Annotated in this window: 92 protein-coding genes and 2 pseudogenes (1 of these 94 only partly in view); 58 read left to right on the forward strand and 36 right to left on the reverse strand. The window is 62.6% G+C overall.

Going from position 1 to position 105,932, the window contains the following annotated elements:
• Both AB4Z51_RS19675 and AB4Z51_RS19680 read right to left on the reverse strand, forming a co-directional pair.
• Positions 1 to 865, reverse strand: the 5' portion of a protein-coding gene (locus tag AB4Z51_RS19675) for a branched-chain amino acid ABC transporter permease (RefSeq protein WP_085400665.1). It extends 38 nt beyond the left edge of the window; 865 of the gene's 903 nt are visible here — the first part of the coding sequence; it begins with the start codon at positions 863 to 865; the stop codon falls past the left edge of the window.
• 90 nt (positions 866 to 955) lie between these two features.
• Entirely contained in the window at positions 956 to 2,215 is a 1,260-nt protein-coding gene (locus AB4Z51_RS19680; RefSeq protein ID WP_441497801.1) for an ABC transporter substrate-binding protein, read from the reverse strand.
• A gap of 173 nt (positions 2,216 to 2,388) precedes the next feature.
• On the opposite strand from AB4Z51_RS19680, the gene AB4Z51_RS19685 reads away from it, so the two are divergent.
• The 4 genes from AB4Z51_RS19685 to AB4Z51_RS19700 all read left to right on the forward strand — a co-directional run bounded on the left by AB4Z51_RS19685 (position 2,389) and on the right by AB4Z51_RS19700 (position 7,214).
• Entirely contained in the window at positions 2,389 to 3,882 is a 1,494-nt protein-coding gene (locus AB4Z51_RS19685) for an AMP-binding protein (protein ID WP_085400661.1), read from the forward strand.
• On the forward strand, positions 3,879 to 4,520 hold the full coding sequence (locus AB4Z51_RS19690) for a TetR/AcrR family transcriptional regulator (RefSeq protein ID WP_071915527.1): 642 nt from the start codon (positions 3,879 to 3,881) through the stop codon (positions 4,518 to 4,520). Before AB4Z51_RS19685 ends, AB4Z51_RS19690 begins: the two co-directional genes overlap by 4 nt.
• Positions 4,517 to 6,427 (forward strand): flavin-containing monooxygenase, encoded by a 1,911-nt coding sequence (locus tag AB4Z51_RS19695; protein WP_085400659.1) that lies wholly within the window; start codon positions 4,517 to 4,519, stop codon positions 6,425 to 6,427. The genes AB4Z51_RS19690 and AB4Z51_RS19695 overlap by 4 nt, the downstream gene beginning before the upstream one ends.
• A gap of 151 nt (positions 6,428 to 6,578) precedes the next feature.
• Positions 6,579 to 7,214, forward strand: a complete 636-nt coding sequence (locus AB4Z51_RS19700) for a 2-hydroxychromene-2-carboxylate isomerase (protein WP_085400657.1) — start codon at positions 6,579 to 6,581, stop codon at positions 7,212 to 7,214.
• A gap of 3 nt (positions 7,215 to 7,217) precedes the next feature.
• On the opposite strand, the gene ald is transcribed toward AB4Z51_RS19700, so the two are convergent.
• Positions 7,218 to 8,333, reverse strand: a complete 1,116-nt coding sequence (ald, locus tag AB4Z51_RS19705; protein WP_085400655.1) for an alanine dehydrogenase — start codon at positions 8,331 to 8,333, stop codon at positions 7,218 to 7,220.
• 141 nt (positions 8,334 to 8,474) lie between these two features.
• Between ald and AB4Z51_RS19710 the strand changes: the two genes are divergently transcribed.
• The 6 genes from AB4Z51_RS19710 (at position 8,475) to AB4Z51_RS19735 (ending at position 15,854) form a co-directional block, all read left to right on the forward strand.
• Positions 8,475 to 8,954 carry an Lrp/AsnC family transcriptional regulator gene (locus tag AB4Z51_RS19710; protein WP_028150288.1) on the forward strand — a complete coding sequence of 160 codons (480 nt, stop codon included), beginning with the start codon at positions 8,475 to 8,477 and terminating at the stop codon, positions 8,952 to 8,954.
• A 143-nt stretch (positions 8,955 to 9,097) separates the two neighbouring features.
• Complete coding sequence (locus AB4Z51_RS19715) at positions 9,098 to 9,589, forward strand: (2Fe-2S)-binding protein (RefSeq protein WP_085400654.1); 492 nt, start codon at positions 9,098 to 9,100, stop codon at positions 9,587 to 9,589.
• Positions 9,586 to 10,602 carry an FAD binding domain-containing protein gene (locus tag AB4Z51_RS19720; protein WP_085400652.1) on the forward strand — a complete coding sequence of 339 codons (1,017 nt, stop codon included), beginning with the start codon at positions 9,586 to 9,588 and terminating at the stop codon, positions 10,600 to 10,602. The genes AB4Z51_RS19715 and AB4Z51_RS19720 overlap by 4 nt, the downstream gene beginning before the upstream one ends.
• A 7-nt stretch (positions 10,603 to 10,609) precedes the next feature.
• Entirely contained in the window at positions 10,610 to 12,814 is a 2,205-nt protein-coding gene (locus tag AB4Z51_RS19725; RefSeq protein ID WP_085400651.1) for a xanthine dehydrogenase family protein molybdopterin-binding subunit, read from the forward strand.
• A gap of 97 nt (positions 12,815 to 12,911) precedes the next feature.
• Positions 12,912 to 15,269 carry an Orn/Lys/Arg decarboxylase N-terminal domain-containing protein gene (locus tag AB4Z51_RS19730; RefSeq protein WP_441497802.1) on the forward strand — a complete coding sequence of 786 codons (2,358 nt, stop codon included), beginning with the start codon at positions 12,912 to 12,914 and terminating at the stop codon, positions 15,267 to 15,269.
• A 6-nt stretch (positions 15,270 to 15,275) separates the two neighbouring features.
• On the forward strand, positions 15,276 to 15,854 hold the full coding sequence (locus AB4Z51_RS19735) for a GNAT family N-acetyltransferase (RefSeq protein WP_085400679.1): 579 nt from the start codon (positions 15,276 to 15,278) through the stop codon (positions 15,852 to 15,854).
• A 3-nt stretch (positions 15,855 to 15,857) separates the two neighbouring features.
• Here the strand turns inward: AB4Z51_RS19735 and AB4Z51_RS19740 are convergent, their stop codons facing one another.
• From AB4Z51_RS19740 to AB4Z51_RS19750, 3 genes are all read right to left on the reverse strand, one after another.
• On the reverse strand, positions 15,858 to 16,070 hold the full coding sequence (locus tag AB4Z51_RS19740) for a hypothetical protein (protein ID WP_028150282.1): 213 nt from the start codon (positions 16,068 to 16,070) through the stop codon (positions 15,858 to 15,860).
• A 140-nt stretch (positions 16,071 to 16,210) separates the two neighbouring features.
• Entirely contained in the window at positions 16,211 to 16,660 is a 450-nt protein-coding gene (locus AB4Z51_RS19745; protein ID WP_135215001.1) for a flagellar basal body rod protein FlgC, read from the reverse strand.
• A 116-nt stretch (positions 16,661 to 16,776) separates the two neighbouring features.
• Complete coding sequence (locus tag AB4Z51_RS19750; protein WP_063984507.1) at positions 16,777 to 17,826, reverse strand: hydroxyacid dehydrogenase; 1,050 nt, start codon at positions 17,824 to 17,826, stop codon at positions 16,777 to 16,779.
• Between the two features lie 244 nt (positions 17,827 to 18,070).
• Here AB4Z51_RS19750 and AB4Z51_RS19755 point away from each other — a divergent pair, with 244 nt between their 5' ends.
• The 3 genes from AB4Z51_RS19755 to AB4Z51_RS19765 all read left to right on the forward strand — a co-directional run bounded on the left by AB4Z51_RS19755 (position 18,071) and on the right by AB4Z51_RS19765 (position 19,682).
• Positions 18,071 to 18,637 carry a thiamine pyrophosphate-binding protein gene (locus AB4Z51_RS19755; protein WP_085400646.1) on the forward strand — a complete coding sequence of 189 codons (567 nt, stop codon included), beginning with the start codon at positions 18,071 to 18,073 and terminating at the stop codon, positions 18,635 to 18,637.
• A gap of 8 nt (positions 18,638 to 18,645) precedes the next feature.
• Positions 18,646 to 19,242, forward strand: a complete 597-nt coding sequence (locus tag AB4Z51_RS19760) for a thiamine pyrophosphate-dependent enzyme (RefSeq protein WP_085400644.1) — start codon at positions 18,646 to 18,648, stop codon at positions 19,240 to 19,242.
• A gap of 77 nt (positions 19,243 to 19,319) precedes the next feature.
• Positions 19,320 to 19,682 (forward strand): VanZ family protein, encoded by a 363-nt coding sequence (locus AB4Z51_RS19765; protein ID WP_085400642.1) that lies wholly within the window; start codon positions 19,320 to 19,322, stop codon positions 19,680 to 19,682.
• Positions 19,683 to 19,742: 60 nt separating this feature from the next.
• On the opposite strand, the gene AB4Z51_RS19770 is transcribed toward AB4Z51_RS19765, so the two are convergent.
• The 11 genes from AB4Z51_RS19770 to AB4Z51_RS19820 all read right to left on the reverse strand — a co-directional run bounded on the left by AB4Z51_RS19770 (position 19,743) and on the right by AB4Z51_RS19820 (position 32,762).
• Entirely contained in the window at positions 19,743 to 20,126 is a 384-nt protein-coding gene (locus AB4Z51_RS19770; RefSeq protein ID WP_014496647.1) for a DUF1236 domain-containing protein, read from the reverse strand.
• Positions 20,127 to 20,238: 112 nt separating this feature from the next.
• Entirely contained in the window at positions 20,239 to 21,126 is an 888-nt protein-coding gene (locus AB4Z51_RS19775; RefSeq protein ID WP_085400641.1) for a 2-hydroxy-3-oxopropionate reductase, read from the reverse strand.
• Between the two features lie 12 nt (positions 21,127 to 21,138).
• Positions 21,139 to 21,924: a hydroxypyruvate isomerase gene (hyi, locus tag AB4Z51_RS19780; RefSeq protein ID WP_085400639.1), complete on the reverse strand. Its 786-nt coding sequence runs from the start codon at positions 21,922 to 21,924 to the stop codon at positions 21,139 to 21,141.
• Positions 21,925 to 21,937: 13 nt separating this feature from the next.
• Positions 21,938 to 23,728, reverse strand: coding sequence for a glyoxylate carboligase (gcl, locus tag AB4Z51_RS19785; protein ID WP_085400638.1), 1,791 nt, complete (start codon positions 23,726 to 23,728; stop codon positions 21,938 to 21,940).
• Between the two features lie 152 nt (positions 23,729 to 23,880).
• A complete protein-coding gene (locus tag AB4Z51_RS19790) occupies positions 23,881 to 25,683 on the reverse strand; it encodes an adenine deaminase C-terminal domain-containing protein (protein ID WP_441497803.1) in 1,803 nt (600 codons plus the stop codon).
• An 85-nt stretch (positions 25,684 to 25,768) separates the two neighbouring features.
• Positions 25,769 to 26,569, reverse strand: coding sequence for an NYN domain-containing protein (locus AB4Z51_RS19795; protein WP_038931674.1), 801 nt, complete (start codon positions 26,567 to 26,569; stop codon positions 25,769 to 25,771).
• A gap of 54 nt (positions 26,570 to 26,623) precedes the next feature.
• Positions 26,624 to 28,123, reverse strand: coding sequence for a tripartite tricarboxylate transporter permease (locus AB4Z51_RS19800; RefSeq protein WP_085400634.1), 1,500 nt, complete (start codon positions 28,121 to 28,123; stop codon positions 26,624 to 26,626).
• Positions 28,123 to 28,605, reverse strand: coding sequence for a tripartite tricarboxylate transporter TctB family protein (locus AB4Z51_RS19805; protein ID WP_085400632.1), 483 nt, complete (start codon positions 28,603 to 28,605; stop codon positions 28,123 to 28,125). The genes AB4Z51_RS19800 and AB4Z51_RS19805 overlap by 1 nt, the downstream gene beginning before the upstream one ends.
• Complete coding sequence (locus tag AB4Z51_RS19810; RefSeq protein ID WP_085400631.1) at positions 28,602 to 29,570, reverse strand: Bug family tripartite tricarboxylate transporter substrate binding protein; 969 nt, start codon at positions 29,568 to 29,570, stop codon at positions 28,602 to 28,604. The genes AB4Z51_RS19805 and AB4Z51_RS19810 overlap by 4 nt, the downstream gene beginning before the upstream one ends.
• Positions 29,571 to 29,685: 115 nt before the next feature.
• A complete protein-coding gene (locus AB4Z51_RS19815) occupies positions 29,686 to 30,528 on the reverse strand; it encodes an IclR family transcriptional regulator (protein ID WP_441497804.1) in 843 nt (280 codons plus the stop codon).
• 104 nt (positions 30,529 to 30,632) lie between these two features.
• Positions 30,633 to 32,762 (reverse strand): acetate--CoA ligase family protein, encoded by a 2,130-nt coding sequence (locus tag AB4Z51_RS19820; RefSeq protein ID WP_028150267.1) that lies wholly within the window; start codon positions 32,760 to 32,762, stop codon positions 30,633 to 30,635.
• 347 nt (positions 32,763 to 33,109) lie between these two features.
• Here AB4Z51_RS19820 and AB4Z51_RS19825 point away from each other — a divergent pair, with 347 nt between their 5' ends.
• The 4 genes from AB4Z51_RS19825 to AB4Z51_RS19840 all read left to right on the forward strand — a co-directional run bounded on the left by AB4Z51_RS19825 (position 33,110) and on the right by AB4Z51_RS19840 (position 38,585).
• Complete coding sequence (locus tag AB4Z51_RS19825; RefSeq protein ID WP_441497817.1) at positions 33,110 to 33,805, forward strand: GntR family transcriptional regulator; 696 nt, start codon at positions 33,110 to 33,112, stop codon at positions 33,803 to 33,805.
• Between the two features lie 74 nt (positions 33,806 to 33,879).
• Positions 33,880 to 35,613: an oxalyl-CoA decarboxylase gene (gene oxc, locus AB4Z51_RS19830; protein WP_441497805.1), complete on the forward strand. Its 1,734-nt coding sequence runs from the start codon at positions 33,880 to 33,882 to the stop codon at positions 35,611 to 35,613.
• 66 nt (positions 35,614 to 35,679) lie between these two features.
• Positions 35,680 to 36,957 (forward strand): formyl-CoA transferase, encoded by a 1,278-nt coding sequence (gene frc / locus AB4Z51_RS19835; RefSeq protein WP_085400627.1) that lies wholly within the window; start codon positions 35,680 to 35,682, stop codon positions 36,955 to 36,957.
• Positions 36,958 to 37,307: 350 nt separating this feature from the next.
• Positions 37,308 to 38,585 (forward strand): MFS transporter, encoded by a 1,278-nt coding sequence (locus AB4Z51_RS19840; protein WP_201266164.1) that lies wholly within the window; start codon positions 37,308 to 37,310, stop codon positions 38,583 to 38,585.
• Positions 38,586 to 38,835: 250 nt separating this feature from the next.
• Here AB4Z51_RS19840 and bioB read toward each other — a convergent pair whose 3' ends face one another.
• Positions 38,836 to 39,822, reverse strand: a complete 987-nt coding sequence (bioB, locus tag AB4Z51_RS19845; protein WP_085400626.1) for a biotin synthase BioB — start codon at positions 39,820 to 39,822, stop codon at positions 38,836 to 38,838.
• Positions 39,823 to 40,126: 304 nt separating this feature from the next.
• Between bioB and AB4Z51_RS19850 the strand changes: the two genes are divergently transcribed.
• Positions 40,127 to 40,309 carry a hypothetical protein gene (locus AB4Z51_RS19850; protein ID WP_063984522.1) on the forward strand — a complete coding sequence of 61 codons (183 nt, stop codon included), beginning with the start codon at positions 40,127 to 40,129 and terminating at the stop codon, positions 40,307 to 40,309.
• Positions 40,310 to 40,515: 206 nt separating this feature from the next.
• On the opposite strand, the gene AB4Z51_RS19855 is transcribed toward AB4Z51_RS19850, so the two are convergent.
• The 3 genes from AB4Z51_RS19855 to AB4Z51_RS19865 form a co-directional block, all read right to left on the reverse strand.
• Entirely contained in the window at positions 40,516 to 40,740 is a 225-nt protein-coding gene (locus AB4Z51_RS19855; protein ID WP_028151477.1) for a hypothetical protein, read from the reverse strand.
• A gap of 54 nt (positions 40,741 to 40,794) precedes the next feature.
• A complete protein-coding gene (locus AB4Z51_RS19860) occupies positions 40,795 to 41,037 on the reverse strand; it encodes a hypothetical protein (RefSeq protein WP_063984523.1) in 243 nt (80 codons plus the stop codon).
• 97 nt (positions 41,038 to 41,134) lie between these two features.
• Positions 41,135 to 41,344 (reverse strand): cold-shock protein, encoded by a 210-nt coding sequence (locus AB4Z51_RS19865; RefSeq protein ID WP_028151479.1) that lies wholly within the window; start codon positions 41,342 to 41,344, stop codon positions 41,135 to 41,137.
• 554 nt (positions 41,345 to 41,898) lie between these two features.
• On the opposite strand from AB4Z51_RS19865, the gene AB4Z51_RS19870 reads away from it, so the two are divergent.
• Positions 41,899 to 42,588 (forward strand): hypothetical protein, encoded by a 690-nt coding sequence (locus AB4Z51_RS19870; protein WP_085400676.1) that lies wholly within the window; start codon positions 41,899 to 41,901, stop codon positions 42,586 to 42,588.
• A 152-nt stretch (positions 42,589 to 42,740) separates the two neighbouring features.
• Here the strand turns inward: AB4Z51_RS19870 and AB4Z51_RS19875 are convergent, their stop codons facing one another.
• Both AB4Z51_RS19875 and AB4Z51_RS19880 read right to left on the reverse strand, forming a co-directional pair.
• Complete coding sequence (locus tag AB4Z51_RS19875; RefSeq protein WP_071917595.1) at positions 42,741 to 42,983, reverse strand: helix-turn-helix domain-containing protein; 243 nt, start codon at positions 42,981 to 42,983, stop codon at positions 42,741 to 42,743.
• A gap of 11 nt (positions 42,984 to 42,994) precedes the next feature.
• Positions 42,995 to 43,561 (reverse strand): DUF2975 domain-containing protein, encoded by a 567-nt coding sequence (locus AB4Z51_RS19880; RefSeq protein ID WP_063984524.1) that lies wholly within the window; start codon positions 43,559 to 43,561, stop codon positions 42,995 to 42,997.
• A gap of 138 nt (positions 43,562 to 43,699) precedes the next feature.
• Between AB4Z51_RS19880 and AB4Z51_RS19885 the strand changes: the two genes are divergently transcribed.
• Positions 43,700 to 44,137: a DUF2147 domain-containing protein gene (locus AB4Z51_RS19885; RefSeq protein WP_071915551.1), complete on the forward strand. Its 438-nt coding sequence runs from the start codon at positions 43,700 to 43,702 to the stop codon at positions 44,135 to 44,137.
• 196 nt (positions 44,138 to 44,333) lie between these two features.
• Positions 44,334 to 44,777 carry an SRPBCC family protein gene (locus tag AB4Z51_RS19890; protein ID WP_085400624.1) on the forward strand — a complete coding sequence of 148 codons (444 nt, stop codon included), beginning with the start codon at positions 44,334 to 44,336 and terminating at the stop codon, positions 44,775 to 44,777.
• Between the two features lie 169 nt (positions 44,778 to 44,946).
• Here the strand turns inward: AB4Z51_RS19890 and AB4Z51_RS19895 are convergent, their stop codons facing one another.
• Complete coding sequence (locus tag AB4Z51_RS19895; RefSeq protein ID WP_135215005.1) at positions 44,947 to 46,278, reverse strand: Hsp70 family protein; 1,332 nt, start codon at positions 46,276 to 46,278, stop codon at positions 44,947 to 44,949.
• Positions 46,279 to 46,625: 347 nt separating this feature from the next.
• Here AB4Z51_RS19895 and AB4Z51_RS19900 point away from each other — a divergent pair, with 347 nt between their 5' ends.
• The 13 genes from AB4Z51_RS19900 (at position 46,626) to AB4Z51_RS19960 (ending at position 62,076) form a co-directional block, all read left to right on the forward strand.
• Positions 46,626 to 46,763 (forward strand): hypothetical protein, encoded by a 138-nt coding sequence (locus tag AB4Z51_RS19900; RefSeq protein ID WP_166098301.1) that lies wholly within the window; start codon positions 46,626 to 46,628, stop codon positions 46,761 to 46,763.
• 245 nt (positions 46,764 to 47,008) lie between these two features.
• Entirely contained in the window at positions 47,009 to 48,301 is a 1,293-nt protein-coding gene (gene oxlT, locus AB4Z51_RS19905) for an oxalate/formate MFS antiporter (protein WP_441497806.1), read from the forward strand.
• A 260-nt stretch (positions 48,302 to 48,561) separates the two neighbouring features.
• Positions 48,562 to 49,899 carry an oxalate/formate MFS antiporter gene (gene oxlT, locus AB4Z51_RS19910; RefSeq protein WP_085400621.1) on the forward strand — a complete coding sequence of 446 codons (1,338 nt, stop codon included), beginning with the start codon at positions 48,562 to 48,564 and terminating at the stop codon, positions 49,897 to 49,899.
• Positions 49,900 to 50,078: 179 nt separating this feature from the next.
• Positions 50,079 to 50,507, forward strand: coding sequence for a CBS domain-containing protein (locus AB4Z51_RS19915; protein WP_063984529.1), 429 nt, complete (start codon positions 50,079 to 50,081; stop codon positions 50,505 to 50,507).
• Between the two features lie 98 nt (positions 50,508 to 50,605).
• A complete protein-coding gene (locus tag AB4Z51_RS19920) occupies positions 50,606 to 51,625 on the forward strand; it encodes a 2-dehydropantoate 2-reductase (protein ID WP_441497807.1) in 1,020 nt (339 codons plus the stop codon).
• The gene (locus tag AB4Z51_RS19925; RefSeq protein WP_085400618.1) at positions 51,625 to 52,410 is read left to right on the forward strand and encodes a fumarylacetoacetate hydrolase family protein; all 786 of its coding nucleotides are present in this window, start codon (positions 51,625 to 51,627) and stop codon (positions 52,408 to 52,410) included. The genes AB4Z51_RS19920 and AB4Z51_RS19925 overlap by 1 nt, the downstream gene beginning before the upstream one ends.
• Positions 52,411 to 53,025: 615 nt before the next feature.
• Positions 53,026 to 54,432 (forward strand): hypothetical protein, encoded by a 1,407-nt coding sequence (locus AB4Z51_RS19930; RefSeq protein WP_085400616.1) that lies wholly within the window; start codon positions 53,026 to 53,028, stop codon positions 54,430 to 54,432.
• Between the two features lie 272 nt (positions 54,433 to 54,704).
• A complete protein-coding gene (locus AB4Z51_RS19935) occupies positions 54,705 to 54,908 on the forward strand; it encodes a hypothetical protein (RefSeq protein WP_063984531.1) in 204 nt (67 codons plus the stop codon).
• 60 nt (positions 54,909 to 54,968) lie between these two features.
• Positions 54,969 to 55,619, forward strand: coding sequence for a hypothetical protein (locus AB4Z51_RS19940; protein WP_071915558.1), 651 nt, complete (start codon positions 54,969 to 54,971; stop codon positions 55,617 to 55,619).
• Positions 55,620 to 55,906: 287 nt separating this feature from the next.
• On the forward strand, positions 55,907 to 56,902 hold the full coding sequence (locus AB4Z51_RS19945; protein WP_063984534.1) for an NAD(P)H-dependent flavin oxidoreductase: 996 nt from the start codon (positions 55,907 to 55,909) through the stop codon (positions 56,900 to 56,902).
• A gap of 25 nt (positions 56,903 to 56,927) precedes the next feature.
• The gene (locus AB4Z51_RS19950; RefSeq protein WP_441497808.1) at positions 56,928 to 57,896 is read left to right on the forward strand and encodes a quinone oxidoreductase family protein; all 969 of its coding nucleotides are present in this window, start codon (positions 56,928 to 56,930) and stop codon (positions 57,894 to 57,896) included.
• 256 nt (positions 57,897 to 58,152) lie between these two features.
• Positions 58,153 to 59,526, forward strand: a complete 1,374-nt coding sequence (locus AB4Z51_RS19955; protein WP_085400612.1) for a cation-efflux pump — start codon at positions 58,153 to 58,155, stop codon at positions 59,524 to 59,526.
• 219 nt (positions 59,527 to 59,745) lie between these two features.
• The gene (locus AB4Z51_RS19960) at positions 59,746 to 62,076 is read left to right on the forward strand and encodes a PAS domain-containing sensor histidine kinase (protein ID WP_135215009.1); all 2,331 of its coding nucleotides are present in this window, start codon (positions 59,746 to 59,748) and stop codon (positions 62,074 to 62,076) included.
• A gap of 106 nt (positions 62,077 to 62,182) precedes the next feature.
• Here AB4Z51_RS19960 and AB4Z51_RS19965 read toward each other — a convergent pair whose 3' ends face one another.
• Positions 62,183 to 63,076, reverse strand: coding sequence for a LysR family transcriptional regulator (locus tag AB4Z51_RS19965; RefSeq protein WP_135215010.1), 894 nt, complete (start codon positions 63,074 to 63,076; stop codon positions 62,183 to 62,185).
• Between the two features lie 224 nt (positions 63,077 to 63,300).
• Here AB4Z51_RS19965 and AB4Z51_RS19970 point away from each other — a divergent pair, with 224 nt between their 5' ends.
• From AB4Z51_RS19970 to AB4Z51_RS19990, 5 genes are read left to right on the forward strand one after another with little or no spacing between them, the layout of a single operon-like run.
• Positions 63,301 to 63,777, forward strand: coding sequence for a formate dehydrogenase subunit gamma (locus AB4Z51_RS19970; protein ID WP_135215011.1), 477 nt, complete (start codon positions 63,301 to 63,303; stop codon positions 63,775 to 63,777).
• Positions 63,774 to 65,330: a formate dehydrogenase beta subunit gene (locus AB4Z51_RS19975; protein ID WP_135215012.1), complete on the forward strand. Its 1,557-nt coding sequence runs from the start codon at positions 63,774 to 63,776 to the stop codon at positions 65,328 to 65,330. Before AB4Z51_RS19970 ends, AB4Z51_RS19975 begins: the two co-directional genes overlap by 4 nt.
• A 10-nt stretch (positions 65,331 to 65,340) precedes the next feature.
• Positions 65,341 to 68,214: a formate dehydrogenase subunit alpha gene (gene fdhF / locus AB4Z51_RS19980; RefSeq protein ID WP_441497809.1), complete on the forward strand. Its 2,874-nt coding sequence runs from the start codon at positions 65,341 to 65,343 to the stop codon at positions 68,212 to 68,214.
• Positions 68,215 to 68,218: 4 nt separating this feature from the next.
• Complete coding sequence (fdhD, locus tag AB4Z51_RS19985) at positions 68,219 to 69,049, forward strand: formate dehydrogenase accessory sulfurtransferase FdhD (RefSeq protein WP_135215014.1); 831 nt, start codon at positions 68,219 to 68,221, stop codon at positions 69,047 to 69,049.
• A complete protein-coding gene (locus AB4Z51_RS19990) occupies positions 69,036 to 69,272 on the forward strand; it encodes a formate dehydrogenase subunit delta (protein WP_028151503.1) in 237 nt (78 codons plus the stop codon). The genes fdhD and AB4Z51_RS19990 overlap by 14 nt, the downstream gene beginning before the upstream one ends.
• Here the strand turns inward: AB4Z51_RS19990 and AB4Z51_RS19995 are convergent.
• Both AB4Z51_RS19995 and AB4Z51_RS20000 read right to left on the reverse strand, forming a co-directional pair.
• Positions 69,229 to 72,216, reverse strand: a complete 2,988-nt coding sequence (locus tag AB4Z51_RS19995) for a bifunctional [glutamine synthetase] adenylyltransferase/[glutamine synthetase]-adenylyl-L-tyrosine phosphorylase (protein WP_441497810.1) — start codon at positions 72,214 to 72,216, stop codon at positions 69,229 to 69,231. The two genes, AB4Z51_RS19990 and AB4Z51_RS19995, sit on opposite strands and share 44 nt — an antisense overlap.
• Positions 72,213 to 73,667, reverse strand: coding sequence for a sensor histidine kinase (locus tag AB4Z51_RS20000; protein WP_135215016.1), 1,455 nt, complete (start codon positions 73,665 to 73,667; stop codon positions 72,213 to 72,215). Before AB4Z51_RS20000 ends, AB4Z51_RS19995 begins: the two co-directional genes overlap by 4 nt.
• A 3,224-nt stretch (positions 73,668 to 76,891) precedes the next feature.
• On the opposite strand from AB4Z51_RS20000, the gene AB4Z51_RS20005 reads away from it, so the two are divergent.
• From AB4Z51_RS20005 to AB4Z51_RS20030, 6 genes and pseudogenes are all read left to right on the forward strand, one after another.
• On the forward strand, positions 76,892 to 77,047 hold the full coding sequence (locus tag AB4Z51_RS20005) for a hypothetical protein (RefSeq protein ID WP_167768072.1): 156 nt from the start codon (positions 76,892 to 76,894) through the stop codon (positions 77,045 to 77,047).
• Positions 77,048 to 77,387: 340 nt separating this feature from the next.
• Entirely contained in the window at positions 77,388 to 78,197 is an 810-nt protein-coding gene (locus AB4Z51_RS20010; RefSeq protein WP_441497811.1) for a hypothetical protein, read from the forward strand.
• Positions 78,198 to 78,210: 13 nt separating this feature from the next.
• Complete coding sequence (locus AB4Z51_RS20015) at positions 78,211 to 78,735, forward strand: hypothetical protein (protein WP_135215020.1); 525 nt, start codon at positions 78,211 to 78,213, stop codon at positions 78,733 to 78,735.
• A 2-nt stretch (positions 78,736 to 78,737) separates the two neighbouring features.
• Positions 78,738 to 79,214: a metallophosphoesterase gene (locus AB4Z51_RS20020; RefSeq protein WP_244623178.1), complete on the forward strand. Its 477-nt coding sequence runs from the start codon at positions 78,738 to 78,740 to the stop codon at positions 79,212 to 79,214.
• A 97-nt stretch (positions 79,215 to 79,311) separates the two neighbouring features.
• Entirely contained in the window at positions 79,312 to 79,503 is a 192-nt protein-coding gene (locus tag AB4Z51_RS20025; RefSeq protein ID WP_441497812.1) for a hypothetical protein, read from the forward strand.
• Between the two features lie 217 nt (positions 79,504 to 79,720).
• Positions 79,721 to 80,672: pseudogene (locus AB4Z51_RS20030) on the forward strand (cupin domain-containing protein).
• 591 nt (positions 80,673 to 81,263) lie between these two features.
• Here the strand turns inward: AB4Z51_RS20030 and AB4Z51_RS20035 are convergent.
• The 3 genes from AB4Z51_RS20035 to rfbC form a co-directional block, all read right to left on the reverse strand.
• A complete protein-coding gene (locus tag AB4Z51_RS20035; RefSeq protein WP_441497813.1) occupies positions 81,264 to 82,154 on the reverse strand; it encodes a DUF6538 domain-containing protein in 891 nt (296 codons plus the stop codon).
• Between the two features lie 124 nt (positions 82,155 to 82,278).
• Entirely contained in the window at positions 82,279 to 83,280 is a 1,002-nt protein-coding gene (rfbD, locus tag AB4Z51_RS20040) for a dTDP-4-dehydrorhamnose reductase (protein WP_135215022.1), read from the reverse strand.
• Positions 83,280 to 83,834, reverse strand: coding sequence for a dTDP-4-dehydrorhamnose 3,5-epimerase (rfbC, locus tag AB4Z51_RS20045; protein WP_135215023.1), 555 nt, complete (start codon positions 83,832 to 83,834; stop codon positions 83,280 to 83,282). Before rfbC ends, rfbD begins: the two co-directional genes overlap by 1 nt.
• Before the next feature lie 140 nt (positions 83,835 to 83,974).
• Between rfbC and rfbA the strand changes: the two genes are divergently transcribed.
• From rfbA to AB4Z51_RS20060, 3 genes are all read left to right on the forward strand, one after another.
• On the forward strand, positions 83,975 to 84,883 hold the full coding sequence (gene rfbA, locus AB4Z51_RS20050) for a glucose-1-phosphate thymidylyltransferase RfbA (protein ID WP_135215024.1): 909 nt from the start codon (positions 83,975 to 83,977) through the stop codon (positions 84,881 to 84,883).
• Positions 84,870 to 85,961: a dTDP-glucose 4,6-dehydratase gene (gene rfbB, locus AB4Z51_RS20055; RefSeq protein WP_135215025.1), complete on the forward strand. Its 1,092-nt coding sequence runs from the start codon at positions 84,870 to 84,872 to the stop codon at positions 85,959 to 85,961. The genes rfbA and rfbB overlap by 14 nt, the downstream gene beginning before the upstream one ends.
• A gap of 81 nt (positions 85,962 to 86,042) precedes the next feature.
• Positions 86,043 to 86,516 carry a VanZ family protein gene (locus AB4Z51_RS20060; protein WP_225004953.1) on the forward strand — a complete coding sequence of 158 codons (474 nt, stop codon included), beginning with the start codon at positions 86,043 to 86,045 and terminating at the stop codon, positions 86,514 to 86,516.
• Here AB4Z51_RS20060 and AB4Z51_RS20065 read toward each other — a convergent pair.
• Complete coding sequence (locus tag AB4Z51_RS20065) at positions 86,439 to 86,993, reverse strand: acyltransferase (protein WP_135215027.1); 555 nt, start codon at positions 86,991 to 86,993, stop codon at positions 86,439 to 86,441. The genes AB4Z51_RS20060 and AB4Z51_RS20065 overlap by 78 nt on opposite strands.
• A gap of 650 nt (positions 86,994 to 87,643) precedes the next feature.
• On the opposite strand from AB4Z51_RS20065, the gene AB4Z51_RS20070 reads away from it, so the two are divergent.
• Positions 87,644 to 88,501, forward strand: coding sequence for a hypothetical protein (locus AB4Z51_RS20070; RefSeq protein ID WP_135215028.1), 858 nt, complete (start codon positions 87,644 to 87,646; stop codon positions 88,499 to 88,501).
• A gap of 200 nt (positions 88,502 to 88,701) precedes the next feature.
• Here AB4Z51_RS20070 and AB4Z51_RS20075 read toward each other — a convergent pair whose 3' ends face one another.
• From AB4Z51_RS20075 to AB4Z51_RS20095, 5 genes and pseudogenes are all read right to left on the reverse strand, one after another.
• Complete coding sequence (locus AB4Z51_RS20075) at positions 88,702 to 90,018, reverse strand: HlyD family type I secretion periplasmic adaptor subunit (protein ID WP_135215029.1); 1,317 nt, start codon at positions 90,016 to 90,018, stop codon at positions 88,702 to 88,704.
• Positions 90,003 to 91,940, reverse strand: a complete 1,938-nt coding sequence (locus AB4Z51_RS20080; protein ID WP_135215030.1) for a type I secretion system permease/ATPase — start codon at positions 91,938 to 91,940, stop codon at positions 90,003 to 90,005. Before AB4Z51_RS20080 ends, AB4Z51_RS20075 begins: the two co-directional genes overlap by 16 nt.
• 80 nt (positions 91,941 to 92,020) lie before the next feature.
• Positions 92,021 to 95,131, reverse strand: coding sequence for an Ig-like domain-containing protein (locus AB4Z51_RS20085; RefSeq protein ID WP_441497814.1), 3,111 nt, complete (start codon positions 95,129 to 95,131; stop codon positions 92,021 to 92,023).
• 1,331 nt (positions 95,132 to 96,462) lie between these two features.
• Positions 96,463 to 96,626 (reverse strand): annotated as a pseudogene (locus tag AB4Z51_RS20090) (IS481 family transposase); the annotation flags it as partial.
• Positions 96,627 to 96,711: 85 nt separating this feature from the next.
• Complete coding sequence (locus AB4Z51_RS20095) at positions 96,712 to 97,620, reverse strand: class I SAM-dependent methyltransferase (RefSeq protein WP_135215032.1); 909 nt, start codon at positions 97,618 to 97,620, stop codon at positions 96,712 to 96,714.
• Between the two features lie 237 nt (positions 97,621 to 97,857).
• On the opposite strand from AB4Z51_RS20095, the gene AB4Z51_RS20100 reads away from it, so the two are divergent.
• The 9 genes from AB4Z51_RS20100 to AB4Z51_RS20140 form a co-directional block, all read left to right on the forward strand.
• Positions 97,858 to 98,721, forward strand: a complete 864-nt coding sequence (locus AB4Z51_RS20100; protein ID WP_135215033.1) for a glycosyltransferase family 2 protein — start codon at positions 97,858 to 97,860, stop codon at positions 98,719 to 98,721.
• Positions 98,722 to 99,161: 440 nt separating this feature from the next.
• The gene (locus AB4Z51_RS20105) at positions 99,162 to 99,668 is read left to right on the forward strand and encodes a UDP-N-acetylglucosamine--LPS N-acetylglucosamine transferase (protein WP_135215034.1); all 507 of its coding nucleotides are present in this window, start codon (positions 99,162 to 99,164) and stop codon (positions 99,666 to 99,668) included.
• Positions 99,665 to 100,171 carry a glycosyltransferase gene (locus AB4Z51_RS20110; RefSeq protein WP_135215035.1) on the forward strand — a complete coding sequence of 169 codons (507 nt, stop codon included), beginning with the start codon at positions 99,665 to 99,667 and terminating at the stop codon, positions 100,169 to 100,171. The genes AB4Z51_RS20105 and AB4Z51_RS20110 overlap by 4 nt, the downstream gene beginning before the upstream one ends.
• Before the next feature lie 14 nt (positions 100,172 to 100,185).
• A complete protein-coding gene (locus tag AB4Z51_RS20115) occupies positions 100,186 to 101,229 on the forward strand; it encodes a glycosyltransferase family 2 protein (protein ID WP_441497815.1) in 1,044 nt (347 codons plus the stop codon).
• Positions 101,230 to 101,368: 139 nt separating this feature from the next.
• Positions 101,369 to 102,418 carry a Gfo/Idh/MocA family protein gene (locus AB4Z51_RS20120; RefSeq protein WP_135215050.1) on the forward strand — a complete coding sequence of 350 codons (1,050 nt, stop codon included), beginning with the start codon at positions 101,369 to 101,371 and terminating at the stop codon, positions 102,416 to 102,418.
• 34 nt (positions 102,419 to 102,452) lie between these two features.
• Positions 102,453 to 103,955, forward strand: coding sequence for an oligosaccharide flippase family protein (locus AB4Z51_RS20125; protein WP_135215037.1), 1,503 nt, complete (start codon positions 102,453 to 102,455; stop codon positions 103,953 to 103,955).
• A 30-nt stretch (positions 103,956 to 103,985) separates the two neighbouring features.
• Positions 103,986 to 104,504 carry an acyltransferase gene (locus tag AB4Z51_RS20130; protein WP_135215038.1) on the forward strand — a complete coding sequence of 173 codons (519 nt, stop codon included), beginning with the start codon at positions 103,986 to 103,988 and terminating at the stop codon, positions 104,502 to 104,504.
• Between the two features lie 122 nt (positions 104,505 to 104,626).
• Positions 104,627 to 105,736, forward strand: a complete 1,110-nt coding sequence (locus AB4Z51_RS20135; RefSeq protein ID WP_135215039.1) for a DegT/DnrJ/EryC1/StrS family aminotransferase — start codon at positions 104,627 to 104,629, stop codon at positions 105,734 to 105,736.
• A gap of 71 nt (positions 105,737 to 105,807) precedes the next feature.
• On the forward strand, positions 105,808 to 105,932 hold a 125-nt coding region (locus AB4Z51_RS20140; protein ID WP_441497818.1), incomplete at its 3' end, for an NAD-dependent epimerase/dehydratase family protein.

Raw genomic sequence — 105,932 nt, forward strand, 5'->3', positions numbered from 1 at the left:
AGACCAGCACGATCACCATGAACAGGTACATCAGGCCTTCCGTGAACAGGGGAAAGCCGAGCGAGCCGAAGGAGCGGATCAGACCGATTAGCAGCGCTCCGATCAGAGCGCCCAGGATCGAACCCATCCCCCCGATCACGGTGACGATGAAGGATTCGATCAGTACCGAAAATCCCATGCCGGGTGTGAGCGAACGCACGGGCGCCGCGAGCGCGCCGGCAAGGCCCGCCAGCATGCCGCCGAGCGCGAACACGCCCCCATAGATCAGACCGGTATTGATGCCGAGCGCCGAGACCATGCCGGGATTATGTGCCGCCGCCCGGATCACCTTGCCGATACGGCTGCGCGACAATCCGATGCCGAGCACGATCGCTGCGACGAGCGCGACGCCGATCAGCAGCAGGTAATAAGGCGGCACTACGCCGCCGGCGATGAACAGCGGCATCACCTGGAATGCCGCGGGCATGCCCATCGACCTGAATTCCGGCCCCCAGATGATGCGCACGACATCGTCGAAGATCAGCACGAAGGCGTAGCAGACGAGCAGCTGCATCAGCACGTCGGCGCCATAGACGCGGCTCATGAAGACGCGCTCGAAGATCATACCGAGAATCGCGGTCCCAGCCGCGCCCGCGAACATCGCCAGCGCGAAGCTCCCGGTGAGCTGATAGGCCGTCATCGCGAAATAGGCGCCGAACATGTAGAAGGCGCCGTGGCTGAAATTGACGACCTTGAGCACGCCGAAGATCAGCGTCAGCCCGACTGCGACCAGGAACAGGAGCATGCCGATGATGAGGCCGCTGGTGGTTTGCGTCACCAGGCAGGCGGAACTGGAGAGGCAGCCGGCGAGCGCGTCGAGATCCACGGGAGCACTTTCATTGCGACGCGCCGGACTTGGCGCGGAGAACCAAATAAAAACGGCGGAGACGGTCGCCCGTCTCCGCCGCGCGTCACATCAGGTGTAGCCCTTGCTCTTCTTCCACTCGGCCTCGAGCTCGAAGATGGYCTTCCAGTCGCCGGCCTTGACCTCGGGCACGTAGGGCTCCTGCGGGATCGTGGTGCCCCAGCCGATCGCGTAGCCGACCAGCGTGTGGTCGTCGCCGCGCATTGTCACGGTGCCGTCGGCGCCGAACGGGCACTTGATGGTGAGGCCCTTCAGCACCTCCGCGATCTTCTTGCCGTCGGTGGTGTTGGCCTTCTTCGCGGCCTCGGCGAGGAACATCACGGCCGTCGCGTTCTGCCACGACCAGTTGGTCGGATATTCGTTGTACTTCGCCTTGTAGGCATCGCCCCAGGCCGCGTTCTCCGGCGTGGTCGGGAAGGTCTTGATGTAGCGGTTGCCGGAGTGGATACCCTTGGGCAGGTTCTTCACCACGGTGAGCGCGGTGTAGTCGGCCATGTTGACCGCGAACACCTCCATCTGGCCGAACATCGCATAGATGTTGGCCTGGTCGATATAGGAGGTGAGATCGCCGCCCCACAGGCAGGAGTACAGCGCCTGCGGCTTGGCCTGGAGGATCTTGGTCACGACTTCGGTGTAGTCGGGCTGGAACAGCTTTGGCCAGGACTCGCTGATGATTTCGACGTCGGGCGCAAAGCGCTTCAGGTACAGCGTGAACTCGCCGGTGGTGTCGCGGCCATAGGCATAGTCCGGCGAGCAGGTCGCCCATTTCTTCAGGCCCTTGGCTTTCGCGATCGAGGCGGCATAGCTGCCGCCGACGATGGAATCGTGGATGCCCTGGCGCACGCAACGGAACGCGTTCGGGATGTGYTGCTTCGGATCGGCCGTGAGCGAGGACGCTTCCGAACAGGTGTGGACGCAGAGCACACCGAGATCGCGCGCCACTTCGTGAACCGCAAACGATCCGGACGACGCCTCGCCGTCGATCAGCCACTCGCAACCATCGGTGTTGACGAGCTCGCGCGCGACGCGGGCGGCTTCCTGCGGCTGGCCCTTGGAGTCACGGATCACCATCTCGATCTGGCGGCCGGCAAGTCCGCCGGCGGCGTTGACCTTGTCGACCTCGAGCATCACCGCATTGCGCGACGACGTGCCGAGCTGCGCAACGCGGCCCGACAGAATCGTCGGCATGCCGATCTTGATCGTCTTGGCTTGCGCGCGCGCCACCCACGGTGCGGCAACACTCATCGCACCGGCGCCCATCAGCGCCAGCGTTGAACGGCGGCTGATGCCCGGCATGCGGGTTCTCGTCATTTTCCCCTCCCTCTTTCGGGTCGGCGTTTCCTGGTCCCTTGCCGGAGATCGTCTCGTCTCCGTGTTCCCAACAATTTCAGAGGCAGGGGGGTGACGTCAAGCCAAAGATGAATTACGAGTCATAATTCATCAAAGGAGGAAACGAGGCCGGTAATCGGCCCAAAACCCGCAAAATGATCAATCTTTCGAGCTTCATCACCTTTCATGCCCGGCGCACGCCGGACCGGCCCGCGCTGAAATATCGCGGCGAGGAGATCTCCTACGCCGATTTCGATGCGCGCATCCGGCAAGCGGCCGGCTGGCTCGCCGCGCAGGGCATCGGCGCGGGCGACGTCGTGGCCGTGCTGATGAAGAACAGCGCGGCGTTCCTGGAGCTCGTCTTCGCCACCAGTCATCTCGGCGCGGTGTTCTTGCCGATCAATTTTCGACTGTCGCGCGACGAGGTCGGCTACATCGCGGGCAATGCCGGCGCGCGGTTGTTGATCGTCGATGAGGAACTCGCCGCGAATGCAGCGGGCGCGAAGGTTGTCGTGCTGAACGAAGTTGCGCAGCAAAGCATCACGCACCTCGCGGGCGAGGCCGTGCCCGCGCCGATGCACGTCCGCGCACCGTCCGACCTGATGCGGTTGATGTACACCTCGGGTACGACCGACCGCCCCAAAGGCGTGATGCTCACTTACGATAATTTTTACTGGAAGTCCGCCGACCAGACGATCGCGCTCGGCATCGGTGCCGAGACGCGACTGCTCGTTGTCGGCCCGCTCTATCACGTCGGCGCGCTCGACCTGCCCGGCATCGCCGTGCTCTGGCACGGCGGCTTCATCCGCATCGAGCGCAATTTCGAGCCGGAGACCGCGCTTGCGGCGATCGCGGAGGACAAGCTGAACGCGGCATGGTTCGCGCCTGTGATGACCACCGCGATGCTCACCTGCCCCACCCGCGATCGCTACGACGTCTCCAGCCTGAGATGGGCGATCGGCGGCGGCGAGAAGACGCCGGAGGTGCGCATCCGCGCGTTCTCGGAGTTCTTCCGCAATGCGCGCTACATCGATGCCTATGGCCTCACCGAGACCGTCGGCGGCGACACTTTCATGGAAGCCGGCCGCGAGATCGAGAAGATCGGCTCGACCGGCCGCGCCATCGCCCATGTCGAGATCGAGATCCGTGACGAGGACGGCAAGACGCTGCCGCCGAACGTCAATGGCGAGATCTGTCTGCGCGGACCGAAAATCACGCGCGGCTATTGGAAGGATCCGGAGAAGACGGCGGCGGCCTTCTTCGGCGACTGGTTCCGCAGCGGCGATGTCGGCTATCTCGACGAGGAAGGCTTCCTGTACCTGACCGACCGCAAGAAGGACATGATCATCTCGGGCGGCGAGAACATCGCTTCCTCCGAAGTCGAGCGCGTCATCTACGACTTGCCCGAGGTGCGCGAAGTCGCGGTGATCGGCCTGCGCGATGCGCGCTGGGGCGAGCGGCCGGTCGCGATCGTCGTGCTGGCCGAAGGCGCGAGCCTTGCGCTCCCTGCCCTCACCGAGCACTGCCGTACGCGCCTGGCGAGCTTCAAGGTACCGAAACAGCTCGTTATCCGCGACGGCCTGCCGCGCAACCCGAGCGGAAAAATCCTCAAGCGCGTGCTGCGCGCCGAGCTGGAGACCTCTGAATGACGCAAGCGAATGCCAAGGTCACAAAGCTTAACCGCGTCGAGCGCAACGCCTGGACCAAGCAGAAGATCTTTGACGCCGCGACCAAGGTCGTCGGCAAGCATGGCTATGCCGAAGCCTCCGTCGCCCGCATCACGGAAGAAGCCGGCGTCGCGCAAGGCACCTTCTATAATCATTTCGAGAACCGCCAGGAACTGCTCGACCAGTTGCTGCCGAAGATCGGCCTCGACATGGTCGAGTTCATCCGCGCACGCACCGGCACCGCCGATGCCGCGCGGCAGGAGATCGCCCGCTTCTCCGCCTTCTTCGACTTTATCCGTGAGGTGCCGGAGTTCCTGCGCATCCTCAACGAGGCCGAATTCTTCGCGCCCATCGGCTACCAGAAACATCTCGACAACATTTCGGTCGCCTATGTCCGCATTTTGCGCCGCGCACGAGCGGCAGGCGCGATCGAGGATTACAGCGACGAGGAATTCGAGGCCATCGTCCACATGCTGATGGGCGCGCGCGGCTATCTCAGCCGCCGCTACTCCTATTCGGCCGGCGGCGTCACCGCCGTCCCCGACCACGTCATCTCCGCCTATCGCAAGCTGATGACGCGCGGCCTCTTCAGTGCATCCGGAGATCAGGACACGCCATGAACATCGCATCTCCACAAAAGCCGCTCGATCTCGTCTCCGCGATCGCCGAAGGCGATATCCGCTGTTTGCTGATGGTGCTGGTGCACATGACCGGCGATGAGCGCTGGCTCGAGCCGCCGTACTTGCCCAAGCGCGACATCCGCCTCATTCCCGATCCAGAAGCCGGCGTGCCCCGGGAGGTCCAGGACGAAATCCGTGCCGCAGTGGTCAAGCTGTTTGCCGGCGGCACGCCAAAACCCGTCATCACCGATCCCGGCGAAGAGCTGCTGCTCAAGATGATGCGCGCCTGCCTCGGCGAGAACGTCGCACCGGAATATGCACCGCTGATGCGCGAGGAGATGGGATTTGTAGCGCGCGAGCCGCAATGGACGAAGCGCCCCTCCGCCGAGAAGCTTGCCGGCCAGCACGTGCTGATCGTCGGCGCCGGCGTCTGCGCCATCGCGCTCGGCGTCGCACTCGGCCATCTCGGCATCCCCTACACCATCGTCGAGAAGAACGCCGAGCTCGGGGGCACCTGGTGGATCAACCGCTATCCCGGCTGCGGCGTCGATACGCCGAACCATTCCTATTCCTACTCGTTCGGCTCGGGCAATGCATGGACGCGCTATTTCTGCCAGCGCGAGGAGCTGCTTGCCTATCTGCTGAAGGTCGCCGAGGAATACGGCATCCGCGAGCATCTGCGGGTCAATACCGAGCTGACAGCGTCGCGCTGGGACGAAGGCAAGCGACGCTGGATCTCAACGCTGAAGACGAAGAGCGGCGAAGAAACCTTTGAATCCACCGCGCTGGTCTCGGCCATCGGCCAGCTCAACGATCCCTCTCGCGCCCGCTTCAAGGGCGAGGAAGACTTCAAGGGCACGATCCTGCATTCGGCCCTGTGGTCGGACGACATCAATCTCGACGGCAAGCATGTCGCCGTGATCGGGACCGGCGCGACATCGATGCAGCTGGTGCCGTCGATCGCCGGCCGCGTCGCGTCCGTCACGGTCTATCAACGCAGCGCGCAATGGGCGCGGCCCGTTAAGGGCTATTCCGATCCGATCAGCGACGGCGCGCGCTGGCTGCTCGCGCATCTGCCGTTCTATGTGCAGTGGTACCGCTTCAACATGTTCTGGCGCTATGGCGACGGCCTGTTGCCGTTCCTGCGCAAGGACCCGGCCTGGCCGCATCCGGAGCGCGCCGTCAACAAGGGCAATGACCGGCATCGCCAGGAGCTGACCGATTTCATCCTCACCGAGCTGAAGGATCGGCCCGACCTGATCGCCAAATGCGTGCCGACCTATCCGCCCTATGGCAAGCGCATCCTGCTTGACAACAACTGGTTCAGGACGCTCACGCGGGACAATGTCGAGCTCGTCACCGACACGATCGATCATTTCGATCGCGACGGCATCGTCACCGCAGACGGCGAGCACCGCCCCGCCGACATCGTCGTGGTCGCCACCGGCTTCAAGGTCACGGAGATGGCGGCGCGCCTCAACATCAGCGGCCGCGGCGGCAAGGATCTGCGCGAGGCCTGGGCCAACGACAACCCGACGGCGTTCCTCGGCCTCACCGTCCCGGACTTTCCGAACTTCTTCTGCATGCTCGGTCCGAACTCCGGCCCCGCCCATGGCGGCAGCGTCATCTTCCAGTCGGAATGCCAGAGCCGCTATATCTCCGCCTGCCTCGCCGACATGATTGAGCACGACGTCGCCGCCATCGACGTCCGCAGGGAGGTGCTGGACGACTACGTCCAGAAGGTCGATGCCGAGCACGAGGCGATGATCTGGACCCATACCGGCATGAGCACCTATTATCGCAATTCGAGCGGCCGCGTGTTTTCGGCGATGCCCTGGCGGTTCGTGGACTACTGGCGCATGACGCATGATCCGGATCTGGGGCAGTACAGGTTGACGAAGGCGTAAACCTCACCTCGTCGTCATTGCGAGCGCAGCGAAGCAACCCAGAATCTTTCCGCGGAGATACTCTGGATTGCTTCGCTGCGCTCGCAATGACGGAATTCGCGGGTTAATCTCCCGCACAACCGGGAGCGCCGTACGCCGAGGGAAGCCGCCAATGCCCAAGCCGCTTGTCCGCGTCTACACCGACTACAAGAGCCCTTACGCGTTCGTGGCCAACAAGCGGCTATTTTCGCTCGAGGAGGCGCACGGCGTCGAGCTCGAATGGCTGCCCTATACGCTGCGCGTCGCCGAATTCATGGGGACGGTCGAGGAGCGCACGCCGCATTTCTGGCGCAAGGTGCGTTACGCCTATATGGACGCGCGGCGCTATGCCAATGCGCAAGGGCTCGTCATGAAGGGGCCGCGTCGGATCTACGACGCCTTCTATTCCAGCGTTGGAATGCTGTTCGCACAGCGGCACGGCTTCTTCCGCCCTTATCACGACACGGTGTTCCGCAAATTCTGGAGCCATGAGCTCGAGATCGACGATCTCGCCGCAATCACGGACGTCATCACCGCGTGCGGCGGCTCGGCGAGCGAGTTCGAAGCCTACGTCAACGGCCCTGCCCGCACCGAGCACGACCGCATCATCGACGAAGCCGAAGCACTCGGCGTGTTCGGCGTGCCGACCATGGTGTTCAACGGCGAGCTGTTCTGGGGCGGTGATCGCATCGACATGCTGATCGAACGGATCGAGCGTCCGGAAACGATCGAGGCCGCGCTCGACAGCCGCCACCGCAAATCAGTGTAGCCGTCAAGCGGCGAGGCCGCTCTCGACCGGAGCAAATTCCAGCCCGAGGCTCTCGGCAACCGCCTTGTTGGTTATGCGGCCACGATGCACGTTCAGTCCGTTGCGCAAATGCGGATTTTCCAGGACTGCAGCAAAGCCCTTGTTGGCGAGCATCAGGCCGAATGGCAGCGTTGCGTTGTTCAGCCCCTGGCTCGACGTCACCGGCACCGCGCCCGGCATGTTGGCGACGCAATAATGCACGATGCCGTCGACCTGATAGGTCGGATCGGCGTGCGTGGTCGGATGCGATGTCTCGAAGCAGCCGCCCTGGTCGATCGCGACGTCGACCAGCACGGCGCCCGGCCGCATCGACTTGAGCATCGCGCGCGTGACGAGCTTTGGAGCGCTGGCGCCCGGCACCAGCACCGCCCCGATCACGACGTCGGCGGCGAACACCTCGTCCTCGACCGCTTCGATGGTCGAGAAGCGGGTGCGCACGCGCCCGAGAAACACATCGTCCAGCTCGCGTAGACGGGGAATCGAGCGGTCGATCACAGTGACTTCCGCACCGAGGCCCGCCGCCATGCGCGCGGCCTGCGTTCCCACCACGCCGCCGCCGAGCACGACGACGCGCGCCGGCTGCACGCCGGGCACACCGCCGAGCAGCACCCCGCGGCCGCCGGCCGATCGCTTGAGCGCGGCGCCGGCGGCTTCGACGGCGAGGCGGCCGGCGACTTCGCTCATCGGCGCAAGCAGGGGGAGGTGACCGGCCGCGTCGGTGACGGTCTCATAGGCGACCGCAGTGCAACCGGAAGCGAGCAGACCCTTGGCCTGTTCGGGATCCGGCGCGAGATGGAGGTAGGTAAAGAGGATCTGGCTTTCGCGAAGCTGGGCCCATTCGCTTTTCTGTGGCTCCTTCACCTTCACGATCATGTCGGAGCTGGCGAAGATGTCGCGGGCGTTCTCCGCGATCGCGGCCCCTGCCCGCTGGTACACCTCGTCGGACGCGCCGATGCCGCTGCCGGCGCCGGTCTCGACCGTCACCTGGTGCCCGGCCGCGACATATTCGCGGACCGCGCCCGGGGTGAGCCCGACGCGATATTCCTGCACCTTGATCTCCTTGGGCACACCGACGCGCATTTTGGGCTCCTTCCAACGTCCTGATTCACCCCGCCATCGTAGCGATCGGGCCAGTTTGGTTTCGTGCAAATATCCGCTAGCTTCGACCTCCCCGCGCCGGTTTCCGGCGTGCAAACGCCCTTTCACGCTGGAAACGAAACCTTGGCCCTCGACCGGAAAGATCTCGCCATCCTCGCGGAACTCACCACCAATGCGCGGGCCAGCCACACCGAGCTCGCCACCAAGGTCGGGCTATCAAGCACGGCGCTGGCGCGGCGGCAGAAGGCGCTGGAGGACGACGGCTACATCCAGGCATACCAAGCCGCGCTTGATTTGGCGCAGTTCGGCCTCACCACGACCGTGCTGGTGCGCATTGCGCTGGAGAGCCAGAGCGACGAGGCGCTGAAGGCGTTCGAGGCCGAGGTGGTGAAATGTCCGTCCGTCGTGCGCTGCTTCCTGATGTCGGGCACCGACGACTACATCCTGATCGTGCTCGCCCGCGACATCCAGGATTTCGAGCGCATCCACCGTACCGAGTTGTCGCGCCTGCCGCGCGTGGCGCGGGTCCAATCGAGCTTCGCGCTGCGCGAGATCGTCAACCGCGCGGTGCCGACGGTGGTCTTCGGCGAAGCCAAGCGCTGACACTGTGTCGCGGGCGCCATAATTCCCGGCAGGGAACCAAGCGGCCGATTGTAAGTTGGAGGCCATTGGCAAGCGGAGGCAACGGTGCCTCCGCGTCAGCTCGGCTGACGTCTCGGCTCAGTCGCCGTCGCAGGGAGCAGGACATGAGCGATGTCACGCACGAGATTCCCGAACGCATTCCAGTTCATATCGTCGTCAATGGCGTCGGCCACACGCTCGATCTCGTGCCCTGGACCACGCTTCTGGATGCCCTGCGTGACCATCTTGCGCTGACCGGCACCAAGAAAGGCTGCGATCACGGCCAGTGCGGCGCCTGCACCGTGCTGATCGACGGACGGCGCGTCAATTCCTGCCTGACGCTCGCCGTCATGAAGGACGGCGCCGAGATCACGACGATCGAAGGGCTTGCCAAGGACGGAACGCTTCATCCCGTGCAACAGGCGTTCATCGACCACGACGCCTTTCAGTGCGGCTATTGCACGCCGGGACAGATTTGCTCGGCGGCGGGCCTTTTGGCCGAAGGCCGCGCCCGGGATGCCGACGAGATCAGAGAGCTGATGAGCGGAAATCTCTGCCGCTGCGGCGCCTATCCGAACATCGTCGCCGCGATCCAGCAGGCAATGGGCCGGCCATGAACAACTTCCAATATTCCCGCGCCACCGACGTCGCCGATGCGATCCGCCTGCTGGCCGCCGATCCCGACGCCAAGCTGATTGCCGGCGGGACCAATCTGATCGACCTGATGAAGGAAAATGTCGAGCGGCCCTCCCGGCTGATCGACATCTCCCGCCTGCCGCTCCGCGACATCGAGGAGACGTCCGACGGAGGGCTGCGCATCGGCGCCTTGGTACCGAATTCGGACCTCGCCTACCATCCGCTTGTCGAGCAGCGCTACCCCCTGCTCGCCGGCGCCATCCTCGCCGGCGCTTCCGCGCAATTGCGCAATATGGCCTCCGTTGGCGGCAACCTGATGCAGCGCACGCGCTGCGCCTACTTTTATGACACGGCGACGCCCTGCAACAAGCGAGAGCCCGGCAGCGGCTGCTCGGCAATCGACGGCCTCAACCGCAACCACGCAATCCTCGGCACGAGCGCGTCCTGCATCGCGACCAACCCGTCCGACATGAGCGTCGCACTTGCCGCGCTCGGTGCGCTCGTGCACGTCGCAGGTCCCTCCGGCCAGCGCACGATCGCATTGGCCGATTTCCATCGACTCCCGGAGGACAAACCTCATGTCGATACAAATCTCGGCATCGGCGAGATCATCGCGGCCGTCGAACTTCCCAAGCATGGCTTTGCCCGTAACTACAGCTATCTGAAAATCCGCGACCGGCTGTCCTATGCTTTTGCTTTGGTCTCGGTCGCGGCCGCGCTCGAACTGGATGGCAACGCGATCAGCGAAGCCCGCCTGGCGCTCGGCGGCGTGGCTCACAAGCCCTGGCGCAGCCTTGAGGCCGAAGCGGCGTTGCGCGGCCAGGCAGCGACGCCGGACCACTTCTCGCGCGCGGCCGATCTGCTGCTGCACGGGGCAACGGCGCGCGCACATAACCGCTTCAAGATCGAGCTCGCACGCCGCACCATCGTGCGTACGCTGATACAGGCCGCGATCGCCACGCCACAATCACAGGCTCACAAGAAAATCGCGTGAGGGACCGATGAACGCCTATGTCGGAACGCCAACGTCCCGCGTCGATGGCCGCGCCAAGGTCACCGGAGCCGCCAAATATGCCGGCGAATTCCCGGCAGACGGCCTCCTCCATGGCTTCGTCGTCGAGGCCACGATTCCGCGCGGACGTATCGCTCGCCTCGACGCCAGCGACGCGCTGCAAGTGAAGGGCGTGGTCGACGTGCTTACGCATGCGCATCGTCCGCCCCTCGCCGACAATGACGATGCCTGGAAGGACGAGGTGGCGCCGGAGAAGGGCTCGCCTTTCCGCCCGCTCTATGACGACAGGATCTGGTTCAACGGCCAGCCGATCGCGCTCGTCGTGGCGGATGACTGGGAAACCGCCAAATTCGCCGCGACCCGCGTGCGCGTTGAATACGACCGGGAGGCATTTGCGACCGACCTCGAATCCGAACATGGCAAAGCCGGCAAAGTGGATCGGCCGCACAAGCCGCGCGGCAACGCCGCCGCAGCGCTGGCTGGGGCCGCTGTGCGGCACCAGGCGGATTACGTCCTGCCGACCGAGCACCACAACCCGATGGAGCTCTATGCGACCACGGTGGTCCGCGACGGCAGCGGCAGGCTTACCGTCTATGACAAGACGCAAGGTGTCCAGAACGTCCACAAATATCTATGCAGTGTGTTCAACAAGAAGCACGATGACCTCCGCGTGGTCTCGCCCTATGTCGGCGGTGCCTTCGGCTCCGGATTGCGGCCGCAATACCAGGTGGTGCTGGCGACGCTTGCCGCGCTCGAACTCAAGCGATCCGTTCGTGTCGTCCTGACACGGCAGCAGATGTACGGGCTCGGCTATCGGCCGATGACCATCGAGCGCGTCGCGCTCGGCGCAAGGCCCGACGGCACGCTCGATGCCGTCGCGCACGAAGCCACTGCTATGACCTCGCGCTACGAGGATTTTTCGCGCAATGACAGCGGCTGGGCGGAACAGCTGTACAAGAGCCCGAACAGCCTCTTCTCCCACAAGCTCGTCGATCTCGACGTCTCCACACCCTGCGACATGCGCGCGCCCGGCGCCGCCTCCGGCGTCTGCGCGCTCGAATGCGCCATGGACGAGCTGGCCGTCGCGCTCAAGCTCGACCCGATCGAGCTGCGATTGAAGTGCTATTCGGACCGCGACCAGAGTGAAGACCTGCCCTACACCAGCAAGCAGCTGCGCGAATGCTACGCCCGCGGCGCGGAAGCGTTCGGCTGGAGCCGGCGCAATCCTGCTCCGCGCTCCATGCGTGATGGCAAGGACCTGGTCGGTTGGGGCATGGCGACGGGGGTATGGGAGGCGCTTCAGATGCCGGTCGCCGTCCGCATCGTGTTGACGTCGAACGGCCATGCCGAGGTATCCTGCGCCGCGTCCGATATCGGCACCGGCACCTACACCATCGTGGCCCAGGTGGCCGCCGACGCCCTCGGGCTGCCGATCGAGAATATCGACGTGAGGCTTGCCGATTCGACCTTGCCGCAGGCCCCCGTCGAAGGCGGTTCCTGGATGGCGGCGTCGGCCGCGCACGCCGTGCTGGGCGCGGCCGAAGACATTCGCCAGGAGCTCGCACGGCTCGCCAAGGCGATGCCCGCCTCGCCCCTCGGCGGCGTCGATGCGCCCGATGTGATCCTGGTCGACGGCACGATCGCCAAGGCCGGCGACAAGGCCCGTGCCGTCTCGATCGCGGACGCGATGCGTCACGGCAAGCTCGAGCGGATCGAGAAGCAGAAGCTCAATCATTTCGCGGAGGACAAGTCGCACGCGCGCAACACCCATTCGGCGGTCTTCGCCGAGGTCAAGGTCGACGAAGACCTGGGCGTCATCCGCGTCACGCGCGTCGTGAGCGCGGTCGCAGCCGGACGGATCCTCAATACCAAGACCGGCCGCAGCCAGATCATGGGCGGCGTGGTCTGGGGCATCGGAATGGCGCTGCACGAGGAGACGGTGATGGATCACCGCTTCGGCAGGATCATGAACGCGAACATCGCCGAGTACCACATTCCCGTGAATGCCGACGTTCACGACATCGACGTCATCTTCGTCGACGAACCCGACGACCGGATCAACAAGCTGGGCGTCAAGGGCATTGGCGAAATCGGCATCGTCGGCGTACCTGCGGCGATCGCGAACGCAGTCTATCACGCCACCGGCAAGCGCATCCGGCGCTTCCCGATCACGCTGGACAAGTTGCTGGATTGATCGCCCGTCACACGATCCCCGCTGGATCGGGCGATTGTCATAGAACTGTCATCGAAAGTGCAGAGACCTGCCAGTCTCTGTAGATTCGGGACACACCATGGATTATTTCAAGCGCTTCAACTTCCTGTTCGCCGCACCTGTGTTCGACGCCGACGATCTGGAAGGCATCCGCTTCAACCAGATTATCGAGGAGATCCAGCGCTCCGGCTTCGAGGTCGTGAGGGCCCGCAGGTTGGAGGACGCGGAGATCGCGGTGCAGACCGACGCCGCGATCGGCTGCATGGTGGTGGACTGGGGCAAGAAGGGCCTCGAGGGGAAGACCTCGGCGCTGATCAACCTGATGCGGCGCCGCGGCCTCGACTTCCCGATCATCCTCCTGATCCGGCGCAAGCGCTTCGAGGATTTGCCGGTCGAGGTGCTCGACTTCATCGACGGCTATGTCTTCCTGTCCGAGGAGACGCCGACCTTCATCGCCAAGAATTTGATCAGCCGGCTCAAGCAATATGCCGAGACGCTGAAGACGCCGTTCTTCGGCGCACTGGTCGATTATGCCGAGGAAGGCAACCAGCTCTGGACCTGTCCGGGTCACAATGGCGGCGTGTTCTACAACCGCAGCCCGATCGGCCGGGTCTTCGTCGAGCATCTCGGCGAATCCGTGTTCCGCGACGACCTCGACAATTCCGTGCTCGACCTCGGCGACCTCCTCACCCACGAGGGTCCCGCGCTGAGGGCGCAGAAGGAAGCTGCCCAGATTTTCGGCGCGGAGAAGACCTATTTCGTGCTCAACGGCACCTCGACCTCGAACAAGGTCGCGCTCGGCGCCCTCGTCACCGACGGCGACCTCGTGCTGTTCGACCGCAACAACCACAAGGCCGCCCATCACGGCGCGCTGATGATCAATGGCGGCGTCCCGGTCTACGTCCCGACCATCCGCAATGCCTGGGGCCTGATCGGCCCGATGCGCTGGGACATGCTCGACGAAAAGGCCCTGCGCGAGGCGATCCGGAACCATCCGCTGGTGACGGACAAGGACGCCTGGCGCAAGGCGCGGCCGTTCCGCGTCGCCGTCGTCGAGCAGTGCACCTATGACGGCTCGATCCACAGCGCCGAGATGATCCTGAAGCGCATCGGCCATCTCTGCGAATACATCCTGTTCGACGAGGCCTGGGCCGGCTTCATGAAATTCCACCCGCTCTATGCCGGCCGCTTCGCCATGGGGCTGGCGAACCTTCCCCCCGAAGCACCCGGCATCATCGCGACGCAGTCTACCCACAAGCAGCTCGCGAGCTTCTCACAGGCCTCCCAGATCCACATCAAGGACCGCCATATCCGCGGCCAGAAGCGGCGCGTCGAACACCGCCGCTTCAACGAGAGCTTCATGCAGCACGCCTCGACCTCGCCGTTCTACCCGCTGTTCGCCTCCCTCGACGTCGGCGCGCAGATGATGAAGGGCCGCTCGGGCGAGGTGCTGTGGGACGACACGATCCGGCTCGGCATCGAGCTGCGCAAGAAGATCCGCGCCATGCGCCGGGAGTTCGAGGAGAAGGAGCAAAATCCGGATCGCCGCTGGTTCTTCGAGCCCTTCGTGCCCGATCGCGTCGCCATTCCCGACGTCAGCCGCCCCGGCGCCGCGCACAACGTCGCCTGGGAGACCCTCTCCACCGACGAGCTCGCCACCAATCCGGCGCTGTGGCAGCTCTCGCCAGATACCAACTGGCACGGCTTTCCCGATCTCGCGGAGGGCTTTGCCATGACCGACCCGAACAAGCTGACGCTGCTGACGCCCGGCTTCGATCGCACCACCGGCGCCTATGCCGAGCACGGCATTCCCGCGCCCGTGGTCGCGCAGTATCTGCGCGAAAACCGCATCGTCCCTGAGAAGAACGACCYCAACTCCCTGCTCTTCCTGCTCACTCCCGGCGTCGAGGCGAGCAAGGCCGGCACGCTGATCTCCGGGCTTGTCGCATTCAAAAGGCTGCATGACGACAACGCGTTGCTGGCCGACGTCATCCCTGAATTCTACCAGCGGCGGCAGGCGCGCTATGCCGGCGTGCGGCTGCGCGATCTCTGCGGCGACATGCACCGCTTCTTCCGCGCCGCCGATGTCAGCGCCCTCCAGGCCCGGCAGTTCATGCCCGAGCACATGCCCGAGATCGCGATGTCGCCGCGCGATGCCGCGCGCTATCTGTTCAAGAACGACGTCGACTATTTGCCGATCGAGGCGATCGCGGGCCGCATCGCCACCACGCCGTTCGTGGTCTACCCGCCCGGCATCGCCACCATCGTCCCCGGCGAGCGGCTGACGGAGCGGGCCAAGCCCATGGTGGATTATCTCAAAATGTTCGAAACCTGCTTCAACACGTTCCCGGGGTTCGATGTGGAAATCCAGGGCGTCTACAAGGAGATCGATGCACAGGGCCGCATCGGCCTCTATACTTACGTCGTTGCCGAGTAGGTGCCGATGAACGAAACAGCGATTGCGCGTACAGATGACGAACCGGTTCTGGTCCGCCCCTCACGGGAGAGCGATGTCGAGGCGATGCTGGCGATCTACCGCCATCACGTCCGCAATGGCGTGCCGCGCGACGTCGAGGGAACCGGCGCGCCCGAACCGGACGATCTGCGCGACCGCCGCAAGAACCTGAAGCAGACCCGCCTGCCGCATCTGGTCGCGACCTATCGCGGCGAGGTGGTCGGCTATGCCTATGCGGTGCTGTTCCGCAAGCGCCCGGCCTACCGCTACACGGCCAAGCACTCGATCTACGTCCACCACGAGCATCTCGGTCGCGGCGTCGGACGGCTGCTGCTCCAGGGAATGATCGATGCGTGCGCGGCGGCCGGCTTCCGCCAGATGATCGGCTATATCGATGCCGACAACGCGCCCTCGCTGGCGCTGCACGAAAAGTTCGGCTTCGCGCGCGCCGGCGTGCTCTGCGGCGTCGCCTATCGCCACGGCCGCTGGTCGGACACGGTCATGGTGCAGCGATCGCTCGGCGCGGGCATCACCGCGCCGCCGACGCTAACGGCACCGGGCCGTTAAACCTTACGAGGGAAAGTCAGCCGGCTTGACCTGGATCCGGTCGGCATGCAGCGACCAGTGATGCAACGCCTGGTCCTTGCAAAACCTCGCCTTCGCCCGCTCCCTGGCTTCGTCCTCGTCGGTGGCGTCGATTTCGAGCGTGCCCTGGCAAACCTCGATCTGCCGGCCGTACTGGCCGAGCACGTCCTTCATGAACCTGACGACATAAGTTGACATGGGACCTCCTGCCTGCGCCAGCGTGCCCCGGCGGCACTTTAATCCCATTTAGCCTGAACCGGGAAAGGAGATTTTGACGCGGATCAAGATCGGTGACGGTTCCCGCCGCCAACGCAGGCGTCGATACAATCCGTCAGCGATCACGTCTTGATATCGAGGAGGGTCTGTTCTGTCTCGGCGTAGGCTTGAATGACCTTCGCATTGGCAATGAAGCTGTACTTGGCGGCCGCCATTTGAACGAACTCGCTGGCGAGATCGACGTTCGGCGCGGCGACAAGGCCGTCCTCGTTTGCGAAGGCAGCGCCGGGGTCGGATTGTGCGGTATAGCTCGGCGAAACCGTCGACACGGTCGCGACCGTACCGCCTGGCGTCGAGCCGCTCGATTGGGAGACCTGATCGATGCGCAACGGCACATAGGCCGCTGGAAATGTCGGGCCAATGCTCGAGCTGCCCGCACCGGCCGATGTGCTCGATCCGCTTGAGGCGGGTAGCGGGCCGGTCGTGCGGACATTGGCGATGTTGCTCGCGGCCACGTTCACGCGCAAACTCGCCGCGGAAAGTCCGGATGTCGCAATCGAAAATATGCTCATGGACTTCAACTACAGGACAAGTGATACGCGTTCATTCACGCCATCAGTAAAATCCGCCGCTTTCTGTTTTCATCCGCGTAACCAACGATCGGAGCGCGATCAGGCTTCGCACGCCCCTACCCCGGCGTCACGCCGAACGCCTGCTTGAAGCGCTCGGCGTAGCGCGGCCAGACCTCGGGATTGATGATGCGCGGCGGGCGTTTGCCGTCGAGCGTGTCCAGCACCTGCTCGGCGGCGATGCGGCCCATGTTCTGGCGCGCCTCGATCGTCACGCCTGCGGTGTGCGGGCTCGCCAGCACGTTGTCGAACTGGAGCAGCGGATGCTCGGGCGGCGGCGGCTCCTTCGACCAGACGTCGAGGCCGGCACCGGCAATGCGCTTGTCGCGGAGCGCCTGGAGCAGCGCATCCTCGTCGTGGATGAAGCCGCGCGCCGTGGTGATGAAATAGGCGTGCGGCTGCATCAGCGCGAATTCGCGCGTGCTGATCATGTTGCGGCTTTTCTTGTCGAGCGGACAGGAGATCGAGACGAAATCGGCGCGGCGCAGCAGCTCGTCGAGCTCGACCTTCTCCCCGCCCCGCTCGGCCATCACCTCGGCCGACAAATACGGGTCATAGGCCAGCACCGTCATGCCGAGCAGGCCCTTGCACAGCGCGGCAATGCGGCGGCCGACATTGCCGAGGCCGATGATGCCCACGGTCTTGTGCTCGACCTCGTTGCCGACGAGCTCGTTGCGGTTGACGTTGGCCTCCCTGCGGAGCTTGCGGTCGGACTGGATGATGCGCTTGGACAGCGTCAGCATCATCGCCAGCGCATGCTCGGCGACGGAATGCGCGTTGCCACCGGACTGGTTGACGACCAGCACGCCCGCATCGGTGCAGGCCTCGACATCGACGGGATCGAAGCCCGCGCCATTGCTGGAGACCAGCAACAGGTTCGGCGTGCGCTTCAGGAAGGCGGCATCGACATGGAAATGCGGGGCAAGTTCGTCGCGGGCGGCTCCGATCTGGTAAACATGCGCCGCGTTCAGGATCGGGGCATAGAAATCTTCCGGGCTCTCGTTCTCGATGCGATCGAGCCGGACGTCGGACCGCGCCTTCAGGATGTCGATATAGATCGGATTGGCCAGGTATTTGACGTAGAAGACACGCTTGCTGTTGACGGACATCAGGACCCTTCCGGCTCTCTCAAGGAGACCCGCAAGGCCAGCGCACCCCGCGCTCCGTCCATGCGTTCCTCCCGTTTTTGCATTATCGCCGCTTATGACATGGCGGTGCCGGCCACGACAGGCCGTCTGGCGCAGATCACGGTGCTGGCCCGGACATGTTGACAATCCCGCTGCCTGCGTCAAGTTCGGCAGACCGCCGCGACGACCAGAACCAAGAAGCATGCGCGGCTCAAGGGAGAACGCAATGGCGCTTGCGGAACAGCAGACCTCGCCCCAGGCGGCACAAGGCGCCGGCGACAGGAGCTGGCACGGCATCGTCCTGCAGACCCTGAAGCGGAACGAGATCAGCCTGATCCCTTACGTGCCCGACCGCGTGCTGACGCCGCTGATCAAGAACCTGCACGCCGACCCCTTCTTCACCACCTTTGCCACCGCCCGCGAGGAGGAGGCCGTCGGCATCGTCTCCGGCGCCTGGATGGGCGGACGTCGCGGCGCGGTGCTGATGCAGACCTCCGGCTTCGCCACGCTCGCCAACGTGCTGGCCTCGCTCGCGGTGCCCTACCAGATCCCGCTGATCATGTTCGTCTCCGAGCGCGGCACGCTTGGCGAGTTCAATTACGGGCAATCGCTGGTCTGCCGGACCATGCGCCCGGTGCTGGATTCGCTCGCGCTGGAGCACCACACCATCACCCGGCTCGACGAACTCGAATTCATCGCCGACCGCTCGATCAAGCAGGCCGTCACCACGCAAGCGCCGGTGGCGTTAATCCTCAACCCGCTGCTCACCGGCGGCAAGACGTTCGACAAGTGAGGTCGGCGATGAACACGCGCAATACCAAGGTCATGAACCGCTTCGACGTTACCTCGCGCCTGATCGGAAAGCTCAAGCACGAGGAAGCCGTGGTCGGCGGCATCGGCAACACCAATTTCGATCTCTGGGCCGCCGGCCATCGCCCGCAGAACTTCTACATGCTCGGCAGCATGGGGCTGGCTTTCCCGATCGCATTGGGCGTCGCGCTGGCCCAGCCCGATCGCCGCGTCTTCGCGCTCGAAGGCGACGGCTCGCTGCTGATGCAGCTCGGCGCGCTCTCGACGATTGCGGCGTTGAAGCCGAAGAACCTCATCATGATCGTGATGGACAACGGCATCTACCAGATCACCGGTGCGCAGCCGACGCCGGCCGCTGGCGTCGCCGACATCGTCGCCATAGCCACAGGCTCGGGACTTGCCAACAGCGCCTGGGCCGCGGACGAGGAGGATTTCGAGCGGCTGGTCGACGAGGCCATGTCCGCCTCCGAGCCGAGCCTGATCGCGGTCCGCATCGACGACAAGCCGGGCGTGGGTACCACCCGCAGGGATCCCGTCCAGATCCGGGAACGCTTCATGCACGGCCTCGGCGTACGCGAGCCACTTTAACGTTTCGTCATTAACTACACGGCGATCTGATCCCTGCCCCGCAACAGGCCGTTGCAAATCCGTGCTATCGGCACCGGATGCCCATTTTTATTCGCTTTTTTGCCTGGCTGCTCGCGGCCGCCGTCACTTTCGCAACCCTCGGCCCGCCCGGCCTGCGGCCCCATTCCGACCTCGGCCAGGACGGTGAGCACGCCCTCGCCTTCATCCTGGTGGGACTGGCCTTCGGCCTCGCCTACCGGAATCGCCGCTGGGCCATCGCCGCCATCGCGGTGGTCCTGATCGGCGTGCTCGAGCTGATGCAGTTCTGGGCACCGGGACGGCATGCACGGCTGGACGATTTTCTGGTCGATGCCGGCACCGCCTGTATCGGCTTTGCGCTCGCCGCCGTCGCCGATTGGATCATGGCACGCCTCCGCGCCAATTCGGCCCTGACGAACTAGGGCCCCGCGGAGTGACGCTCCGCGGGGCCCGGCTCTTCAAAGCCTTCACGCTCTGACCGATCAGTCGATGATCTTGACGACGCGGCGCGTGCGCGGTTCGACGATGACGCGGCGATCGTTCACGACCGCGTAGCGATACTCGGTATAGTTCGGCACGGGGCGCAGCACCACGGTCGGGGGCAGCGGCTCGCCGACGACGACGCGCTCGTGGATCACGACGGAATCGTCGCGCGGGATTCCGCCGAGCACGGCATTCGGAATTTCGAGGCCCGCGCCGACGGCCGCACCGACGGTGCCGCCGACCATCGCGCCGATCGGTCCGCCGATGTCGCCACCCGCACGTGCGCCGTCCCTGGCGCCCTGTTCGGTCGTCGACTGGGCAAAGGCTGCACTCGACGCCAGCAGCGACACGGCAGCCAGCGAAATCGCAAGACGGGTCTTCATGTCCACACTCTCCAGTGATTGTTCTGCGCCTTCAACCGCGGGGGCGAACCATTGTTCCGGTTCCCGCACGACGAAAGACAGACCAGATCTGGAGAGTGTTACCGCGTAACACTTACGCTGCGGCGATCTCGTGTCCCGCCATCAGTTCCAGTGCCCGCACCATCGCGGAATGATCCCAGGCCTTGCCGCCATGCGCGGCGCAGGACGAGAACAATTGCTGCGCCAATGCCGTGCTCGGCAACGACAGGCCGAGCGCGCGCGCACCTTCGAGCGCGAGGTTGAGGTCCTTCTGGTGCAGCTCGATGCGGAAGCCCGGCTCGAAATTGCGCTTCACCATGCGCTCGCCATGCACTTCGAGAATCCGCGACGATGCAAAACCGCCCATCAGCGCCTTGCGCACGAGAGCGGGATTGGCCCCCGCCTTGGATGCGAACAGCAGCGCTTCGCTCACCGCCTCGATCGTCAGTGCGACGATGATCTGGTTGGCCACCTTCGTCGTCTGACCATCGCCATTGGCGCCGACATGCGTGACGTTCTTGCCCATCTTGTCGAAGATCGGCTTCATGGTGCCAAAGGCCCGCTCCGGCCCGCCGACCATGATGGTGAGGGTCGCGGCCTTGGCCCCGACCTCGCCGCCCGACACCGGCGCGTCGAGATAGTCCGCGCCTAGCGCCTCGATCTTCTTCGCGAATTCTTTGGTCGCCAGCGGCGAGATCGAGCTCATGTCGACGACGATCTTGCCCTTGGAGATCCCGTTAGCAACGCCGTCCTTACCGAACAGCACCGCCTCCACATGCGGGGTATCAGGCACCATGATGATGACGGCATCCGCCTCCTCCGCGACCTCCTTGGCTGACTTGCAGGCGATGCCACCCGCGGAAATCAGCTCAGGCGCGACCGGCGCGACGTCATGTAGGAGCACGCGATGGCCTGCGGCCAGAAGGTGGCCGGCCATCGGCCGTCCCATGGTGCCAAGTCCGATGAAGCCGATATCGATCATGTCTACGTTTCCTCAGGTCTCAAATGTCTGCGCGGCGTGCCAGGACAGGCCTTCCAGCGTCGTGGTGCGCGGCTTGTATTCGCAGCCGATCCAGCCGCGATAGCCGATCGCGTCGAGGTGGCGGAACAGGAAGGGGTAGTTGATCTCACCGGTGCCGGGCTCATGGCGACCGGGATTGTCGGCGAGCTGGATATGGGCGATCTGCGGGAGATATTCCTGCATGGTCCGGGCGAGATCGCCCTCCATGATCTGCATGTGGTAGATGTCGTACTGGATGAACAGATTGTTCGACCGCACCTCGGAGATCAGCTGAACCGCCTGCTCGGTGCCGTTGAGGTAGAAGCCGGGAATGTCGAGCGTGTTGATCGGCTCGACCAGGAGCTTGATGTTCTCGCGCGCCAGCGTCGAGGCGGCAAAGCGAAGATTGCCGACCAGCGTTTCGTTGAGCTCGCGCGGGTCGGCATCGGCAGGCGCGATGCCGACGAGGCAATTGAGCTGCTCGCAATCGAGCGCCTTGGCATAGTCGATGGCACGGAACACGCCGTCGCGAAATTCACTGACGCGATCGGGCAGGATCGCGATGCCGCGCTCGCCCGCCGCCCAGTTGCCCGCTGGAAGATTGTGCAGCACCTGCGTCAGCCCGTGAGCTTCGAGCTGCTCGCGCAGCAACGCCTTGTCGAAATCATACGGGAAGAGATACTCGACCCCGGAGAAGCCCGCCGCTTTCGCCGCGGCGAAACGGTCGATGAACGGCATCTCGTTGAAGAGCATGGTGAGGTTGGCGGCAAATTTCGGCATGATGCTGTTCCCCCTATTCCGCCGGCTGAAGCACGCCGGGCCGCGCGGTCGAGACCTCGTCGAGCGGCAGATCCAGCACCTCCTCGAACTCGACGATGTTGTCGATCTCCGTGCCCATCGCGATGTTGGTGACGCGTTCGAGAATGAACTCGACCACGACGGGCACGCGGTGCTTCGCCATCAATTCACGCGCGGTCGCAAACGCCGCCTGCGTATCCTTGGGATCGGTGACGCGGATCGCCTTGCAGCCCAGGCCTTCGGCGACCGCGACATGGTCGACGCCGTAGCCACCGAGCTCCGGTGCGTTGACGTTCTCGAAGGAGAGCTGGACGTGGTAATCCATGTCGAAGCCGCGCTGGGCCTGGCGGATCAGGCCGAGATAGGAATTGTTCACGACGACGTGGATGTAGGGCAGATTGAACTGCGCGCCGACCGCGAGCTCCTCGATCAGGAACTGGAAGTCGTAATCGCCGGACAGCGCGACGATCTCGCGATCCGGGCATGCCGCACGCACTCCGAGCGCGGCAGGCAGCGTCCAGCCGAGCGGGCCGGCTTGCCCGGCATTGATCCAGTTGCGCGGCTTGTAGACGCCCAGGAACTGCGCGCCGGCGATCTGCGACAAGCCGATCACGGTGACATAGGTGGTGTCGCGGCCGAAGGCCTTGTTCATCTCCTCATAGACGCGCTGCGGCTTGATCGGGACGTTGTCGAAATGGCTCTTGCGCAGCATCGTCTTCTTGCGATCGCGGCAGGCCGCGGCCCACGCCTGGCGCTCGCGGAGCCTGCCTGACCGGCGCCACTCCCTGGCGACGGTGACGAAGAGCTCGAGCGCGGCCTTGGCGTCCGAGACGATGCCGAGATCCGGATTGAACACGCGCCCGATCTGGGTCGGCTCGATGTCGACATGCACGAAGGTGCGACCCTTGGTGTAGGTCTCGACCGAGCCGGTGTGACGGTTGGCCCAGCGGTTGCCGATGCCGAGCACGAAGTCGGATTCCAGCATGGTCACATTGCCATAGCGGTGGCTGGTCTGCAGGCCGACCATGCCGGCCATCAGCACGTGGTCGTCGGGGATCGCACCCCACGCCATCAGCGTCGGCACGACCGGCACGTTGGCGATCTCGGCGAATTCCACCAGCAGGTCCGAGGCGTCGGCGTTGATGATACCGCCACCGGCGACGATCAGCGGCCGCTCGGCGGCGTTGAGCATCTCCAGCGCCTTCTCGACCTGCTTGCGCGTCGCGGTGGGCTTGTAGACTGACAGCGGCTCATAGGTCTCGTCGTCGAACTCGATCTCGGCGAGCTGCACGTCGAGCGGCATGTCGATCAGCACCGGACCCGGCCGGCCCGAGCGCATGATGTGAAAGGCCTGGCTGAACACACGCGGCACCAGCGCCGGCTCGCGCACGGTCACAGCCCATTTGGTGACGGGCTTTGCGATCGACTCGATGTCGACGGCCTGAAAATCTTCCTTGTAGAGCCGTGCGCGCGGCGCCTGCCCGGTGATGCAGAGGATCGGAATGGAATCGGCGATCGCCGAATAGAGCCCGGTGATCATGTCGGTGCCGGCCGGCCCCGACGTGCCGATGCAGACGCCGATATTGCCGGCCTTCGCCCGCGTATAGCCCTCGGCCATATGCGAGGCGCCCTCGACATGGCGCGCGAGAATGTGGCGGATCGACCCGCGCTTCTTCAGCGCCGAGTACAGCGGATTGATCGCGGCCCCGGGAACGCCGAAGGCAGTCGAGATGCCTTCCTTCTCCAGAATTCGCACGGCAGCATCGACGGCTCGCATCTTCGCCATATCGGACCTCGCTTGAGTTGCGTCAGCGAGCGCGATCATCGGGCGTGCAAGATGCGATCTCAACGAGATCGATTTTATTTTCCACGATGCGGCAGCCGTGGAAAAACCGCGGCGGTCTCAAGCGGTTAGATCGACATCGGCGTGAAAGCCGCTCACTCGAACAGTGGCGCGAGCTCCATCTGCGGCACCAGCACGAGGCCCTTGTCGGTGATACGAATTTCCGGAATGACCGACAGCGGAATCAAATTGAAGCCCATGTAGGGGATGGTGCAGCCGGCTTCGGCCCATTCCTTCTTCAGTACCTTGACCGCTTCGGCGACCTCGGTGACCCGTTTGTCGGAGAGCAGGCCTGCGATCGGCAGCGGAACCAGCGCCCTCACCTTGCCGTCGGCGACGACGCAAACGCCGCCCTGCTCCGCCTTGATGGCCGATATCGCCGCCTGCATGTCGCCCTCGTTGGTGCCGGCGACGATGATGTTGTGGCTGTCGTGCCCGACGCTGGAGGCGACCGCCCCGCGCTTCAGGCCGAAATCCTTCAGCAGGCCGTAAGCCACATTGCCGGCCGACTTGCCGTGGCGCTCGACCACCGTGACGAAGCACAGGCCGTAGCGCTCAAACAGCGACGGCCAATCCTTGGCCGGCTCGATCGCGACCTTCTCATGAATCAGCGTAATGCCCGGCAACGCGGTCTTGATAGCGTTGACGGTACACGCCTTCGCCGGCAATTCCGGCGTCAGCTTGACCTTCTCCGGCAGCTTCACCGTCGCATAGGCCGCCTTCGGATATTGATAGCGCTGCGACAGCGCCTGATCGAGCCGCGGCGTAATCTTGCCATGCTCGACCACCAGCTCGCCGCCATACCAGGTGCATTGCGGCTTGAGCTGATCGTCCATCAGCACGAGATCGGCGCGGCGGCCGCCGCCGAGCCCGCCGATATCGCCCTCCATGCCGAAGCGTATGGCGCCATGCAGCGAGCCCATCGACCAGGCCTGTTCGGGCGACATGCCGGCCTTTACGGCCTCGCGCACCACCCAGTCGAGACCGAACAGCAGAAGATCGTCGGCATCACGGTCGTCGGTGCACACGGCCGTACGTTTGTGCGACGCCCCGAGTTCGGTGATGGTGCGGATCGCCTGCGGCAGCGAATGCCAGGGCGTGGTCGGCGGACCGCCGCGCAGGAACACCCAGACGCCGGCGTCGAGCAGATCGTCGGCGATATCGCGATCGATCGCCTCATGGGTGTCGGTGACACCGGACGCCGCATAGGCCGCGACGAATTCACGGCCGTAAACGTGTCCGGACACCGGCCGCCCCCGCTTCAAGGCAGCGGCAAGAATGGCATGGCTGCGCTCGTCGCCCGTCGTGACAGGCACGAAATCCATCTTCTCGCCGAGCGCGACCGCTTCGGGCCAGCGGTCGAACAGGCCGGCGATCTTGTCTGGCGTGAGGTCGCCGCCCGCGGTCTCCAGTTCCGCCGACGTGGCCGGCACCGTGCTCGGCACCGTCAAAAAGATCGAGAGCGGCGCCTCGCGCGCGTCCTCCAGCATCGCCTCGACACCGGCGACATCCATGACGTTGCCGATCTCGTGGCTGTCGCAGAAGATCGTGGTGGTGCCGTTGAGGAGCGCAGCCTCGGCATAGGCGCAGGCCGTCACCATGGAGGATTCGATGTGGATGTGCGGATCGACCAGCCCCGGCGCGATGATGCCGCCGGCGGCGTCGTAAAGCGGCACCCCGCCCCAGACCTTCTTCGCCGCCCCGGCCGGTTTCACCGCTGCGACGCGGCCACCGGTGATCCAGACCTCCCGACCGGGATGGATACGTTCCGAATAGGTCGAAAGCACCCGGGCACCCGTGACCACGAGATCCGGTGCGACGCGCGCGGAGGCGACATCGGCCAGACGCCGGGTCATCGAATGCAGCGGTGCGACGGCGAAGCGGCTAAGTCTGGTCATCGGGACCCTCGCGTGGCGTTACGGCCCGGCGATGGTTACGCCCTGCGCTATAGCGGGCAAGCGCAAATATAACGGCAGGCCCTGCTTACGCCTTAGGCGCCGAACTGCCCGTCGCCCCCGCCCTTGCGGGCCTGCGCGGGTTCCGCCTTCTCGGCGGTGCTGCAGCAGCGGGCTTGACCCGAATTCGCATCGACCGGCCCTTTGGCTCATCGATCTCGAACGAATTCGTCTTGCGTACGAGGTCACTCAGCTTGCGGAACCCGAACGTTCTCGGATCGAAATCGGAGGCCAGATTGGCGAGCTGCCGGCCGACTTCGCCGAGCGCGACCCAGCCGTCCTCGCTCTCCATCTGGGTGATGACCTTCTTGATGATGGGCGTGGCGGCATCGGGCGGCTGAAGCGACGTCGATCTTGAGGCGGCATCCTGGGTGGTCGCCGGGACGGAGACCAGGTTCTCGGTGTAGACGAACCTTCGGCAGGCCTGCCTGAAGCTCTCCGGCGTCTTCTGCTCGCCGAACCCGAACACGTCGACGCCCTGCTCGCGGATGCGGGCGGCCAGACGGGTAAAGTCGCTGTCGGAGGAGACCAGGCAGAAGCCGTCGAACCGGCCGCTGTGAAGCAGGTCCATGGCGTCGATCACCAGGGTTATGTCGGAGGCATTCTTTCCCGTCGTATAGGCGAATTGCTGCTGCGGGATGATGGCGTGCTTCGACAGAATGTCGGCCCAGCCCCTGGACCGTGCATTGGAGAAGTCGCCATAGATGCGGCGGACGCTGGCCTCGCCGATCTTGGCAATCTCCTCGAACAGCCCATCCGCGATCTTCGCAGAGGCGTTGTCGGCATCGATCAGGACGGCGAGACGGGGCGAGCGAAGTTCCGACGGCATGGCGTTTCCTCAACGAGCTGGACGCAGCATTAGAGGACGCGCGCGCCGGGACGGCTAGTCCTCGTTCGCCTTGAAGCGCCCCATCCCCTTCAGCACGAACGGGGCCAGCAGCGCAACCAGCGCAATGCCGAGCAGCGTCGCCGAGATCGGGCTCTGGAGCAGCGTCATGGGATCGCCGAGGCTGATCGCGAGCGCGCGGCGCAGCTGGCTCTCGGCGATCGGACCGAGGATCAGGCCGACGACGACCGGCGCGATCGGAAAGTCGAACCGGCGCATCAGGAAACCGAGCACGCCGAAGCCGGCGAGCATCGACAATTCGACCACCGACGGCTTTGCGGCGATGGTGCCCATGGTCGCGAACACGAGAATGCCGGCATAGAGCCAGGGCTGCGGGATCGCGAGCAGCCGCACCCACAGGCCGACCAGCGGCAGATTGAGCACCAGCAACATGCAATTGGCGATGAAGAGACTGGCGATCAGGCCCCAGACAAGGTCAGGCCGCTCGGCAAACAGCAGCGGCCCCGGGTTGAGGCCGTACTGCTGGAACCCCGCCAGCATCATCGCGGCCGTCGCCGAGGTCGGCAATCCCAGCGTCAGCAGCGGCACCAGCGTGCCGGCGGCGGAGGCGTTGTTGGCGGCCTCCGGTCCCGCGACGCCTTCGATCGCGCCCTTGCCGAATTCTTCCGGATGTTTTGTCAGCCGCTTCTCAGTGGAATAGGACAGGAAGGTCGGGATCTCCGCGCCGCCAGCGGGCAGCGCACCGATCGGGAAGCCGAACATGGTGCCGCGCAGCCACGGCTTCCACGAACGCTTCCAGTCTTCTTTCGTCATCCACAGCGAGCCCCGCACCGGCTCGAGCTTTTCCTCAGTGTGGTGGCGGCGCGATGCGACGTAGAGCGCCTCGCCCACCGCAAACAGGCCGACAGCAAGTGTGGTCACCTCGACGCCGTCGAGCAGCTCGGGGACGCCGAACGCAAGCCGCGCCTGACCCGTCAGCTTGTCGATGCCGACGAGGCCCAGCGTCAGGCCGATGAAGAGGCTGGTCAGGCCGCGGACCGGGGAATCGCCGAAGGTTGCCGACACCGTGACGAAGGCGACGCACATCAGCGCGAAGTAATCCTCGGGGCCAAAGCGCACGGCGAAATCGACCAGCCACGGCGCGAGAAACGCAAGGCCGATGGTGGCGATGGTGCCGGCGACGAAGGAGCCGATCGCGGAGGTCGCAAGCGCCGGCCCGCCGCGGCCGGCCTTGGCCATCTTGTTGCCTTCGAGCGCAGTCGCCATCGAGGCACTCTCGCCGGGCGTGTTGATCAGGATCGCCGTGGTCGATCCGCCATACATGCCGCCGTAATAGATGCCCGCGAACATGATCAGCGAGCCGCCGGGGTCGAGCTTGTAGGTCACCGGCAGCAGCAGCGCGACCGTCAGCGCCGGGCCGATGCCCGGCAGCACGCCCACTGCCGTGCCAAGAAACACGCCGATCAGCGCGTAAAGCAGGTTCATCGGCTGGACGGCGACCGCCATGCCGTGGGCCAGCGCCGCAAAAGTGTCCATCACAGCAGTCGCTCCAGCGGGCCGGTCGGAAGGCTCAGCGTCAGCAGCCGGTCGAACGCGAGATAGATGAGAGTCGACATCACGAGGGCGATGATGCTGTCGACGAGGATGGCACGGCGCCCGAAAGCTGCCGACGTCGTCACGAACAGCGCCGACGTCGCCAGGATGAAGCCGCCGCCGAAGCCGATGATGGCAATGAGGAGCGCAAGGCCAACGAGGATCAGAACCACAGGCACGGGATCGGCGCTCTCGCGCGCCGGCAGATTGCCGCGCAGCGCGTCGATGAAATTGCCGATCGCGAGCAGCGCAAGGCCGGTGGCGACCACGACCGGCATTGCCTCCGGTCCCATCCCGTACATCGAAGTGGATTGTAGCCCGCGCGCGTCCCAGACCAGCACCGCGGCGAGACCTGCGAGCAATACAGCGATGACGATGCCGGCGCGATCGACGCGCCGCGGCTGGGCGGGATCGCCTGAGGTCATGACTTGACCAGGCCGACCGATTTCAGCACGTCGGTGACGCGCACGGTTTCCTTCTTCAGGAAGTCGACGAAGGCGTCGCCGCCGAGATAGGCATCCTCCCAGCCCTTCTGCTTGAGGATCTCCTTCCAGGCGTCCGACTTCACCATCTTCTCGACCGCATTGCTCAGCGTCTTGCGCTGCTCCGGCGTGATGCCGGGAGGCGCGACCACCGAACGCCAGTTGGCGATCACGAGGTCGATGCCTTGCTCCCTAAAGGTCGGGATGTCGCTGCCGGCGATGCGCTTCTCCGAGGTCACGCCGATCGCGCGCAGTTTGCCGGATTTGATCTGCCCTTCATATTCGCTCAGCCCCGAAATGCCCGCGGTGACCTTGCCGCCGAGGATTGCCGCCAGCGATTCGCCGCCGCCGGAGAACGGGATGTAGTTGATCTTCTTCGCGTCGGCGCCGACGGCGCCCGCGAACAACGCGGCCATGACGTGGTCGACGCCGCCGGCCGAGCCGCCGGCGAAGGTCACCTTGGCGATGTCGGCTTTCACCGCGGCGGCGAGATCCTGCGCGGTCTTGATCGGCGAATTCGCCGGCACCACGATCACCTGGATTTCCTCGGTGAGGCGCGCGATCGGCGTCACCTGCTCGAGCGTGACAGGCGATTTGTTCATGGCGAGCGCACCCACCATGACGAAGCCGTTGACCATCAACTGGTTGCCGTCGCCCTTGGCGCCGTTGACGAACTGCGCGATGCCGACGCTGCCGCCGGCGCCGGGAACGTTGACGACCTGCACGCTGCGCGCGACGCCCGAAGCGACCAGCGCCTGCTGCATCGAGCGCGCGGTCTGGTCCCAGCCACCGCCCGGGGCCGCCGGCGCCATCAGCTTGAGCTCGAGCTGCTGGGCGAAAGCGGGCGCAGCTGCCGCAAGGGTCAGCGCGACGGCTGCGCCGACAAGGCGCGCGGGAAATTTGAACATGGGGGGCATTCTCCAGGGCTCGTGCGGACGTCGTTGATCGGTTGCCGCATTGTGTCGTTTGGTCGCATATCAGCCAAAACGGCCGATGCTGTCCAGCGACAGGCCCGGTTCCTTGTTAGCCAGATTTCGGCATCACCCCGCCGAGCGCGACGGTCAACTCGCCGGCGACTTCGCGCACGATTTGGCCGATTTCCGGCAATCTGTCGTCGGTCAGGCGGCTGGTCATGCCCGAGACGGAAATCGCCGCGAGCGGCTCGGCGCAGTCGTTATAGACCACTGCGGCAATACAGCGCAGGCCCATACAGGCTTCTTCATCGTCGAGCGCAAAACCCTGCTTGCGTATCTTCTCGAGCTCCTTGAACAGGTCGCCCGGCCGCACGATCGACTTCTCGGTCAGGCGGGGCATGCCGTGATGGCGGATGACCGCGCCGACGTCCTCGTCCGAATAAGTCGCGAGCACTGCCTTGCCGACGCCTGACGTCACCATAGCGACGCGGCCGCCGACCTGGGTCAGCGAGCGCATGATCTCGCGGCTCTCCATGCGGGTCAGCACGATGATGAACTCGTCGTCGACGACAGCGAGATTGGCGGTCTCGCGAGTGAGATCGCGCAGCTTGCGCAAGTAAGGAATCGCCTGCGTGGAGAAATTACGCCGCCGGGCAAAGCTCGCGCCGACCGTGAAGCTGCGCACGCCGACATGCCATTTGGACTGGGCACGGTCGAACTGCACGAAGCGGCGGCTCTCCAGCGTCGCCAGCAGGCGGTGCACGGTCGAGGCCGACAGGCCGGTGCGCACGGCGAGGTCGCTGAGGCGATGGCCTTCGTCGTCTTCGGCCAGCGTTTCGAGGATCGATAGCGCGCGGTCGACGGACTGCACGCCGCCATCGCGCGCGTCGTGGTCGGCCTCCGATGGCGATCGAGGCTCGAGCGATTTGCGCCGGATCACGTTCTTGCTCATCGCGACCTGACCGTTCTCCCTCGCCCTATTCTTATTTCCCTCTCCCCGCTTGCGGGGAGAGGGTCAGGGCCCGCTCCGGATCATACCGAAGCGTCTTCGTCGTCTCAGAGCAGCCCCGCGCCGCGCGCCCACTTGTACTTGGCGCCGAGCACCTCGACCGGCAGCTCGGTGGAGTACGCGTAGGCCGGGATGCCGTTCTGGTAGAGATATTCGGCGGCTTCCTCGACCTCGACGTCGCCGGCGAGCGAGGCGACGATCGGCTTCACGAAGCCCTTGGCCTCCATCTCCTTCTTCACCTCGACCATGTTGCGGGCGAACACCATCGGGGGCGTGACGATGGTGTGCCAGTAGCCGAGGATCAGCGAATGGATCCGCTCGTCCGACAGGCCGAGCTTCACCGTGTTGACGTAGGTGATCGGCGGCTCGCCGCCGGTGATATCCACAGGATTTCCGGCCGCACCGAACGGAGGGATGAACTTGCGGAAGGCCGCATCCAGATCCGGCGGCATCGACATCAGCGACAGGCCGTTGTCGACGCAGGAGTCCGACAGCAGCACGCCCGAGCCGCCCGCACCGGTGATGATCAGCACGTTCTCGCCCTTCGGCGTCGGCAGCACCGGCACGCCACGGGCGAATTCGAGCAGCTGCCGCAGCGAGCGGGCCCGGATCACGCCGGACTGCGCCAGGACGTCCTCGTAGATCTTGTCGTTACCGGCGAGCGCGCCGGTATGCGACGAGGCCGCCTTTGCGCCGGCCGAGGTGCGGCCGGCCTTGAGCACGATGACCGGCTTCTTCTTGGAGACGCGCTTGGCGGCTTCCGCGAAGGCGCGGCCGTCCTTGAGGTCTTCGCAGTGCTGCGCGATCAGGTTCGTGTTCGGATCCTGCTCGAAAAAGGCGAGCAGATCGTCCTCGTCGATATCGGACTTGTTGCCGAGGCCGACGATCGCCGAGACGCCCATCTTGGCCGAGCGCGAGAAGCCGATGATGGCCATGCCGATGCCGCCCGACTGCGACGACAGCGCGGCGTGGCCCTTGACGTCATAGGCCGTACAGAAGGTCGCGCAGAGATTGGCCGGCGTATAATAGAAGCCGTAGATATTCGGCCCCATCAGGCGGATGTCGTACTTCTTGCCGACCTCGACGATCTCGGCCTGAAGCTCCGGCGCGCCGGCTTCGGCGAAGCCCGACGGAATCAGAACCGCACCCGGGATTTTCTTCTCGCCGCATTCGGTGAGCGCCGCCGCGACGAACTTCGCGGGGATCGCGAACACGGCCGTGTCGATCACGCCCGGCACGTCCTTCACGCTCTTGTAGGCCTTGTAGCCGAGGATCTCGGCGGCCTTGGGGTGGATCGGATAGATGTCGCCCTTGTAGCCGCCGTTGATGAGGTTCTTCATCACGGAGTTGCCGATCTTGCCGTCCTCGGCGGAGGCGCCGACCACGGCGACCGCCTTCGGCTGCATGATGCGGCTCATGGCCGCGACGATCTCTTCGGTCGGGCGCGGCTTCGGCTTGGGCACATAGGCGAAGTCGACGACGATGCGCACGTCGGCGGCGATCGCGTCCTTGGCCGTCGCGAACACCGGGTTGAGATCGAGCTCGACGATCTCGGGGAAATCGGTGACGAGCTGCGAGACCTTGACGATGACGTCGGCGAGCGCCGTACGATTCACCGCCTCGCCGCCGCGAACGCCCTTCAAAATCTCATGCGCCTGGATGCCGTCGAGCATCGACAGCGCGTCTTCCTTGGTCGCGGGCGCGAGGCGGAAGGTAATGTCCTTCAAGACTTCGACCAGCACGCCGCCGAGGCCGAAAGCGACCAGCTTGCCGAACGAGCCGTCGGTGATCGAGCCGACGATGACCTCGGTGCCGCCGGCCAGCATCTGCTGCACCTGGACGCCCTCGATCTTGGCATCGGACTTGTACTTCTTGGCGTTGGAGAGAATGGTCTCGTAGGCCTTCTCGGCATCCTCGGCCGTCTTGAGGCCGACGATGACGCCGCCAGCTTCGGTCTTGTGGAGAATGTCCGGCGAGACGATCTTCATCACCACTGGGAAGCCCATCGAGGAGGCCATTTTGCCGGCCTCACCCGCCGACCTGGCCACGCCCTCCTTCGGCACCGGAATGCCGTAGGCGTCGCAGACCAGCTTGCCTTCCGGCGCGGTCAGGCTGGTGCGGTTGTCCGCCTTGACCTGGTCGAGCACTTTGCGGACGGCATCTTTGGAATTGGACATATGGCTTCTCCCTTGACCTCAGTTCGTTCTTTCAAAGCGCGCGCGTGTAGCGGCTGCCCGTGATGCTTGCCATTCGCCGCGCTCTGTTCCATGTCGCGGAACGGAGTGGCATAAAGCCCACATTACTCCGCCGCTTTGGATCAAAAATGGCTGGCGATGGCATTTGGTATGCCAGAAGCCAACTTGTCAAGCTGCTGCATGACTTAGAACGCCGCAAAAAATAGCCAGCTTGACATTCTGGCATGTGGTATGCCAAAAACTTTCCAGTTAATAATCCTGTAAAAGACGACTCCCACTGGAGGAGATTCGTCGTGTCACTGCGGAAACCAACCAAGGCGTTGCCGAACATGACCGAGGCAGATATCGCAATCGTTCGTATTGCCCCGGAGAGCAGCTTCAAGAACAAGGCGTATGACGCCTTGAAGGAAGCCATCCTCAAGATGGACATCTACTCGACGCCCGAGCCGGTGATGCTCGACGAGCGCGCGCTGTCCGAACGCCTGGGTGTCAGCCGCACCCCGATCCGCGAAGCCATCGCGATGCTCGAGCAGGACGGCTTCGTGAAGACGGTTCCGCGCCGCGGCATCATGGTGGTGCGCAGAACCAAGAGCGAGATCGTCGACATGATCCGCGCCTGGGCGGYGCTGGAGAGCATGGCGGCCCGCCTGATCACCACCACCGCACGCAAGAAAGACATCACGGCGCTGCGCGACTACTTCAAGGATTTCGGCAAGGACCGCCTGCCCGAGGATCACGTCGAGGAATATTCGCGCGCCAACATCGCCTTTCATCAGGCGCTGATCTCGCTGTCGGAATCGCCGGTGCTGGTCGATCTCACCAACGACCTGCTGCTGCACGTGCGCGGCTACCGCCAGCTCACCATCGGACGCAAGGATCGCACCGCCACTTCGCTGCCCGAGCATCTCAGCATGATCGAAGCACTGGAAGTGCGCGACACCGAGCTCGCCGAGAAGCGCGCCCGCGACCACACCCTTGGCCTTGCCGCTTACGTCGAAGCGCACGGTCAAGAACTGTTCACCTAGCAACGTTCACCAGAAGGGCGAGCCATTCGCCCACAAAGCCTAAAACGGCATATGAGACCAGGGAGACAAGGCCCATGCTGAATACCGCGACCAAGTCCGAAGCACCGGGCACCGAGCAGGAATTGACGGATGGCTTTCATCTCGTCATCGACGCGCTCAAGCTGAACGGCATCAACACCATCTATAATGTGCCGGGCATCCCGATCACGGATTTGGGCCGCATGGCGCAGGCCGAAGGCATTCGTATGATCTCCTTCCGCCACGAGCAGAACGCCGGTTACGCCGCAGGCATCGCCGGTTACCTCACCAAGAAGCCGGGCATCTGCCTCACGGTGTCGGCGCCCGGCTTCCTCAACGGTCTCACCGCGCTCGCGCACGCCACCACCAACTGCTACCCGATGATCCTGATCTCGGGCTCCTCCGAGCGCGAGATCGTCGACCTCCAGCAGGGCGACTACGAAGAGATGGACCAGCTCGCGATCGCCAAGCCGCTGTGCAAGGCGGCCTATCGCGTGCTGCACGCCCAGGACATCGGCATCGGTCTCGCCCGCGCCATCCGCGCCGCGGTCTCGGGCCGTCCGGGCGGCGTCTATCTCGACCTGCCGGCAAAACTGTTCGGCCAGGTGATGAACGCCGATGCCGGCCAGAAGTCGCTGGTCAAGGTGATCGACGCCGCGCCCGCACAGATCCCCTCGCCCGCTTCGATCAAGCGCGCGCTCGACGTGCTCAAGGCGGCGAAGCGTCCGCTCATCATCCTCGGCAAGGGCGCGGCCTACGCGCAGGCCGATGAAGAGATCAAGTCGTTCGTCGAGAAGAGCGGCGTGCCGTTCCTGCCGATGAGCATGGCCAAGGGCCTCCTCCCCGACACGCATCCGCAATGCGCTGGCGCCGCGCGCTCCACGGTGCTGAAAGAATCCGACGTCGTGCTGCTGATCGGCGCCCGGCTGAACTGGCTGCTCTCGCACGGCAAGGGCAAGAGCTGGGGCGAGACCCCGAAGAAGTTCATCCAGGTCGACATCGAGCCGCGCGAGATGGACTCCAACGTCGAGATCGTCGCGCCCGTGGTCGGCGACATCGGCTCGGTCGTCTCCGCCTTCAATCAGGCGATCAGCACGGGTTGGACCGCGCCGCCGGCCGAATGGACCAAGGCCATCGTGTCCAAGCGTGACGAGAACGTCGCCAAGATGGCGCCGAAGCTCATGAACAACAAGTCGCCGATGGACTATCACGGTGCGCTCGGCGTGCTGAAGAACGTGATCAAGGACCATCCCGAGGCGATCCTCGTCAACGAGGGTGCCAACACGCTCGACCTCGCCCGCGGCGTCATCGACATGTACAGGCCGCGCAAGCGCCTCGACGTCGGCACCTGGGGCGTGATGGGCATCGGCATGGGCCAGGCGATCGCGGCTGCGCTCGAGACCGGCCATCCCGTGCTCGCGGTGGAAGGCGACTCGGCCTTCGGCTTCTCCGGCATGGAGGTCGAGACCATCTGCCGCTACAACCTGCCGATCTGCGTCGTCATCTTCAACAATGACGGCATCTATCGCGGCACCGACATCAACAGCGTCAATGCCGATCCGGCGACGACCGTGTTCGTCAAGGGCGCGCGCTACGACAAGATGATGGAAGCCTTCGGCGGCGTCGGCGTGAATGCCACCTCGCCCGACGAGCTCAAGCGCRCCGTCAACGAGGCGATGGCCTCGGGCAAGCCGACGCTCATCAACGCGGTGATCGATCCGGCCGCGGGCTCGGAGAGCGGCCGCATCGGCAACCTCAATCCGCAGAGCGTTCTGCAGAAGAAAAAGTAAGTCCTCCCCTTCAACCCTTAATTCCCTGCGGTTTGCGGGGGCAGACAGAGTATACGGAGCAACACGATGACCAAAGCGCTCAAGGGCGTTCGCATTCTCGACTTCACCCACGTCCAGTCCGGACCGACCTGCACGCAGCTGCTGGCATGGTTCGGCGCCGACGTGATCAAGGTGGAACGTCCGGGCGTGGGCGACATCACCCGCGGCCAGCTGCAGGACATCCCGAACGTGGACAGCCTGTATTTCACCATGCTCAACCACAACAAGCGCTCGATCACGCTCGACACCAAGAACCCCAAGGGCAAGGAAGTCCTCACCGAGCTGATCAAGAAGTGCGACGTGCTGGTCGAAAACTTCGGCCCCGGCGTGCTCGACCGCATGGGCTTCCCCTGGGAGAAGATCCAGGCGATCAACCCGAAGATGATCGTCGCCTCGATCAAGGGCTTTGGCCCTGGCCCCTACGAAGACTGCAAGGTCTATGAGAACGTCGCGCAGTGCACCGGCGGCGCCGCCTCGACCACCGGCTTCCGCGACGGCCTGCCGCTCGTCACCGGCGCGCAGATCGGCGACAGCGGCACCGGCCTGCACCTGGCGCTCGGCATCGTCACCGCGCTCTATCAGCGCACGCATTCGGGCAAGGGCCAGAAGGTCACCGCCGCGATGCAGGACGGCGTGCTCAACCTCGCCCGCGTCAAGCTGCGCGACCAGCAGCGCCTCGCGCATGGTCCGCTCAAGGAATACAGCCAGTTCGGCGAAGGCATTCCGTTCGGCGACGCCGTGCCGCGCGCCGGCAACGATTCCGGCGGTGGCCAGCCCGGCCGCATCCTGAAGTGCAAGGGCTGGGAGACCGATCCTAACGCCTACATCTACTTCATCACCCAGGCCCCGGTCTGGGAGAAGATCTGCGACGTGATCGGCGAGCCCACCTGGAAGACCGATCCGAACTACTCCAAGCCGGCCGTCCGCCTGCCGCGCCTCAACGAGATCTTCGCCCGCATCGAACAGTGGACGATGACCAAGACCAAGTTCGAGGCGATGGAAATCCTCAACAAGGACGACATCCCCTGCGGCCCGATCCTGTCGATGAAGGAGATCGCCGAGGACCAGTCGCTGCGCGCCACCGGCACCGTGGTCGAGGTCGATCACCCGACCCGCGGCAAGTACATCTCGGTCGGCAATCCGATCAAGCTGTCGGATAGCCCGAGCGAGGTGGAGCGCTCCCCGCTGCTCGGCGAGCACACCGACGAGATCCTGCGCAGCGTGCTCGGCTTCAGCGATCACCAGGTCGCCGACATTCACAAGTCCGGCGCGCTCGAGCCGCCGCAGAAGCAGGCCGCTGAGTAAGCCGCACCACGTTGAACGAGACGAAAGGGCCGCCCGAAGGGGCGGCCCTTTTTGCTTCAGAAGACCGTGCGGTCGCGGCTGTGACTAAAAAATGGAAAAACAACCCCATGCACAGTAGCTAACCTGTTGGCTTTAAACGATTTCGTATTTCACGAAACCTCTTTTGACACGTCGGGCAAAACAGGGGTATTATGCCATCATCCGAAAAGTGAATGTTTTGCGCGGCGACGAGCACTTCGCAGCACGATCGAGGTGATTATCTCGAGACAAAAGGCCGCCGGTTTCGTCGGCGAGCTCCGGCATAGCCTTCGGCTTTTTCAGAAAATTCATTTCATCGAAGGGATTTGGCCATGCTTGCTGAATTCATCGCACGGCATGCGGCAGCGCGAAACATCCATTACGGCTGGGTGATGGCTGCACTGGGATTTCTCTATTCGCTATTTGCAAGCTCGGCGCTCGGCGTGCCCAGCGTCCTGATGCGGGAGATCGCTTCTGACATCGGCGTCAGCATGAGCGAGTTGTCTGCATCGCAAGGACTTCGCTTCGCGCTGTTCGGACTGGCGGCGCCGTTCGCCGGCGGCTTGATGCTCCGCTACGGTCCGCGGATGATGCTGTCGATCGCCGGAACGCTGGCGCTGGCCGGACCGCTGCTGACGATCGTCATGACGAACCGGTTCGAAATGTGGCTCGGCCTCGGGCTTATTCTCGGCATCGCGCCGGGGCTCACGGCCCTGCAACTTGCCGCGGTCATCTCGGTACGCTGGTTCACGACCCATCGGGGATTGGTGGTCGGCCTCCCGAACGGATCAATCGCAACCGGCACTTTGATCTTCATGCCGCTGGGCGCGTGGATCGCCGAGAATTGGGGCTGGCGCGTCGCGCTTGTTCCGTCCGGATTCGGTCTTCTCGTCTCGCTCGTCCTCTTTCTGCTGCTCGGGAAGGACCGCCCCCAGGAATTGGGGCTGGCGCCACTCGGAGAGACGGCGATGCCGCCGGTGCCCGCAATTCCCGCGCAGAACTTTGCGGCAATCAGTTTCCGGGGCCTGCGCCTGGCATCAACCCGTCTGGTGTTCTGGGTGCTGGCGCTGACGTTCCTCATCTGCGGTGTATCCAGCTACGGGCTGACATCGACACACTTCGTGCCATTCTGCGGCGATCTCGGCTTGCCGGTCGTGACATCAGCAGGTTTGCTCGCCATGATCGGGGTGTTCGATCTGATCGGTACGATCGGATCGGGATTGCTGTCCGACCGCTACGACAACCGATGGCTGCTGGCGATCTATTACGGCTTTCGCGGACTTGCGTTGATCTGGCTCGTGGAGTCCAACGCAACGTTGGGAGCGATGAGCGCGTTCGCGATACTCTACGGCCTGGATTTCATCGCGACTGTTCCGCCTACGGTGAAGTTGACGGTCGGTACGTTTGGGCGGGAGATGGGGCCGGTGGTCTTCGGCTGGATTTTTGCCGCCCACCAGCTCGGCGTTGGCCTGATGGCATTTGCCGCGGGCGTCAGCAGAGATACGCTAGGGACTTATGTGCCGGCGTTTCTTCTCGCCGGGCTCCTCTGCCTTTTGGCCGCTGCAGCCTTTGCGCTGGTGAAGGATCCGGCGGTTCCGGCTCCCGCATAACGGACCTCTCTCGCCCCGCCGCAGAAGCAGGCTGCTGAGTAAGCGGGACCATCAGAGAAGACGAAGGGCCGCCGATTTCGGCGGCCTTTCTTTGTCTGGCGTTGGCTAGAGTCTTTCCCGTTCCGATGGAATCGGAACGGGGCTCTAGATTCTTGTTTTGATGCGTTTTCTTGACGCGAACCGGCATCCACTTCGCTCGAAAACGCTCTAATCCGGAAAGCGCACAGTGGCTTTCCAGAGGGATCACGCTTCAGAGCGCCTCCAGTCCGAGCCGGCGGAACAACTTTCGATCGGCTTCGTCCTGCGGATTGCCCGCCGTCAGCAGCGTGTCGCCGACAAAGATCGAGTTTGCGCCGGCAAAGAAGCACAGCGCCTGCATCTCGTCGGTCATCGCCGACCGCCCCGCCGAGAGTCGCACGAATGAGGCCGGCATCATGATACGCGCCAGCGCGACAATGCGCACGAACTCGATCGGACCTATCGGCGTCGCCTTCGCCATCGGCGTTCCCGGAATCGGGATCAGCATGTTGATCGGCACGCTCTCCGGCGCTTCCGGGAGGTTGGCGAGCGTGACCAGCATGTCGACGCGGTCCTGTTCGCTCTCACCCATGCCGAGAATTCCGCCGCAGCACACTTTCATGCCGGCCTCGCGGACATGCTCCAGCGTATCGAGACGATCGGCGAACGTGCGGGTGGAGGTAACGCTCGGATAGAAGCGCTCCGAGGTATCGATATTGTGATTGTAGTAATCAAGCCCGGCAGCACTCAGCCGGTCGGCCTGATCCCGGTCGAGCATGCCGAGCGTCATACAGGTCTCGAGCCCGAGCTCCTTCACGGCTCCGACGACCTCGACAATGGCATCCATGTCGCGCGGCTTCGGATTGCGCCAGGCCGCGCCCATGCAATAACGCGTCGCGCCGCTGTCTTTTGCCTTGCGTGCCTCGGCAACGATCTTCCCGACCTCCATCAACTTGGAGGCTGCAAGAGCGGTCGCATGATGCGACGACTGGCTGCAGTAGCCGCAGTCTTCCGGACAACCACCTGTCTTGATGTTCAGCAGCCGGCTCAACTGCACGCGATTTGGGTCAAAATGCTCCCGATGTACGGATTGTGAACGGAAGAGCAGATCGTTGAAGGGAAGCTGGTAAGCCGCCCATGCATCTTCACCGGTCCATCTTTGAGACCTTTGCGGCCTTTCCTTCGCGGGGATTGTCTCCCCGTCGTTCACACCGAGCATTACACATCTCCTGACATTGYGGCGGGACAATCGCACTATCGCAAACCTGGCGCCAGTCCGCAGGGTCCTTGGAACAAAAGCGGCGGCGTGCCATTGTTGTCTAAGCCGGCGTGCTATCCCGACGTACGAGCAACGCAGCCGCCAAGGCGAGTGACTGAAACACATCGCAAAAGCATCTGCGCAACGCTGCAGAATTGGCCTTCTTCTCGCCCCGAAAGGTAGCAAGCCTACGCACAGCGTTTGCGGTGGGAGGCGTCGGCCAGCACCTGTCCTGTCACAGCTTGTTGATCAAAACGAGGTCGAAATGTTGAGAGATCAATCCTCGGATCGGGCCAAGCGTGAAGCCAACAAGGCGTTCAAGCCTGTCAAAACGCAGAAGCCGATCAATGACTATGCGAAGGACCAGCACTCCTTCAACGAGAATCGCGAGCGGCTGAAAGCGGAGCGACTGGCCCGCGAGGCCGAGCCGAAGGACCGCTCTGAATAGGACGCGTTCCCTGCCGGGTCACGATGTTGCATCCGCGCGATGAAGGCTGGCGCTGAGCGCGTCGCGTCGAAATCGACGCCTGACCGAAAGCGCGATGAGATCGGAATGAATCGTCAACGCGCTTTAGGTTATTGTTTGAGCATGATCTTTTCGGAAAACCGCTTCGCACTTTGCGCTAACGCGGCCCTTCGGGTCCGGGTCATGCTTTAGAGCATCGAAAGCACGACGATCCCGTCTTCGAGCTCCCCGGAGGCCAATCGGCTCCGCGCGATGCGCTCGAATTCCGTCCGGTATTTCTGAAGATAGCTGAAGGCCTGCTTCTGCGTCTGGAACGTGGTCGCAAGGCGGCACATCTGCCGGCCTGCGCCAAGCGCGAGAAAGAAGGTGATTGTGCCGCCGCTGTCCGACTTGATCCTAGGCACGATCCGCACTCTTTGGCATGTGACCGGCCCTCTCCAGATTTTCGTCGACGCAGTTGAATTCGACTATCGCGTCAGCTTTCTCTTGCGCTTCGTCAGGGTTGGTGCCGGCAGCGATGCTTGAAGAGTTGCGTCGGCCGCTTCCTTGGCTTCGCGCAGTTCGCGAAGCCGCGCCATGTTCTTGCGAACATCGACGGCCTGTCTCTCGACGTCCGCCATTGCCCGCGTTCCCTCCTCGGCAGCCAAACGCTGACGGTTGGTACGCGCAATGCTTTGGGGTGACGGTTCAGCCGACTTCTTGCCGCTCATGCTTCACCCACTCCCGCAACGGACAAAACCCGCTCAATCCCTGGGATCGAGCGGGCAGCGTGGCCGTTTCAGTACATCCGTGAAACGGCGCAGGATCTTAGGCCAGCGATAGATTCTCTGCGCTGACCTTGCCTCGCATCTTGTCGGTCTTGGCCTCGAAGTTTACCTTCTGGCCCTCGGCGAGACCTGAGAGACCAGCCCGCTCGACTGCGCTGATGTGAACGAACACATCGTTGCCGCCGTCGTCGGGCTGAATGAATCCAAAGCCCTTTTGGCCGTTGAACCACTTCACGGTACCTGTCGTCATTATTCTTCTCCAAAGCGCATACGCGCACATTCCGCGTGACACTCACGCAGAACCAGATTCAATTCGTCGATGTCTCTGGAAAAGGAGCCCGCGGGCGCATTCAACAAGGCACAGCGGCTGAACGAACAGCACCAACGTATACCTCATCGGCGCCAGTTGCAAGGCTTGGCGGGATTTAATGCCTCATGGGCTTCGGCGGAACAATTCGGACTTTGCGAATTCAGGCCCGAAAGGCGCCTGAGGCAAGGTGAGTTGCGCGTTCGCAGCCGCGATTTAGTGTCGGCTAACTGTGCTGGCCCGAGAGCGTCGATGCGATGCCGCGCTATCGAGCGCACACCGTACGCCGCCGGCAAGTTGCTCGCGGAAGACCCGCACCACTCTCCCTCCAGCCAATCGACTGTGTGCACCGAAAGACTGCCAAGCTCCACACGTGCCGGCTCCGCCCCGAAGGGATAGCAGATCACACCTGACAGTACGGGGTCGGATTGGAAGCGTGAACGACTTGCTTCCTCCGTTGGCGTCAAGGCAAAGTGCTGGAAAACAGGGAGGTCAGCATGTCACTGCTTGGCAAGGCCGCCGTCGCGATGTGGTGGAGCGTCCGCCCCGAGCAGCGCGCGGAGTTCGGCGACTGGCATTCCCACGAACATTTTCCCGAGCGGATGAGCATTCCCGGCTTCCGGCGCGGATCGCGCTGGACCAGCACGACGGACACTGACGGCTTCTTCGTGCTGTACGAGCTGGAGCGGTACGAGGTGCTCACGTCGAAGGGATATCTCGACCGGCTCAACGCGCCGACGCCGTGGTCGACCAAGATGATGCCGCACCATCTCGGCATGGTGCGCAGCCAGTGCCGCGTCGCCGCCAGCTTTGGCGGTGGCGTCGCGACCTCGCTCGCCACCGTCCGGCTTTCGCCGGAGGCCGGGCGCGAGGTGGAGTTGCAGACACATCTCTCGGAGACGCTCGGCACATTGGCGCAGATGCGGGGACTGACGGGCGCGCACCTCCTCCTGACCGACACGCCCCGGACCAGCTCGCCCACCACCGAGCAGCAGATCCGCGGCAAGGACGGCGCCGCCGACTGGATCATGCTGCTGTCGGGTTACGATGCCGACGCGATCGAGCAGGTGACCGCCGACCGACTTTCGCCGGCGGCGCTTGGCGCTCTGGGCGCGCAGGACAATCCGACGATCGGCCGCTACCGGCTCGCCTTCACGATGACGCCGCAGGATGTGGCAACGATCTGACGGATCGGTCGTCCGGCCGGCCGCGAGGTAGATCTCGCACCAGGCGAGCTCGATTCAATTGAGCGCGCAAACGGCCAACCGTTGCACATGGGGGATGTGTTTCAGGTTCTCGCGTGCAGCACGAAGGCGGACAAGGCTCGCCAGGTGTGAGCCTAGCTCCCCTCGCCTGCATCCTCATCGCTGCCCTCCTCGCCTGCGACATATTCGAGGATGTCTCCGGGCTGACAATCGAGCTCGCGGCAGATCGCGGCCAGGGTCGAGAAGCGCATCGCCCTCGCCTTGCCCGTTTTCAGGACCGACAGGTTCTGGATGGAAATGCCGATTGCGTCGGCGAGGTCCCCGAGGCGGCGCTTCCGCTTCGCAAGCATGACATCGAGGTTCACGACGATCGGCACAAGCATTCACCTCAGATCGTCAGCTCGTTTTCGGACTGCAGCAGGATGGCGTGCTCGATGACGAATTTCAGCGCCATCAGGAACATCCCGCCCGCGATCGTGCCGATGTCGACGTTGTAGGACGGCAGGAAGAACTTGACGTCGCCGATCTCGTGCAAGGCATAAGCCACCGCGTTGCTGGTGATCAGGTCGATGAACGGCCAGATCACCAGAATGATCCCCATCCACCACACGCCCTGAAGCGTCTCGGACGCGAAGATCCGGCCGCGTGCGAATCGGTGCACCATACGGTGCAGGATGCCGATCAACACGGCGAAGAACGAGAGCTGAAGCGCAAATAGCGTCCAGAACAACAGCTGTCCCGGGCGCGACATCTCGAGTGGATTGGCGACAAGGCCTGCGCATTTCACCTGGTCGGGCCCAAGGCTCGCCGCGATCGAGGCGGAGGCGGTCGTGCTCCGGAGATAGGCGAGCCACACCACCACCGGCAGTGCCGCCCAGATCGCCCAGAACGCAAGATCGAGACGCCGGAACCAGCTCTGCCGGGCCTCACGTACCGATATCTCCACCACACCCATCTACAAGCACTCCGCAATTTCCAGGCAACCACCCACCCCCAATATGCATGTTCCGCGCGATTGACTCAACCTTAAGCGCGATATATTGATCGTTTATCATGAAATATTTCATGACAATTGATCCAATATGGAGCCCCCATGCGTTCCACCCTCGTCCGGCACCTGCTCGCAGCGCTGTTGTCCATCTCCCCGCTTGGAAACGCCGAAGCCGCAACGGCCAGCGGTCCCGCCGGCGTCTGGCTGACACAGTCGGGCGACGCGAGGATCAAGGTGAGCCGTTGCGGCAATGCGCTATGCGGCCGGGTCGTCTGGCTGAAGGAGCCGATCGATAAGAAGACGGGCAAGGCGCAGCTCGACGACCATAACGCCGATCCTGCATTGCGCGCCCGGAAGATCGTCGGCATCTCCCTGTTCATCGACATGCAGGCGGCCGGCGCCAATCAATGGTCGGGCAGGATCTACAATGCCGACGACGGAAAGACCTATGCGAGCACCGTCACCTTGCTGCCATCCGGCAGTCTCAACGTCCGGGGCTGCATGGGAACGTTGTGCGCGGGTGAAGACTGGACGCGGTGAGCGGCAAACCGATCCAAAACAACGTCCAAGATAAGTTCCAAGACGACAACAAAAACAGCATCAAGGGCCGCCGGTTTCGGCGGCCCCCGTTTATCTGCAACGCCATGTCGGATCGGCGGCATCCCGGTCGTCCTTGAGACATGAATGGGCCGTAGACGCCAAGGTCGGACCCATCGATGCAAGAGGATGAAGGAACATGCCCAGCACTGTACGTCTGCACCGCGTTCTCTCGACCAGTCCGGAGAAAGTCTATCGCGCCTTCCTCGAGGCGGATGCGCTGGCGAAATGGCTTCCGCCGAACGGCTTTACCTGCACCGTCCATCACCTCGAGCCCAAGGTCGGGGGCACGTTCAAGATGTCGTTCCGGAATTTCACGACGGGCAACAGCCACGCCTTCGGCGGCGAATATCTCGAGCTCGTCCCCGGCGAACGTCTCCGCTACACCGACAAGTTCGACGACCCAAATCTACCCGGCGAAATCCAGGTGACCGTGATGCTGAAGAAGGTCTCGGTCGGCACCGAGGTCGACATCACCCAGGCCGGCATCCCTGACGTCATCCCGCCCGAGGCCTGCTATCTCGGCTGGCAGGAATCGCTGCGAAGCCTCGCAAGGCTCGTGGAGCCGGAGATCAATCAGTAGCGGCGAAATCAGTATCGTAGGGTGGGCAAAGCGCAGCGTGCCCACCGATGCTCTCTCAACCTCGGAAAGATGGTGGGCACGGCGCTCCGCGCCATTGCCCACCCTACGGCACTGATGACAGCTCTCCGTCGTCATTGCGAGCAGCCAAGCAATGGCGGCTGTTGCTGGGCTACGCGCCCGCCTTCGGCGTAATCCCACCGCTTGCGGTCCATCGATCGGGGTCGGGGCTGTGTCCGATCAGCGCAAGGCCGTAGGCGATCGACTCGAACTGGTCGCCCGACATCAGCCGTTCGTTACCGAACCGCTCGGCAAACAGCTTTCTGACGGCCGGAACGAAGGAAGTCCCGCCGGTCAAGAACACCTTCTCCACCTCGCGCGCGGTGATGCCCGCTTCGCTTAGCACCTTGTCGACGGTGGCACCCAGCCGGGCGATGTCGTCGGCAATCCAGGATTCAAAATTCTTCCGTGTGATGGTCGCACCGATGTCGACGCCGCCCCCCTTGAAGCGGAAGTCCACCTCGTCCCGCGCCGACAGCGCGACCTTGGCGTCGGATACCGCGCGGTAGAGCGAAAAGCCGAGGTCGAGATCGACGATGGTGATGAAATCTTCAAGGAGCTTCGGCTTCAGCGCGCTGCGCGCAAGCTCCCGAAGCTCGCGCAGATCGCCATTGCTCTTCATCATCGCGAGCTGATGCCAGCGCGCGAGGTTGGTGTAGTGGCCGGTGGGGACCGGCAGCACCTTGTCGAACGAGCGGAAGCTGGAGCCTTTTCCCAGCCGCGGCGAGACGACGTGGTCGACGATGCGGTAATCGAAGGTGTCGCCGGCAATGCCGATGCCGGCGTGTCCAAGCGGCTCGGCGCGCAAGGCTCCTCCCGCGCGCGAAAAGCGCATCACCGAGAAATCGCTGGTGCCGCCGCCGAAATCCGCAACCAGCAGGGTGGCATCACGCTCCAGCCGTCGGGCGAAGGAGAACGCCGCGCCCACGGGCTCGTAGACATAGCGCGCGTGGCCGGCGCCGAGGCGTTCGAACGCGGCCCGATAGCGCTGCATCGCCAGCGCTTCGTCGGGATTGCCGCCGGCGAACCGCACCGGGCGGCCGACTGTGATGTTGGACGTCTCGAAGCCGAACTTTTCGCCGCCATGGCGCGCCAGCGTGCGCAGGAACGCCGCCAGAATGTCCTCGAACTTGAAGCGCTGCCGAAACACTTGCGTGGTGTTGAAGCTGGAGCTCGCCGCAAACGTCTTGAACGACTGCAGGAAGCGGTAGACGTGGCGGCCTTCGAGGAACGTCTCGATGGCCCATGGACCGCCTTCGGCCTGGGCGCCGGCGCCCGGCCGATCCTCCCAGAAGCACAGCGCCGAGACGTAGACGCTGTGGCGCTGGCCGCCGTGATCGAAGCGGATGGCCTCGACCCGGCGATCGTCCGCCGCGATCGCGACGACCGTGTTGCTGGTCCCAAAATCGATGCCGATCGAGACGGCGGGCGAGGCGCTCGACATGAACCACTCTGACAGTTGATTGGAAAAGGGGGCAGACCACTAACGGCTTTGGCTGGGCCTGCCAAGACCTTGAATGTTGCGGTGCGGTTGGATTTGGAACCCGCGCGCCGCTCTGTCCGCGCTCTTTTGCCTCCGTAATGGGGGCCTTTTGGGGCCGATCTCGCAATTCCAGCAGCCCGGCTGGCAATTTTGAGCTCGGTTCGGTCCCTTTAACGGATCACTATGCTGCAATGCGGGAGCATGCATGCTGCCATGCAATGGCATGCATGGACACTGGCATCTGGTATACGTAGATTGCCCTTCGAAATGAGACAGCATCACTGACCGTCTCGAGAAAGGGAATTCAGATGTCCAAGACCGCTTCCGTCGCGCTCGCCCCCTCCGCCTCGCTGTTCACCCGCTTCCTGGCCGCAGTCGATCGCTTCCTGATGGCGAGCGCCGAGATTTCGAATCACAACGGCGACCTGCCCCGCTTCGGCCTGTAAGCAGCGCCTCCCGCGCGGCAAGCGCGACGCGCCGGTTTCAGAACCGTCCACATACTACTTTTGATGAATGGCCCCGCAGGACGGGGCCATTTCTATTTGCGTTGTCCCGAGTCACAGCCGCAACCGATGAAGGTCCTGCGGCATTTGCGCACGGTGATCGGACCAGCGCTTGAACCTTGGCATAATGAATACAAGAATGCCCCTCCAGCGCTCGTAGAAAAATTAGAGGCGCCACGGGAGGCTTTATGACGGACATGGTGCAGGCAACGGTTCCAACCGCCGCGCGGGTTAGCGACACGTATCGCTGGACGCAATTGGCGGTCGGTGTAGCGGCGATGGTGATGATCGCCAATTATCAATACGGCTGGACGTTCTTCGTCCCCGACATCCAGAAAAAGTTCGGCTGGGATCGCGCCTCGATCCAATGGGCCTTTACGCTCTTCGTACTGTTCGAGACATGGCTGGTGCCGGTCGAAGGATGGTTCGTCGACAAATACGGCCCGCGCATCGTCGTGCTCGTCGGCGGCGTGCTCTGCGCCATCGGTTGGGCGATCAATGCGCAAGCCACCACGCTCAACGGCTTCTATCTCGGCATGATCATCGCGGGCATCGGCGCCGGCGGCGTCTACGGCACCTGCGTCGGCAATGCGCTGAAATGGTTTCCCGACAAGCGCGGTCTTGCTGCCGGCATCACGGCGGCCGGTTTCGGCGCGGGCTCCGCGCTCACGGTTGCGCCGATTCAGGCCATGATCAAGGACAGCGGATTCCAGACCACCTTCCTGTATTTCGGGCTCGGCCAGGGCATCATCATCTGCATCCTCGCCTTCTTCCTCTACGCGCCGAAGGCCGGACAGGTGCCTCCCGTTGTGCAGAACGCTGCGTTGCAACAGACCCGCCGCAACTATCAGCCGACCGAAGTGCTGCGCCAGCCGATCTTCTGGCTGATGTACTTCATGTTCGTGATCGTCGGCGCCGGCGGCCTGATGGTGACGGCGAACCTGAAGCCGATCGCAGTCGACTGGAAGGTCGACAGCGTTCCGGTGACGCTGATGGCGGTGACGATGACCGCGGTGACGTTCGCAGCCACGATCGACCGCGTGCTCAACGGTCTGACGCGTCCGTTCTTCGGCTGGATCTCCGACATGATCGGCCGCGAGAACACGATGTTCATCGCCTTCGGCATGGAAGGCTTCGGCATCTGGATGCTCTACCTCTGGGGACACGACCCGCTCTGGTTCGTGTTGCTGTCGGGCTTCGTGTTCTTCGCCTGGGGTGAGATCTACTCGCTGTTCCCCTCGACCTGCACCGACACGTTCGGCGCCAAGTTCGCGACCACCAATGCGGGCCTGCTCTACACCGCAAAGGGCACCGCCGCGCTGCTTGTCCCGATCGCCAAMTACATGCAGCAATCGTCGGGCACGTGGGACAGCGTGTTCATCATCGCGGCCGGCGCCAACATCCTGGCTTCGCTGCTGGCGATCATGGTGCTCAAGCCCTGGCGCAAGGTCGTGGTCGCGAAATCGACCGCCGCCGCCTGACGCACTCCACCACTCCTTCAAGCACGACGCCCGGCCTCACGGCCGGGCGTTTTCGTTTTTGCAGAACCCGCCTTGGCTACCGCTGACGTGAAGGGAACCGCGCACTTTTCTTGCGCTGCGTCACAAGATTGGGCTTGCCTTCTGGAATATGGTATACCAATGTCCCCGCCGCGCTTGCGACGATAAGCCACAATATTTGCGACACTGGGTCATCTTGCAATCCCAGGTCGCATTCAATCAGGCGCGTTGGGAGGTTATTGATGATTTCCAGCACGGACGGCGCCGTCACAGCTGCGCCTCTTCGCACCGGTTTCCGTTGGTTCCAGCTCGCCATGGGCATCGTCTGCATGGCGATGATCGCCAATCTGCAATACGGCTGGACGTTGTTCGTCGATCCGATTGACGCCAAGTATCATTGGGGCCGCGCGGCGATCCAGCTCGCTTTCACCATCTTCGTCGTCACCGAGACCTGGCTGGTGCCGATCGAGGCCTGGTTCGTCGACAAATACGGTCCGCGCATCGTCGTCATGTTCGGCGGCGTCATGATCGCGCTGTCCTGGGTGCTCAACTCCTACGCTGACTCGCTCGCCCTGCTTTACGCCGCCGCGGTCGTCGGCGGCATGGGCGCCGGCGCGGTGTACGGCACCTGCGTCGGCAACGCGCTGAAATGGTTTCCCGATCGCCGCGGCCTCGCCGCCGGTGCGACCGCCGCCGGCTTCGGCGCGGGCGCCGCGCTCACCATTGTGCCGATCGCGACCATGATCGTAACGAGCGGCTACCAGCACGCGTTCCTCACCTTCGGCATCGGCCAGGGCCTGATCGTGTTCGTGCTCGCCTTCTTCATCCAGCCGCCGCGGATCTCCATCCCGCCGAAGAAGAAGCAGCTCAATCTGCCGCAGACCAAGATCGACTTCACCCCGCCGCAGGTGCTGCGCACCCCTATTTTCTGGGTGATGTATCTCGTTTTCGTCATGGTCGCCTCCGGCGGCCTGATGACCGCGGCACAGATCGGCCCGATCGCGCACGACTTCAAGATCGCCGACACGCCGGTGACGCTCGCGGGCTTCCAGATGGCGGCATTGACGTTCGCGATCTCGCTCGACCGCATCTTCGACGGTTTCGGACGTCCCTTCTTCGGCTGGGTCTCCGACACGATCGGCCGCGAGCACACCATGTTCATCGCGTTCGGCACCGCGGCGGTGATGCTGCTGACGCTGTCGGCCTATGGAAACATCCCGATCGTGTTCGTGCTCGCGACCGCGGTGTACTTCGGCGTGTTCGGCGAAATCTACTCGCTGTTCCCCGCCACCTGCGGCGACACGTTCGGCTCGAAATACGCAACCACCAACAACGGCATGCTCTACACCGCGAAAGGCACGGCATCCCTGCTCGTCCCGCTCGCCAGCGTGATCTCGGCAACGTACGGCTGGAAGGCCGTGTTCGTGGTCGCAGTGGCGCTGAACGCGACGGCGGCGCTGACGGCGCTGTTCGTGATCAAGCCGCTGCGCCGCTCCTTCATCCTCGGCAAGGAAGCCGAGAGCGCCAACGCCGCGACCGACACCGCCAAGACCGGCAACGCCAAGACCGAGACAGCGTAGCGACCACACGCCTTTCAATCGGTCGAAAGGGGCGCAGCGATGCGCCCCTTTTCCTTTTTGGCACGATGACAAACGTCAGTATTGCTGCCGCAAGAATTTTCGGATCAGCCAAATCGAATGCTTGACGATTGGCATTATGTATACCACACTTCCCCTGTCATTCACCTAGGGAGGTTGCAATGCTGGTCGGAGACATTCTGCGCAAGAAGACACCGCGCGTTGTCACGGTGCGAATGAACGAAACGGTGGGTATCGCCGCCAAGCTGATGCGCGCCAACAATATCAGCGCGCTGGTGGTCAAGGACGTGGTCCGCTCCGAAGGCAACACCGCGGTCGGCATGTTCACCGAGCGCGACGTGGTGCGCGCCGTCGCCGAGCATGGTGCCAACGCCATCAACGTCAAGGTCTCGCAGCTCGTGTCGGTGCAGCAGCTGGTGTCCTGCAGCTCCTCAGACACGATCGAGCACGTCCGGCATCTGATGAACCGCAATCACATCCGTCACCTGCCGGTCATCGACGATTACAGCCTCGTCTCCGTCATCAGCATGCGCGACATTGCTGCTGCCGTTGACGAAGCGATCAACGGCTCGCCGCAAGCAGCAGCTTAAAGCGTCACACTTCCCCTGCGACTACCGGCCCCGGCTCGGACCTCTCCGAGCCGGACCGGATCTTTCGTCCCAAAATTCCGGACACCCGCGAGGATTTCATGAAGATCTGCATCYACGGCGCCGGCGCGATCGGCGGATATCTCGGGGTTCAGCTCGCACGCRCTGGCGCCGACGTCAGCCTGGTCGCGCGCGGCGCCCACCTTGCCGCGATGCGTGAGCGCGGGCTGACCCTGCTCGCGGGCGAGGAGAAGCACACCGTGCATCCGCGCTGCACCGACGATCCCGCCGAACTCGGCGTGCAGGACTACATCATCATCACGCTGAAGGCGCATTCGATCACCGGCGTGATCGAGAAGATGCAGCCGCTGCTCGGGCAGCACACCCGCATCGTCACCGCAGTCAACGGCATCCCCTATTGGTATTTCTACAAGCACGGCGGCCAATACGAGAATTCGACGCTGGAGAGCATCGACCCCGGCGGACGGCAGTGGCGCGAGATCGGCGCCGAGCGCGCCATCGGCTGCATCGTCTATCCCGCCACCGAGATCGAAGCGCCCGGCGTGATCCGCCACGTCTACGGCAACAATTTTCCGCTCGGCGAGCCCTCCGGCGAAATCACCTCGGACGTGCAGCGCCTCGCCGATCTCTTCGTCACCGCCGGGCTGAAAGCGCCGGTGCTCGACCGCATCCGCGACGAGATCTGGCTGAAACTCTGGGGCAATGTCTGCTTCAACCCGATCAGCGCACTGACCCATGCAACGCTCGACGTGATCTGCACCGATCCCTCCACGCGTGCGCTGTCGCGCGCGATCATGGTGGAGACGCAAGGCATCGCCGAGACGTTTGGCGTCAAATTCCGCGTCGACGTCGAGCGCCGTATCGAGGGCGCCCGCAAGGTCGGCGCGCACAAGACCTCGATGCTCCAGGATCTCGAGCGCGGCCGTCCGATGGAGATCGACCCGCTCGTCACCGTGGTGCAGGAGATGGGCCGCCTCACCGGCATCGCCACGCCCGCGCTCGACTCGGTGCTGGCGATGGTGACCCAGCGTGCTCGCATCGCCGGCCTCTATGACGGCGTCTCCGCGCCCGCCGATCCCCGTGCACTGGCGGTGGCGTGATGGCGGGCGAGATGAAGCAATGGCTGCGCTTCCGCCATGCCGGTGCGACCGGCTTCGGCACCCTGACGCCATCAGGCATCAGCGTGTATGAGGGTGAGATGTTCGGCCGCCATGCAGCCACCGGCAAGGTGCTGGCGCTGTCGGAGGTCGAGCTGCTCGCGCCCTGCGCGCCCAGCAAGATCGTCGCGCTCTGGAATAATTTCCACGCGCTCGCCGCCAAGCTGAACCAGCCCGAGCCGCCGGAGCCGCTCTATCTGCTGAAGGCGACCACCACCATCACGACGCCGGGCGCCGTGATCCGCCGCCCCTCTTACTACGACGGCAAGACCACCTATGAGGGCGAGCTCGGCATCGTCATCGGCCGGACCTGCGCCCGCGTCTCGCCGGCGGAAGCGGACAGCTTCATCTTCGGCTACACCTGCGTCAACGACATCACCGCCAACGACATCCTGACCAGCGATCCCACTTTCCCGCAATGGGCCCGCGCCAAGGGCATCGATGATTACGGCCCGTTCGGCCCCGTCATCGCAACCGGCCTCGATCCGGCCAAGCTTGTTGTGCGCACCATCCTCAACGGCGCGGAGCGGCAGAACTATCCGATCTCGGACATGATCTTCACCGCGCAGGAGCTGGTCAGCAAAATCTCCCACGACATGACCCTGCTTCCCGGCGACCTCATCGCCGTCGGCACCTCGGTCGGCGTCGGGGTGATGAAGGAGCCGGTGAATTCCGTGACCGTCGCGATCGACGGCATCGGCGAGCTGACCAACGAGTTTCGGCTGTAACTCGCTGCGTCATTCCTAGGCCGCAAATCCATCGTGGGCCCGGAATGAAGGCTCGCCGGCCATTTGCGCCGCAGCCCGGCAAAAATTGATCCTGCGCAAATCGGCGGTCGCGGCTGCCGCTATCCTTCCCGGCAACAGATCGATTTCTGATGCAAGGGAGGATGTCATGTCGAACGCCAGTAATGCACTTCTCTGGGCGGCTCTGTACTTCGCTCTTTCGTTCGCTGCGATCTTCGTGGTCTGGTTCGCCGACAAGATGCGCACGAACTTCCTCGGGAAATGATAGCCCGAGGCTCGCCGGCTCGCGCCGACGCCTGCTGCTAGCCTCCCCGAAAGGGGCCCACGCAGTGCCGTAGCCCGGATGGAGCGAAGCCTAATCCGGGACGGGCGTTTCTGCGCGCGCAGACCCCGGATTGCGCTTTGCTCCATCCGGGCTTACAGGCCTTGCCCCGCTCCCCGGGAAAACCTGGCACCCTGCTCTCCGCCAATCGACTGACGCAACCGGCAGTGGATCGCGCGACCGGAAACATCTGGCAACCCCGCCCGCCCCTTGATCTCGGTTCCGCTCTCCAATAGCAACTATGGCGAGAATGTGTCCCGGGTGGGGAAGTCACGATGTGGCTGTTTTTCGTGGTTGCCTGGTTTGTCCTGCTAGCCGCCATCGCGATCCTCGCCCAACAGGCGTTTGGTTATGACGTCGCGCACTTGCCTGCCCTGTTTGCGGACCTGCCTATGCCGCAGCGTATCGCAACCGGCGCGATCGTGACGCTCGGGCTGGCGCTGATCGGCGCCCCCGCCTGGCGGCTCTCGCGTCAGGATCGCCGCCTCAATACCCTGCGCGACCGCCTCAAGAAGACCCGCGAGGATGTCGTCGTCGCCCACGCCCTGCAAAACCACCTCGACGCCACCGTCCAGCACCTGATCGAAAGCGATCCCCGCGAGGCCGTCTCCGCCCTCCACGACAAGCTGGGCGAGACTGAGCAGCGCGCCCTACTCCAGCAGGGCCGAAACGAATCCACCGACATGCACGACCAGCTCGCCGAGATCCGCCGGCGCCAGCAGGGGGTGCGAGAGATGGTCGGCAAGGTCGCCGACCAGCGGCGCGCGGTCGAGCCTGTTTTCACCGAGATCCGCGACCGCCAGAACCAGCTCGAACGCTCCCTGCTCGACCTCGAGACCGACGACCGCAAGAATAACCTCGCCGACCGCCTGAAGGACGTGGCGCGCGACGTATCGGCGCTGCTGTCACGGGTGAACGCGGTCCAGGACACTTTCGTGACCCTCAACCAGTACAAGGAAGATCTGGCGAAATCCCATGCCGAACTGGTCCCGCTGCGCTCATCGGACGCCGGCATCAATGCCCTGATCGGCGAGCTCGGCCTCAGCCATGACCGTCTGGCCAAGAGCATCGACGAGCTCGAGACCGGCGGCGAGGCGCCGCTCGACACTCGCGTCGAGACGCTCTCGAAGAACAAGATCGAGATCGCGCAGCGCCTCGCCCGCATCGACGACAGCTTCAATATCCTGAAAGCGATCCGGCTCGATTTCGAGGAACTCGGCCAGCGCCAGGCCCAGCTCGAACGCTCGCTCGCCGACGTCGAAACCGACCCCGAGGGCAAGACCCTCGTCGACCGCCAGAACGCGCTGAACGATTTCGTCCTCCAGTCGCGCCAGCGGCTCGGCGCGTTGCAGGAGACGCTGGCGACGCTGAACGCCTTCAAGACGGAGTTGTCGAAGTCGCAGGCCGACCTCGTTCCGCTGAAGGCGCCGGTGTTCGGCATCGAGGCCATGATCGCCGAGGTCGGCGCCACCCGCGATCTCCTTGCGAACACCGTCGGCGAGATCGAGGCGAACGGCGACGTCACCCTCGCCTCGCGCGTCGATGCCCTCGCCAGGAGCAAGCGCGAGGTCGAAGACCGCCTCGCCCGCATCTTCGACAATTTCAACGCGCTCGATGCCTTGCGCAAAGACATCGGCGGCATCTTCTCGACGATCAGGAACAGCCTGAACCGAATCGGGTGAGAAGCCCGAGCTGCGTAGGATGGGTAGAGCGCAGCGAAACCCATAACCACGATCACCGTGGAAAGGGTGCGATGGGTTTCGCTTCGCTCTACCCATCCTACAGCCCGCAATCACGCCGCGCCGAAACATCCAGACACATCATATCTCCGCGCACCCGATCAATGCCGCCAACATGTCCCGCGGGTGCCGCAACTTGGACGCATTCGGCCGCCTTCTATGAGGCGTGTCTGGGGGCACGGCCGTGCCGTGTTTAGACCAAACCTTCTAGGGGTATGACTGTGAAGAAAATTGTAATTGCTCTGGGTGCGACGCTTGCTCTGGTGACGGCTGCGAACGCTGCGGATCTGCCGCGTCGCCAGCCCGTTCCCGTCTATCCTGCGGAGCAGGCGCCGATCGGCAAGATGCCGATTGGCAAGAGCCCGATTGGAAAGGCCCCGATCGGCAAGGCGCCCGGCCCGGTCGCTGCGCGCTACTGACGCGCAACGGAAATACGCGCAAGAAATCTGCGTAAGCGGCCGGTAGTCGAGGGGCACAACGTGACGAACACATCTGATCGATCGGGATCCTGCATCCTCGCGGGATTCGCTCTCGCGGCGATGCTCGCCTGCACCACCCCCTCGGCCTCGGCCCACGAAGCGAACAAGCGCGTTGCCGACGCCAATGCGCTTGCTACGACCGACGCCGCATCACGACCGGCGCCGCAATCGACGCGGCGCTCCGTCGCACGCGCAGAGAAAGGTCCCTACTACGTCGACTTCCGCGCGCGGACGGCGGCGAGCTGGGGCCATGCGTTCGTCTGGTACGGCAAGACCAGCGAGCGCGCCGTCGAAGTCGCGGGCCTCACGCCCGCCGGCGACACTTGGGCCTATGTGCTCGGTCACCTCACCTGGGTGCCAGCCGAAACCGGCGCGAGCTACGGCGATCTCGATCCGGACTATCTGACCGCGAACTACCGCGTCTATCTGAGCGAAGCCGACGCCAAGCGCGTCTTCGCCTATATCAAGAAATTGCAGGCGAGCTCGCCGGTCTGGAACGCTGAGACCACCAACTGCACCGGCTTCATCGGCGACATCGCCGAGTTCATGGGCCTGCAGGTCCCCTACCGCTGGCAGCGCCCGGAAAAATTCGTCAACAGCCTCAAGGAAATGAACGGCGGCCGCCAGATGGTGCGGCTGTCGGCGGAGTAGTTCTACCGTCATTGCGAGCGCAGCGAAGCAATCCAGAGTCCCTCCGCGGAGACAGTCTGGATTGCTTCGCTGCGCTCGCAATGACGGTGTTGAAGCAGCGGGGCTAAGAACCGACTCAGCGGTGCCGGCCTGACGGAAACCGGCGTCCAATTATCCGCCCTGCGGAATCACCCTCATCGCTCGCATGACGCCCCGCACGCCCGGCTGATAGACTTTTCCTACCCCCGGCGGCATCCTGCCGCCATCAACCGATAACAGAGCGCCACGCGAGGCGGGGGAAACAGATCATGCTGCAGACACGGTTCACAAAGCTCGTCGGCGTCGAGCACCCGATCGTCCAGGGCGGCATGCAATGGGTCGGACGCGCCGAGCTGGTCGCCGCGGTCGCGAACGCTGGCGCGCTCGGCTTCATCACGGCGCTGACCCAGCCGACCCCGGAAGACCTGACCAAGGAGATCGCGCGCTGCCGCGACCTCACCGACAAGCCCTTTGGCGTCAACCTCACCATCCTGCCCGCGATCAAGCCGCCGCCCTACGCCGAATACCGCGCCGCCATCATCGAGGCCGGCATCACCGTGGTCGAGACCGCCGGCAACAAGCCGCAGGAGCATGTCGATGAGTTCAGGAGGCATGGCGTCAAGATCGTGCACAAATGCACCAGCGTCCGCCACGCGCTCTCGGCCGAGCGCATGGGCGTCGACGCCATCTCGATCGACGGGTTCGAATGCGCCGGCCACCCCGGCGAGGACGACACCCCCGGCCTGATCCTGATCCCGGCCGCCGCCAACAAGATCAAGATCCCGATGATCGCCTCGGGCGGCTTTGCCGATGCCCGCGGCCTCGTCGCCGCCCTGGCGCTCGGCGCCGAGGGCATCAACATGGGCACCCGCTTCATGGCCACCAAGGAAAGCCCGATCCACCAGCTCATCAAGGAGAAGATCGTCGCCAATGACGAGCGCGAGACCGAGCTGATCTTCCGTACCATGCGCAACACCTCGCGCGTTGCCAAAAACGACATCTCGACCAAGGTCGTCGCCATGGAGAAGGAAGGCGCGAAGTTCGAGGACATCCGCGAGCTGGTTGCGGGCGCCCGTGGTAAGATGGTCTATGCGACCGGCAATTCGGACGAAGGCATCTGGTCGGCGGGCCAGGTGCAGGGCCTGATCCAGGACATCCCGAGCTGCGCCGAGCTGATCTCCCGCATCGTGCGCGAGGCCGAAGCCATCATTCGCAGCCGGCTCGAAGGCATGATCGCTCATCCGAGCGCACAAGCCGCTGAATAATCACTGCAAGAAGCGAGAGTAATTCATGAAGGCTTATGTCTACGGCCCTGACGGCGCTCAGATTTCCGACGTCGCTCAACCAAAGCCTAAGGGCACGCAGGTGCTGGTCCGCGTCCGCGCCTGCGGGCTGAACCGCGCCGACACCGGCATGCGCAAGGGCCACGCCCATGGCGCCGCCGGCGGTGCCGGCACCGTGCTCGGCATGGAATGGGCCGGCGAGGTCGCCGAGCTCGGACCGGATGCCAAGGGCGTGAAGGTCGGCGACCGCATCATGGGCTCGGGCGGCGCGGCGTTCGCCGAATACACCCTGGCCGATCACGGCCGGCTGTTCCGCGCGCCATCGAACATGAACTTCGAGGAAGCCGCCACCCTGCCCGTCGCGCTCGCGACCATGCACAACGCGGTCGTCACCGTCGGCGGCATTCAGCCCGGCCAAGCCGTGCTGATCCAGGGGGCGAGCTCCGGCGTCGGTCTGATGGCGATGCAGATTGCGAGGCTCAAGGGCGCCAAGCTCGTGATCGGCTCGTCGACCGATCCCTATCGCCGCGGCCGGCTTAGGGAGTATGGCGCCGACCTCGCCGTCGACTCCTCCGACCCCAAATGGGTGGACGAGGTGCTGAAGGCGACGAACGGCGAAGGCGTCGACCTCATCGTCGACCAGGTCTCGGGCAAGGTCGCGAGCCAGAACCTCGCCGCCACCAAGGTCAAGGGCCGCATCGTCAATGTCGGCCGGCTCGGCGGCACCCATGCCGATTTCAACTTCGACCTGCATGCCGCACGCCGGATCGACTATGTCGGCGTCACCTTCCGCACCCGCACCATCGAGGAGGTCCGCGAGATCTTCGACGAGGTCCGCAAGGACATCTGGGGCGCGGTCGAGTCACGCAAGCTGCAGCTGCCGATCGACAAGGTCTATGCCTYCGCCGACATCGACAAGGCGTTCGAGCACATGGAGGCGAACAAGCATCTGGGGAAGATCGTCGTGACGCTGTGATGCCTGGCCGGGCGACGAGCGCGCGGTCTCGTAGGGTGGGCAAAGCGAAGCGTGCCCACCACAGCGGTTGATCAGGAGACACTTGTTGGTGGGCACGGCGCTACGCGCCTTTGCCCACCCTACGAGACTGAGCCAGTGGCATAAGCGAGCATTCAATTCGGAAGCATTCGCAATAGTTTCGCTCCTGCAACTCACTCGCGACTACAGCTGTGGATCGTCGCTTGATGTTCAGCCCTAGGCTGCTAAATCCCCGGCCATGAGCGCACAGCACAACAAGACCTCGGTCGCCGCAATCTCGATCTTCGCCAGCGGCGGCATGGCAGCGGCCAAGTTTGCGGTCGGGATCGCGATCGGCTCGCTGGCGCTGATTTCGGAGGCCCTGCATTCCTCGATCGACCTGGTCGCGACCATCATCACCTGGGCGGTGGTGCGGGTGTCCGACAAGCCGGCCGACGAAGAGCACCATTACGGCCACGGCAAGCTGGAGAGCATCTCCGCGCTCGGTGTCACCGCCCTGCTCTACGTGCTGGCCGGGGGCATCCTGGTCGAATCCTACAGCCGCCTGCGCGAGGGAACTCCGCCGCCGACCATCTCGGCCGTACCGTTCGTGGTGCTGGTGATCGACATCGTCGTGAACTTGTGGCGTGCCCGCGCCCTGCACCGCGCCGCACGGGAAACGCGCAGCCAGGCGCTCGCGGCGGACGCGCTGCATTTCGCCTCCGACGTACTCGGCTCGTTCGCCGTGATCATCGGCCTGATCCTGGCCGCCCTCGGCTTCTGGTGGGGCGACGCCGCGGCCGCTGCCGCCGTCGCCGTGATGATCGCCCTGCTCGGCCTGCGCATGGCCGGCTCGACCGTGCAGACGCTGGTCGATCGCGCCCCCGAGGGCGCGCAGGAGAAGGCCACGGCCGCGATCCTTGGCGTGCCCGGCGTGATCGACGTCGAGCGGTTGCGGCTGCGCATGGTGGGCGCGACCATGTTCATCGACACCATCGCGAAGGTGCCGCGAACCTATCCGATCGACCGCGTCGAGGAGATCAAGCGCAAGGCGCAGGCGGCGGTCGACAAGGCATTCGGCGACGCCGACCTTACCTTCACCGCCGTCCCCGTCGCGCGCGACAACGAGACCGTGCGCGACCGGATCATGGTCATCGCACACAATTCCGGCCTCGCCATCCACCACGTCACGGTGCACGACCTCGGCGCCAAGCTCATCGTCGGCATCGACCTCGAGGTCGACGCCGGGATGCAGCTCGACGCCGCCCATGACATCGCCAACACGCTGGAGCGCAGCATCCAGGAGGAGTTCGGCGCCGACGTCGAGGTGGACGTCCATATCGAACCATTGGAACCGGAACTGCCGTTCGGGGTCGATGCCGTGCCGGAACGGGTGCGGGCCATCGCCTCCGCCCTGACGGAATATGCCGCCGGCGGCGAGATCTACGACATCCACAATGTGCGTGTCCGCAACACCGACGCCGGCGAGATCGTCAATTTCCACTGCCGTGCCACGCCCTCGATGAGCGTGATCAAGGTGCACGAGCATGTCGACGCGATCGAGCGCGCGCTCCGCCGCGCGTTCCCGAGCGTGAAGCGCGTGATCAGTCACGCCGAGCCGCCGCGGGCGTGACGCGAAATGTGCGGGGAGTCACATGTTCTCGTTTCGGACTCGCCACGCACGTAAGTTTGCGGACGCAAAGTGCGCGTTGGATAAGAATAAATTCGCGTTAACGATTCGTTGACTCTCGACAGCCTGCGAAAACTGGATTCAAATCAGGCTTGATTCGGAAGCGATGTGGGGCTGCTTCCGAACTCAAGTTGCAAGCAGGTTTTCCAGGGGGCAGAAGGCATGTCGCGTGCAGACGCCGCGAACGTGCGCGTCCAATCCGATTCGATCAAGGGATTGGCGCAATCGATCGCGAAACCTGCCTATCATCGGCTCCTGATCGCGGAGCCGGCGCTGCGCCGCGCCGTGCCGACGTTGATCATCGCGTTCCTGGTCACGATYTGTCTCGGCGCGTTCGTGCAGGTCGTCGATCAGACGCGCCAGAAGCGGCAGGTGCTCCGCCACGACATCTCGGCGCTGGCCGACCTGCTCGCAGAGCGGATCGATCGCCTGACCTCGTCGCGGCAGGAGCGGCTCAAGAACATCGAGAACCTGCCGACGCTGCTGCCCGATCTGATCCCGTCCTGGGGCACGGCCTCCGGCCGCCACGTCGTCGTCACCTCGGCCGGCGTCGACCGCCGCATCCTCGCCCGCATTCCGATCGACCGCGACCCCTCAGGCAACGACCGCCTGCTCGATGCCATCACCACGGCGCAACTGCTCGCGGCGCCGCCGCGCGACAGCAACGTCTCCGACATGACGCTGCCGAACGGCAACGCCGCAATGGTGACCTCGCGGCAGATCAAGTCGCTGCCGGGCCTCGTCACCGTGATCCAGGAGCGCAACGAGCCGATCTGGGGCTCGGACGCCGCGCTCTCGGTGACGCTGTCGGCGACCACCGGCTTCGTCGTTCTGATCCTCGGCTTCGCCTTCCACTGGCAGTCCACCCGCGCCCGCGAGGGCGACCTCATCAACGACGCCGTGCGCGGCCGCATCGACACCGCGCTCAACCGCGGCCGCTGCGGCCTGTGGGACTGGGATCTGTCGCGCGGCCGGATCTTCTGGTCGCAGTCGATGTTTTCGATGCTCGGCCTCGACGGCCGTAACGAGCTCCTCACCTTCGGCGAGGTCAATGCGCTGGTGAAGTCCGACGACATCGACCTGTTCGAGATCGCCGACCAGCTCATCTCCGGGAAGATCGACCATATCGACCAGACCTTCCGCATGCAGCACGTCGACGGTCACTGGATCTGGCTCCGCGTCCGCTGCGAGAAGACGCACGGGGCGACCGATTCCAGCGTGCACCTGATCGGCATCGCCGTCGACATCACCGAGCAGAAGAGCCTTGCTGAACGCACCGTCGAAGCCGACCTCCGCCTGCGCGACGCCATCGAGACCATTCCGGAGGCCTTCGTGCTGTGGGACGCGAGCGACCGCCTCGTGCTCTGCAACTCGCACTTCCAGCGCCTGCACAAGCTGCCCGACACCGCCGTCATCCCCGGCACCTCCTACGAGACCGTGCTCGAGGTCGGCCGGATGCCGGAGGTGCGCACCCGCCACAACGAGACGGCCAGCCAGGGTCCGGGCGCACGCACCTTCGAGGCGCAGCTCGACGACGGCAGCTGGCTGCACATCAGCGAGCGCCGCACCAAGGACGGTGGCTACGTCTCGGTCGGCACCGACATCACCCGCATCAAGGAGCACGAGCAGAAGCTGGTCGACAACGATCTGCGCCTGCGCGCCACCGTCATCGACCTGAAGCGCTCCCAGGCCGCGCTGGAGCGCCAGACCAACGAGCTCGCCGACCTCGCCGAGAAGTATCAGCGCGAGAAGACCCGCGCCGAGGAAGCCAACCAGACCAAGTCGAAATTCCTCGCCAATATGAGCCACGAGCTGCGCACGCCGCTGAACGCCATCATCGGCTTCTCCGAGATCATGGGCTCGGGCATGTTCGGCGAGCTCGGCTCGGAGAAGTACCAGGAATACTGCCAGGACATCCTGACCAGCGGCCATTACCTGCTCGAAGTCATCAACGACATCCTCGACATGTCCAAGATCGAAGCCGGCCGCATGAAGCTCGACATGGAAGAGCTCGACCTCGGACAGACGCTCGCGGAGTCCCTCCGTGTCGTCTCCGGCCGCGCACAAGACAAGCATCTGACGCTCGACGCCGGGATCGAGAAATCGATCTCGGTCGTTGCCGACCGCCGCGCGACCAAGCAGATCATCGTCAACCTGCTCTCCAATGCGGTGAAGTTCACGCCCGACGGCGGACGCATCGTGGTGCGCAGTCGGCAGCTCGACGACAAGATCGTGCTGTTGATCGCCGACACCGGCATCGGGATCGCGCCGCATTCGCTGGCACGGCTCGGCCGCCCGTTCGAGCAGGTCGAGAGCCAGCTCACCAAGACCTATCACGGCTCCGGACTTGGACTTGCGATCGCGCGCTCGCTGGCGCAGCTCCACGGCGGCTCGATGCGGCTGCGCTCGAAGATCGAGGTGGGCACCGTCGTCCGCGTGACCCTGCCGCGCGATGCGATCAAGGCGGCGTCCGGGATGTCGGCTGCGGCCTAGTGCATTATCGGTTCTGATTGGATCAGAACCGAAGCTCTGGATTCTTGTTTTGACGCGTTTTCTTCACGCGAACCGGTATCCACTTCGCTCGAAAACGCTGTAGACCCTACAATTGCAGCGACGGCGCGACTTCGCGCGCGACGTTGACCAGCGCCGCAATCAGCGGCGTCATCGGATCGCGCTGCGGAATCACCATGCCGATGCTGTAATTGACATCAGGATCGGTGATCGGGATCGAGCGCACCGTATCGGACAGGCCGAGCGTCTCGGCAAGCTTGGCCGGCATCACGCTCGCCCAGCGCCCCGTCTTCACATGCGTGAACAGCACGAGCAGCGAGTTCGAGGTCAGGGTTGGCGTCGCCTCCGCGCCGACCGAGCGGAGCGCGCGGTCGATGATGCGGCGGTTCTGCATGTCGGGCGTCAGCAGGCACAGCGGCACCTGCCCGACCTCCTTCCACGTCACCGTCTCGCGATCGCCGAACATTCCGTCCGGCGCGGTCAGCAGGCGATAGCTCTCGTTGTAGAGCGGAATGGTGCGCACCTTGCCGATCGGCTCGTTCTCGATATAGGTCAGGCCCGCATCGACCTCGAGATTTTCGAGCAGCCCGAGCACCTCTGATGAGGTGGTGGACTGGATGCGGAAGCGCACCTCGGGATGCTTGGCGCGGAACGGCGTCGTCAGCTGGGCGACCATGCCGAGCACGGTCGGGATCGCCGCGATGCGGATTTCGCCGGAGAGCTTGTGCTTCAGCCCGTTGATCTCGTCACGCATGGCGCGGGCATCGCCCACGATCCGCCGCGCCCAATCCAGCGCCCGCTCGCCCTCGGGGGTAAAACCCTGGAAGCGGGAGCCGCGCTGGACCAGCATCACGCCGAGGATCTCCTCGAGCTGCTTGAGCCCGGTCGACATCGTCGGTTGCGTCACGCCGCAGACTTCTGCCGCGCGTCCGAAATGCCGCTCCTTCGCCAGCGCCAGCAGCAGTTCAAGCTTGTCGATCAACCGGTCGTCCCCTCGGATGCCATCGTGGCACGCAAGCTAGCACGGCAGGTCATTACCAACACGGAAAAACCGGCAAGCGGAACGCGATTAATTGCATTTCCGTATCGTCTGATTGCACTTCCAAATCGATCGCAATTCGCAATCGCAGCATGAGACAGCTTTATTGATCTTCGAACGATTCCAAATAGTTTGCGATCAAGGGACGCTCAATCTGAGAACAAAGAATGACAGCGGTTTACGAGCCTTGGGACGAGACGCGCGGCGCCGAGATCATCGCCGAACATGCGAAGCAAGAGGGCGCGACGCTGGTCATCCTGCACGCCCTTCAGGAGGCGTTCGGCTACGTGCCGGAGGCGGCGATCCCCATGGTGGCGCAGGCGCTGAATCTGTCGCGCGCCGAGGTGCATGGCGTGTTCACCTTCTACCATGATTTCAGGCACAAGCCGGCCGGGCGTCATGTCCTGAAGCTTTGTCGCGCGGAAGCGTGTCAGGCTGCGGGGGGCGATGCTCTCGCTGCGCGCGCCGAGGCGAAGCTTGGCGTGCCCCTCGGTAACACGACCGCCGATGATCGCGTCACGCTGGAGCCGATCTACTGCCTCGGGCTGTGCGCGACCGCACCGTCCGCCATGCTCGACGGCCGCCTCATTGGCCGGCTCGATGAGAAGCGCCTCGATGCACTGGTCGCGGAGGCACAGCGATGAGCATGCGTCTATTCGTCTCACGCGATGCGGGTGCGATTGCGGTTGGCGCCGACGAGGTTGCGCTGGCGCTGGAGCAGGATGCGGCCAAGCGCGGCGTTGCAGTCGAGATCGTCAGGACTGGCTCGCGCGGCATGTACTGGCTGGAGCCGCTGGTCGAGGTTGCGACGCCGCAGGGCCGGATCGCCTTCGGCCCGGTGACCGAGGCCGATGTGCCCTCCCTGCTCGACGCCCTCGCCAGCAACACGCCGCATCTGCTGCGGCTCGGAGCGACCGACGAGATCCCCTGGCTGAAGCGCCAGACCCGCCTCACCTTCGCCCGCTGCGGCGTGATCGATCCGCGCTCGCTTGACGACTACCGCGCCCATGGCGGCTATAAGGGCCTCGAGCGCGCGCTGTCGCTCGGCTCGGATGCGATCCTCGCCGAGGTCACCGCATCCGGCCTGCGTGGCCGCGGCGGTGCGGGCTTCCCGACCGGCATCAAGTGGAAGACCGTCGCGCAAGCGAAGGCCGACCGCAAGTTCATCGTCTGCAACGCCGACGAAGGCGACAGTGGCACCTTCGCCGACCGCATGATCATGGAAGGCGACCCCTTCCTGGTGATCGAGGGCATGACCACCGCCGGCATCACCGTCGGCGCGACCAAGGGCTACATCTACATCCGCAGCGAATACCCCCACGCCGTCGAAGCGATGAACGCGGCCATCAAGGCAGCAAAGCGCGGCGGCTATCTCGGCGACAAGATCGGCGGCTCCACCTACAGCTTCGATCTCGAAGTGCGGGTCGGCGCCGGCGCTTACGTTTGCGGCGAAGAGACCTCGCTGCTGGAGAGTCTCGAAGGACGCCGCGGCCTGGTCCGCGCCAAGCCGCCGCTGCCGGCGCATCACGGCCTGTTCGGCAAGCCGACCGTCATCAACAACGTGCTGTCATTCGCGGCGATCCCCTTCATCCTCGCCGAAGGTGCCAAGGCCTATGCTGATTTCGGCATGGGCCGCTCGCGCGGCACGATGCCGATCCAGCTCGCCGGCAACATACGCCATGGCGGGCTGTTCGAGACCGCGTTCGGCGTGACGCTTGGCGAGCTCGTTGACGACATCGGCGGTGGCACGCTCACGGGCCGCCCGGTCCGCGCGGTGCAGGTCGGCGGCCCGCTCGGCGCCTATTTCCCGCGCGCGCTGTTCGACACCCCGTTCGACTACGAAGCCTTCGCCGCACGCGACGGCTTGATCGGCCATGGCGGCATCGTCGTGTTCGACGACAGCGTCGACATGCGCAACCAAGCGCGCTTCGCCATGGAATTCTGCGCCATCGAATCCTGCGGCAAGTGCACGCCCTGCCGGATCGGCTCGACCCGTGGCGTCGAGACCATCGAGAAGATCATCCGCGGCGAGCGCGTGAGCGAAAATCTCGCGCTCGTCGAGGACCTCTGCAACACCATGAAATTCGGCTCGCTCTGCGCACTCGGGGGCTTCACGCCCTACCCCGTGCTCAGCGCATTGAAGCATTTCCGGGAAGATTTCATCCCGGCCCCGACCACGCTTCAGGCCGCGGAATAGGAGAACGACGATGTCTCTGATCGAAGAAATCGACTACGGCACACCGCGCTCCAAATCGACGACGATGGTGACGCTGACCATCGACGGCAACCAGGTCACGGTGCCCGAGGGCACCTCGATCATGCGGGCCGCGATGGATGCAGGCCACCAGATCCCAAAGCTCTGCGCGACCGACATGGTCGACGCGTTCGGCTCCTGCCGTCTCTGCGTCGTCGAGATCGAGGGCCGCGCCGGCACGCCCGCTTCCTGCACCACGCCGGTCATGAGCGGCCTCGTCGTGCACACCCAGAGCGAACGGCTGAAGAAGCTGCGCAAGGGCGTGATGGAGCTCTACATCTCCGACCATCCGCTCGACTGTCTCACCTGCGGCGCCAATGGCGATTGCGAATTGCAGGACATGGCCGGCGCCGTGGGCCTCCGCGACGTGCGCTACGGCTATGAGGGCGAGAACCACGTCTTCGCCAAATCCAACGGCGAGGTCAACGCCGCCTGGATGCCCAAGGACGAATCCAACCCCTATTTCACCTACGATCCGTCGAAGTGCATCGTCTGCTCGCGCTGCGTCCGCGCCTGCGAGGAAGTGCAAGGCACCTTCGCACTGACCATCTCGGGCCGCGGCTTCGACAGCCGTGTTTCGCCCGGCATGAGCGAGAGCTTCCTCGGCTCCGAATGCGTCTCCTGCGGCGCCTGCGTGCAGGCTTGCCCGACCGCGACGCTGACGGAAAAGTCGGTGATCGAGATCGGCCAGCCCGAGCACTCCGTCGTCACCACCTGSGCTTATTGCGGCGTCGGCTGCGCCTTCAAGGCCGAGATGCGCGGCGAGGAAGTCGTGCGCATGGTGCCGTACAAGGACGGCAAGGCCAATCGCGGCCATTCCTGCGTCAAGGGCCGCTTCGCCTGGGGCTACACCAACCACAAGGAGCGTATCCTCAACCCGATGATCCGCGAGCGGATCGAGGATCCCTGGCGCGAAGTGTCCTGGGATGAGGCGTTCTCGTTTGCCGCTGCCAAGATGCGCGGCATCCAGAAGAAATACGGCCGTGACGCCATCGGCGGCATCACTTCGTCCCGCTGCACCAATGAAGAAACCTATCTGGTGCAGAAGCTGATCCGCGGCGGCTTCGGCAACAACAATGTCGACACCTGCGCCCGCGTCTGCCATTCGCCGACCGGCTACGGCCTGTCGCAGACCTTCGGCACGTCGGCCGGCACGCAGGACTTCGACTCGGTGGAAGATACCGACGTCGCGGTCATCATTGGTGCAAATCCCGCCTCCGCCCACCCGGTGTTCGCGTCGCGCCTGAAGAAGCGGCTGCGCCAGGGCGCCAAGCTGATCGTGATCGATCCGCGCCGCACCGAAATGGTGGAATCGCCGCACGTGAAGGCGCTGCACCTGCCGCTGATGCCCGGCACCAACGTTGCGGTCGTGACCGCGCTGGCTCATGTCATCGTCACCGAGGGCCTCGCCAACGAAGCCTTCGTGCGCGAGCGCTGCGACTGGGCCGAGTTCGAGGAATGGGCCGCCTTCGTCGCCCAGCCGAAACACAGCCCCGAAGCCACCGCGATCCTGACCGGCGTCGATCCGCAGGTGTTGCGTGAAGCCGCGCGCATCTACGCCACCGGCGGCAATGGCGCGATCTATTACGGCCTCGGCGTCACCGAGCACAGCCAGGGCTCGACCACGGTGATCGCGATCGCCAACCTCGCGATGGCGACCGGCAATATCGGCCGCCCCGGCGTCGGCGTGAACCCGTTGCGCGGCCAGAACAACGTGCAGGGTTCCTGCGACATGGGCTCGTTCCCGCACGAGCTGCCGGGCTATCGCCACATCTCGGGCGACGCTGTGCGCGACCAGTTTGAGGCGCTCTGGAACGTCAAGCTCAACCCGGAGCCGGGCCTGCGCATTCCCAACATGTTCGATGCCGCGATCGAAGGCACGTTCATGGGCATCTACGTGCAGGGCGAGGACATCCTCCAGTCCGATCCCAACACCAAGCACGTGGTGGCGGCGCTGTCGTCGATGGAATGCGTCATCGTTCACGACCTCTTCCTGAACGAGACCGCGAACTACGCCCATGTCTTCCTGCCCGGCTCGAGCTTCCTCGAGAAGGACGGCACCTTCACCAATGCCGAGCGCCGCATCCAGCGCGTCCGCAAGGTGATGACGCCGAAGAACGGCATGGCCGACTGGGAGGTCACCATCGCCCTCGCCAAGGCCATGGGCTTCGAGATGAACTACAGCCATCCGTCCGAGATCATGGACGAGATCGCGGCACTGACGCCGACGTTTACCGGCGTCTCCTACGCCAAGCTCGACGAACTCGGCTCGGTGCAGTGGCCCTGCAACGAGAAGGCGCCGGAGGGCACCCCGGTGATGCATATCGGCGGCTTCGTSCGCGGCAAGGGCAAGTTCATCGTCACGGAATATGTCGCGACCGACGAGCGCACCGGTCCCCGCTTCCCGCTGCTGCTCACCACGGGCCGCATCCTCAGCCAGTACAATGTCGGCGCGCAGACAAGGCGCACCGAGAACGTGGTCTGGCATGCCGAGGACCGGCTCGAGATTCATCCGCACGACGCCGAGCAGCGCGGTGTGCGCGACGGCGACTGGGTGCGGCTCGCGAGCCGTGCGGGCGAAACCACGCTGCGCGCGGAGATCACCGACCGCGTCTCACCGGGCGTCGTCTACACCACCTTCCATCACCCGGACACGCAGGCCAACGTCATCACCACCGACTATTCGGATTGGGCCACCAACTGCCCCGAATACAAGGTCACGGCGGTGCAGATCTCGCCGTCGAACGGCCCGTCCGACTGGCAGAAGGCCTATGACGCGCAGGCGCAGCACTCCCGCCGCATCGCGCCGGCCGAGGCAGCGGAGTAACGGCATGCACGTGCCGGTCCAGGCCATCGACCGCGAGATCTGGCGCGACGGAGTCGCGTCCGAAGGCGCGCGCCTGATCCCGGAGGAGACGCCGCTGGCGCTGACCTATAACGGCGGCAGCTATGCCGTCATGATGGGGACTCCACAGAACCTCGAGGATTTTGCGGTCGGCTTCAGCCTGGACGAAGGCATCATCAGGTCGGTCGACGACATCAAGTCGCTCGAAGTGGTCCGCCTCGACGACGGCATCGAGCTGCGCATGTGGCTGGCGTCGGAAGATGCCGCGCGCATCAGCGAGCGGCGGCGGCACATTGCCGGCCCGACCGGCTGCGGCATTTGCGGCATCGATTCAATCGCCGAGGCCGTGCGGCCCGCGGCCGTCGTCCCACCAGGGTCCAGCTTCACGCCGCAACAGATCATGACGGCGATGCAGGCGATCGCGCCCCTGCAATCGATCAACATGCAGACGCGCGCGGTCCACGCTGCAGCCTTCTGGTCGCCATCGAATGGCATTGTGGCCCTGCGCGAGGACGTCGGCCGCCATAACGCGCTAGACAAGCTCGCAGGTTCGCTGGCGCGCAGCCGGACGGACGCTAGCGTGGGCATGGTGCTGCTGACGAGCCGTGTCTCGGTCGAGATGGTGCAGAAGACGGCCGCAATCGGCGCCCCGGTGCTGGTCGCCGTTTCGGCGCCCACCGCGCTCGCGGTTCGCACCGCGGAGGCCGCCGGCATCACGTTGATCGCGATTGCCCGCAGCGATGGGTTTGAAGTATTCACGCACCAGAGTCGCGTTACGGCTCATCGTGCTCGGGAGATTATCGATGTCGTCGCCTGACCGCCTCGTCTACATGGCCAACCAGATCGGTACCTTCTTCAAGAGCCAAGGTCACGACAAGGCCGTGCCGGGAATCGCCGACCACATCAAGAAGTTCTGGGATCCCCGGATGAAGCGCGCGATCTTCGCTCATCTCGACGCGGGCGGCGCAGGCCTGGAGCCGAACGTGCGCGAGGCTCTTACCTCGCTGAAGCAGACGACGTCCCTTCCAGCAGCGCCGTAAATACGCGCCTCACCTCGCTCTGCGTTTCCTTCACGCGCGCCTCCAGTGACGAGAAGTCGGGCGCATCGCCGGCGCGCGCCATCACGCGCTGAAGGTCGGTGCCGGCAGTCTCGGGCTTGAAGCCGTCGCTGACGCAGAGCCGCAGGATCTGCGTCAGGTCGTGATAGAGCCGCGCCGCCGCGCGCAGGATCTCCGCCTCCGATTGCGGGAGCACGTTGAGCTTGGCGGCGTTGTCCAGAACCTGAAGGGTGCTGACGTCGAGAATTTCAGGCTTGTCATGGGCGTGCACGAGCTGGAGATATTGCGCGATGAAGTCGATATCGACCATGCCGCCTGCAGCGTATTTGAGATCCCAATGGTCGCTATCGCCCTTCTCCTGCGCGATGGCGCGCCGCATGTCGGCGACGTCGTTGGCAATGGTCGCCCGATCGCGGCGGCGGGTCAGGACATCGCGGATGATACGCTCGATCCGCTCACGGAATTCACCCGAGGCCGATACCACGCGGGCGCGGGTCAGGGCCATGTGCTCCCAGGTCCAGGCCTCGTTGGCCTGGTAGTCCGCGAATGAGACGAGGCTCGACGCCACCGGACCGGCGCGTCCCGACGGGCGCAGCCGCATGTCGATCTCGTACAGCACGCCGTAATTGGTGCGTGTGGTGAAGGCACTGATCAGGCGCTGGGTGAAGCGCGCGAAGTAGTGGGCGCCCTGAAGCGATTTGGCCCCGTCGGAGTCCGGATTGTCGCTGTCGAAATCGTACAGCAGGATCAGGTCGAGATCGGACGATGCCGTCATCTCGCGGCTGCCGAGCCGGCCCATCGCGATGATCGCGGTCTCCTGATCCTTGATACGTCCGTGTTGGGCGGCGAAGCGTTCGGCGACAAGATCGTGCACGGTGTGGACGATGCCTTCGGCGACATCGGCGAAAGCCGTGCTGGCCTGCTGCGCCGAGACCGTACCGGAGAGAATGCGCGTGCCGATCAGGAACAGGCTCTCCTGCCCGAACAGGCGGAGACGGTCGAGAAATTCCTCATAGGAGTCGGCGTCGCGCACCGTCGCGGCCAATCGCGCCGACAATTCCCGCTTGTCCGGCATCGCGCCGAAGAATCTGGGATCGATCAGGCCGTCCATGAGCTGCGGCTTCCGCGCCAGCATCTCGCCGAGCCGCGGCGCCGCGCCCAGCACCAGCGCCACGAGCGCGACGAGATCGCGGTTCYGGCCGAGCAGCGTGATCAGCCGCCCGCCAAGCTGGAGTGCCTGGAGGAACTGATCGAACGCCACGACGGCGCGATCCGGCTCCTCGGCCCGCGCGAGGCCGTCGATCAGGGCCGGCACGAACTCGACGAAAGCGCTTCGCGTCTGGTCGTTGCGGAACACGCGGTAGTCGCCTGTGATCCAGTCACGTATGGTCTGCGCGAGTGCGGCCGGCTTCTTGAAGCCGAGCGTCGTCAAATATTGCAGTAGGCGCGGATCGTCAGGACCTGCACTGTAGTCGAGCGCCGGCAGCTTTGCCGTGCCGGTCGGGTCATCGCCCTCGAACAGCTTTTCGTAGTGTCCCTGCACGATCTGGAGCTGCCGCAACAGGTCGCGCGCGAAGGCTTCGCGATCCGGATAGCCGAAGAAGCGCGCAAAGCGCTCGACCGCCTCCTTGTCGTCGGGCAACGCATGGGTCTGCTCGTCGGCGATCATCTGGAGGCGGTGCTCGACACGGCGCAGGAATTCATAGGCAATGGTCAGCTCGTCACGCGCGGCAAAGGTGATCCAGTTGCTGGTGGCGAGAATATCGAGCGCGGCGAGCGTCGGCCGCACCCGCAACTCCGGATGGCGACCGCCGGCGATCAGCTGCTGCGTCTGCGCGAAAAATTCGATCTCCCGAATGCCGCCACGCCCGACCTTGACGTTGTGCCCCTCGACCGCGATCTCGCTCTGGCCGCGATAGGTCTGCATCTGCCGCTTCATGTCGTGGACGTCGGCAAGCGCGGCGAAGTCGAGATGCTTGCGCCAGACGAAGGGCGCGATTTCGGCGAGCAGCGCCTCGCCCGCTTTGGCATCGCCGGCACAGGCACGCGCCTTGATCATCGCGGCGCGCTCCCAGGTGCGCCCTTCCCGCTCGTAATAGTTCAGCGCGGCGTCTCGCGAAATCGCCACTTGCGTCGAGGACGGATCGGGACGCAGGCGCAGGTCGACGCGGAAGACGTAGCCGTCATAGGTACGCTGCTGGAGAATGCGCGCCACGCCCTGCGTCACCCGCACGAAGAACGGCTGCGGCTCGATGTCGGGCGCGAGCGTCGTGGCATCGGGATCGAAGAACACGATGAGGTCGATGTCGCTGGAATAGTTCAGCTCGCCCGCCCCCATCTTGCCCATCGCGAGCACGATCAGGCCGCAGCCCTCTTCCGGAGCTTCGGGATTGGGCGGCAGGATTTTTCCACGTGCGGCTTCCTGACGCAGCTGATATTGGAGCGCCGCCTGCACCGAGGATACCGCGACATCGGTCAGCGCCGCCGTCACCCGCATCACCGGCCAGACGCCGCCGATATCGCACAGCGCGGTGAGAAGCGCCGCTTCCGCCTTCATCCTGCGAAGCCGCCGCATCACCTCGGCTTCATCGGTCGCCACAAGGACCGCATCCCTCGCCTCCGCGATGAGCGCGGCCAGATGCGCGTCCGGATCGCATTCGAGCAGCCGGATCAGGCGCGGCGCCTCGGCGCGCGCGAGATCAAACAGATAGGGTGAGAATTCGGCGATGCCGGCCAAAATATCCCGCGCGAAGGGATGGACCAGCAGGGCCTCGAGACGGGCTGATTGAACCGGCTCGAGCTCAGCCAGCCAGTTTTCAAGACGTCGTTCTTCAGTTGTGGAAGCGGCAATATGGGGAGCCTCCGCGAAGCGCGCGGCCAGGCCCTCACCATGCTTGTCCGCGTTTCCCGGCGCGGAGTGGTTCATGCCACCTTCTGTGGCACATCCTGCATTGGCGGAGCAACCCTGTCGCCGACACGCGCCGGGAGCACCAGCGTGGCGACGAGGCCGGGCTGGGCATCACCCAGCCGCAATTCTCCGCCATGTAATGTCGCAACCGCGGCGGCAAGGCTGAGACCGAGGCCGGAGCCCGGCAGCGTGCGGCTGGCTTCAAGCCGCACGAATCGCTCGACGACATGCTTGCGGTCGGCTTCGGGGATACCAGGGCCGCGATCGGTGACGCTGAGCAGCACCTGGTCGCCCTCGCGCTTCGCCTCGATGATGATCTGCCTGCTGTCCATGCTGACCACGGTTCCACCGGTCTGCGCGACCGGCTTGCCGTATTTGATCGCGTTCTCGACCAGGTTGGCGAGCGCCTGGCTGATCAATTCGCGGTTGGCGTGAACCGGCGAGGGATTGGTCTTGACCTTCAAGGTCATGCCGTCCTCCTCGGCCAGCGGCTCGTAGAGCTCGTGGATGCCGCCCGCCACGTCGGCCGCGTCGAAATCGTCCATGTTGCCGCGCGCCTGTCCGGACTCGGCGCGCGCGATCATTAGGAGCGCATTGAAGGTGCGGATCAGGCCGTCGGATTCCTCGATGGTCCGCTCCAGCGCGACACGGTAATCGGCTTCGCTGCCCGATTTCGCCAGCGCCTCCTCGGCGCGGTTACGCAGGCGCGTCAGCGGCGTCTTGAGATCGTGCGCAATGTTGTCGGAGACCTCCTTCAGCCCCGCCATCAGCGCCTCGATCCGCTCCAACATGGCATTGAGGTTTTCCGCAAGACGATCGAGTTCGTCGCCGCTGCGCCCCACCGGCAGGCGCCCACTGAGATCGCCCGTCATGATGCGTTGCGCGGTGCCGGTCATCGCGTCGATGCGCCTCAACACCCTGCGCGCGACGAAGATGCCGCCGCCGAGGCCAAGCACTACGACGATCAGGACCGACCATTGCGCGGCCTTGGCGACGATGCCGAAGAGGCGCCGCCGCTCGGCGAGGTCGCGGCCGATCAGGAGCCGGAAGCCGTTTTCCAATTCGGTGACGCGCACGAGCGCGCGATGGTCGCGGTCATCCGCGTCCTCGATCCGGCGATAGGCGGTCTCCGTCCAGCCAAACGTCGCCATCACGCCCGGCGCCAGCGAGCCGACATTGCCGGCGATCGCCTGGCCCGTGGGCGTGGTCACAAGGTAGAGATTGGCGCCCGGTCGCAGTGCCCGATATTCGATCGCGCGTACGAGGCCGACCAGGCCGCGGCGGCCGTAGATCTCGTTGATCTCCGAGGTCTCGGCATTCACCGTCTGCGTGATCTCTTCGGTGATCAACCGCCGCGTGTTCCAGGCGAAATAGCCGAGCAGCGAGGCTGCGAACATCGCGAACAGCAGCAGGTAGACCAGCGTCAGCCGGAATGCCGTGGTGCGGACGAGTTTACCGAATGCCGTCACGGATCATGTATCCATTTTTAGTACCGCGCCTGCCATCACCGAGCATCGTCACATCTCGTATTCTGATTTGTTTACAGTAGCATAGCTTCAGGAACCATCGTCTGACTTCGCACAAATTCGCCGAACGCCAGCCGGTTCTGGCAAAAAAGTGGTAAGCTGACGCATCCGTCCCTTTATCGTATCCGTGATGGTCACACATCCCGACAAGTCGATTGTGGAACGACTGACCATGACCAGCAAAGCATCCGTGACGGTAGGTGGTATGCGGAGGGGGAACGTTAAAGTGACACTCAATTCGAACCAAGTTAAATCCCTGCAAGCTGGCGTTCATGCGGACACTGGGGGACTCTACTTGGCGGTGCGCGGGAGCGGTGATCGGGTGTCCGCTTCACTGACCTCGAAGGCAAGCGGGCGATACCTTACTCGCTCTCATCACCGGTGGCGGAACGCTTGGTAGCAAACAATAATTGCGAGGCCGAAAAGCCCCGTTCCTGATCAGGGATACGCTGGGTGCGATTTAACTGCAGAGGGTAAAAGACCCCCTGGACCGTTGAGCGTTCTGGTGGTGGTCGGTGGCGTAATGCTTGACGTCGATCGGATAGCATCGACCCGCTAGCGACAAAGCTTACGAACGACACAGCAGCCGACCGATTGACCGTGGCCGGCTTGTTGCTATCCGCGCCGGCCGGAGCGGCCCTGGTCTCTCTTACCCGTCCTCATTGGAGCTTCCTTGGAAGAGCTGGGGCCACTCCTGCTCTCGAAGAGAAGCGACATTCCGAACCGGCAGGCCCCCATCGTTTCGAAGACAGATTAAGCAATTCGGCGGTTCCTTCGGGGAACCGTAGAATACGTTTGAAATTTAACAAATTATTCCGCTAAATTTTCTCACTGGGGCTGTTTGCATATTTCACTTAGATCCTTTCGCCCGGCTTTTGCTCGGAAATGCGCAAGCCGTAGCAGATCCCCTGTCGCGTCCTACGTTGAATGGGTGCCCATGTGTATTTCCAAAGGCGCTCGCGAAGTGCTTTGCCTGACCAACGCCTTCAAGGAGATCAAGAGCCCGGGGACGCGACTAGCGGTTCTCCTGCTTATCGAAGAGCTGGCGCAGAAAGATGATCCACTCGTCCCAAAGAGATTCCCGCCGACCTTTCAGCGAATGGGGGGCGATTAGATTATAGACCGGCGGGCACCGCCGCTTGTGGTCTATGTAGCTTGCGGACCACCAGCATGAACCGGCGCGCCTGCTGAGACAGAGATAAATCCCAGGCTGAAAGCTGAATTCGAAGCGCAGGCGCTGGCTATCAGAAGCTTGCCGTCGAAAGGGCTGAACGGTTGCACCTGCCATTACGGCAATGCGCCGCCCGAACCGGCCTAATCCCCTGGACCAAGCCTAGTTCCCTCTTAACGATGCTCTCAGCTTTTCTGCGCTTCTGCCAACCAATGATCTACCCTGTCAGGGCATGAACCCGAATCGCCTTATCGCTGCGATGGGAATTTGCCTCGCTCTAATTGTCTACGCCACGTTGGCTAGACTGGCGGGTCGACCAGCATTGCTGGGCCACGCCGAAACGTATTGGGTCGTCGTCGTCGAGCGGTTCAGCGCATATGGCCTGCTAGGATTTCTGCTTTCCTTTCTGCTACCCGGTCGGTTCACGCTCTCTTGCGCTCTGGCAACAAGCGTGTCTGTCTTGCTTGAGCTCCTGCAAGCGTTGACACCTAACCACGAGCCAGCGTTTTTCGACCTCTCTCAGAAGGTGGTGGGTAGCATCATCGGAGTTACACTCGCCCAGGCCATTTTGATATTTTTGCCTCGGCCGCCAGCGTGAGCTGGCGGGCCAAATGTTCCGGGCGTCAGTTCAGAATGAACGAGCGATGCCTTCACCATAGTCCACTGACTATGGTCCCCACCAAGGGGGTGTTGCCGTCGCGGTAAGCCGACGCAGTCCGAAACACCGCAAGGCGGTGTTGAACAATCTGAACGCGATCAACGCGACGCGATCATCACGTAAATAGTATCGATGTACAGGCAGGCATCGATGGGCTCGCTGCAATCGCAGCCTAACCTAGCCCTGCCAAGTCAACCAAAGGCCCCGCCAAACTCTTAATGAGAGTGGGGCGTCGCTGTCTATCGGTATTTGTACGGACCGCTGATCGGCGTTGATGACATTAGACTGGCCCCGCAAGGCGGCCCTCTCTTATTGCGGACTTACCGCCGTCGTCATTTACCACCCTGAACTCCGCAGACTGACTGGCAGGAACTTGGGACGCCAAGCGTCACTTAAATGATGCTGAGCTTGTCTCTCGGCTGGCGGAGCGGCCCCGGCAGTACATCAAAGCGCCTCCCAGCCGGGCCCGTCTCCCTAAAAAGGCTGTTCCAGTGCGAATGGCGACAGGCAGCGCGGTGCGCCGGACGGGCGAATTGCTGAAAGCAATTCGACGGGCGCCCCGATAATTTAGTAAAGCAAAGTGAGGGCGCCCCAGCACCCGAGATCCAGTTACAAGTGGAGCGCAGAGGCCCGCTTCTCGTGCTTGAAATTTCCCCCTTCGGCACATCCCTTTTGGTGGACGTCGGCGGGAGGTGAGGCGGCGCACTTTTGAACTCGGCCCCCCATTACATGGCACGTTAAAAAACGTGTCTTAGACGTTTTGCAACGTGTTCTTGGGACGCGTCATGCGATGGGCCGGCCACCGGATTTCCCCAAGGACACGTTGCAAAACGTCAAAAACTCGTTGCACGACGAATGACTCCCGAAAGCTTAGCCCTCATGCAGGGTTAAGAGATTGCAACGGGCCAGATCTCTCGCCAGCGGTTCAAGATGTCTATCGATCTGGCAGTGAGCCCAGTCAGCCAATTCCACGCAACATTCGCGAAACGGGAAAGGCTCGGGCAAACCTAAGTATCCCGCCGGCCGCAGACGCTGGCGGGGTACCGTGGGCCCGGCGGATCGAAGATGTTGTCCGCAGCCGATACACCCCGCGGGCTACCGCTTCGCGCTGAACTCCTTCCGCAGATCAGGTCGAAATCGCCAGCCGGCTCAATCGAGATGTCCGTACAATAGCTCGTTAACCATCCTGACTGGAGAAATTTTCGGCCAACCGTAGACACGACGCGGATCGGACCATACCTCGGTTGCCTCGCAAAGCTGCGAGACAAAGCGGCCGCCGCCAAGTAGTGCAAATACGAAGCGACGGCCTGACCACCACCGACTAATAGGGAGTCGATAATGGCTAAGTCTGCTTATATCTCCGATTCGCTGCCCCCGCCCCTCCTGTTGCTCAAGGCCAGCGCGCCCGTCGCCGAGGCGCTGCACTCGCTTGCGGTGGAGCTTTGCTTCGCCGCCGTCGCAGTGGCTGTGTCCAGCGGCCCGCACAACGCCTAGGCTTCGATCGCGTTCGATGCATTGCGTCGTTGTTGCGGCGCAGTACACGATCGCGACGACGCTTTGCCCTCCGATCTGATCCGCCTTCGCGACGGATGAGACCGGTCCTGACTGCCGCGTTTGGATTTTCCGGAACCGGCAGCTCGGCGAACCGACGCGATCATTGGCCTCGCGATCTCTCAAATACTTAGAGGGATCCAATATGTCGTCCATTTTCCAATTGCCGGCGCTTGCGGCTTGCACATCCAAGATCTATCGCCCCGAGGGCGATACCACCGGCTTGCGCCGCATTTACAATGATGCCAGCCGCGTCGCGGTGTGGGCTTGCCCGATGCCGCAGGTGTCCCGCATCGCGCTCGACCGTGCCGTTGGCGCCGCCGGATATCTTCTGGCCAACCACAACACGGTTTACGTGGGTGAGACCAAGAACGGGTTCTCGCGAGTTATCGACCACCTCGACGATCCGACCAAGAACTTTGCTCGCGAGGTCTACGTGATCGTCGGCTACCCCGATCCGTGGCTGGACAAGCTGCCGGTCCTTTACCTTCAGTATCGCCTCTGGGAAATCGCGCAGTCGATGAACTATGTGGTCGTCACCAATTTGCGCGACCCGCAGATCCCGGCGGTGCCGGAGGAAAAGCGCGCCGAGTTGGAGCGCATTGTCATGGACGCCCGCGTCTTCCTGTTCGACGCCGGCTGCCGTGCGCTCGATTCGAACTTCGACAACCAGCACTCGGCGATGCTTGCTCCCGAGGTCGAGGTTGATCCGATCGGCCCCGAGGATGGCGACCCCATGCAGATCGATGTCCGCGTCGATCCCGCAAACAGTAGCGAGCGCGAACTGCTCTATACAGGGATCTATGCCCGCGGTTATCCGCATTCTGAGCGCGGTTTCATCGTGACCGCAGGGTCCGAAGTTCGCAACGTCGTCAATCCGAGCGCGCACAAGATCATTACCGATCGTCGTAAGGAATTGCGAAACAAGAAGGTGCTGGTCGATATCGATGGTGTTGGCGATCGATCTCGCCTGATCGCAAACGTCTGGTTCCCGTCGGCAGCCATTGCCGCCAAGGTGGTGACCGGCGCGCACATCGGCGTCCGCGTGTGGCAGCCGGTACGCCACCCCCACACCATCCTGATCGACGCTTAGGAGGGTAAGGCATATGTCCTCTAAGTACTCGCAGGAATTCGAACAGCTGCTCAGTGCACAAAGCGGTGAGGCCGGCCGAGCCCCTGAAGCGCCTGAGACCTACAGCCCTGAAGATGCGCACCCGCTGGTGTGGTGGCGGCTATTGCCCCCGCATCAGCTGGACGGCGCGGAGCATCTCCAAGTTTCCGCCGCGCTCGACGGGCTTGCCGTCATGGGAGGCGGCACGGAAGCCGCTGCTGCGTTGGCGGGCGATGCCACCGCTGCCGTCGGAATGGCGCTTTCGCTGATACCGCTGCGCGTCGTGACGCTGCAGATCGACATCGTCATGTCGGCTCTTCTGTCTTGCGCGCTTGCGGGCGATCCCGCCTCGGTACTGGTTCTGTCGCACGTTCTTGGCCGCTGCCAGTGGGGTGATCCTTCCGCCGAGGAACTGGGCCTTGCCTGGCTCGACCGGCACAAAGCTTGCCCGATGAGCAGCGAACAGTTTGCCGCAAGCGAAGCGGCTCTTGCCGCTGCATTCTGCGAAGGCGAGGAGTAATCATGCGGATCCAGATTTTCTCCGATCTGCATGCTGATGTCCTCCCTATCAAGCATATCGTTCTTGCGGAGGGCATCGATGTCGTCGTGGTTGCCGGCGACACCTGCGAAGGCGCACGACGCGCCTTCGAACGGCTGCGCCAGATCGTGCCATTGGCCATCCCGATTGTTATGGTCATGGGAAATCACGAATATTATCGCCGCTTTCTTCCGCCCGAGCTGGAGGAAGCGCGTGCGCTGGCGCCTTCGTTTAACGTTCATCTCCTTGAAGATGCCGAGGTCACACTTGGGGGCACCCGCTTCGTGGGCGCAACCTTGTGGACGGACTATCGCCTTTTTGGCGACACAGGTCCCGGTCATGCAGACTTGCGCGGCCGCCATGAACGATCACCGCTTCATCGGTTGGCTGAAGAAGCCGTGGCTCCGTTTCCGGCCGCAGGAGGCGGAGCTGCTGCATCAACGCTCGCGTTCGTTTATTGAAGAGGCCCTGGCCGTGCCGTTCACTGGGCCGACTATCGTAGTAACGCACCACGCGGTGCATCGAAATTCAGTGGTTCCGATTTATCGCGATGACTGGGTGACGGCCGCCTTTGTCTCCGATTTGTCGGAGCTGATCGAAGCCTATCAGCCGGCCCTCTGGGTTCACGGCCATGTCCACAACTCGTTCGATTATCGAGTCGGACAGACACGCATCATCGCCAATCCGCATGGCTACGGCAAAGAGAACCCGGCTTTCGATTGCACCTTGGTTGTCGAGATCGAGGCATGACAAGAAAAGACGGTCGCCCCCGAGACAACGGGAATGAACGTTGACAATCTGTCCCCAATTCATCGTGGTCTGCAACAAAGCGGTGAAGCCCACCGTTGCGCTCTCTCCTGCAGGCACTCTTCTTGATGTCGGATCAAAATCCCGGTCGTGGCCAGTCCGATGCCCCRCGATGCCTCCCAAGCATTGTATGCGATCATCCGCGTGTGTACCTCCGCGCATGGACATCCTCGCCCAAGTACTTGATCGCGTTCGCCTCGGCGGGACACTGCTATTTCATTTCGAGCTTGGCCATCCCTGGCATCTTGAGTTGCCTGCGGGCCCCTATGCCCTATTTCACTATCTCAGTCGGGGCTCAGCAACCCTAGCGCTCGGCAAAGGCCGAGAGATCAAGATGACCGAGGGCGATTTTGTCGTCATCACACGTGAAGAGCCCCATGTGTTCTATTCAGATCGCCGGGCCAAGCCTTTGCGGATTATTGATATTGATCGAGCTTCATCGCGATTCGGTGTCATTCGTCACGGCAGTCGTGCGAAGCCGTCCTCGACCATGATCTGCGGCAGTTTCACCGTGTCGCGGCCAATATCGGGAGTGTGCTGGAGCTGCTTCCGCGCGTGCTCTTGCTGAAGCCGAGGGCGGACAGTGGCTGGCTCGAAGCAATCCTGCGCCGCATGGTCAGCGAGTCCGCGCTTGAGCGGCCTGGCCAACGCGTTGCGCTTTCGCGACTAACGGAAGTGCTCTTTGTCGAAGTACTCCGACACTGGATCGCAGTCCCGGGCAAGGCGGCTGGATCGGGGCCATATCCGACCCGCACATCGGGCCGGTACTCAAACTCACCCATGAGAGCCCGGAGGGGCCTTGGACCTTGAACGACCTCGGCCGCCGCGCGGGGCTTGGCCGCTCGGCATTTTCGGAACGCTTTACTAGGCTCGTCGGCCAATCCGTGCACCAGTACGTCATCGAACGCCGGATGGCGGAAGCCGCATTTCTGCTGGAGACGAATGACGAGCCCATCGCGCGGATTGCAAGCCGGGTCGGTTACGAGACGTCTGCGGCCTTCTCGAAGCTATTCTATCGACAGCACGACTTATCACGCGGCCGATACCGGGCAACACGACGCGCTAATAGTGGCAGCCTGCAAGACACTCAAGAAGCAGAAGTCGCCAATTGAGGTAGCATTTGACTTAATCGCACGCCCAACCGTGTGCGCCTGCAAACTGTGACGGCCAGGACACCACGGACGCAATGGGAAGTATTGAACCAGCGATGTCCAGCAGAAGAGACCCTGGACGACGATGCGACGGTCTCGCTGGTCGGTCCCGACCTTTGGTCGGCTACTCCAAGTTGGACTACGCAACAGCGTCGTAGATTCGAACTCGTAGAGCCTAAGCGGCGTTTCAGCTCTAATGCCCCGGCTCAGCACTTTCCTTCGTGCAGAGTTCGGTCTTATCAGGTTGCCGATCTCCAACGCGAAACCGGATTTAGGCAGCTCAATCGCTCGACCAAGCATTCAACTATCCTTGGAAGTGCTTGCTGCTTTGATCGCGGTGAGTCCAACTATGGCAACAAGTCTGTAACGACGAAACCATGGATGATCTCAGGCCGGTCAAGATCGAGCGGCGGAACCCCCGCTGATGATGAGCGCAAAGGAGGATCGCGTGCGTCGGAATGACTTATCGGCGCCGATTCCCCGAGCGTTTGATGGCAATTCGAGAGCCAGAGCGCGCGCCTGCGATGGAAGCGTATATGAAATCCGACTGCCCTACTTGGATGTGAGATATGCCCCGTTGCGGTTAGCGTTGGCGCCGATCTTCGCCGGCTTGCAGTACGCTAACCCCAACGATTGGCGGGCGGACGTGCTGACGCTCTGGCGTGCGGCCGATGCGCTCGCTAGCAAGGTCTCCTTTTTCGGTGGATCGCGGGGCGGACCGTTGTCGTGCATCACTCCCATAGCCGGGCGCGGCGACGGTGGATCGTTTTGCGCAAGGATCATCCGGTCGAGGCAGGCATCCTCGACCCGATTGCCGCCATAGCGGCGGTCGATGCTGGCGAGAGCGAGCTTCAAACCGCGGTAGTAGATGCCCTGGGCAATGCCGAGGTTCATGGCCGTCGGTACCGCCTCAACGTCTTCGACTAGTCGACGCAGCACAYGCGGCTTAGTCGGGACCAGCTTGTTATTCCGCAGCAAACAGAGGTGCTGCCATACATCGTTGATATCAGAGGCGCTGAACCCGTCTGCGACCATCTGATCGTAATCCTCACGCCGTAGGCAGGCACCCGGGCCTTGCGCATCCAGGAGGGCGTAGGTCCAGAAGGCCTTCTTGTCATCCAGGCGCACCTGTCGGATGTCGAAATCGGGGGCGCATTTGGCCGCAGTGGCAACGCGCTCCAGCTTGCCCAAATGGTTGGTCACCACGGCACGCAGCATTGTCTCAATTTGAGACGAAGACAGATCGAGAGTGTCGCGTTCAGCGAGCATCGCTGCATCTTCCAGGATCAGGTCGAGTTGAACGGCCAGGCGCCGCGCCGTCGCGCGGCTGGTCGTCTTCAAGCTCAGAAAAAGATGCGGACAAGAAAAGAAACTGGCAAGCGGCCGCCGTGGACGGCGGCGCCAGTAATACACAGCATTCCTCCGGAAAATATGCGCAGCCATGGGATCACGACACCTGTGCAGCAGTGATGTGTCGCAGAGCTGTGCAGCAGCTCCCCAGCCAGGCCGGTTTGGTGAGGAATTTCAGGGGAAGCGGAGCATCTGGCTGGGGCGGGAGGGGGCGCACTTATTCCCGCGTGCATCGGGCCCCGTTAAGCGGCAACGTCGTGGCGGTAAATCCGCGGGAGCGCCACCTGATCGCTGCAGGAATCTCCGCCGAGGTGGCGATAGCTGCCTCAAAGCCCGCGAATTCGTCGAGCTCAACGGCCAAGGCGTCCTCCCAGCGGGGCATTGCGATCCGGAAGTCGTGACGCAAGCGGCTGAGATCGAGACGCGAGTTGGCGGGGCGAACTGCACGCGTCCGAAAGTCCGAGGTTGCGATCGGAATGATCGCTTCGACTGGGAGCACCACCCCGCGCGCTCTCAACCCTTCGACGATCGCAACGGCGAATTCATGCCAGCTTGCCTGACCGCTGCAAGCCACGTTCACGACGCCCCGCTTTTCGGCAAACAGCCGCTCGAGATTGCCGGGGTGCTCTCGTAAGATCGTCATCACGGCAGCAGCGATGGATCTCGCGCTGGTCGGCGCGCCCACCTGATCTGCGACGATCCTCAGCTCCTTGCGCTCACTCGCAAGCCTTGAAATCGTTCTCAGGAAATTGGTGCCATGTGCCGCATAGACCCAGGAGGTGCGGAAGATCAGATGACGCGCGCCGGATGCCTGGACCGCGACGTCGCCAGCGAGCTTGCTCTCACCATAGACTGAAAGGGGACCGGTCGGATCCTGCTCGGCGCGCGCGTGGCTGCCGCTACCGTTGAACACATAATCGGTCGAGAAATGTACGATCGGAACGCCGTGCGCTAATGCCCAGTTTGCGATCGCCTCGGGGCTTCTGGCGTTGACGAGACCGGCAAGCTCGCGCTCATCTTCCGCACGGTCGACCGCGGTATATGCAGCGGGATTGACGATCAGATCGGGCGAAATCTCATCAAGCCCACGCTCAAGCGTGGTCGGCCTGGCAAGATCAAATAGGGCGCGTGGTGGCGCAACGACGGTTCCGAGCTCTCCGAGCAGCGGCAGAAGCGCGCCCCCGACCTGCCCTGTACTGCCTGTCAGCAAGATCCGCATCATACCTCGCCAAAGATCGGCAGATCCACGATCTCCGACAGCATTGGCGCCTCCGCATCCTTGGCCGAGAGCCTCGGATTCTCCAGGCCCCATCGAATCGCGATCGCACGATCGTCCCACCGAATAGAGCGCTCGTCTCTCGGGCTGTAATACTCATCGCATTTGTAGAAGAACTCCGCCACCTCAGAGAGAACGATGAAACCATGAGCGAAGCCGCGGGGAATCCAAAGCTGGCGACGGTTTTCCTCGGTCAGTTCAACGGCGACATGTCGCCCGAAATGAGGGCTGCCGACCCGCACGTCCACAGCCACGTCGAGCACCCTTCCCCGCAATGCAGTAACCAACTTGCCTTGCGAATTGGGATATTGCAGGTGCAACCCGCGCAGCACGCCACGGGTTGACCGAGACAAATTGTCCTGCACGAAGGGGCGATTCAGGCCGGCTGCCGCATAGCGTTGAAACTGATAAGTCTCTAAAAAAAATCCACGCGCGTCCCCATACACATCCGGCTCAAAAATTAATACGTCCGGAATGTCCGAGGCGATAATTTTCATCTTTATACCCGCGCCGACTAGGCGATTGAATTTATTATATTAAATTAACTATGGACATACAGCCATATTAAATAGATAATCGGAAAACTATTGAGGATCAAACTTATATTTCCACAAAACCAAGTATTTTGCGAGGGGCGATGAAAGGCATTATTCTCGCTGGCGGTACCGGTTCACGCCTTTATCCAGTTACCACGGTCGTATCGAAACAGCTCCTGCCCGTTTTCGACAAGCCAATGATCTACTATCCGCTGTCAACCCTGATGCTAGCGGGCATTAGAGACATCCTCATCATCTCGACACCGCAAGACAGTCCCCTGTTTCAGCGCTTGCTAGGCACCGGCTCGGAGATCGGCCTCCGCTTCGAATACGCCACACAAGAGACACCGCGCGGGCTCGCAGATGCTTTCATCGTCGGACGCGACTTCGTAGGCTCGGATTCGGTTGCCTTGATCTTGGGTGACAACATCTTCTACGGACACGGCCTCCCTAACGCACTTTCCACTGCTTCCGTTCGTGCGAAGGGCGCGACGATATTCGGCTATGTAGTCAATGAGCCGCAGGCTTATGGCGTGGTGGAGCTCGACCGGTCGGGCCATGCCTTGTCGATCGAAGAGAAGCCGAAACATCCGAAGTCCAACGTTGCGGTAACCGGTCTTTATTTCTACGACAACGATGTGCTTGATATCGCTGCGAATGTTAAACCTTCGGCGCGCGGCGAGATCGAGATTACCGATGTCAACAGAGCCTACCTCGAGCGGGGCGACCTTTTCGTCGAGGTCCTCGGCCGTGGCTTCGCATGGCTCGATACCGGCACTCACGCTTCGCTGGTCGAGGCCAGCCATTTCGTTCAGATCCTGGAGCAGCGCCAAGGCCTTCACATCGCCTGCCCCGAAGAGATCGCGCTTCGCCAAGGTTACATTTCGTTGCAGCAATTCGAAAGGGCCGCCGAGAAGAGCAACAAGAGCAGCTACGGAGAATATCTGAAATCGGTCGCGAGGGACTACGCACGCAGCTCCATTGTCGAGACGATGCATGCGGCTGAATAATCCCACGATTTTTGTCACTGGCGGAGCTGGCTTCATCGGGTCCGCTGTCATACGACATCTCCTGCGCGATACGCAGGCTCGCGTCGTCAATATCGACAAGCTTACTTACGCCGCCAATCTCGACTCGCTGACCCCGGCTTGCGGCCACCCTCGCTACGCCTTCGTACAGCAATGTATCTGCGATGGCGCTGGCTTGCGGACGTTGTTCGACAAGTATCAGCCCGACGCGGTGATGAACCTGGCCGCCGAAAGCCATGTCGACCGCTCGATCGACGGCCCCAACGAATTTGTCCAGACCAACGTCGTCGGTACCTTCACGCTGCTGCAGGAGACGCTGCGTTACTGGCGAGCGATCGCGCCCCGGAAGCGCGAAAATTTTCGCTTCCTACACATCTCCACCGATGAAGTATTTGGCTCGCTGGGTGACGAGGGCCTTTTCACCGAGACCACCGCCTATGCACCGAGTTCACCCTATTCGGCGACCAAGGCTTCATCCGACCATCTCGTCCGGGCATGGCACGAAACGTACGATCTGCCTACGGTCGTAACGAACTGTTCGAACAATTACGGCCCTTATCATTTCCCGGAAAAGCTGATCCCCCACATCATTATCAAAGGTCTCGCGGGAGAGCCTTTGCCGATCTATGGCGACGGCAGCAACATTCGAGATTGGCTCTACGTGGAAGACCACGCAAGGGCTCTCTCGCTGGTGCTGGAACGCGGCAAGGTCGGCGGCACCTACAATATAGGTGGCCGGAATGAGCGAACCAACCTTCGTGTCGTCGAGTCCATCTGCGACCTGTTAGACCAGCTGGTCCCCAAAGAACATCCGTACCGGCGCTTGATCTCCTTCGTGGAAGACCGCCCCGGCCACGACCATCGCTACGCAATTGATGCTTCGAAGCTTGAACTCGAGCTCGGTTGGCGCCCGCAAGAGACCTTTGAAAGCGGGATCGAAAAGACCGTACGATGGTATGTGGACGAAAAACGATGGTGGCGAGCGATACTAGAAAAGGGCTATGAGGCCAGAAGGGTTGGGCTGAGCAGCGGGCTTACCCGGCCAAGCCCCGTTCAATAAAGCAAAGGCGCGAAGCACTGGATCGCCCGCCTTTCACCGAACGCAATCGCCGAGCTCCCGCATATGTCAGGACCAGCCGCTATGGCTCAGAGAATTGCCGCTGTGGCCGCTTGGACATTCTTGTGCTTCCTCGTCTATGCCACCATTTCGCCGCTCGGCGCACGTCCAACTCTTCGCTATCCAACCAGCCTCGAGCATGTCGCCGCGTTTATTCCGATTGGGCTCTTGTTCTGCTTCGCCTATCCGCGCCATACCACGCTCGTGCTTTGTCTCGTGATCGGAAGCGCTGCACTACTCGAGCTCATGCAGCTTGCCACGCCCGATCGCCATGCGCGATTGGCCGACGCGGTGGAGAAGATGGCGGGCGGCTGTCTAGGTCTGGGAGCGGGCCACGCGATACTCAGTTTGGGGAAAACGCTTCGCAGCCAGCAGCAATACTCGGCGAAAAACCGTTGCGAAACGCTGCCCCAGAGTTCCTCACCTGAAATCCGCTCGAATACGCGCCGGACATCCGAATACTTTCGCACCAGCCGGAACGTCGCGGTTGACGAATGAATTAGCGCCTATCACGGCTTTGTCGCCAATCGTGATGCCCATCTGAAGGACCGCATTGGGTCCGATGTAGACGCCATTTCCGATCCTGGTCGGAGCGTAGTCAATGGGCTTTTCGCCAAGCGAGGTGGAGCGGCCGACCGTGTGGTGCGAGTAGATCTGGGCGCCGGCGGATAGTGAGCACCAGTCGCCGATGTCGAGGCCGCCGGAGCCATCCAGAATACAGCCTGGTCCTATCCACGTGTTGCGGCCGACCCGGACATCTCCCAGCACCAGCACGCCATCATACATGGTGGTGCCCTCGCCGAAGCCGTAGGCAGCCGCATTGTCGCCGCGCTCGGTCAGGAGGTCTCCGATCGAGACCCTCCGGCCAAACTGCGCCTTTTTACGGATCGCGAGAGCCTGCATAAATGGCCTTATGAGCCCCAGCCACTTGTCAACCATCTCATCGGGCATTCCCGACTGCGACTTTTGCGTCATCCAAAGGTACTCTCTTGGGCCATTCTCACGCGCATCTCACGAAGCGACGCATWAAAACGTCTTTTTCTGGCCGCGCCGAACCATCCGCGGGCTGTCAGCTCACGGTGTAGCTCAATAAGATTTTACGGTCGTCACGAATTAAATCAAACATTTTACTCGATACCGCGCCGCCCCCAAGGCTTGCCTGAAGAGCGCGGCCAAGACCAAGCTCGCGCAACCTCCCCGACATGCACCAGAATTCCTCTCAGGGGAGGCCACGCTGGAATTGCCGGAGGTGTCGCGCCCGACACAGAAGGCAATGGAGCAGCCCGCGGTCAATTAATAATATTCTATAGGACTAAATATTAAATGGATTTACAAAATTTAAATCACGAAATAGTGTTTGACTTCGTAGCGATGCGCGGCCCAGTTGTTTCGATCAATAATTGCGAGGTCGTGAAAATTGATTGCATAAACCGCGTCTGGGACTGCTCCTCTGAATGATCGGAAGCTGAATCTCGAGAAATCAGACCGTGGAATGCTACGCGGCGCGGCACCTATCGTGTTGATTTATTCGCGCCGGTCGAAGTGAAGCGAGAAGAAAGAGATCCAACAAAGAGATCCCAAAAGGACATCCAATCTAAATAACACAGTGTTTCGTGGAGCTCGAAATGAACATCCAGTCCATTGCAACCAAGATTGCCCGAGGAGACGTCGCATACGCGCTTGGAAGGTTTAGGACAGTCCGATCCGCCTACAGCTCCGTGCGCCATCTGGCTGCGAGTCTTGGAAGCCCGACTGTCCCTGATGCCGAGAAACATGCGACGCTCTTCCCTGGCACCGACATCCCTCGCGTCGTGCAAACCATTCGTGAGGAAGCCGTCTTTATCGGCTTGCAACTCCCGGCAGACACCGTCGCCGAGATCGAGGCGTTTGCCCGATCTGAACCGCTTCACGCCATCTTCGATCCGACAGGACCTGAATTCAAATACGCCGACGTGGTTCGAGGCAAATGTATCGACGGAAGGGACATCCCGGTCGGAGGCATCCGCGAGCCCTCGCGATGTCCTGCCGTGCAGGCTGTCATCAATGATCCGGTGCTACGCGCTGTTGTGCGTGGCTATCTGGGGCACGAGCCACGTCGAGTGATGACCATCCTCGATTGGAGCTTCGCGTCGGACTTTACCGACGAGGCGCGCCGACGGATGAAACACGGCGTCATCGACTATCATTATGACGTCATGGGATTCAATTTCGTGTACGCCAGCTTCTACATCACTGACACCGACCGCAATTCCGGCGCGCATGTCATGATGAAGCGGTCGCACAAGCACAAGCCGCTTCGCATGCTGCTCGGCTCGGTCAAAGCGAGCGAGGCAGACGTAAGGCGGCAGTATGGAATTGAGAACGAAGTTGTCATTGAAGGCCAAGCAGGCCTCGGCTTCGTTCAGGATACCTCATGCTATCACCGCGCATCACCGCCCACCCAAGGCGATAGGTTGATGCTCGCTGTTCGATTCATCAACTGAAGCGGGCGGTTACGCACGCCGCCCCGCCACGACGCGCATGGCATAGACCAAGCGCCGCCGCTGTTGCGAATAGGGGTCCCGAGCGCCGGTTCTGGACGGGGATCTCGGCACTCGCTTGGCCCGTCATCGGGTATATTGCAACAGGCGCAGCTCACCTGCGTCGGTTTGGAGGGCGGTCAAGACACTCACGTTCGTCAATCTCACTGCTCCTTGAACGCGCGCCCGGCCTGATCACGTAATGGCTTGATCAGGTAGGACAACGCAGTTCGCGAGGGCGTCTTGATGAAGACATCGACCGGCATGCCCGGCACCAGCTTGGCAGATCCGAGCCTCGCCAGCTCCTCCGCCTTGAGCAGAATCCGCGCCGTGTAATAGCTCGCTCCGGTGCGCTGTTCCTGCGTCAGGTCCGCCGACACCATGCTCACCTCTCCGTCGACCCCAGGCGTCGTCTTCTGGTTGAACGCCGCGAATTGCATCGACGCGCTTTGGCCGACATAGACATGATCGATGTCTCGGGGCGCGATCTTGACTTCAACCGCGAGGGCATCCGAATCCGGCACGATGAGCATGATCTGCTCGCCAGGAGCAATCACTCCTCCCACGGTGTGGACGGAAAGCTGATGAACGCGGCCGGACTGCGGCGCGCGGATATCGATTCGATTGAGCTGATCCACCGCCGCGGTCTTGCGCTCGGTGAGCTCGGAAAGCTTGGAGCGCGTTTCGATGAGATCCTTGCCGACCTCGGTGCGCAGGTCCTGATCGATCTGGATGATCTGAAGCTCGATCTCAGCTATCTTTCCCTTTGACTGGGCCATCATGCCGCTCAACTGGCTCCGCTCACCTTCCAGCCGAGCGGTGTCGCGCTCGAGCGCGGTCAAGCGTGTAATCGGCACGAGGTTCTTTTGGAAGAGCGTCCGGACGCCCTCGAGCTCCTGGCGGATGAACTCGACCTCTTTCTGCTTGGCCTCCGCTTGCCCGACATAACCCTTGATTTCATCCTGAAGCTGGGCCTTACGCTCCTTGAGCTGCGACTTCTGGCCGTTCCGGGATTGCCGGCGCAGATCGAACAATGTGCGCTCCGCCGCGATCGCACGCCCCGCCTCCAGATTGGTGTCTCTCGCTCGTTCGAGCAGGGTCGCTGGAAACAGAATCTGTTCGGCGCCGTCGCGCTCGGTTTCGAGGCGCGCCTGACGCGCGAGCAATTCGTCGAAACTCTTGGTGACGATCGTTGCGTTCGCAAGCGTTTGCGTCTCGTCCAACCGGATCAAGATGTCGCCTGCCTTCACCCGGTCACCGTCGCGGACACGCAGTTCGCCGACAATGCCGCCGGTGGCGTGCTGAACCTTCTTCACGCTCGAGTCCACCACGACGACGCCTTGTCCGATCACGGCGCCCGACAATTGGGACGTCGCGGCCCAGCCGCCGATACCAAAAGTAACGAAGCCGACCATGACCATGCCGACGATGATGTAGCGCTGGATAGACCGCAGCGCCGGCGTTGCTACTTCGCGATCCATCGTCCGCCTCCCTGTCCGTCTGCCACCACCCTGAGCGGAGCTGCCGGTCGCAGCACCTTTTTGAGGACCTCCTCTTTCGGCCCAAAGGACTGAACTCTTCCCTCTCCGATCACCAGGACATGGTCCACCCCTTCGAGGGCCTTTGGCCGGTGCGCAATTACGGCAACGATGCCGCCACGACTGCGAACGCTCGTGATCGCTGCCGTGAGCGCCTCTTCACCTTCGGAGTCGACGTTCGATGTTGGCTCATCGAGCACGACCAGGAAAGGATTGCCATAGAGCGCCCGGGCGAGCCCGATGCGTTGCCGCTGGCCGGCTGACAGGGCCATTCCGCCCTCGCCGATCCTGGTGGCATAGCCGTCCGGGAGCGCGAGTATGAGATCATGCGCGCCGGCCGCAAATGCAGCTTCCAGCACCGCCTGGGATGTTGCGTGGACATCGAAGCGCGCGATATTGACGGCAATGCTGCCGTCGAACAGTTCGACGTCCTGCGGCAAATAGCCGATGTGCTTGCCCAGCGCATCGCTCGACCATTGTTCCAGCGTCGCGTTGTCGAGCTTGACCTTGCCACGCAGCCGCGGCCAGACGCCGACCAACGCACGAACCAGCGTCGACTTGCCTGATCCGCTGGGTCCGATAATCCCGACGGCCTCGCCGCCCTTCAATTGAAACGAGATGTCCGAGAGGATCACCTTCTCCGAGTCGGGGGCCGCGACATAGAGCTGCTCCACCACGAGCGCCTCTTTGGGCGCGGGGAGTCCGAGGTGCTCAACCTCTTCGGGCAGGAGCTTCAGCAACCGATCGAGCCGATGTGCCGACTGTCGGGCTCCAATGAAGCCCTTCCAGTTCGCAATGGCCACCTCCACTGGGGCGAGCGCCCTTGCCGACAGGATCGAGCCCGCAATGATGATGCCGGCGGTCGCTTCCTGATTGATGACGAGGACCGCTCCGACCGCAAGCACAAGTGACTGCAGAAACGAGCGAAAGAACTTCGAAAGCCCACCCAGCCCGCTTGCAACATCGCTCGCCTGCTCATGCGCCGAGAGATACTTTCCGTTGACATCCCGCCAACGCAACGCCGCCTGCCGCCTCATTCCCATCGCATGCAGCACTTCGGCGTTTCGTCGCCCTTCCGCCGCGAGTGCGCTACGCGTCACGCCGAGACGCGAGACGGCCTTTGCCGGGCCGCGCGTTCGCGTTTCAGTCAGGATTGTCATACCGACCAGCACCAGCGCGCCGACTAGCGCAGTCACGCCGATCCAAAAATGGAACAGGAAGCAAATACCAAGATAGATCGGCATCCAGGGCAAATCGAACAGCGCAGTCGGCCCGCCCCCGGACAAGAAGCTGCGAACCTGGTCAAGATCCCGCAATGGCTGCTGGCCGTCACCATCGCCGCGCGTCTTGAGCGGCAGGCGCACGACTGCGTCGAACACACGAAGCCCGAGCCTCTCATCGAAGTAACGCCCGATCCGAACACTGATCCGRCTTCTGACAAGATCGAGACCGCTCTGGAAGAGATAAAGCATCATCGCCAGCACCAACAACGCGACGAGCGTCGGAATGCTGCGACCGGGCAGCACCCGGTCATAGACCTGAAGCATGAAGAACGAGCCGGTGAGCATCAAGAGATTGCTCAGGCCGCTGAAGACGGCAAGGCTCCAGAATATCCGACGGCACGAAGTCAAGAATGCCGAAATCTCGGATTGCGGCTCATCGTCGAGATCCGCAGAGCCGGGGGAGCGGGCAAAGAGCCGCGCTCGTACAAACTCAACCGAGCCCTGCCCCAACGCGCGCGACGATGATCGCGCCCGCTCTGCCAAAAGCCCGAGGGCGGCGATAAATATCGCCCATCTCGATACCTGTATCTCATCAATATTCAGCGGCGGGGGCGCATCCCCCCGCCGTGCAAGATCGCTCATGGAACACGTCCCCTGACATGCACCGCGGAGCCGAGGGCTCCGCGGTATTGAATGTACTTCGCCTTATGGCGCCCCTTCGCTTACGCGAAATGGAAGTCGTGGCTTTGCAGTGAACCGAGCTTGACGTTCTTCAGCGTGAGCGAGTCATCTCCATTCGCAATGACAACGTCCTGCCCAACCTGCGAGGCGTGGTTAAGAACGCTCGCAAAGTCGCTGAACGCACTCTTGCTGAACTGGACCGTGTCGTGCGAACGCCCGTAAGAATTGAAGTCCTTGATGACATCCTTACCGAAATTCGCATCGAATACGAAGGTATCCGGATGACCGTTGCCGACGAAGATGTCGTCACCGGTTGTACCAGTCAGCGTGTTGCCCTTGCTTGAGCCGAGGATTGCACTCGCCGAGCTCGTTCCGGTCACTTGACCACTGCTGTTGACCTCCTGAGCCTTGAACGTATGCACCTGGTCCGACAGGCCGGTCGCCTTGTAAGTCCAGTCGCCGTCACCATCGGCCTTGACGGTACCGATGATTTTGTTGCCGTCAAGAATCTTGACCTGACTGTAAGCGTCCGCCGTACCCTTGATGAACGCATTCGTGCTGTAGTAGCCGAATCCGGTGATGTCGATCGGCGACGAGTGCCCACTCACCGTGACGCCCTTAGCCGTAGAAGAGCCGCTGGTATTGCCGGCGACGTCAATAGCCTTGGCCGTGAAGCTATGGCTGCCATCGTCAAGGTGGCCGGTGTCATAGCTCCAGCTGCCACTGTTGCCGGCGGTTGCCGTTCCGATCTGCTTGGCGCCATCGAAAATGGCGACCTTGCTGTTTGCCTCCGCGGTCCCCTTGACGATCAGGTCGTCGAGCGCGGTCGTGCCGCTGACGGCCGAACCGCCCTGCGTGTAGAGCCCTACGCTCGGCGCGACCGGCGCATGGGTGTCGATCTTGACGTCGAGGGCAGCAGACGCCGCGCTGGCTTTCCCCGACGCGTCGGTGCCGGTGGCGGTGAAGTGGTGATCGCCATCGTTTAGCGCCGCCGTGGTCACGCTCCAGTTGCCATTGCCGTCAGCCTTGATGCTTCCGACCTGGGTCGTGCCGTCGAACACCTTGACAGTGGCATTGGCCACAGCCGTGCCTTTCAGTGTCAGCGTGTTGTCGTTGGTGATGTTGTCGCCGACCGTCCCGCTGTCGTTCGAGAAGGAGGCAATCTTAGGCGCCGTGGGAGACGGCGGTGTCGGGGTGCTGATCACCGGCTTAACTGATTGCGAGGCGGCACTTGCATTGCCTGYAACATCCGTCGCTGTTGCAGTAAGTGTATGGGTACCGTTCGACAGGCTGTTGGTGGTGATGCTCCAGCTTCCATTTGTCCCCGCCGTACCGGTCCCGACCAGAGTCGATCCATCATACACCGTGATGGAGCTGCCCGCCTCGGCGGTGCCGGACAACAGCACGTGGTTGGTATCGACCACGGAGTTCGCCTTCAACACCGGCGCGGTCGGCGCCGTGGTATCGATCGTGACGGCAAGCACCGCAGACGTTGGACTTGCGGTTGCCGCTGCTGCAGCAGCAGCGGTGCTGCTGGTCGAAGCCGTGGCCGTGAAACTGTGGGCTCCGTCCTTCAGCGCCGCGGTGGTCAGGCTCCAATTGCCACTGGCGTCGGCTTTGACGCTCCCGACCTGAGTGTTGCCGTCGAACACCGTGATGGTGGCGTTGGCCGCGCCTGTGCCCTTCAGTGTCAGCGTGTTGTCGTTGGTGACGTTGTCCCCGGCCTTGCCGCTGTCATTCGAGAAGGAGACGATCGTCGGCGTAGCCGGCGGTGGCGTAGTCGCCCCGCCGATCACCGGATTTGCCGACTGCGATGCAGCACTGACATTGCCGGCGGCGTCCGTGGCCTTCGCCGTCAGGGTGTGAGATCCGGTCGACAGGGCACTGGTGGTGATGCTCCAGCTACCATTCGCTCCCGTCGTGGCCGTACCGACCAGGTTCGCCCCATCATAGACGTTGATGGCGCTGCCCGCCTCGGCGGTGCCGGACAACTGTACCTTGTTCGTCTCGACAACCGTGTTGCTTTTCAGCACCGGGGCAGTCGGCGCAACATTATCGACCGTTACCGTGAGCGCAGCGGATGCGGCGCTGGTCTGACCGCTGGCACTGGTGGCCGTCRCTTTCAGCACGTGCTGGGCGTTGGTCAGTACCGCCGTAATATACTCCCAGCTCCCGCTCGCATTAGCAGTCGCCGTGCCGATCTGGGTCGAGCCGTCGTAGATCTTGATCGCGCTGTTTGCCGCAGCCGTACCCTTCAGCTGGAGCGTTGTGTCGCTGGTGATGCCGTCGCCGACTTTTCCCGTGTCGTTCGAAAACGAAGCGATCGCCGGCGCGTCTGGAGTCGCAGGCGGGGTTGGCGGGGTCGTGGGCGTCCCTGAGAGTGTGTTGTTCGTCGTTACGAGCTTGCCGGTGGCGTAATCAACGTTGTTCGTCCACACCGGATTAGTATCTACGATGCTGCTCCAATACCAAAAGCCTTTGCCAAGTACATTGTTCGTGACTTGAGCGTTGGTAATTTGACCGGAGAAGCCGGCTTTTTCTTCAACGTAGATGGTGGCAGCCGCGTTGTTCTGCCCGAGAAGCAAGTTGCCATCGACCTTGATGTTGTCTATCGGCCCGAAGGCATTTTGAATGATGATGCACGACGTATCACGTCCGAGCACCGTATTCCCGCTTATAAGAACGTTGTTGAATCCGCCCTGGGCCTGGATGCCGTCATAGTGACCCGCGCTTCCGCCAGACGCATTCAGGTCGTGGATGTAGTTGCCCTTGATGACGACATTGCTGCCCTCAACGTTGATGCCATTTTCAACGTTGTAGATGTTGTTATTGGCGAACGTTCCCTGGCCACCAATGCCTGTCTGGCCTTGCGGTCCGTTGCCGGTGCCATTGATTTCGCAGTTTTCAACTACCGCACCCGACACTCCGCTCTTGATATTGACCACGTTGTAGCCGGTGGACGTGATGCTGCAGTCCTTGATCGTGACATTGTCGGCGTTGATATAAACCGTGCCGGTGATCTTGAGGCCTGAGATGACCGTTCCCGGTGTGTTGATGGTAATGTCCCCATTATAGGGATTGAGGGTTACCCCTGGCGGCACACCGGTAGTGGTGGCGTCGGGATAAACAACTCCGTTGAACGTGTAAGCCAAAGCGCCTCTCCTTAATTTAGCTGCTTGCGTCTATTCGGCATGAGCGCAACTTGTCCCCGCACTCATGCCGACCGGTTCTGGACAACCGTGACGTCGACGTAATGGTCGAACGCGGACGGCTTTTTTGGGACCAGACGTGGGCCTAGCTGCGGTCATTTCCGTTCGCTTCGATCCCTTTGCCTGCCGTCGCGGCCTCGAAAACGCGTTATCTCGCACAGCTAAACCCCAGAAATACCTGGGTTTGCGTGAACTACGGGAATTGTGGAGAGCCAGTCACGCACGAACAGCCACCGTGACTGCGACGCTACATTCGAAAGACAAGACTCTTGGCTGCGACATTAGAATATCAAGATTCTCGCGACTGAGTAAAGCTGACTTCTTTGATGCGTGCGACATCCGCCGATCCGATGCGACGCACCATAAGAGACGCGCTTTAATAATCGCCTTGCGGGATATTTATCATTTTATTTCATCGACGGATTGGGCGGGACCAAGATGGACTTGGTGAACAGCGCGTAACTTGGATCCACGATTTAATATGCGCGACAAACCACAGATGGATTGAAACAGGACCGATTGCGGAAATTACGCAGCGCGACGGGTGCCCGTCCGGCAAGTGCACAGGACAAACGGGTCGCCCCGACACTTGCGGCCTATTGCCAGAGATGCCGCAGCCCAAAGATTCGGGGCAGGAAGGCGCAATCTAACCATCGAATATATGATCTTGCGCATCTTATTATTTGACCCGCGACCAAACGACACTCGGGCCATCGCAAGAGAGGGCCAAGCCCATCTATTCTTGCCCGACGCATATTATATTATGAATCAAGTTTTGATTATTATAAGCGATAGAGAACATATATCCGGGCCGACATCATGACTCTGATCATCATCCCAGCACATAATGCGGGTGATTGCGCGGAAGTTGAATACATGGCTCGGCAGCGGCGCCCCCGATGAGATGGAGGTGGTGGTCGCATGCAACGGCTGCACCGATGATACGGCAATCATCGTTCGACCGCGCCGGGGCACGGTCGTTGTTTGCAATGAGCGTTCTAATGAACTGCAACTGTCGCTCGCCGCATCGGCCCAACAGTTCGCCTATCGAGGCCGAACTCGCGAGTAAGACTCATGCTTTGAACATTGGAGATGAGCTCTCCAGCAGCTTTCCGCGGATCTATGTTGATAACGATAAGCACCGTGTCCATTCCAAGCCTAGCCGACCTCAGGCATCAACGAGAGCAATCGGCCCGAAAAACTCGCCGCCTAACGCCGCCTCCGGCCACAAGCCGTCGGCACAGTGGGGCCCGAATACCACTTCCGATACGCCAGGTATTTAGTCCCGGCATTTTCTGGAGCGGATTGAGTTTGAATCGTTGTGGCTGGGGAGTCCTGCATTTTTGCGGATGTATTCGTAAGGCGTGAGGCCATTCAGGCTCTTCAGCCGCCGGGCGCAAGTGCAGGCGCTGATGAAGTCGGCAAGGTGAGCTTCGAGCTAATCGTGTCTATCGTCGGAGCCGACGGCATGGATCTAGTCACGGGGCGTGCTTGCTCTTAATTCGCTGGATGGCAAGACCGATCTATGTTGGCTTGCGACCCATCAAGTGAAAGACAGTTACGCCAAGATCAGATGGCGGCAACCGTTTGAAACGGTTCGCTATCTTTAGGGAAGAAACGTCGACGCGCGCGATTGGCTGACACTCGACCTCGAAACCGGCCTCCTCTAACAGGTGGGCCCACTCGCTCATCTGGATTCGGTTCACATATTGCACGTCATTTGCGAAGAACAGGCTCCAGACGGTATCATCGTATCGTAGATAATTCTTACTGTTTACGTGCTTGTCATAGATGGTCAGGTGGTCCGACGGAACGACCTGATGCGCGCTGACACCGCCCGGCTTAAGCATCCTGAAATGCTCCCGACACATCTGCGGGATCGCGGGTGCCGGAATGTGCTCCAAGACATCGCTGCTGAAAATCGCATCCAACTCGCCATCGCCAATAGCGGCGTACGCATTCTCGACGCCGATGACGTAGCGAAAGCCGAGCAGATCATAAACTTCGTCAAACGATTTGCACTCAGCGACGCTCCCGAGCACGTCCCTGGCGCGTCGCTTTTGGTCCTCACTGCGCTGAGTCTCGTTAAGCCGCCGGCCAAGCTCGGCAGCATAGGCCCTGAACCCGCCTAATTGGCGATTGTCCCAAACATCCATCAAGACGATCTCGACGTCATAGAAGCATCGCAGGAAGAGAGCTTCCCAATGGACCCAGCCCGTCCCAATTTCCATCAGACGCAAGCCATCGCGGATCGCACCAAAGCGCTCCAGCTGAGCGAGATTTTGGTCCGCGCGGGAAAGGTAGTGTGCCGGCAAGCCCCGTTCACGCGCGCGACCACCCAGGTTATTCCCCAGGGTGCGATAAAGGCGCTTAGTCGCCCCATTGAGCGAGAATACCTTCAGTGCCTGCGCAGCCAATACGTATTGGAGCATTGTCTCTTTCTTTCGAACGCTCGCCGAATGGCGGAATAGCTGAATGGCTGAATATATTCAGTACTTGATAACAGAATCTGATTTAAATTTCAAATTAATCAATTATATTGTGTCGGCTCGATCATCGTCTGCGGCCTATTGGGCCGAAACCCTGGCACGGTGAAGTATGCGATTTGCAATGGCCCGGGTCTCATTTATTCAAGTTCAGGCACGGCGATTCATTCTGGCCGAGCGGTCATGATTTCGATAGTCGTCCCAGCGCATAACGAAAGCACGGTGATTGCACGAACCTTGAAACCGTGGGTCACCGGCTCGGGTTCTGAGGACATCAGCGCAGTTGTTGTCTGCAACGGGTGCACAGACGATACGGCGAGCATCGCTCGCCGTATCGGTCCAACCGTTCGCGTGGTCGAAACCGAGATTGCAAGCAAGATCCACGCACTGAACCTTGGCGACCAAATTTCCAACATCTTCCCGCGGATTTACGTCGACGCCGATATCGTCATTACTATCGATGCTGTTCGGGCGCTGGCGGACCGGCTCAGGCGGGGCGACGTGCTGGCCGTAGCACCGACGCCCGATATCGACCTGACCGGCTGCTCCCGGCTGGTCCGTCTGTATTTTTCCATTCGAGACCGCCTGCCCTCGGCGCGCGAAGGCTTTGGCGGATCTGGCGTCTACGCGCTGTCCGAAGCCGGGCGCAGACGGTTCTCTCAATTCCCGGATGTTATTGCCGACGACACCTTCGTTCGCCTCCAGTTTAGGCCGGACGAGCGTGAGACGCTTACGACGATTAAATCCAAGGTATTCCCGGCCCGCACCATCGGCCAGCTGATCGCCGTAAGGACGCGCGCTCACGCCGGCACAGCCGAGGTTATCCGTCGCTTTCCGGAGCTTACCGGCAACAGGGGCGAGACTAACAGCCGAACGCTGCTAGGATTGTTCGCAAACCCCCTTCTCTGGCCCGGGCTATCGGTCTTCTGCTATGTAAACATTGTCGCCCGTTACAGGGCAAAGGCGCGCTCCCGCGCGAGAACCGCCGTCTGGCAACGCGATGAGAGTTCTCGCGCTGCGTTGTCAGCAGATGCGTCCAAAAAATGACGCGGTGTCAATTGCGCTCGCAATCGCGTCGACTTGGGAAGTCGTTCGAGCGTAACGGCAGTCTGGCGGGCATGTCCGCGATCGAACGGAGGGAGTGCGGTCGCCCCGTCCAAATCGCATCCACGACGAGCGGCCAAATGGGTTGCCTCCAGCGCCCACCTCTTTCCATGCCAGCCAACCGTAAGCTTGAGCGGCGACCGCCCTCCCCCTGAAATCTCGCTCGCGATAGCTGGCCGAGGCGAAATGGACGCGCGGCCCCACCCGACGCCCACGCCCTGGCGGCGGCCGTCCTGGTCGCCGGCGCCCGATCGCCTCATTTAACCCTGTTATTAATTTCGAATAAATCGCTTCCTTTTCGGTATTTAATATATTAAATATGCGTTATAAGGATTATCTGGCGCGGCAGCACCTACTTCGGCTTTAGGGTTCGAGGGGAAATAATGCTCCAAAGCAACGGGCTACAGAACGATCAAATACGCGCACTTGCAACGCACAGCGCCCGTCCGAAGGTGCTGGCGGTTGCTTCGGGCGGCGGCCACTGGGTTCAGTTGATGCGCATCAGACACGCGTTTGAGGGATGCGAGGTCAGCTACGTCACCGTTCACGACTCGTATCGCGCACAAGTGCCAGGTCACAATTTTTATGTGGTCAACGATGCCAACCGCTGGAGCAAGATTGCGCTGATGAAGACAGCGGCACGGCTCAGCTCAGTCGTTTGGAGGGAGCGCCCCGATATCGTGGTCTCTACGGGCGCTGCTCCCGGATATCTGGCACTTCGGCTCGGACGGCTGTTGGGCGCACGCACCGTTTGGCTCGACAGCATTGCCAATGTCGAACAGCTTTCAATGTCCGGAGCATGGGTCGGTCACTCAGCAGACCTCTGGCTGACGCAGTGGCCGCATCTGGCACGCCCCGAAGGCCCCCACTACGCGGGATCGGTGCTATGATTTTTGTGACAGTCGGTACGCAGGGACATTTTGACCGGCTGGTACGGACCGTCGACGAATGGGCCGGTATGCGCGGAAAGCCCGACGTATTCGCTCAAATCGGGCCGTCAGATTATCGCTACGAGAATATCAGCGCTGAACGCTTCATCGATCCCGGCGAGTTTCGGAGGCGTGTTGAGTCGGCAAGCCTGGTCATCGCGCACGCCGGCATGGGCTCCATCATCACCGCCCTCGAGCTGGGAAAGCGAATCCTGGTCATGCCGCGACGGGCAAGCCTGGGCGAGCACCGGAACGATCATCAGGTCGCAACCGCAACGCGATTCTCCGAACAAGGCCGAATCGAAGTCGCGTTCGACGAACAGGAGCTGTCACTCAAGCTGGATCAACTGGAAGTCTCTTGCGACCAAGATCGGCTCGATCCACAGGCGTCGTCGCACCTGATCGGGGCAATCCGGACATTCATCGAGACGGGGCATGTTCGTCTCGACGGGGATGCGCTTTAGCGCAGGTGAATGATATGGAGTCTCAAGCCCAATCGGTTGTRCCGAGCCGCCAGCTGCGCAGCGATAGTTGCGGCGATTTGCGTCAATTACGGACGGTCTCGGCACCTCGCGTCAGTGAGACAGACGTCGCAGTTGTCATCGTGAGCTGGAATACTCGCGACATCCTAAGAGGCTGCCTACGCTCCGTCTTTGAGCAGACGCAGCGTGTTTCCTTTCGAGTGTTCGTCATAGACAACAACAGCCAAGACGGCTCTGCCGACATGGTCCGCGCCGAATTTCCGGACGTGACCTTGATCGCAAACGCAGAAAATCGTGGCTTTGCTGCAGCCTGCAACCAGGGCATGCAGCTTGCTTCGGCACGATATACCCTCCTGCTAAATCCGGATACGGTCGTACTCGACGACGCCATCTCCCACAGCGTTCGTTACGCCGATCTCCATCTCGATGTAGGTGTTGTCGGATGTCAGGTGCTCGAGGCCGAAGATCGAATCACGCCGACGGGCTTTTCATTCCCAAGTCCCTTCAACCTTTTCCTTGCGCTCTCGGGGTTGTCGCGGGCTTTCCCGCGCTCGCGTCTGTTCGGCCGGCCAGAGTTTAGCTGGTGGGACCGCCGGAGCGAGCGAGACGTCGATGTCGTCACGGGCATGTTCATGCTGGTGCGTCGCGAAGCGATCGCGCAGGTCGGACTGATGGACGAGGCCTACTTTGTTTATTCGGAGGAAGCGGACTGGTGCTATCGGTTTGCGCAGGCCGGCTGGCGGCGCGTATTCACGCCTAGCGCCCGCATTGTTCATCTTGACGGAGGTGCCAAGAGCACCAAGCAAGCCAGCAAAAAGATGTTCGTCCAGCTACAGAAGAGCGCGATGATCTATCATCGCAAGAACCTCGGATTGGCGTCGTGGTGGTTGCTCAAACTGATCTACATCGCATCGAACTTCGTTCGCATGATTGCGTGGTTCGTCTTGTCCGTCRTCAAGCGCGATAATGGTAGCTGGCACAAATCGGCGGCAGCGAAAGCAGCGCTCGTATTCCACTTCACCGGGAGCGAGCCAAAATGATTGCCCAAGCTTCTTTTTTACCGAGGCTTGTCGTGGCGGGAAGCGAGCTCGATCGCGTTTTCTACCTCAGTCGAACAGTACGAGCGAAAACTCCGCACTCTTGGATCTTTTCACACATCGAATATTAAGGGGCCTGCAAATGATTGGAATCGGCATTGTCGGATATGGATACTGGGGACCGAATCTCGTCCGCAATTTCGCGAGCAACGAGTCGTCGTGCGTTGTCAGCGTCAGCGATCTTGACGCAGAAAAGCTGGCTACCTGCGCGCGCCGCCACCCCGAAATCACCACGACGTCGGATTTCAGCGAGCTTCTGCGTAATCCGGAGATCGACGCCATAGCGGTCGCAACGCCCGTTCATACTCACTATGAGCTGGCCCTGGCAGCGTTGAAAGCAGGAAAGCATGTGCTGGTCGAGAAACCGCTTGCCCCGACGTCCGACCAGGTGCGTCACCTCGTCGACGAGGCCGATCGGCGTGGCCTGACTCTGATGGTGGACCACACCTTCCTCTATACCCCGGCGGTGCAGAAGATCCGCGAGCTCCTGCAGCAAGACCAGCTCGGAGAGATTTTCTATTACGACAGCACGCGATCGAGCCTCGGCCTGTTCCAGAGCGACGTGAACGTGATCTGGGACCTGGCGGTTCACGACCTCTCAATCATCCAATATCTCCTCGAAGAGGATCCGGTTGCGGTTTCGGCGACGGGGTCGTGCCATGTGGCCGGCTCGCCCGAGAACATGGCGCACATCACGTTGTTCTTCGAGAGCAAGTGCGTTGCGCATGTCAGCGTCAACTGGCTTTCCCCAGTCAAGGTGCGTCAGACCTTCATCGGCGGCAGCAAGAAGATGATCGCCTATAACGACCTCGAGCCCACCGAGAAGATCAAGGTCTACGACAAGGGCATCACGCTGAACCCGCAAGCCGAGAATACGCATCAATTCCGGATCGGATATCGGGCCGGCGACATGTGGGCGCCCAATATCTCCACGAAGGAGGCGCTGCTAACGGAGGTCCAGCACTTCGTCGAATGCGTGACCACCGGCGCCTCGCCGGTTTCCAATGGCTTGTCGGGCCTGCGGGTCATTGAGGTGCTGGAGGCGGCATCGCGTTCGATCGCCGATCACGGCCGGCCGGTCCGGCTGAAGCAGCCGCGGAGGATTCCGGAGCACGTCAGGGCGATTGCCTGAGGCAGGTGCCGGCCTATAGCTGCGAAGGCTCGCGATGAACGCTGTGCAACGTTCGATTTTCTTTTCGGCGCTCGAGCGTTACGCGAGCCTGCTGCTGTTCCTTGTCTCGATTGGCATTTTGTCGAGACTGCTGACTCCCAAGGAGTTCGGCATTTATGCAGTCGTCCTCGCAATCACGTCGGTGTTCTCGACCTCTTCCCAGGAATTCGGCGGCGCCAACTATCTCATTCAGAAAGCATCCCTGTCGGAAGTTAACGTCAGGACCGCCTTTACCATCACATTTGGCTTGTCCGTCGCGATCGGGCTTCTTCTCTATCTGCTGGGTGGCGTTGTCGGATCGACGCTCGGCGCTCAGGGACCCGCGACTGGTATCGCCGTTGCCGTCCTCAATTTCATCGTTACCCCGTTCTCGACGACGATCATCGCGCTGTATCGTCGGGACATGCAGTTCGGCGTCGTCGCGGCCAGCAATCTTGCCTGCAATTTCACGATGGTCTGCGTATCAATCGCGCTCGCGAAGATGGGCTATAGCTATCTTGCGCCGATCTGGGGAATGATCGCCGGAAGTGTGGTCCAGACGGTCTATCTGATGGGCAACCGACGAGATCTACGCATTTTCCGGCCGTCGTTGCAGGGCTACCCCGAGGTCGTCAGGTTCGGCCTCTATTCAAGCGGCGTAGTCCTCATCAACGTGTTCTATAGTTCAGCACCGCAGTTGTTCCTTGCCCGGATGCTGGATTTCACGACTGTCGGCCTTTACAGCCGCGCCTGCACCCTGACCCAGGTGTTCGACAAGCTCGTGATCCAGGTAATCAGCCCTGTGATCATGCCGGCCATCTTTGCCCAGACCAAAGCCGGCGCAGACCTCAAACGCCTCTATCTCCACGCGACCTCGCTTCTGACTGTCCTGTATTGGCCGTTTCTGATCTTCATGGCTCTGATGGCGAAACCAATCATTCTCGTCTGGCTCGGCCCATCCTGGTTGGAGGTGGTTCCGCTGGTCCGCCTGCTCTGCATCGCTCAGCTTTCGCTGTTCGCTGCCTGCCTCACATACCCCGTCCTGGTTGCCGCGGGCAGCGTCCGCGACACGCTGCTGTCGTCGCTGATCTCGCTGCCGCCGTCGCTCCTGATCATCTTTATCGCATCGTTCTTTGGCGTCGAAGCCGTGGCGGGATCGGCAATGCTGACATTGCCATTCCAGGCCGCCGTGGCAATCTCCTTTGTCAGTCGACATCTCGATCTGCGGTTCACCGATTTCGTTCATGCGCTGCGCAAGAGCGGCATGGTCGCCCTCTGCTGCTGCGCAACGGTCGCGATCTGCGCAGCGCTGGTCGAGCACGGCCTGATTGGACCAGTGGCGGGCATTTTCGTAGCCTGCGGGGCAGTCGCAGCGATGTGGCTCGCCGCCCTGTTCGCGGTACAGCATCCGCTGCTGCCGGAGCTGAAGGCACCCGTTTCCCGCTTGGTGTCCACCGCCTGGCGCTCCACTGGCCGGGTCCCGGTCCCGGTGGCCCAGGGAGACCGCGATGTATGCTAAGACTTTCGTGTAGCGTTTGGAGAAGCTGCGATGCCTATTGCAAAAGATGTACAGCTCGGTCGTGACGTACGGATATTCCATCCGGATCTTGTTAACCTCTACGGCTGCTCGATCGGGGACGAGACCAGGCTCGGCACATTTGTCGAGGTGCAGGCCGAAGCGAAAATCGGTGCCCGGTGCAAGATCTCATCGCACAGTTTCATCTGCTCAGGCGTGAGCATCGCGGACGAGGTGTTCATCGGGCACGGCGTCATGTTCACCAACGACAAGTATCCGAGGGCGACAACGGCAGATGGCCGGCCACAGGGCGCGGCCGATTGGACCGTCGAACCGACCCGTGTCGGCAAGGGAGCGTCGATCGGCTCCAATGCGACAATCCTGTGCGGCATAACCATTGGAGCCGGCGCCATTGTCGGTGCCGGTGCAGTGGTGACAAAGGATGTTCCGGCCGGCGCGACCGTGGCGGGCGTGCCCGCTCGCATCGTCCCCAGCTCCAAGGCAGGCCCTCTGATCGAGGCGGCGCGCCTCGCCGGTGCCGGTTACCAATAAATCGTTCTCCCGCGAACAACGATACATTTTATTTGTTTCTCGATTGATTTAATTATATTCATCCATTTAAATTTATAATAGACGCGGCCAGATCGGACGCCTGACAGTTAGGGATCAAGACATTGATACCGTTTTTGGATTTGAAAGCTCAGTATCGCCAAATCAAGCCGGAAGTCGATGCCGCGGTCGCGCGTGCGATCGAGAGCACGCAATTCGTGTTGGGCCCGGAAGTGACGGCCTTCGAAAAGCGTTTTGCCGACTATTGCAGCACCAGTCATTGCAGCGCGGTCAGTAGCGGCACCTCGGCACTGCATCTGGCCCTGCTCGCGGCCGGTGTTGGCCCCGGCGACGAGGTCATTACCGTGTCGATGACCTTCGTCGCGACGACCGCGGCGGTGCTGTACAGCGGCGCTAAGCCGGTCTTCGTCGACGTCGACCCAGTTACCTGGACAATGGATCCAGCCCTGATCGAGGCCGCGATCACGCCACGGACCAAGGCGATCCTGCCGGTTCATCTGCACGGCTTGATGGCCGACATGGATCCGATCATGGAGATCGCGCGGCGTCGCGGGCTGATCGTGATCGAGGACGCAGCTCAGGCTCATGGCGCCGAATACAAGGGACGGCGCGCAGGGTCGATCGGTGATTTCGGCTGCTTCAGCTTTTATCCAGGCAAGAATCTCGGAGCTTATGGCGAAGGCGGCGCGATTGTGACGAGTCAGCCGGAGCTCGCGCGGAAGGTTTCGCTGTTGCGCGATTGGGGACAGGAAGCCAAGTACAATCACGTCGTCGCGGGCTACAATTATCGCATGGACGGCATCCAGGGCGCGGTGCTGAACGTGAAGATGAACTACATCGAATCCTGGACCGAATCGCGCCGATCGCTGGCCGTACAGTATGATCGTCTCACGGCGAAGCTTCCTATTGCGAGGCCGCGGCCGCCCGAGCACAGCCGACATGTCTACCACGTCTATGCGGTTGGCCTGCCCCGTCGCGACGAGGTGCTGAGCGCGCTCCAGGAAGCCGGCATCGGCGTGGGCATTCATTATCCCGTGCCAGTCCATCTGCAGAAGGCGTACGCCAATCTCGACTATCGCACCGGCGATTTTCCGGTCACCGAAAGTTTGGCCAATCGTTTCCTCTCGCTTCCGATCTTTCCGGAGCTGCACTTGGAACAAGTGAACGAAGTGGCAGCAGCGTTGGAGAAATCCGCATTCGTCGATGCCGCCTAGGCTCGGCGAATGACCGGCTTCATTAGGGCCGTTTTCGGCTTGGCTCAATAACTCAACAAAGGGAGAGCGGCTTGGCTGATCTGAAGGGGAAACGAATTCTGGTCACTGGCGGCGCCGGATTCATCGGCTCACATATCGTTGACCTCCTATGCGACGAGAATTGCATCGAGATCGTCGCGTTCGACAACATGATCAG

Source organism: Bradyrhizobium sp. 2TAF36, assembly GCF_052114925.1.
GTDB classification, from domain to species: Bacteria; Pseudomonadota; Alphaproteobacteria; order Rhizobiales; family Xanthobacteraceae; genus Bradyrhizobium; species Bradyrhizobium barranii.

Bases quoted from the DNA above. Each gene is read 5' to 3' on its own strand.
- AB4Z51_RS19700 (WP_085400657.1), top strand. From the start codon at position 6,579: ATGCCCAAGCCGCTTGTCCGCGTCTACACCGACTACAAGAGCCCTTAC.
- AB4Z51_RS19745 (WP_135215001.1), bottom strand. From the start codon at position 16,660: ATGAGCATATTTTCGATTGCGACATCCGGACTTTCCGCGGCGAGTTTG.
- AB4Z51_RS19895 (WP_135215005.1), bottom strand. From the start codon at position 46,278: ATGTCGAGCGCCTCGCCCGCCGTCTCGATCGGCATCGATTTTGGGACC.
- AB4Z51_RS19815 (WP_441497804.1), bottom strand. From the start codon at position 30,528: ATGAGCAAGAACGTGATCCGGCGCAAATCGCTCGAGCCTCGATCGCCA.
- hyi (WP_085400639.1), bottom strand. From the start codon at position 21,924: ATGCCGAAATTTGCCGCCAACCTCACCATGCTCTTCAACGAGATGCCG.
- AB4Z51_RS19870 (WP_085400676.1), top strand. From the start codon at position 41,899: ATGTCACTGCTTGGCAAGGCCGCCGTCGCGATGTGGTGGAGCGTCCGC.
- rfbA (WP_135215024.1), top strand. From the start codon at position 83,975: ATGAAAGGCATTATTCTCGCTGGCGGTACCGGTTCACGCCTTTATCCA.
- AB4Z51_RS19790 (WP_441497803.1), bottom strand. From the start codon at position 25,683: ATGACCAGACTTAGCCGCTTCGCCGTCGCACCGCTGCATTCGATGACC.
- AB4Z51_RS20070 (WP_135215028.1), top strand. From the start codon at position 87,644: ATGAACATCCAGTCCATTGCAACCAAGATTGCCCGAGGAGACGTCGCA.
- AB4Z51_RS20130 (WP_135215038.1), top strand. From the start codon at position 103,986: ATGCCTATTGCAAAAGATGTACAGCTCGGTCGTGACGTACGGATATTC.
- AB4Z51_RS20015 (WP_135215020.1), top strand. From the start codon at position 78,211: ATGTCCTCTAAGTACTCGCAGGAATTCGAACAGCTGCTCAGTGCACAA.
- AB4Z51_RS19690 (WP_071915527.1), top strand. From the start codon at position 3,879: ATGACGCAAGCGAATGCCAAGGTCACAAAGCTTAACCGCGTCGAGCGC.
- AB4Z51_RS19805 (WP_085400632.1), bottom strand. From the start codon at position 28,605: ATGACCTCAGGCGATCCCGCCCAGCCGCGGCGCGTCGATCGCGCCGGC.
- AB4Z51_RS20125 (WP_135215037.1), top strand. From the start codon at position 102,453: ATGAACGCTGTGCAACGTTCGATTTTCTTTTCGGCGCTCGAGCGTTAC.
- AB4Z51_RS19865 (WP_028151479.1), bottom strand. From the start codon at position 41,344: ATGACGACAGGTACCGTGAAGTGGTTCAACGGCCAAAAGGGCTTTGGA.
- AB4Z51_RS19775 (WP_085400641.1), bottom strand. From the start codon at position 21,126: ATGATCGATATCGGCTTCATCGGACTTGGCACCATGGGACGGCCGATG.
- AB4Z51_RS19750 (WP_063984507.1), bottom strand. From the start codon at position 17,826: ATGTCCGTCAACAGCAAGCGTGTCTTCTACGTCAAATACCTGGCCAAT.
- rfbB (WP_135215025.1), top strand. From the start codon at position 84,870: ATGCGGCTGAATAATCCCACGATTTTTGTCACTGGCGGAGCTGGCTTC.
- AB4Z51_RS19800 (WP_085400634.1), bottom strand. From the start codon at position 28,123: ATGGACACTTTTGCGGCGCTGGCCCACGGCATGGCGGTCGCCGTCCAG.
- AB4Z51_RS19880 (WP_063984524.1), bottom strand. From the start codon at position 43,561: ATGGGTGTGGTGGAGATATCGGTACGTGAGGCCCGGCAGAGCTGGTTC.
- AB4Z51_RS19890 (WP_085400624.1), top strand. From the start codon at position 44,334: ATGCCCAGCACTGTACGTCTGCACCGCGTTCTCTCGACCAGTCCGGAG.
- AB4Z51_RS19915 (WP_063984529.1), top strand. From the start codon at position 50,079: ATGCTGGTCGGAGACATTCTGCGCAAGAAGACACCGCGCGTTGTCACG.
- AB4Z51_RS19850 (WP_063984522.1), top strand. From the start codon at position 40,127: ATGTTGAGAGATCAATCCTCGGATCGGGCCAAGCGTGAAGCCAACAAG.
- AB4Z51_RS19840 (WP_201266164.1), top strand. From the start codon at position 37,308: ATGCTTGCTGAATTCATCGCACGGCATGCGGCAGCGCGAAACATCCAT.
- AB4Z51_RS20110 (WP_135215035.1), top strand. From the start codon at position 99,665: ATGATTTTTGTGACAGTCGGTACGCAGGGACATTTTGACCGGCTGGTA.
- AB4Z51_RS20060 (WP_225004953.1), top strand. From the start codon at position 86,043: ATGGCTCAGAGAATTGCCGCTGTGGCCGCTTGGACATTCTTGTGCTTC.
- rfbC (WP_135215023.1), bottom strand. From the start codon at position 83,834: ATGAAAATTATCGCCTCGGACATTCCGGACGTATTAATTTTTGAGCCG.
- AB4Z51_RS19970 (WP_135215011.1), top strand. From the start codon at position 63,301: ATGACAGCGGTTTACGAGCCTTGGGACGAGACGCGCGGCGCCGAGATC.
- AB4Z51_RS20120 (WP_135215050.1), top strand. From the start codon at position 101,369: ATGATTGGAATCGGCATTGTCGGATATGGATACTGGGGACCGAATCTC.
- AB4Z51_RS20100 (WP_135215033.1), top strand. From the start codon at position 97,858: ATGATTTCGATAGTCGTCCCAGCGCATAACGAAAGCACGGTGATTGCA.
- AB4Z51_RS19885 (WP_071915551.1), top strand. From the start codon at position 43,700: ATGCGTTCCACCCTCGTCCGGCACCTGCTCGCAGCGCTGTTGTCCATC.
- AB4Z51_RS19685 (WP_085400661.1), top strand. From the start codon at position 2,389: ATGATCAATCTTTCGAGCTTCATCACCTTTCATGCCCGGCGCACGCCG.
- AB4Z51_RS19955 (WP_085400612.1), top strand. From the start codon at position 58,153: ATGAGCGCACAGCACAACAAGACCTCGGTCGCCGCAATCTCGATCTTC.
- AB4Z51_RS19720 (WP_085400652.1), top strand. From the start codon at position 9,586: ATGAACAACTTCCAATATTCCCGCGCCACCGACGTCGCCGATGCGATC.
- AB4Z51_RS19695 (WP_085400659.1), top strand. From the start codon at position 4,517: ATGAACATCGCATCTCCACAAAAGCCGCTCGATCTCGTCTCCGCGATC.
- bioB (WP_085400626.1), bottom strand. From the start codon at position 39,822: ATGCTCGGTGTGAACGACGGGGAGACAATCCCCGCGAAGGAAAGGCCG.
- AB4Z51_RS19795 (WP_038931674.1), bottom strand. From the start codon at position 26,569: ATGCCGTCGGAACTTCGCTCGCCCCGTCTCGCCGTCCTGATCGATGCC.
- AB4Z51_RS19725 (WP_085400651.1), top strand. From the start codon at position 10,610: ATGAACGCCTATGTCGGAACGCCAACGTCCCGCGTCGATGGCCGCGCC.
- AB4Z51_RS20075 (WP_135215029.1), bottom strand. From the start codon at position 90,018: ATGGATCGCGAAGTAGCAACGCCGGCGCTGCGGTCTATCCAGCGCTAC.
- ald (WP_085400655.1), bottom strand. From the start codon at position 8,333: ATGCGCGTCGGTGTGCCCAAGGAGATCAAGGTGCAGGAATATCGCGTC.
- AB4Z51_RS19820 (WP_028150267.1), bottom strand. From the start codon at position 32,762: ATGTCCAATTCCAAAGATGCCGTCCGCAAAGTGCTCGACCAGGTCAAG.
- AB4Z51_RS19735 (WP_085400679.1), top strand. From the start codon at position 15,276: ATGAACGAAACAGCGATTGCGCGTACAGATGACGAACCGGTTCTGGTC.
- rfbD (WP_135215022.1), bottom strand. From the start codon at position 83,280: ATGCGGATCTTGCTGACAGGCAGTACAGGGCAGGTCGGGGGCGCGCTT.
- AB4Z51_RS19990 (WP_028151503.1), top strand. From the start codon at position 69,036: ATGTCGTCGCCTGACCGCCTCGTCTACATGGCCAACCAGATCGGTACC.
- fdhD (WP_135215014.1), top strand. From the start codon at position 68,219: ATGCACGTGCCGGTCCAGGCCATCGACCGCGAGATCTGGCGCGACGGA.
- AB4Z51_RS19925 (WP_085400618.1), top strand. From the start codon at position 51,625: ATGGCGGGCGAGATGAAGCAATGGCTGCGCTTCCGCCATGCCGGTGCG.
- AB4Z51_RS19755 (WP_085400646.1), top strand. From the start codon at position 18,071: ATGGCGCTTGCGGAACAGCAGACCTCGCCCCAGGCGGCACAAGGCGCC.
- AB4Z51_RS19715 (WP_085400654.1), top strand. From the start codon at position 9,098: ATGAGCGATGTCACGCACGAGATTCCCGAACGCATTCCAGTTCATATC.
- AB4Z51_RS19765 (WP_085400642.1), top strand. From the start codon at position 19,320: ATGCCCATTTTTATTCGCTTTTTTGCCTGGCTGCTCGCGGCCGCCGTC.
- AB4Z51_RS19770 (WP_014496647.1), bottom strand. From the start codon at position 20,126: ATGAAGACCCGTCTTGCGATTTCGCTGGCTGCCGTGTCGCTGCTGGCG.
- AB4Z51_RS19945 (WP_063984534.1), top strand. From the start codon at position 55,907: ATGCTGCAGACACGGTTCACAAAGCTCGTCGGCGTCGAGCACCCGATC.
- AB4Z51_RS19760 (WP_085400644.1), top strand. From the start codon at position 18,646: ATGAACACGCGCAATACCAAGGTCATGAACCGCTTCGACGTTACCTCG.
- AB4Z51_RS20065 (WP_135215027.1), bottom strand. From the start codon at position 86,993: ATGACGCAAAAGTCGCAGTCGGGAATGCCCGATGAGATGGTTGACAAG.
- AB4Z51_RS19930 (WP_085400616.1), top strand. From the start codon at position 53,026: ATGTGGCTGTTTTTCGTGGTTGCCTGGTTTGTCCTGCTAGCCGCCATC.
- AB4Z51_RS19975 (WP_135215012.1), top strand. From the start codon at position 63,774: ATGAGCATGCGTCTATTCGTCTCACGCGATGCGGGTGCGATTGCGGTT.
- AB4Z51_RS19900 (WP_166098301.1), top strand. From the start codon at position 46,626: ATGTCCAAGACCGCTTCCGTCGCGCTCGCCCCCTCCGCCTCGCTGTTC.
- frc (WP_085400627.1), top strand. From the start codon at position 35,680: ATGACCAAAGCGCTCAAGGGCGTTCGCATTCTCGACTTCACCCACGTC.
- AB4Z51_RS19935 (WP_063984531.1), top strand. From the start codon at position 54,705: ATGACTGTGAAGAAAATTGTAATTGCTCTGGGTGCGACGCTTGCTCTG.
- gcl (WP_085400638.1), bottom strand. From the start codon at position 23,728: ATGGCGAAGATGCGAGCCGTCGATGCTGCCGTGCGAATTCTGGAGAAG.
- AB4Z51_RS20095 (WP_135215032.1), bottom strand. From the start codon at position 97,620: ATGCTCCAATACGTATTGGCTGCGCAGGCACTGAAGGTATTCTCGCTC.
- AB4Z51_RS20005 (WP_167768072.1), top strand. From the start codon at position 76,892: ATGGCTAAGTCTGCTTATATCTCCGATTCGCTGCCCCCGCCCCTCCTG.
- oxlT (WP_085400621.1), top strand. From the start codon at position 48,562: ATGATTTCCAGCACGGACGGCGCCGTCACAGCTGCGCCTCTTCGCACC.
- AB4Z51_RS19860 (WP_063984523.1), bottom strand. From the start codon at position 41,037: ATGAGCGGCAAGAAGTCGGCTGAACCGTCACCCCAAAGCATTGCGCGT.
- AB4Z51_RS19740 (WP_028150282.1), bottom strand. From the start codon at position 16,070: ATGTCAACTTATGTCGTCAGGTTCATGAAGGACGTGCTCGGCCAGTAC.
- AB4Z51_RS19810 (WP_085400631.1), bottom strand. From the start codon at position 29,570: ATGTTCAAATTTCCCGCGCGCCTTGTCGGCGCAGCCGTCGCGCTGACC.
- AB4Z51_RS20020 (WP_244623178.1), top strand. From the start codon at position 78,738: ATGCGGATCCAGATTTTCTCCGATCTGCATGCTGATGTCCTCCCTATC.
- AB4Z51_RS20105 (WP_135215034.1), top strand. From the start codon at position 99,162: ATGCTCCAAAGCAACGGGCTACAGAACGATCAAATACGCGCACTTGCA.